An 81924-nucleotide genomic window follows, 5' to 3' on the forward strand; every position below is an offset into this window, starting at 1 on the left:
ACGGGCCGTGACCGCGCGGGGAGGCACCGGGTCGCCGGAGCCCGCGAACCGCGAACCCCAACACCGCGCACCTCCTCATCTGACGGGTGTGTAGGAGCTGGAATCCCCCGCCTTCAGGCAGGGGAGGACGTCAAGGACGCGATCGCCATCCACGCGAGTGGCGCCACCTGCTACGTGCTGCGCGGCCCGCGGGCGGCCAGTCGACTGCGCGCCCAGATCGCGGCCGCGGCTCCCGCTCGGGGCAGCACCTTTTAGGCGGCTTTCGTGGATCAGGGGAGCCGGCGCGGTCAGGGTTCGATCCCAAACCATCCGCGATCAGCCCGTTCGTGTGATCCGTGGTCGCTGGGCGCGGTGACAGCCGGGCGGGGTGACCACGGATCGGGGGTACCGTTAACCGGCCATTTCTTACTGGCGGAGTGTAGATATTTGCACACGCAACAGGCGCGGGCCGATAAGCCTTGCAGGACTCCGGTCGCCGGCGAGTGGTACTACTTTCGTAGTCATAATCGAGCAAGAAGACACAGTGACGGACACGTCGTAGATCCAGAACTGCCACGCTGGATGGCGCTACAGCCAGCCGTAGACCGGCAAAACAGAGGGCGAAGGAGAGTGGAGCGAGATGATATCCGAGGTGTGGGATTCGTCATGCTGTTTTCAAACAGGGAGACTCTGCTCTTCTATAAGGGTCTAGCGAAGAGGTCTGGTGACGTTGCGCCTGGCCTGCGTAATATTCCTGGGGATCTTCGGCGCCGTTTTCGAGATCTCCGCAGCCTGCCGCTTCGCGAGGCGATCGGGTTTCGAGGGTCAAGCGAAGAAGTTTTGCCGCAGGGCGTGGCGGCCCGCATGCCCCGCGTTGTGGCGGCCACTCGGTGGGTGCTTGGAATAATTCTGGTCGGGCTTCTATTTGTCCTCCTGTCAGTGCTGCTGTCAGGTGGCTGGCAGACTGCGGCCGAGTTCGTGGCATCGACCGCTTTTATTACTGGATGGAGCCTGTTTCGTTGCGGAATCTGGAAAAAGAAGATTCAGACTGGATACGCGAAGGGTTGCGCGAAGGAATAAAGGCCCGCGCCGTACTCATCTTCTTCGGTTTCACCTCTGGCTTGATCGGTGCCACGACCCAGAGTCTGCGTGACAGCAGTTCGACCGCCACGGCGCTCTTTCAGCTCACGAGCTTCGTGTTTGCGTAGTCAAGCCGCTCCTTCGATCTGAGCGAGCGCACACTGCGGATGCCGAGCCAGCCGACAGCGGAGCCGATGACCAGGGAGACCACGGTCAGGACCAGATGGACCGTGAAGAAGCCGGTCGGGCCGTGGTCCCAGGAACGATCATCCTTCCAGACGTTGCGAAGGAAATTTGGCCAGATGGCCCACGTCCACACGCCGACTGCGATCAGGAACCAGGACGCACGCTTCGAAAGGGTCACCTCTCCAGCTTCGCACCCAGCTGAGCGGATGCGCCCACCGAGACCCGTCACGCAGCGTGGAGCTGGACACACCCGGCGGGAGTAGTACCTAGGTCATAAGCGCATGGTCCACAAGTTCGGCCAGATCCCCCATGTCCACACCCACCGCGATCAGGAACCAGAGGCGCGCCTTGACAGGCTCACCTCATCAGCCTCGCACCGATCAGCCTCGCACCGGCCACGAGTTGTGGTCTCTCCGTGGGGTCGCGAGTTCGGACACGTTGATCACCATAAAGTGGACGGGCAGAAAAACCCCGGGGGCTTGCCGCTTCAGGCGTAAGGCCGTCCAGCGGTAGAGGCCATCCGGGGTGTCCACCGCGCAGTCTAGAAGACCGGTAGCCCGCCGTGACCCCGCCGCATGCCTTCGCGCTCCAGCTCCGGCGCAGGCTGAGCGCCGCGACGGGAAGGTCATCGCGCCCGGTCAAATGATCGCCGAGCTGACGTTCGGCTTCTGGCGCTACCTCCTGACCAGGCGATACGAGACAACCCTGTCGACAGCCTCGTCCGGCTCCGCAACCGCGTCGCGCACCACGAACCGATCCACAACCGACCGCTCGCGACCCTCCACCATGATCTGCTGCGTGTCGCGGGGCACCTCGGCGGAGACGTCGAAGAGACGTCGATCTCTGCGCCGCCGACGACCCCACAGTTCTCGGCTTCGCGAAGCCCCGGAACCACAGCCTTGGAGTAAGCCTGGTCCGTGCCCCGTCGGGCGTCAGGCGGCTGGCGGTGGCGCGGTGGGCACCGGGGTGGTGGGCGCCGGGGCGGTGGGGGACGTGGGCGGGCGGGTCGTGGCCGGCGCTGTCGTGGTCGGCGCGTTGTTGCTCGGGGTCGTCGTCGCCGGCACGGTCGGGCTGGGCGTGGGCTGCTGGGTCGCCGGGGCCGAGGTCGGCGGCGTGGTCGGGCTGGTCGTCGCGCGCGGCGCAGGGCTTGTCGGCCGCGGCCGGTAGCTGTAACGCGAGGTCGGTGGCACCACCACGGCCGGCGAGTCGTTGGCCGGCTGCGACGGACCGGTCACCTGGTCGGGAATCAGCGTGGCCGGTGTACCGGTCGTCTGCTGGGCCGAGACGTCGTTGCCGTTCGGTGAATCCCCGCCGGTCAGCGTGAGGGCGAGCGCGACAGCCACGACGGCGAGCGCCGCGACCGCGCCGGCGGCGATGGCCACGATGCGGCGCCGGTGGTTCTGCTCGTCCGCCCGGCTCCGGCCGCCGTGGGCTCCGGCCGCCGCGCCGCCGCCACCCACCATGGCACGTCGACCCGAGTCGTCGAGGTGCACCAGGCCGGCGGCTTCGTCATCCTCGAACATGCCGAGATCGGTCGCGGCGATCAGGGGGGTGGTGCCGATGCGGGTCTCGTCGTCGGAGCCGCCGCGCACCGGACCGGTGGCCTGACCGGGGCGTCCGATCCTGGTCGGCTCGTCGTGCTCCACCGGGCCGCGGTTGCGTGCCGAGGCCGGCGGGGTCGCCGGGGCGCGGCGCAGCCCACCGGTCGCCGGGGAGATCGCGGTCTCGTCCAGGCCGTTCGGGATCGGATCGGCGGTGATCTCGGTGTCGGCCGGGCCAGCGTCAGCGTCGGCGGTCGACCAGTCCGCCCTCGGGCCGGTCGGGGACGGCCCGTAGGGCGTGGACCCCCAGGGCGGCGTCGAGGTGGTGGGGGCCGTGGGTGGGGTCGACGGGGCACCGCCCGCGCGTGGCCCGGTGCCGCTGGTGCGGCCGTCCGAACCCGCGCCCGCGCCGAGGACGCCAGCGGCACCGCCCGCGGCCGTGCCACGCTTGGACTGGCCCCGGCCGCCGCGTCCGTCCCGTCCAGAGGGGGCCGACGGGTGGGAGTCGTCCAGGTTCTCCAGGCCGACGTCGGCGCTGCCCCGCCCGGGCTGCTCGTCGTTCTCGTCGCCCTTGGAGCGGGCGTGCATCACGGCTGCCGGGACGGGGGTGGCGTTACGTGCCACCGGGATGAGCCGGCGGCGGATCTCGGTGACGTCCGGACGCTCCTCGGCGGGGCGGTCCATCAGGTCGCTGAGCAGGTTGCGCAGCGGGCCGGCCAGCCGGAAGGCACGGCGGCGCCCCTCGACGACGGCGGTGAGCACCGCGTACGTCTCCGGGCCTTCGAACGGAGGCTGACCCTCGACCGCGGAGTACAGCGTGGCGCCGAGGCCCCACAGGTCACTGGCCGGGCTTCCGGACGAGCCGCGCACGCGTTCGGGGGCGATGTAGGCGGGGGAACCAACGAGCGCGCCAGTACCGGTCAGGGTGACGTCACCCTCGGTGGCGGCGATGCCGAAGTCGGTGAGTCGGACCCGGCCGTCCCGCCCGAGCAGGACGTTGCCCGGCTTGACGTCACGGTGCAGCACGCCGGCGGAGTGCGCGGCGGCGAGCGCGTCGGTCAGCGCGAGGCCGATCGCGGCCACCTGGTCGAACGGGAGTGGACCGTGGTTGCGGATCACGTCGCCGAGCGAGTCCGCGTCGACGAGCTCCATGACGATCCAGTGCCGCTCGTGCTCCTCGACCACGTCGTACACGGACACGATGGCCGGGCTGTGCAGTCGGGCGAGCGCACGGGCCTCCCGCAGCACCCGGGCCCGGATCGCGTCGCGCTCGTTCTGCGCGCCGGCCATCGGGACCAGGATCTCCTTGATGGCCACCGGCCGCTGGAGGAGCTCATCCTCACCGCGCCAGACGACGCCGGCTCCACCACGCCCGATGGGGGTGTCGAGTCGGTAGCGCTGAGCTACGTAACGAGGCGTGCCATGCCGGTCGGTGTCCCGGGGCACGCTTGCCGATTTGGCCATCGTGTCAAGTCTGACAGACGGAGGGTTCCGCAGACAGCATGGCCTGCGTGTTTCCGATCGCCTTGACAGGCGTGAATCCGGCGAATGTGTACATCACGGCCCCGGCCGGAAGGTCTCGAAGAGGCTTGCCATCAGTGATTGATCCTGCAACCAGAGGTCTTCGGGGGTATGCCAGTAGAGGGCATATCCGTGGCGGTTGCGAATCGCGCCCCGATTGAGCACATGCACCATGACCCCGTCCGACCTGCGGTACGCGAACTCCCAGTCGGCCTGGTTCGTGCCATCCCCACCGTCGCTGGGAGTCAGCCGTATGCGTCGGTAGTCCTGCACGCTCCGAACGAAACTGGCTTCGATGCGCCGCCAGTCGCCGATCGCGGAGGTGTTTGCCTCCCTGACGCTACCCACCCGGAGGAACGAGCCGGTAGCCGGGTCCATGAAATCGACGTTACCGGCCCCGCCGGGACCCGGCTGGGACCGCCAGCCGGCCGGGTAGGCCAACGACCATCCGGCCGCCTGATCAGTATAGGAGGCCCAGCCTGGCGGGGGTATGGCAACCACGGAACTGGTCGCCAGCGGGTCGTTGACGGTCGCCGCGCGGGTACCGCTGTCGGTGTTCTGCGCGATTGGACGATTACCCTGCGTATTGCTGGTGTGGGTGTCGTCCCGACTGATCAACAGCAGCACGGCCACCGCGGCGACCGCCGCGAACACCGCTAGCACTGACACCAGGACGAGCGGGCGAATCCGCCCAGGCCCACGCGTCGCGCCCACGGCCCGCAGGCTCCGGGTGGCCGCGCTCTGGACGACCGGGTCCGGTGCGACGGCCGCGGCTGAGGTGTCCGTGCCCGCACCGCCCGCGGCCGGAGGCTGCGGCTGTGCCGGAGGCTGCGGTGAGTGCGGTGCTGGCGGTGCTGGCGTGATTGGTGGTGCTGGCGGGGCTGGGGTGACGGTCTCGGCCAGGTCGGCCGGCGCGGGGGAGCCCGGGGTCGCCCGATCGTCGGTGTCGCGGTTGATCAGGCGGGCCCGGGCCGGAATCCCGCCGAGCGCGCGTGTGCGGTCGACCTGGCGCAACCGTTCCACTGGACGGGCGATCCGGGCGCGGGCGGCCGCGGGCAGCGTCGGCCGGACACGGGCGGAATCCGGGGCGCGTCGGGGTGACAGCGCGCCTCGGATCGGTAGGCCGGACTGGGGCGGCGTGGCCGGTGCGGTCGAGGTGGCTGACGGGGGGGCCGGTGTCGCGCTGGGACGCGGATCGCGCGGTTCGGTGTGCGCGTCACCGCCACCGGAACGCGGGATGGTGTTGCCGGCCATCAACGCCATGGTGGCCACCGTCGCAGCGGTCGCGACTGTGGCGACCGTGGCGACGGTCGTCGAGTGGTCGGTCTCGGACAGCCCGACAGGGCCCGGATCGTCAGCCGCTTCGGGCGTCACCGGTGGGTTTTCGACGGTGACGGGAAGGGCGACCTCGGCGGGATTGTCCGCCGGGTGGTCGAGATCGTCCGCGGACGAGGCCTCGACAGCAGGATCAACAGCGACGGTCTGATCGCCGTGCGGTGGGGCGATGAGCACGGTCGCCGCCGGCTCGGCCGGCTGGTCCGGGTGCGCATCATCGTGTCGGGCGATGGTCGTCTCCGCACCGGCGTCGGTATCGGCATCGGCGACCGTCGAACCGACCGTGGTCGTTGTGTCGATCGTCGCCGCAACGGTCCGTGTGCCCGGCATGGTCGCTTCCGGTTCGCTCGGCCGCGGCCCGTCCACCGCCGTCGTGTCGCCGGTCGGCGTGGGTGTCGATGTCGGTCTGGTGAGCGCGGGCGTGATGGCCGCCGCTGCGGCCGGCGCGGCTCCGAAGGCCGACGGGTCCGGGTCGGACGCGGGAGCAGGGGGCGGACCGGGACGGTGCGCACGTGCCGACCGGCTCCCACCGCGGCCGCCCGCGGCATCGCCGAAGGACTGCAGAATGTCACGTAGCCGACGGCGGACGGCGGACAGCGGGGGGCGGCTCGTCTCATGCGGGCTCATCAGATCGTCGATGAGCGGCGCCAACGGACCGGCGAGGCGGAAGGGCCGCCGGTCGCCGCGCATCACCGCGGACACGACCGCGACCGGATCGCCACCGCCATACGGCGGGCATCCCTCGACGGTGGCGAACAGCGCCGCGCCCAGGCCCCACCGGTCGCCGGCGGCGTTGCCGGTGCCACCCCGGGCACGCTCGGGCGGTAGATAGGCCGGCGACCCGAGCACCATGCCGGTGTTGGTCAGACGGGCGTCACCGTGACTGACCGCGATCCCGAAGTCGGTGAGGCGGGCTCGTCCGTCCGCCGTGATGAGCACGTTGCTCGGTTTGACGTCGCGGTGCACGATGCCGAGCCGGTGCGCGGCCTCCAGGGCGTAGGCGAGCGTGATGCCGATCTGGCAGGTCTGTTCGATGGGCCGGGCGCCGAGGTCGCTGATGATCCGGGCCAGCGACTGCCCCTCGACGTACTCCATGACGATCCAGGGCAGATCGCCGTCGTCAATGACGTCGAGGACGGAGACCGCGCCCGGGTGGTGCAACCGACCCGCCGCGCGGGCCTCCCGCAGCACCCGCTGCCGAGCCCGGTCCCGCTCGGTTCCGTTCTCCGTCACGGGAAGTCGCACCTCCTTGACGGCCACCGGCCGTCGCAGGAGTTCGTCCGTGGCGCGGTGCACGACCCCGAAACCACCCCGGCCGAGCACGCCCGCCAGCTGATAGCGCCCGCCGACCAGCACCGCCGGAGACCTGGACTCGCCTGCCATCCCTTCGTCCCTTCCGATCGCCAGTGAGGCTCGCGTCCATGGGATCACATCGTGGCCGGTCCACCGCGCTGGGGCAGGCCGATGGTCACTGGGAACCATCCGGCGAGCGGGAGGATTGGGACTGGGTGTGGACGACATAGTGGCGGAAACGACAGATCTCCCGCATGGCCCTGCGGTGAGCGGCGAGGTCTGGGAGCGGCTGCGGGTCGCCGCGGTGCGGGTCGCGGCGCAGGGCTACGCCCCCTACTCCGGTCTGCGGGTCGGCGCCGCGGCGCTGGTCGTGGCGACCACGACCGGACCTCGGGCGGGCGAGCCGTGGATCGTCACCGGCTGCAACGTCGAGAACGCCTCCTACGGTCTGACGCTGTGCGCCGAATGTGGGCTGGTCGCCGCACTGCACGCCCAGGGCGGTGGCCGGCTGACGGCACTGGTCTGTGTGGACGCCTCCGGGCGGCCGCTGGCGCCGTGCGGACGGTGTCGACAGGTGCTTTACGAACACGGCGGCCCGGAACTCCTGATCGACGGTGCGCAGGGCGCGCGCCGGCTGGCGGAGCTGCTTCCCGACGCCTTCGGCCCCGCGGACCTGCCAACGGACGCGGGCGCCGGCTGAGTCGGCTGAGTCGGCGGTGCCCGGACCGCCGTCGCGTCGTCCGCGCGGCAGGGCCGGTTCTGTCGGACGGGTGGCCTACCGTCGGGCCGGAGCCGGAGGAGATGCCGGAGACGGAGGCGACAATGACGACCACGGCAGCGGCCGCGTCGGCTGGAACCGCTGGGTTGGCCGGTGCGACTGGGCTGGCTGGTGTGGCGCTCGAGGTCGAGGAGATCCGGCGAGTGCCCAAGGTGCTGCTGCACGATCATCTGGATGGTGGGCTGCGGCCATCCACGGTGATCGAGCTCGCGGATGAGATCGGCTACCGGGGGCTGCCGACGACGGATGTGTCGGCACTGGGCAGCTGGTTTCGTGAGGGGGCGTCCAGCGGCTCGCTGGTCCGGTATCTCGAGCCGTTTCGCCACACGGTGGCGGTGATGCAGACGCCGTCGGCGATTCGCCGCGTGGCCCGGGAGTGCGCCGAGGATCTCGCCGCCGACGGGGTCGTGTACGCCGAGGTGCGGTTCGCTCCCGAGCTGCACGTCGAGCGGGGGCTGTCGTTGGATGCGGTGGTCGAGGCGGTGCTCGACGGGTTCCGGGCCGGCGCGCGGGGCACACCGCTGCGGATTCGGGCGCTGCTCACGGCCATGCGCCACCAGGCGAGGTCGCTGGAGATCGCGGAGTTGGCGGTGCGATGGCGCGACGCCGGCGTTGCCGGGTTCGACATCGCCGGCGCCGAGGCCGGTTATCCACCCACCCGGCATCTGGACGCGTTCCAGTACATCGCACGGGCCAACGGGCATTTCACGATCCACGCCGGTGAGGCGTTCGGGCTGCCGTCCATCTGGGAGGCGGTGCAGTGGTGCAACGCCGATCGGCTCGGGCACGGCGTGCGCATCGTCGACGACATCACCGTCGAACGTGATGGCACGGCGGTTCTCGGTGATCTCGCCAACTATGTCCGTGACGTGCGGGTGCCGCTGGAGATGTGCCCGTCGTCCAATGTGCACACGGGCGCGGCGCCGAGCATCGAGCATCACCCGATCGCGCTGCTGCGCCGGCTGCATTTTCGGGTCACGGTGAACACCGACAACCGGCTGATGAGCGGGGTGTCGCTGTCGAGTGAGTTCGCGACGCTCGCCCAGGTACACGGCTACGGCTGGTCGGACGTCCGATGGCTCACCCTCAACGCGATGAAGTCGGCGTTCCTGCCGTTCGACGAGCGGCTCGAGGTCATCAACACCGTCATCAAACCCGGTTTCGCGCCGTATGTGGCACCCGACCTACAGGAGGAGATCGCCCGGTGAGCGAAGGTGCGGTGGTCGGTGCGGACGGGCAGGCCCGTTGCCCCTGGGGGCTGTCCACACCCGAGTACATCGAGTACCACGACGGCGAATGGGGCCAGCCGGTGCGGGACACGGTCGGGCTGTACGAGCGGCTCACCCTGGAGGCGTTCCAGTCCGGTCTGTCCTGGCTGACGATCCTGCGGAAACGGCCCGCGTTCCGGGCCGCGTTCGCCGACTTCGACCCGGTGGTGGTCGCCGGCTACGGGCCGGACGACGTCGAACGGCTCCTCGGCGACGCCGGCATCGTCCGTAATCGCCGCAAGATCGAGGCGACGATCGTCAACGCCCAGGCCGTGCTCGATCTCGGCACGCCGCTCGGCGAGCTGGTGTGGGCCCATCAACCACCCGCGGCCGCCCGCCCGCGCACCACCGCCGACGTCCCGGCGAAGACGCCCGCGTCGATCGCGCTGGCGAAGGCCCTGCGAGCGGCCGGGTTCGTCTTCATCGGCCCGACCACCGCGTACGCCCTCATGCAGGCCTGCGGCCTGGTGGACGACCATCTCGCCGCCTGCTGGGTGCCACGTGCCCCCACCGACTGACCGCCCGTCCCGGCCCGTCCGGGCAGTCCAGCCCATTCGCCCGTCCGGTCCGTCCATTCGCCCGTCCGGTCCGTCCATACGTGCGGCTCGGGGCAGGTGCGGCGGCCAGGCCAGTCGGCGTGGGGCGAATCAGGTGGGGAAGCCGGCCAGGACGTCGGCGGAGGCGGACAGGCCCAGCCGGGTCGCTCCGGCCTCGAGCATCGTGCGGGCCTGCTCGGCCGTCCGGATTCCGCCCGAGGCCTTGATCCCCAGTCGGCCGCCGACCGCGCCCGCCATCGAGCGCACCGCCCGCACGCTCGCCCCACCCGCGGGATGGAAACCCGTCGAGGTCCTGACGTACTCCGCCCCACCGGCCTCGGCGGCCCGGCAGGCGGAGACGATGTTCGCGTCGGGCAGCAGCGCAGTCTCCAGGATCACCTTGAGCACCACATGCGGCGGCACGGACAGCCGCACCTCGCTGATCTCGGTCTCGATCGCGCGCCAGTTCTCGTCCATCGCGTTCGCGATGTCGATCACCATGTCGATCTCGGTGGCGCCGTCCGCCACGGCCCGCCGGGCCTCCTCGGCCTTGATCACCGTCAGGTGGTTGCCGTGCGGAAACCCGACCACCGAGGCGACGGCGAAGGCCGGCTGCTCCGGCTGCCCGTCCCGACGGGCGCTGGCCGCCGCCAGGTACACATGGGTCGGGGCGACGCAGACCGCGCCGACACCGAGCCTGGCCGCCTCGGCGCACAGCGCCAGCACCTCCTCGCCGGTGGCCGCCGGCGCCAGCAGCGTGTGGTCGATGATCCGGGCGACCTCGGCCCGCCGCGGGCTCACCGCGGGCGAGGAGTTCCCGGACTCCCTGCTTGGACGATCGGGGCTGGCGGGAACGTCTGTCATACGTTGCATCATTGCCGACCGACCAGCCCATTGCCGATTCGCTCGCCCGAGGAGTCAGTCCGTGCACCTGCACGTCGTCGACCATCCGCTGGTCGCCTCGTCGCTGGCCGTCCTGCGCGACGAGCGCACCAGCCGCGCCCGCTTCCGAGCGGCCCTGCACGAGCTCGCCACCATGCTGGTCTACGAGGCGACCCGCGCCCTGCCCACCATGCCGGTGACGGTGACGACCCCCCTGGCCACCACCGCCGGGGTGCGTCTGGCCGCCGAACCGGTGGTCGCGCCGGTGCTGCGCGCCGGCCTCGGGATGCTGCCCGCGGCCCTCGCACTGCTGCCCGACGCGCACACGGCGTTCCTCGGCCTGTCCCGGGACGAGACCACCCACCAGTCGACGGTCTACCTCGAGGCCGTGCCCGCAGAGCTGGCCGGCCGACCCGTGCTGCTGCTCGACCCGATGCTCGCCACCGGTGGTTCGGCCCTGCACTGCCTACGTCTGCTGCACGACCACGGCGCCCGGGCAGTGACACTTGTCTGCGTCGTCGCCGCCCCCGAGGGCCTGGCCGCGCTGGAGTCCGGCCTGCCGGCCGAAGCCGCCGCCGACCTCACCGTCGTCGTGGCCGCCGTCGACGAACGCCTCAACGACGTCGCCTACATCCTCCCCGGCCTCGGCGACGCCGGCGACCGCATCTACGGCGTCTTCTGAACGGCCGGCGAGAGCGACGGCCGGCTGAGCGCGCGACGACACGCACGGCGGACCTGCCACTGGCCCGGTGGGCGTCGACGCGTCACAGCGGCGCGGCGCACCGGCGCGCTGTGGCTGTGGCTGTGGTCAGGGGATCGTGGCGTTCTATCCTGTCCAGATGCGGGAATCCACGGCGGGTGACGAACGTCCGGCGGGCGGCTTCGAGCTGATCTGCGAGATAGAGCCGCCGACCCGGCCGGACCTGACCCACGTTCGCCACCAGATCGGTGTGCTGAGTCCCGTCGCCGACGCGTTCCTGATTCCCGACAACCACATCGGACGCGCGACGGTGTCGAGCATCGCCGTCGCCCACGAGGTGCGCACGATGGGGGGACGCAGCATCGCCTGCGTGAACTCCCGCGACCGTAACCTGCTCGGTTTCCGCCGCGACCTGCTCACCGCCGCGGCCTACGGCGTCGAGGAGTTCCTGTTCGTCCACGGCGACAAACCCACCGCCGGGAACCGGACCAGCGACCTGACCGTGCGCGCGATGATGGACGAGGCCCGCGCGGCCAGCGAGGATCCGGTCTTCGCGGACATGCCGGCGTTCCGGGTCGGCGCCGCGGCCGGCCTACGTCCACTGCCCGTCTGGAAACGAGCGGCCGACTTCCTGTTCGTGCAGGTCAGCTACTCGGTGGACGCCCTGCTGCGCTGGCGCGACGCCCATCCGGTCGAACTACCGGTCTACGCCGGCGTGATGGTCCTCGCGAGCGCCGGGATGGCCCGCCGCCTCGCCGCGACCATCCCCGACATCGACATCCCCGACGACCTTGTCGAAGCGGTCGAACGAGACCCGGCGGCCGGGGTCGAAGCGGCCTGCGACCAGGTGCTACGGCTGCGCGACAGCGGCGCCTTCGCCGGTGTGCACCTCGTTCCGGTCAGCCGCTACCGCCAGGTCGCCACCCGACTGGAGGATCTTCTCTGATCCCCGGGCCGTTTCTCGCGGGTCCCCGGTACCCCCTGCCGGACAGCGCGGCCGTAACCCTCCGCTGAAAGCGGTCAGTGAGCGTCGTCGAGGTCGGTCAGCAACGCGTCGACGGCGGCCGCCAGCGCGGTCAGGCGGGTCCGTGCACGTGTGCGGGCCGGGCCGACGGCGGCCGGCGCGGCGCCCGGTACCGGCTCGACGACCTCGAGATAGGCCTTGAGTTTCGGTTCGGTCCCGCTCGGGCGGAAGATCACTCGATCGGGGCCGAGGTGGAGCACCAGCACGTCCGCCGGGGGCAGTCCGGTCCTGATACCGGCGGCCGGGCCGAGGCCGGGGCCCGCGCCCGGGGCTGGTTCCGTGCGGAGCAGGTCGCGATGGGTGGTCACGGGTAGGCCGGCGAGGCTGGACGGCGGAGTGGCGCGCAGCCGACGCATCACGGCGGCGATCCGGTTCGGGTCGGCGAGGCGGACCGAGCGCTGCGCGGTGACATGGACGCCGAGACGGGCGGCCAGGTCGTCGAGCAGATCGGACAGGGTCCGTCCACGCCGTTTCGCCGTGGTGGCGAGCAGGGCGAGGGCCAGCGCGGCGGTGATGCCGTCCTTGTCGCGGACGAGCTCGGGGGCGACGGCGTAGCCGAGGGCCTCCTCGTAGCCGAAGACCAGCCGCGGGTCAGCCCGCATGATCCACTTGAACCCGGTGAGGGTCTCCCGGTGCGGGACGCCCCGCTCGTCGGCCAGGGCGCGCAGGCCGCGCGAGCTCACCACGGTCGTCGCCACCGGTCCCGGCCGGTGCGCCAGGACCAGGTCGGCCAGCAGCAGCCCGATCTCGTCGCCGGTCAGCAGCCGGCCATCGACCGCCACGGCGCACCGGTCCGCGTCCGGATCGGTGGCGATCACCAGGTCGGCATCGACGCGGTCGGCGAGGGCCAGCGCCAGGTCCAACGCGCCGGGCTCCTCCGGGTTCGGCCAGCGGACGGTAGGAAAATCCGGGTCGGGCTCGGCCTGCTCGTCGACGACGATCGGGGCGGCGAGCCCGGCGGCCATGAAGACCTCGGCCAGCACCCGTCCACCCACCCCGTGCAACGGCGTGTGGACGACGACAGGCCGACCACCATCGCAGACCCCGACCCCGACCCCGACCCCGATCCCGGTGGCCCGGGAACCGGCCGGGTCCGCCGGACCGGTGGTCGCGCGGGCCTGCGCTGTCGGGGTGCGCGCAACCGGGGTGTGCGCGGTCAGGGTGAGCACGGTGGACGCGGCGGCGCGGACGTACTGCGTGACGATGCCCTGATCGAGACGTTGCCAGTGGTCGCGCAGGCGGAGGGTGGCGGCCGGGCCGGTCCCGGCGATATGACGTTCGATCTCCTGGTCGACCGGAGCGACCAGCTGGGCACCCCAGCCCGGATCGTCCACGGTTCGGCTTCCACCGAGGAACACCTTGTAACCGTTGTCACCGGCCGGGTTGTGACTTGCCGTGATCATGATGCCGGCGTGGGCGCGCAGCCGCCGTACGGCGAACGCCAGCACCGGGGTCGGCAGCGCCTCGGGCAGCACCAGAACCCGCAGTCCCGCGCCGGCGGCCACCCGCGCGGCGTCGAGCGCGAACGCCTCGCTGCGATGCCGCGCGTCGTATCCGATCACGACCAGCGGCGTCGGCGATGGCGGGCCGACTGGCAGTGGCAGGAGCCAGCGGGCGAGTCCCGCGGTGGCCCGGCGGACCACGGCGGTGTTCATCCCCGCGGGGCCTGGCCGAAGGGGACCGCGCAGACCGGCCGTGCCGAAGCGCAGCGGGGTCCGAAAGCACTCCCGCAGCCGATCGAGCGCGGTCGGGTCGGTGCCGACCTCGGCACGCAGCCGTGCCAGTTCCCGCCGGTCGTCCGGATCGGGATCCGCGGCCAGCCAGGCCTGGACCATCCCAGCGAGCGCCGACGGTAGTTCAGCGGGCGGCAATACGTCACCTCATCGGGCCGCGGCCGCCCCGCACGCGGGGTGGGCTCGCCTGACCTGGGTCATCTGGCCTGGGTCATCTGACGTCACACTCGCATCACGCCAGCACCCTCGGCGCGCTGGAACGGCGAGGCGGACAGGACGCGTCAGAAACGGGTGATCAGGTCGGCCAGCAGGTGACCGATGCGCTGGGCCGAGGCGGCACCGGCGGCGAGGACCTCGCGGTGGTCGAGCGGGACATCGGTCAGGCCGGAGGCGAGGTTCGTCACCAGTGAGAGGCCGAGGACCTCGGCGCCTTCGGTTCGGGCGGCGATCGTCTCGTGAACGGTGGACATGCCGACCACGTCGGCACCGAGAGTGCGCAGCATCCGGATCTCCGCCGGCGTCTCGTAGTTCGGCCCGGGGAGGCCGGCGTAGACACCTTCGACCAGGCAGGGATCGGCCTCGCGGGCGAGCGCGCGCAGCCGTGGCGCGTAGGCGTCGGTCAGGTCGGTGAAGATCGGTCCGGTCAGCGGGGACCGTCCGGTCAGGTTCAGGTGGTCGGCGATCAGCACGGGCTGGCCGATGCGCAGGTCGGGGTGCAGCCCCCCGGCCGCGTTGGTCAGCACGACCGTCGACGCGCCGGCCGCGCACGACAGGCGGACGGCGTGCACCACCTGGGCCAGCGGATGGCCCTCGTAGGCGTGCACCCGGCCGAGGAAGACGAGCAGCCGGCGTCCACCGAAGCGCATCGACCGGGCCGACGGGCGGTGCCCGGGCACGGCGGTGCTGGTGGGGAAGCCGCCGAGCTGCGCGAACGTCAGATCGACGACCTCATCGGCCGCGGCTGCCAGGATGTCGGCGGCCGGACGCCAGCCGGAACCCATCGTGATCGCCACCTCGTGCCGTCCGACACCGGTCAGTTCGGCGAGCCGGAGCGCCGAGGTCGCCGCATCCGGCTGGCTGGTCCCGCTGGTCCGGCTGGGCGGGATCGGCCCGTTGGGGGGTGGTGTGTGGCCCGGCTGGACTACCCGGTCCGGCTGGTCGGTGAGCTGCGGCTGGTCCTGCACGCGGCGACTGTACGGGGTGGTGGGGGAGACTGATGTCCGTGCCTTTGCTGCCCTCCCATCGTCGTCTGCCGGATATTCCGCTGGAACCGGGCGAGTTCACCGAAGTCGTGCTGCGTGGCCGGTTGACCGACCCCGAGGGGGCGGGTCGGTTCGTGGCCAGGGCGGAGACCTTCGTCGGACGTCGGGTGGGCGCGTCCCGCTGGATCGTGCTGACCGATCGTCGGCTGCTGGTCGTCGCACCGTTTCCCCGCGAGGGCGACTGGTTCGACGTCGTGTTCGACCGCCGGGAGGTGACGGCGTCCCGTGGGGTTCGACATGGGGATGTCATCACCGTGGAGCTGACCTCGCCACGCGGACCACAGGTGCTGCGGGTTCCGGTCCGGCTGCGGTCGGAGGTCGCCCGATTCATTCGGGCGCTGCGCCGGTGAAGCCGGCGAAGGGTGGGCGCGGCGGACCGATGTCGCCTGCCGGCCGATAGGGTCAGCGGGGAACCCACGGCGGGCGTGACGATGTCGCCACGGAGGACGGCGCCGCGCACTGTGCCGGTGTCCGAGCCGTCGGCGGCGGACGTCCGCGGCCCGGTGGGCCGAACCGGACAGCGATGGGAACGACGGACCGATGACTACAACCCAGCCGGCCACCGGCGAGCTACCGACCGCGGGATCGAAGGATTCCCAGGCAGCCGGGCGGCGCACCGCCATGCGCACCCACCTGTGCGGTGATCTGCGGGCCGATCATGTCGGGGAGACGGTGTCGGTCTGCGGCTGGGTGGCGCACCGCCGCCAGCACGGCGCGGCACTGACCTTCGTCGACCTGCGGGATCACTCCGGGCTCGTCCAGGTCGTCGTCGACGGTTCGGTCGACGTCCGCTCGGAGTACGTGCTGCGGATCACCGGGACCGTGGTGATCAGGCCCGAGGGAACGTCGAACCCGGGGCTGGCCACCGGCGAGATCGAGCTGCGTGACTGCGCGGTGGAGATCCTCTCGACCGCCATCCCGCCGCCGTTCCCGCTCGACGACCGGGCCGACGCGGTGGAGGAATCCACCCGGTTGACCTACCGTTACCTCGACCTTCGGCGCGAGCGGATGCAGCGCAACCTGCGTACCCGCTCGGCGGTGCTGGGTGCGATGCGGGCTGCGCTGGCACCGCTGAACTTCGTCGAGGTCGAGACGCCGCTGCTCATGCCGTCCACGCCGGAGGGGGCGCGGGAGTTCATCGTCCCGTCCCGGCAGTTCCCGGGCAGTTTCTACGCGCTGCCGCAGTCGCCGCAGCTGTTCAAGCAGCTGCTCATGGTCGGCGGCACCGACCGCTACTTCCAGTTCGCCCGCTGTCTGCGCGACGAGGACCTGCGCGCCGACCGGCAGTACGAGTTCACCCAGCTCGACATCGAGATGAGCTTCGTCGACCAGGACGACGTGCTGGACGTGATCAGCGCCGCGGTCCTCGCCGCCGCCCGTACGGTGGTGGGCCGCCGCGACGCGGGTGACGCGGGCGACGGGGGTGGCGCGGGCGGTGAGGTGCCGCCGATCGAGCGGATCACCTGGCACGAGGCGATGAACCGGTTCGGGGTGGACAAGCCGGACCTGCGTTTCGGCCTGGAACTGGTCGAACTGACCGCGATCTTCACGGACAGCGGTTTCAAGGCGTTCGCCGGCGCGGCCTCGATCAAGGGCATCCGGGTGCCCGGCGGCTCGGCGAGCCACAACCGCCGGCGCCTGGACGACCTCACCGACCGGGCCAAGTCGTTGGGTGCCAAGGGCCTGGTGTGGATGCGGGTCGGCGCGCAGGGCGCGCTCGAGTCGCCGGTGCGCAAGTTCCTCTCCGACACCGAGGCCGCCGGCATCGTCGAGGCGACCTCGGCGGTCGAAGGGGACCTGCTGCTCCTCGTCGCCGACGAATGGGCCACCACCTGCGAGGTACTCGGGCAGCTCCGCAACGATCTCGGACGTCCCCCCGCCGGCCAGGGGCCGCTGCGGTTCGTCTGGGTGGTCGACTTCCCGCTGTTCGTCGGGATCGACGCGGCGACCGGACGGCCCAAACCCGGTCATCACCCCTTCACTCGACCGCATCCCGACGACCTGGACAAGATGGAATCCGACCCGCTCTCGGTGCGTAGCCGGGCCTATGACCTGGTGCTCAACGGGTGGGAACTCGGTTCCGGTTCGATCCGGATCCACGAGAGCGAGCTGCAGCAGCGCATCTTCGGCCTGCTGGGCATCACCCCCGAGGAGGCCAACGCCCGCTTCGGCTTCTTCCTCACCCCGTTCGGATACGGCGCCCCGCCGCACGGCGGCTTCGCCGTCGGCATCGACCGGCTGGTCGCGATCCTCGCGGGGGAGGAGAACATCCGCGAGGTGATCGCCTTCCCGAAGACCCAGTCGGGTCTGGACCCCCTGACCGGCGCGCCGACGCCGGTCGCCGACCGTCAGCTGCGTGAGCTCGGGGTTCGGGTCGTGGCCGGGGCCGGGGCATCGGATCGACCCACCGCCTCGGCTGGATCCGCTGCTTCGGCTGGAAGTGGGGCCTCGGCTGGATCTGGGGTGTAGTCGGGCGGATAACGGGGGGCCGAAGGGGTAGTCACCACCTGCCATCCGCGTGCGTGGCGGATCGGCGACGGCTGCCCAAGGCCGAGATCGGCCCCGATCCGAGGAGCCCGCGTGCGGATCCCCTTCTCATCGTCCACGAGCTCGAGTCTTGGCATCGAGTGGGAGCTGCAGCTGGTCGATTATCAGAGCCGGCAGCTGCGCGGCGACGCCGCGGTGATCCTCGACGAGCTACGCGCCAAGGTCGGCGAGCGGGAGGCGGCGAAGGCCAAGCACGAGCTCTTCGACTCCACGATCGAGGTGATCACCGGCGTCTGCGGATCGGTGGGTGAGGCCACCACCGATCTCGCCGGCACCATCTCGGTGCTGCGCGACCTGGCGGAACGACGCGGCGTGGGCCTGATGTGCAGCGGCACCCATCCGATCAGCGACTACGCCAGTCAGCGGATCACCGAGGACGAGCGATACGCCACGCTTGTCTCGCAGATGCAGTGGATGGCCCGGCGGCTGCTGATCTTCGGGGTGCACGTGCACGTCGGCGTGCGATCGCCGGACAAGGCCATGCCCATCGTGAACGCTCTGATGGCCTACATCCCACACTTTCTGGCGCTGTCCGCCTCGTCGCCCTACTGGCTGGGTGACGACACCGGGCTCGCCTCCTCCCGGTCGCAGGTGTTCGCGAGCCTGCCGACCGCCGGGCTGCCCTACCCGCTCGACGACTGGCCCGGGTTCGAGGCCTTCATGGGAACACTGATCGCCTCGGGGACCATCGAGACGATCCGTGAGATCTGGTGGGACATCCGTCCACATCCGAACTTCGGCACCGTGGAGCTGCGCATCTGCGACGGGCTGCCCACCCTGATGGAGGTCGGGGCGGTCGCAGCCCTCGCCCAGTGCCTCGTGGACCGGATGAACACCCAGATCGACCGCGGCTACCGACTGCCCGCGCCGAAGCGCTGGCTCGTCCAGGAGAACAAGTGGCGCGCGGCGCGTTACGGACTCGACGCGCAGATCATGATCGACGCGCAGGGCGCGGTCCGATCCGTCCGCGACGACATCATCGACCTGGTGGAGGATCTTCTTCCGGTCGCGCATCGGCTCGGCTGCGCCGGGGAGCTGGCGGACGTCCTGGCGATCGTCGAGATCGGAGGAAGTTCCACCCGCCAGCGCGAGGTCGCCCGGCGGGCCGGCGGGGATCTCCTTCCGGTCGTCGATACCCTCCTGGCGGAGATGGAGGCCGGCCATCCGATCGTGGACCGACCGGCCGCGTCCCGGGTGACCTCACCGCCGTCCGGTCCGGTATCGCCGTCCGGTCCGGTACCCGCCTCCGGTGTGGTCCTGGGTCTGTGACGAGTGGCTCTGGGGGTAACAGGATTGGGGAGTGGCAGGGAGGTGCCCGACCAGCAGATACAGGCGGATGGCATCGCCGCGGTCACCAGGTGGCTGGCCGTCCACGAATCCGAGCTGATCGCGCTGCGCCGGGATCTGCACGCCCATCCGGAGCTCGGCCGACAGGAACGCCGCACCACCGGGCAGGTGGAAGCCAGGCTGCAGGCGGTCGGGTTGGACCCGCGGCGGCTGCCGGACGTTCCCGGTCTGTGGTGTGACATCGGGGCCGACGCGGAGGGCGATCCCGCGGTTCCGGTGGTGCTGGTGCGGGCTGACATGGATGCGTTGCCGCTGCCGGACTCCAAGGATGTGCCCTACCGTTCGACGGTGCCTGGCGTCACCCATGCCTGCGGTCACGACGTGCACACGGTGGTGACCCTCGGGGTGGGCCTGGCGCTCGCCGAGTACGCACGTGCCGTCGCGCTGCCCGGGACCGTGAGACTGGTGTTCCAACCCGCCGAGGAGCTGATGCCCGGTGGTGCCCTGGACGTGATCGACGCGGGCGTGCTCAAACCCGTGTCCGCGGCCATCGCCGTTCACTGCGATCCGGCTCTGGACGTGGGCACCATCGGACTGCGCACCGGTCCGATCACCTCGGCCGCCGACGCTCTCGAGATCACCCTGGCGGGGCCAGGTGGCCACACCTCGCGCCCGCAGAACACGGTGGACCTGATCTACGCGATGGTGCGTCTGGCCGCAGACCTGCCGGCCGCGCTCGGGCGCCTGGTCGATCCACGGTCAGCACTGTCCCTGGTCTGGGGGCAGATCCAGGCTGGTACCGTCGCCAACGCCATCCCACGCTCCGGCCAGCTGCGCGGCACCCTGCGCACCCTGTCCCGGGAGACCTGGGATGCGGTTCCGGAGCTGGTGACCCGGCTCGCGGAGGAGCTGGTCGCCCCGTATGGCGCGCAGATCGTGGTCGACTACCGCCGCGGCGTGCCCCCGGTGGTCAACAGCGCCCAGGTCGTCGACGTCTTTCAGCAGGTCGTCGATGTCTCGCTGGGGCACGGCGCCTCGGCCACGGTGGCGCAGTCACTCGGCGGCGAGGACTTCGGCTGGTATCTCAACCACGTCCCGGGCGCCCTGGCCCGGCTGGGTACCCGTGTGCCCGGCGGACCCACCTACGATCTTCACCAGGGCGCCTTCGACGTGGACGAGCGGGCCATCGGCGTGGGGGTGCGCCTGCTGGCCGGGTCCGCCCTCGAGCTGCTGCGGCGCCATCGGCCGCCGGCCACCGGCTGAGTACCCCCTCGCCGCGACCGCGCTACGCGGTCGGCCGGGAACGCAGCTCGCTGACGTAGTCGGCAGGCGCACCAGCCTTCTCCGCCGAGTCTGCGATCATGTTCAGGTACCAGAGGGACGGGAGCCCGCCCTCGTAGGAGTTCAACACGTACGTCCAGGCGAGGGCTTCGCCGTCAAGGGTGTGCACGCGGACACGGATGCGGGTGTAGAGCCCGGTGTCCGCTCCCTCCCAGATGTCAAGCCGCTCCAGATCATAACGATCAAGATCGTAGAGAAGGGCGTAGGCGTGCGCGCCCGGCGCCTCGACGATGGTCGCGAGGGCGCCGTCCCACCCGACGTCCTCGCCGCCAAAGGTCAACCGCCACCCGTTGATCCATCCGGTTCCGGTAACGGGCGAGTGGGGCGTCCGTTTCTTCATCTGCGCCGGATCGAGGTTGCCGGCGTATGCCGCGTACAAGGTCATTGTGGTCTCTCGGGAGTGACGGTGCGTTGCCAGGGCTACAGGTTGCTGGTCGGTACTGGAACCTTCGCGATCTACGGCACTCTCCCCGCGGAGACTCCGCCTGCGATCCTACGGAGCTGTCCGTACCAGGAGGAGCAGTGCCATCCAGGAGGGGGAAGATAAGAGCAGGACTGGTCGGGATCGGAGGGCTCGTGACACGCATTGTCATTCTCGGTGGAGGTCCAGGGGGCTACGAGGCGGCACTGGTCGCGGCATCCCTGGGCGCCTCCGTGACAGTTGTTGACTCGGACGGCATCGGTGGCGCCTGTGTGCTCACGGACTGCGTTCCTTCGAAGGCGCTCATCGCGACCTCGGAGACCATGACAAATCTCGCACTTGCTCCGGGTCTGGGTATCCGCCCGCACGGTCCCGGTGTGACTGCGGACACCTCGAGCCCGGCGGTCGCCTGGGGGATGCCGAGCGGCTCGGATTCGGGTACGCCCGCTCTCACTCCACCCGAGGTGGTCGGAGTCGACCCCGTGCAGGTCTACGAGCGGGTCCGGGAACTCGCCAAGGCGCAGTCCCTGGACATCGAGCGGCGACTCGAACGCGAGAAGGTCGAGATCGTGCACGCCACCGGTCGCCTCGTCGGCCCGCATGCGATCGAGGCGAGCAACGGTGAGACCTTTGTGGGCGACGTCGTGCTTGTCGCGACGGGTGCCGCACCCCGAATCCTGTCCAGCGCACAGCCGGATGGTGAGCGGATACTTACCTGGCGTCATCTCTACGACCTCAAGGAAATTCCGGAGCATCTCGTCGTTGTCGGCTCCGGGGTGACCGGCGCCGAGTTCGCAAGCGCGTACCGGGCTCTGGGCGCGGAGGTCACCCTGGTGTCCTCCCGAGATCGGGTCCTGCCGGGTGAGGACCTCGACGCGGCCCGGGTCATCGAAGACGTGTTTGTCCGCCGGGGAATCGAGGTGCTCAATCGTTCACGGGCCTCCTCGGTGCGGCGGATAGGCGACGGAGTCATCGTCGAGCTTTCTGATGGTCGGACCGTTGCAGGTAGCCACGCTCTCATGGCCGTCGGTTCCGTGCCGAGAACGCGGGATCTTGGCCTTACTGACGTGGGTGTGCGGCTCGGGCCGGGTGGCCACGTCGGTGTCGACCGGATGTCGCGTACCTCGGTACCCGGTGTCTACGCCGCCGGCGACTGCACCGGTGTTCTGCCACTGGCCTCGGTCGCGGCCATGCAGGGCCGAATCGCCATGTGGCACGCACTCGGTGAGGCGGTAAGCCCGCTGCGGCTCGGAACGGTCTCCTCGAACATCTTCACCGAGCCCGAGATCGCGACCGTGGGCATGAGCCAGGTCATGAAGGACGCCGGCGCGGTCGCCGCGGAAGTAACCACCGTGCCACTTTCGCGAAACCCCCGCGCCAAGATGATGGGTATCCAGGACGGCTTCGTCAAGCTCTTCTGTCGACCCGGAAGCGGCAGTGTTCTTGGCGGTGTCATCGTGGCGCCACGGGCATCCGAGCTCATTCTCTCCGTGTCTCTTGCCGTTGAAAACGGGCTCACGGTCGACCAGATCGCCCATACGTTCTCCATCTATCCTTCGCTCTCCGGCTCGATCACCGAAGCGGCGCGGGTCCTGCGACCACGTGACTTCTTTGCTGGATTCGACAACCCTTCCTGAGGCGTGGCTTGGGCGCCTGTAGTCCTGGCTCCTGAAGAACCGCACTGGGTCCTGAAGGGCCGTGGGGGCTCCTGAAGAAGCGCGGGTGGTGCACATCATCGTCAGCCAGCATGGCGGAGCTGGGCGTGGCGCCATGCTGGTTATCCGATGGCCTCCTCAGCATAGGCGAGATTTTCCCTGAGATCCACCATCGGTTGGAGTCCATTTCCCTCGACCGTGTGGTCGCCATTTCCTCGAACTTGCAGTCGGGCCGTGTGGGACGGCCAGGATTTGGATTGCCGCTGGTGCTGTGGTCGTAGTGTCAGATGGAGTCGCGTGCATAGCCTCAAGTGTGATCGGGGGTTGCCAGGCGGCCGGTCGGCATCTACTATTCGAATGTACGTTCGATCATCGAGTCTGGAATCCGGTCCTTGTGCCGGCTCTCTCTTTCCGGTTTCTGTGGTCCGGTATCTGCTGTCGTCATCTTTTGAATGGGGGCTGTGATGGTGACGGGAACACGTGCGGCGCCAGCAGCGTCGGATGAGGAGGAGCGGGCGTGGTTGGCATCGGTGGAGGTCGGCGGTCGCCGGGTGGCGGATCTGATGGATGTGGACTGTCTCGCGTGGGATGAGGAGGTCGGGCGGCGGGTGGCGCGGGCGGAAGCGGAGCGCCTGCTGGTCCGCGCGCGCCTGACCGAGCTGCGCCCCGCTCCGGTGGATGCGGGGACGTCGCAGGGGCGCGGCGAGCAGCCCGGTGGTGGTGCGCAGGGTGGCGGCGAGCAGACCGGCGCCGGCGGGATGTGGGCCGAGCCGGGCCGGTGGGGCTACGACGAGTTCGTCGGCGAGGAGGTCGCGCTCCGCGCGCGGCTGTCACCTTCCGAAGGTGGGAGGCAGACGGCGTTCGCGGTTCGGGTTGTACGGCGGCTGCCCGCCGGGGTGAAGGCGCTGTGGGACAGGCGGATCGATCTGGCCCGTCTCGTGGCGTTGGACCGGCTGACCGCCCCACTCGACGGCTCGCTCGTCGCGCAGGTTGTCGGCCCGGTGTTGGCCAAGGGTGGCCGGCCGAGCCTGAAGGCGTTCGAGCAGGCGGTGCGCCGCCGGGTCCTGGTGGTCGATCCGGATGGGGCGGCGCGGCGTCAGAAGGCGGCCGAAGGTACCCGGCGCGTCGAGGCACGCACGGAGCCCGACGGCATGGGCCGTCTGGCGATGTTCCTGCCCGCGCTGCGCATGCTGGCGGTGTGGGCGCGCATCGACCGGCTGGCCCGGCAGGCTGGTACCGGCGACGCTCGCAGTCTCGATGTGGCGTACGCGCTGCTGATGGGCGAAAGCCTGGGCCGTGTCAACCTGGAGATGCAGGTGATCGTCCCGGTGGAGACGCTGCTGGGGCTGGCGGAGCGCCCAGGTGAGATCCCTGGATACGGGCCCGTCCCAGCGGAGATCGTTCGGGAGATGAGCCAGGACCCGCGGTGCACCTGGCGGCAGATGCTGACCCGGCGGGAGACCGGAGAACTCGTCGGTCTCGGGCGTCGCCGGTTTCCGCCCGCCGCCCTGGCGCGGCATGTGCGAGCGCGCAACAGCCAGTGCGTCCTGCCGGGCTGCAACACCCCCGCGGGCAGCAGCGATCTTGATCACACGGTGGCCTGGTTCGACGGTGGGCTCACCGAGAACGGCAATCTTGCGCCCCTCTGCCGCAGACACCATCGGATGCTGGGTCGCTACAAGCAGCGGCCCGACCAGGCGTCGGAGCACGGGGCGAGACAGCGGTGGCTCGTCGAACAGGGCGAGCCCGGTCACATGACGTGGACGACCCCTACCGGGGGCGAGTACCACACGCACCCTGACAACTACACAGAGAGGTAGTGGCGGGCGGCGGGCGGCCTCAGCCCGCTTCCTGTGGGTCATCCGGTGGCGGGAGGACGGGCGGGAAGCCGTGCTGTTCGAGGCGCCGGTTGCGGAAGTAGCTGCTGGTGGCGAAGCCAAGACCCAGACCTGCGGCCAGGAGGAGCCCGACGGCGATGCCACGAACCGCCGGCTGGCCGGGAAGCAGCGCGAAGACCACGGCGAAGGGCAGGAGAAGAAGGGGCGGGCGGATGGCCTGCCGGACCCGCCACCCGGGCCCGGTCAGATCATGCGAGACCCACGCGCGGTACGTCGGCGGCAACGTGCCACCGAGAAGGTAGTGGATTCGGCCGGTCAGTGGCGGCCGGTGTGTGCCAGCACCTGGTGTGCCAGCACCGTCCACCGCCGTAGCCCCATCCCGACCGCCCACCGGCGGGCTGTCCTCACTGCCGCTCATACCCGCAGCTTACGAAGCGGCCAGGCGGAGCGAGGACAGCGACCGGCGAACAGGTGGCATCTAGTCCTTGATCTCACAAAGGACAGCCCCGCTGGTGACAACCGAGCCGACGGCCGCGGCGAGATCGGTGATCTTTCCGTCGCGGTGGGCGTTGATCGGCTGCTCCATCTTCATCGCCTCCAGGACGACGATGAGGTCGCCGGTCGCGACCGTGTCACCCTCGCTGACCGCCACCTTCACGATGGTGCCCTGCATGGGGCTCGTCAGCGCGTCCCCGGTGACCTTCGCGGCCGCGGCCCCGCGGGAGCGTCGCTTGGGTGCCGCGCCCCTGCCGGTTCCCGTGGCGGCCGTCGCGGCGCCGAGGCCGGCCGGGAGCACCACTTCGAGGCGCTTGCCACCTACCTCGACGACAACGGTCTGCCGTTCGGGTGCGGTGGTGTCCGCGTCGGTGCCGCCGGTGAACGCGGGAATGGTGTTGTCGAACTCCGTCTCGATCCACCGGTTGTGGATGCGGAACGGTTCCGCAGTGTCATCCGGGGCGAAAGCCTGATCCCGGACGACGGCGCGGTGGAACGGCAGGGCAGTCGCCATGCCGTCGACGACCATCTCGTCGAGGGCGCGCCGGGCGCGCTCGAGCGCTTCCTGGCGGGTGGCACCGGTGATGATGAGCTTGGCGAGCAGCGAGTCGAACGCGCCCCCGATGACGCTGCCGCTCTCGATTCCGGTGTCCAGCCGCACGCCGGGGCCGGCCGGTGAGACGAACGTGGTGACGGTGCCGGGCGCGGGCAGGAAGTTACGCCCCGGGTCCTCACCGTTGATCCGAAACTCGAACGAGTGGCCGCGGGGAGCGGGATCGGTGAAGTCGAGGGCTTCGCCCTCGGCGATCCGGAACTGGGCGCGAACCAGGTCGACACCGGAGACCTCCTCGGTCACCGGGTGCTCCACCTGCAGGCGCGTGTTGACCTCAAGGAAGCTGATCATGCCGTCGCGGGCGACCAGGAACTCGACCGTGCCAGCCCCCACATAGCCGGCCTTGCGGCAGATCGCCTTCGAGGCGTCATAGAGCGCGGCGAGCTGCGTTTCCGAGAGGAAGGGCGCCGGGGCCTCCTCGACCAGCTTCTGGTAGCGCCGTTGCAGCGAGCAGTCACGGGTGCCGACGACGACCACATTGCCATGGGTGTCCGCGAGCACCTGGGTCTCGACATGCCGTGGCTGGTCGAGGTAACGCTCGACGAAGCACTCGCCGCGGCCGAAGGCGGCAACCGCCTCACGCACGGCGCTGTCGAACAGCTCGGGCAGTTCCTCCGCGGTCCAGGCGACCTTGAGACCCCGCCCGCCACCACCGAACGCCGCCTTGATCGCGACTGGCAGGCCGTACTGGTTGGCGAACTCGATGACCTCACCGACTCCCGCCACCGGATCGGCGGTGCCAGGTGCCAGCGGGGCGCCGACCTCCAGCGCGATGTGACGGGCGGCGGTCTTGTCGCCGAGGCGTCGGATGGCCTCGGGCGGCGGGCCGATCCAGGTGAGGCCGGCGGCGATCACAGCCTCGGCGAAGTCGGCGTTCTCGGAAAGAAAGCCGTACCCCGGATGGACGGCGTCGGCACCCGATGCCTTACAGACATCCAGAATCTTGTCGATACGCAGGTAAGAGTCGCCGGGAGTGTTCCCGCCGAGGGCGAAAGCCTCGTCGGCGACACGCACGTGCAGTGCGTCGATATCCGGTTCCGCGTAGACCGCGACGCTGGTGTATCCGGCGTCGCGGCAGGCACGAGCCACCCGGACCGCGATCTCACCTCGGTTGGCAATGAGGATCTTACGCACGCTGCTCCCGTCCTCTTCCGGCCTGCCTGATGTTAGGCGAGTCGGTCCGCGCTGCTCGCTGTCGTTCAACCCTGATGTGATGCCACGGACATGTCACGTGAGTGATGGCATCCGCTCACCATCCCGCGCGGGTGCGCACACCCGGGCTCAGCCCGGAAAGACGCCACGCGCCTGCTCCAACGTGGAGTGGTCCGCGGTGGCCCTGCGTGGGATCGGCCCACGGGGACCGGACGGGGGGCGGCGGCGGTGCGGCGGCGGTCGCCTGGGCCGCCAGCAGCGCCACCACCGCGGCGATCTCCTCCGGAGTGGCGTTTCCGCGGATGAGCCGAAGCGTCGGCCGATCCGGCTGCCCGTCCTGGTCCTGGGCCACGTTCCTCTCCCTGCTCGACGTGTACCGGCGAAAACGCCGGCGCTGGAGTGCACGCGTCGTCGTCGCGACGCTCGGTCCGTGCCCTAGAGCGGGATGTTTCCGTGCTTCTTCGGCGGCAGCGACTCACGCTTGGTGCGCAGCAGCCGGAGCGCCCGGATGATGGCACGGCGCGTCTCCGACGGGTTGATCACGGCGTCGAGGTAGCCACGTTCCGCCGCGATGTACGGAGTGGCGAAGTGATCGGTGTAGTCCTCGATCAGCTCGGCACGGCGGGTGTCCGAGGACTCGGACTTGGCCAGCTCGCGACGGTAGATGATGTTGACAGCGCCGCGGGCACCCATGACCGCGATCTCCGCGGTCGGCCAGGCCAGGTTGATGTCGGCCCGCAGGTGCTTGGAGCCCATGACGTCGTAGGCGCCGCCGTAGGCCTTGCGGGTGATGACGGTGACCTTGGGGACCGTCGCCTCCGCATAGGCGTAGATCAGCTTCGCGCCGCGGCGGATGATTCCGTTCCACTCCTGGGATGTACCCGGCAGGAAGCCCGGCACGTCGACGAGCGTGAGAACGGGAATGTTGAACGCGTCGCAGGTGCGGACGAAACGGGCGGCCTTCTCGCTCGCGTCGATGTCCAGGGTGCCGGCGAACTGCATCGGCTGGTTGGCGACCACGCCGACCGAACGGCCGTCGATCCGGCCGAAGCCGACGATCAGGTTCTGTGCGAACTGCGCGTGGACCTCGAGGAAGTCACCGTCGTCGGTGAGTCGCTCGATGATCAGGTGCATGTCGTACGGCGTGTTGGGCGAGTCCGGGATGAACGTGTCGAGATCCGGATCGAGCTCCGCGTCCAGGTCGTCCACGGGCTCGTAGGCCGGTGCCTCCTCGAGGTTGTTCGAGGGGAGGTAGGACAGCAGGGCCCGAGCCAGCTCAAGGCATTCGGCCTCGTCCGCGGACTGGAAGTGGGCGACACCGCTGCGCGAGTTGTGGGTGGTGGCTCCGCCGAGCTCCTCCATCCCGACGTCCTCGCCGGTGACCTCCTTGATGACGTCCGGGCCGGTGATGAACATGTGGCTCGTCTGGTCGACCATCAGAGTGAAGTCGGTGATCGCGGGGGAGTACACCGCGCCGCCCGCGCATGGGCCCATGATCAGGGAGAGCTGGGGGACGACACCCGACGCCATGACGTTGCGGTAGAAGATCTCGCCGTACAGACCGAGGGAGACGACTCCCTCCTGGATGCGGGCACCGCCGGAGTCGTTGAGGCCGACGACCGGGGAGCCGGTCTTGAGCGCCAGGTCCATGACCTTGACGATTTTCTCGCCGAAGACCTCGCCCAGGCTGCCGCCGAAGACGGTGAAGTCCTGGCTGAACACGCAGACCTGCCGGCCCTCGACCGTGCCGTAGCCGGTGACGACACCGTCCCCGTACGGACGGTTGGCCTGGACGCCGAAATCATGTGCCCGGTGGCGGGCGAACGCGTCGGTCTCCACGAACGAGCCGGGATCAAGGAAGGCCTCGATCCGCTCTCGTGCCGTCATTTTGCCCTTGGCATGCTGCGCATCCACGGCCCGCTGGGATCCAGCGTGGACAGCCTCATCGTTCACACGCCGCAGTTGAGCAAGTCGCCCTGCGGTGCTGCGCGGGTCGGGAGCGGAATCCTCAGCGGACACGGGAAGAGCCATAGGCCGCAGCGTACGACCCCTGCGCGTCCACGCGCTCGAGACATGTGGAGTTGATCTCATCGATTGCGCTACTTCGCTCTGACCAGGGCCGTCCGGTCGTATCGCGCGTCACAGTATGCGCGTTTTGCTGTCGTCGGTGGTGCTGGAACAACTAGGGGGGTGGCTTGCCGGCGGGGACCGTCAGAACCCGGCCCGCGGCCGCCGATGGGTGGGCGTGGCACGGTCGCTTCTGTCACGCTGTGCCGGTGCACGTGCCTTCGGATGCCATCAGTCCCGATGCCCCCGTCGCCCCACGCGCGTCCGACGGGGGAGCTGCCCGGGTAAGCGCGGCGCCGAAGCGCATCGCGGACGCGACGCCGGCCCGTCCGCTGCTTGATGCGCCCCGGCTGGCGGACTTCCTCTCCGCGGCCGGCACCGACTTCGGGCTTACGGTCGTATCCGAGATCGACTCCACGAACGCCGCCCTGGTGCGGGTGGCCCGCGCGCAGACCGCCGCCACGGCACCCACCGAGACCAGCCCGACCAGTCCGACCGAGGCGGAGCTTGCCGAGGTGGGCCGCCGGTGGCGGCAGGTGGACGCGCCGCGTGGCCATGTGCTGGTCGCCGAGCGGCAGGTGGCGGGTCGCGGTCGGCTTGATCGGAGCTGGGAGTCGCGGGTCGGCGCCGGGCTCACCGTGTCGCTGCTCGTGCGTCCCATGGTTGAACCGGCGCGCCTGGGCTGGTTGCCGATGGTGGTGGGCACCGCGCTGGTGTCAGCGGTGCGCCGGGTGACCGGCGTCACGGCCTCGCTGAAATGGCCCAACGATCTGCTCGTTGACGGTGCGAAGCTCGCCGGCATCCTGGTGGAACTGGTGCCAGCCCCGGCGATACCGCCCGCCGCGGTGATCGGCTTCGGTCTGAACGTCCACGCGCAGTCCGACGAGCTGCCACCACGGTCGACGAGCCTGAGCCTGTGCGGCGCCCCCACGAGCGCGCTCGACCGCACCACGCTGCTCGGCGAGCTCCTCACCGAGCTCGCCGGCGCCCTGGTCCGGTGGGAGCGTGACCCGATGTCGGCCCGCGCCGACTATCTGGCCGTCTGTGCCACGATCGGTCGCCGGGTGCGGGTCGAACTGCCTGGCGGACGGACTCATCTCGGCACGGCGATGGACGTGGACGCCGAGGGGCGACTGGTCGTCGACGGCCACCCCTTCAGCGCGGGAGACGTCGTCCACCTGCGCTGACCGGGCCGGCAACGTGGGGGCGAAGCGGGACGCGGGCCGGTCAGGCGGGATGCGGGTGGCCAGGAAGCAGGCCCGCGAGGTTCGGCGATCTCGTTTGGTGAGCCCGGTGGGCAACGCGCGGGAGGGTCACGTGTGGTCCGATGAAGGAAGGTGCGACGATCGTCGGCGTGGCGTTTCCCGACGATATCCTCGCCCCGGACGAAGAGGTGGTCGTCCACCTCCATCCGCACTGGGTCAGTCTGGTCGGTCCGGCACTGTGGACGGTGGCGGCCCTGCTTTTCGCGGTGCTCGGTGTCTTCTTCGCGCCCGGTGGCTTTCTCCAGAAACCAATCCAGTACCTGGTGCTGATCGTGGCGTTGGGCCTCATCGGCTATCGGGGTGCGCTGCCCTGGCTACGGCAGCTGACCACGCACTACGTCATCACCAGCCAGCGCCTTGTGGTGCGCGAGGGTCTGCTGACCCGGGCCGGCCGCGATGTTCCGGTTTCCTGGCTCGTCGGCACGACCGTCCAGCAGAGCCTGTTCGAGCAGTGGGTGGGCTCAGGGCGACTCGTCGTCGAGACGGCTGGCCAGCGGGGCCGGATCACGCTGTCCTGCATGCCGCATGTCGAACGCATGCAGGAGATGCTGGCCGAGCTCGCCGCGCCCTATCAGGGGCGCGGCTCAGGTGATCCTCGGCGGGGCGGATGGAATCCCGGCCAGTGATCGGCGGCCAGCGAGCGGCGGCGGATCGGCGCCAGCGGCGGGCGGCGCGCCGCGGAGCGTGCGGATCAGATCGGGTCGTAGACGCGCCACCAGGCGAGGAACTGGTCGGCGTCGGGTAGCTCGGCGGTGAAGCCGAGCCGGGAGTCGTCCACCGTCCAGTAGACCGCGAAACGGCCAGGGGTGACCCGGCAGACGAAGCTGCCGCGGCGGTGGGCGGTCCGTGCCCAGCGTTCCACCCCGCTGCGGCCGTGGGCGCAGGTGGTACCGGGATCGGAGCCGGTCAGTCCGACCGAGCGTTCGCGCAGGTCGGCCTGGAGAGCTTCGGCGGTCCCGTAGCTGATGACGGACAGCTGCTCGGGTGCGCTCGCCGCGGTGGAGCCGCCCGGTGCGCAGCTCACCGCCGCCACCACCCCGTCCCCGTCCCGCGACGCCGAGCGGCAGTCGGTGACGGTGAAGGGGAGCAGCGCCGCGACCAGGTCGGCGTCGGCCGGCTCCAGGCTCGGCGTGGACGTCGCACCGGCACCCCCCGCGGTACCTGTCACCGAGGGGGGTGCGGTGGTCGAGTCATCTCGGTCGCCGTCCGAACCGCCACCGGCTGTGACAGCCACGACGATGCCGACGGCCGCGAGGACGAGGACGAGGACGACCCCCATGGCGATGAGCATCCTGCGCCGCGGAGGACCGGGTCGACCATCCTGATTCGCACCGGGCCCGGGTTGTGAGGGGCCCGGGTCCTCGCCGGCACGCATCTAGTGGCGCAACGGATCGAACGAGTGCCACCAGGAGTTGAGCCGGGCGGGGTCCGGATCATCGACCGAGAACGCGACCAGTTGGGTGTCGGAGCTCCAGAACTCGTAGAAGTGATTGGCGAAGAAGTAGCAGAGCCGGGTGCCGCCGGGCTTGTCGGTGGGAGAGGTCCACCGTTCCGAGCTCTGCTGCCCGTCGTCGCAGGACCCTTCGTCCGAGTAGAACGCCTCGCGGGCACCGATCTGCCGGTCGAGCGCCGACCGGTTGGCGAAGTGGAACGCGGCGACCTGACGGTTACCGGGAGCCTTGCAGGTGAGTGTGGCGTCGGCGTAGGCGCTGTCGCTGCGGGTCGGTGTGGTGCAGCCGGACATCACGGCTGGGTTGAGCATGGCCCGAAGCGCCTCACGAGCATCGCCGACGGGGCCTCCGACCGGGCTCGCCGTCGCGATGGCCGGTGCCGCGTCGATGCTCGAGTCGGACTCCCCAGCGGCGAGGGCGAGGGCGCCGAACAGGACGACGAGCGCGACCAGCGCGCCGACACCGGCGAACAGCAGCCGCCGGTCGACGAGGATCTTGTGTCGGTTGTTCCGGTCAGGCCCGCCCGACCCCGGCGGCAGACCATTGGCGGTGGCCCCCGGAGACCCGTACGGTCCGCCGGGTGTGGGCAGCGGCGCCGGGGGAGCTGGTAGCCCGGGGAGAAGCCCGGGCAGCAGATCCTCTTCTTCGGGGTCCGCGTCGAAGCCGAGGTCGGGCGGCGCCGGACGCGCGACCGGATGGGTGACCGGGTGTGCGAACGAGCCCGGGGCCGCGGCGTCGGGTACCACCGGCAGCGGAAGACTGGTGAAACCCGATGTCACCTCCCGCTCGTCGTCCTGCTCATCCGTGGGGTTCGCAGGTCCTGTCAGCGCGGCAAGACCGGGCAGAGACCCAGGCCGACCCCCAGGACCGCCATACAGGCCAGGTCCGGTGGGTCCGATGGGCCGAATCGGTGCTCCCGGTGCGGGTCGACCCCCTGCCGGTGCTGGTACGGGGCCAGGCGGGGACAGCGGTGGCGCGGACGCGAGCGTGACCGGCGGTGGAGTCAGCCGGTAGGTGAGATCATCGTTGTCTGCTCTGGCAGCGCCGCCGTGGGCGGAGCCGCCAACGGGCGCCGATCCAGCTGGCGGCGATCCTGCTGGTGACAACGCATTGCCAGGCGGCGGGACGGGCGAGGGGCCCGCGGCACGCGGCGGTTGGCCGGGCGGCGCGAAGTAGAGCGGTCCCGGCGGACCCGCCAACGAGCCGGAACCACCCGCCGGTCCCGACTGCCCTGGCGGGACGGACATGCCTCGAGACCCGGTCGGCGGAGGTGGTGGACCAAAGGAGCCGGGGGGACCGGAAGGCCCGGGGGGACCGGGCGGCCCCGGCCGTCCCGGAGACCCCGGGGACGTGAACTGTCCAGGCGGACCGGGTGGCATCGGCGGCCGAGGCGGCATCGAACCCGGCGGCACCATGGGCACCATCGGTGCCATGGGTGGCTGCGGCCCGGACGGCGGTCCGCCGGCCAGATACGGCGACTGCCAATCCGGCGGAAGCGGCGGCGCCGACGGCGCGGATGGCCCGCCGGGACGAAACGGCCCGCCATGCGGCCCAGGCGGCGGCCCACCCTGAAAGCCAGATGGCGGCCCGGCGGGCTGCCCATACGGCCCGGGCGGGCCGCCCAGCCACGGCGGTGCGGCGGATGCCGGCGGGCCGGGTGGGCGCGGCGGCTCGTAGGGCGAGCCCACCCGGGGCCCGGACCCAAAGCCAGGTCCTGGCACCAACGGACGCTGCCCGGGGGGCTGCAGGATGGTGCGCTCGGAGTCGTCGAAATCCGCGTCTGGACCCGGCAGCCCGTCGCCGATGAACGGCTGGGGTGGCGGCTGTTCGGCGGAGCGTGGCGCTTCGTCGTCGCCGCTGCCGGGACTCGGCACGGTTCCTCCCGAGTGTGGTGATGTATCCGGTCACCAGCGTAGGCGCACTACCGTGCGGATACAGCCGGTATAGGGCTACTGGCAAACAAATGCAGCCCTATCCCGGCCGGTCGAGATCCCGTCTGGATGTGGATCTTTTCGGTTCAGCTTTGCGGTACCGGGTCGAAGCCGCTCCACCACTCGTAGAGCCCGGCGCCGTCACTTCCGGTCGCGGTGAACGCGACCAGCTTGGTGTTGTATGACCAGTAGATGGCCGGAGCGCCGTTTTGGGTGCTGCAGATGGCGGTGCCTTCCGTCTGACCCTCGTGGAAGTTCCAGGTGAACACTTCGTTCTCGCCGTTCTTGCAACTGCCGTTGGTGGACGTCACCTGCGCTTTGCGCACATCGACATCCGCGTCGAGATCGCTGCGGGTGGCATAGGAGAACGCGGCGACGTCCTTGCCGTCGTCGGAGTGGCAGACCAGCGCGGCCAGGATGTGACCGCCTTCGGCGGTGCTGTTCGGCTGGCAGTCGGTCATCGCGGAGCTCTTGAGCTTGGCCAGCAGTGTGCTCTCCGCCGGGCTGAACCCACTGGACGCGCTCGGTGACGGGCTCGGGGAGAAGCTCGGGGTGGTCGACGGCGACGGGGGGGTGGTGGCCGAGGCCGAGGAGGACACGACCGGCGGTGCCGAGGCGCTGGCCGACGGCTTGTCGTCATCCGAGCCGCCGGTGAGCACGATCACGGGCACGATGATGAGCAGGAGCAACGCGGCCACGGCCGCACCGATGATCAGGGCCCGCCGTCGCCCCGAGCCGTTGCCCTGGGGGGAGCCGCCACTGCCGACGGGCGGGTAGCCGCCGTAGTTGCCGTAGGCATCGGGCTGCCCGTAACCCTGCTGCCCGTAACCCTGCTGCCCGTAACCCTGCTGGTTGTATGCCTGCTGGTCGTGGGGCTGCTGATACTGCCCGCCAGTCGGGTAGCCCGGCTGCTGGCCGTAGCCGGGCTGGCCGTAACCCTGCTGGTCGTAATTCTGCTGGCCGTAGCCCGGCTGTCCGTAGCTCGGCTGCTCCTGGCCTGGCTGGCCATAACCCGGCTGTCCGTAGCTCTGCTGTCCGTAGCTCTGCTGGCCGTAGCCCGGCTGGTCGTAGCCTTGGCCGCTGTCACCCGAACCCTGCTGGTAGCCGCCCTGCGGATAGCCGGCCGCCGGCGCACCGTAGGCCTCGCTCTGCCCGCCGCGCTGGTCCTGGCCGTAGCCACCGGACGTGCCGCCGCTGTTCCCGGGGGGCGGGTAGGAGCCGCTGCCGCCGGGCTGGCCGGGTGCCGAGTGTGCGTTCGTGGCGTAGCCGTCCGGCAGGATCTGGGTCTGTGGCTCCTGGTCGCCCGCCTGGGCCGGGCCGCCGTAGCCCGCCGAGCTGCCGTAGCCGGCAGAGTTGCCGTAGCCGGCCGAGTTGCCGTAGCCCGACGAGCCCTGCGAGTATCCGCCGCCGGACGGGTTGTTCGGGGACCGACCGGCCGGCCAGCCGCCGCGTTCGTCGCCCGCGATCCGGGTCTGCTCGTCGTACGGGTCGACGCCTCCCGAGTAGCCGGGCGCGCCGTCGACCCGTCGGGTCTCGGCGTCCGGGTCCGGAGTGCTGGAGCCCGGTGACTGCATGATGCGTTCCTCCTGTGCCGCCGGTGCCGCGCGCAGGCGTCTCGCCGCGCGCTGTCGTCGCGCCGGAGGGAACGGCATCCTTGATCGGACGGCCACTCCGTCGCGTCGGTGCCCGGCGGGATCCGCCGAAGGCGACCAACCTCTCAGACCGGGCTTGGTACTGATGGTAGGGGCTTTCCCGTCGAACGGGACACCCGGTCGCCTTCTCGACAGACAGGAGGCCGACCGGCTGCGGGCCCGGCCCCTCCGGTGAGACGACGACGACCGGGCGGCCCAGTGGGCGCCCGGTCGTCGCAGGTCAGTGCGCGGGTCAGATCCGGCCGGCGTGCTCTGGCACCCGGGCGGGCAGTTCGGTGGGCAGGTCGGCGCGCGGTGCGGCCTTGGGGTCGTCCGGGTGCAGGAAGACCCACTTCTTGTAGGCCCAGAAGCGGAACACCGTGCCGAGCCCCGTGCCGAGCACGTTGCCGAACAGGTTGAAGGCGAGCACTCCGCGCAGATCGAGCACGTACCGGGCGAACCCGAGGCATCCGAGCGCGATCACGAGGCCGACCACGTTCAGTATGAAGAACAGCGTGTACTCGCGGCGCAGACCGGTCCGGGCGCGGTGGTTGAAGGACCACTGCCGGTTTCCGATATAGGAAAAGGTCGCGGCGATGACGGTGGAGATCGTCTTCGCGCTGAGCGGACCCATTCCCAGAAGCGTGTGACACAGGTTCGAAACCAGGAAGTCGATGGCGTAGCAGACGCCACCGACGAGCCCGAACTTGCCCAGCTCGTGGATGAGTAGCTGCAGCGGCGACCGTCCCTGTCGGTGCTTCACCACAGGCGACCTCGATCGATTCTTACCACCCGAGGAGAGTACCGGCTGGCCGGAACCCGTCGCTTCGCCACCCCCTCCCTCGAGCGTCCCCGCGGACGTCGGGACCGCTGCCCGTCCGAGCCTCCTGTCGCCAAGGGTGATCAAATGCTCGACTCTGTGTGCTCGATCCACCGTAGTGGTGTTCCCTACTCTACGGTGAGTGATGCATCCGACTCGCAATGCCAGGCAACGTGGCGGTCGTGACGCTGGCGAATGTGGGGAACGATGGCCGGTTCGGGCGGCGGGGCGGCATCCTGACATTGCGGGGCACCGCCCCATCGATCGGGAGGGATGGACACCATGAACGGCACGGATACGGCAACGGCAACGGCAACAGTGACGGCGGCGGTGAGGGTGCCGGCGGCGGCGACGGTGCCGGGCGTGGGCGGGCGTCGCCCGGCAGGTGACGTGACCGGTGCGGCGACGGCGACGGAAGTGCTGCTGACCTACGCCGCGGGTAACCCGGCGCGCCGCCAGGAGGCCGGCCTGCGGGGCGCGCTGCCGGCGCCGCCGGAACTCAGAGTGGCCGTCGTGGCCTGCATGGATGCGCGGCTCAACGTCGAGGCACTACTCGGCCTCGGGGAGGGCGACGCGCACATCCTGCGCAACGCCGGCGGCGTTGTCACCACCGATGTCGTCCGCTCCCTCGCGATCAGTCAGAACGCCCTCGGCACGAAGGAGATCATCCTGCTGCACCACACCGGGTGCGGCATGGAGAAGATCACCGACGAGGGTTTCCGTGATCAGTTGGAGCGGGACACCGGGGTCCGCCCCGAATGGTCGGTGCAGGCCTTCACGGACGTCGCCGATGATGTCCGGCTCTCCCTGCGCATTCTGCGTTCGTCTCCCTTTCTGCAGGCCACGACGTCAGTGCGCGGCTTTGTCTACGACGTGGAGACCGGCGCCCTGGTGGAGGTGCCGCTCTGACGTGGGCCGCTCTGACGTGGGCCGCTCCGGCAGGGGGCGTTCCGCGAGGTGCCGCGGAGCGTGGTGGCGGACGGTGGCCGGGCGCGGTGGCCGACCGAGAGCCCGGTAGGTCCAACCGGCGCCGCGCCAGGCGTCGGGGTCCAGGACGCCACGTCCATCGATGACGACCGGCCGGGCGACATGGCGGCGCAGTGCGGCGGGATCGAGCGTGCGGAACTCCGACCATTCGGTGAGGACCAGGACGATCTCGGCGCCGGCCACCGCGCCGATCACCGAGTCGGCGATGTGCAGGTTGGGATGACGGTCCCGAGCGTTCGCCGCGGCCGCCGGATCGTAGACGGCGACATGCGCGCCGTCCCGGCGCAGGGCGGTGGCGACGTCCAGCGCCGGTGAGTCACGGATGTCGTCGGAGTTCGGCTTGAAGGCGGCGCCGAGCACGGCGACGGCCCGGTTCATCGGATCTCCGCCCAGTAGCTCGTGCGCCAGCCGCACCGCCCGGGCCCGAGCGCGCATGTTCACCGCGTCCACCTCGCCCAGGAAGGACAGCGCCGGACCAACGCCGAGTTCCCGAGCGCGGGCCTGAAACGCCCGGACGTCCTTGGGCAGGCAGCCGCCCCCGTAGCCGATGCCGGCCCGCAGGAACAGCGGCCCGATCCGATCATCGTGGGCCAGGGCGTCCGCGAGCTCCACGACATCCCCGCCGGTGGCGTCGCACACCTCGGACATCGCGTTGATGAAGGAGATCTTCGTGGCGAGGAAGGCGTTCGCGGCGACCTTCACCAGCTCGGCGGTGGCGTAGTCGGTGACGATGACGGGCGTCGATGCGTCGATCATCCGGCTGTACAGCGCGCGCAGCACGGCTTCGGCCCGGCCGCCGGAGGTGACCCCGAAGACCAGCCGGTCGGGGTGCAGGGTGTCCTCGACGGCGAAGCCCTCGCGAAGGAACTCGGGGTTCCAGGCGAGTTCGGCCCCCGGTGCGGCCGCGGCGATCCGGGCGGCGAGCCTCGCAGTCGTCCCCACCGGCACCGTCGACTTGCCCACCACCAGGGATCGCGGCCCGAGTCCCGCGGCGATCAGCCCGCTGATGACGGCGTCGACGTGACGCAGGTCGGCGGCCTGCGAGTCGGGACGTTGCGGTGTCCCGACACAGACGAAGTGCACGTCGGCATGGTCGACGGCCGCGGCGATCGAGCAGGTGAAGGAGAGCCGGCCCGCCTCGAGGTTGCTGCGCAGCAGGGCGGCGAGTCCCGGCTCGTAGAACGGGGTGTCGCCGGCGGACAGCTGACGAATCCGGTTCGCGTCGATGTCGACACCCAGCACCTCGAACCCGAGCTCGGCCATGCACACCGCGTGGGTCGCCCCCAGGTAGCCGGTGCCGATGACACTGATCGTCGGACGCGGCTGTGCGCGCACGCTCGACACCTCCCCACTGCGACCTGAGCGACCTGAGCGACCTGAGCGACCAATCGCTTCCTGACAGTAGTCGCTACCCTCGGAGGTCGGCCGCCACGAGCCCACGATCGGGCCTCACCCCGGCCGGGTTATCCACCTCACCCGGCCGGGTCGCACCCTCAGACCAGGGCGGCCCAGACCAGGGCGGCCCAGACCAGGGCGGCCCAGACCAGGGCGGCCCAGACCAGGGCGGCCCAGACCGTCGTCCGGCAGACCGTCGCTCGGCGGGTCACGGTCGCCTCAGGTGGACGGTCTCAGGCGGAGGCGGGCAACCGCAGCACTCGGACACCGGCCGCGGCTTCCCCCGGCCATCCCGATCGCGCGTCCACGGCGGGCCCGTCCACAGTCGGGGTGTCGGTGACGATCGCGGTCACGCGCTCTGCCTCGATCCGGCGGGTCAGCAGGTCCGGATCGAGGCGGCGGCACAGCACCACGGACGCCCCCGCCGAAAGCGGCGCGAGCAGTCCGCCGAGCAGCCCCGTCGTGCTGCTCGGTGTGGCGGTGACCAACAGCCGGTCGGACGCCCCAAGCCGCCACCCCACCGCCGTGCGCAGCGCGCGCCGGACGAGGTCGGCCTGCACCGAGGGAGGCGGCGGCGCCCCGAAGCGGTCACCGTGCGAGGGCACCTCGACGGCGTAGTCGAGCACACCGGGGATGGACCGGGTCATCCGGCCACCCAGCGGACGCAGCGACAGCGCGACCGTCTCGTCGACGTCCAGATCCACGGCCGCGTCGAGGCGGTCCTGCGCGACGAACAACACGTGCAGTGGAGTCGTCGGTGCCAGCGCCGCGACCTTCGAGCTCGCGCCCGGTTGGTCCGTGGGCTGCTGGTCCGTGGGCTGCTGGGCGACGACGAGGTCGCCGCCGGCGGACCAGGTGGCGAGCGCGATCACCAGCGCCAGCCAGTGCGGAGGCAGGTCCATCCCCACCCGGTCGCCGGGGCCGAGACCGAGCGTGTCCACCAGCATGTTCGCGGTCTTGGCCACCCAGTTGTCGAGCGTCGTCGCGGAGAACTCGACCCGCTCGCCCGTCTCGTCGTCGTAGAACGTCACCAGCGGACGGGACGGGTCGGCCGCCAGGCGACGCGCCAGCAGGTCGGCGATGCCCCGCGCCCCCATCCCCGGCAGGCCGGTTCCGGTGGCCGACGTCGCCTCGTCGTCGGCCACCGCCGGTGCCGCGAGGATGAGGTCCGCGGCGCGGACCAGCCGCGAGGACGTGGCGCTCGTCGCGTTCGGGGTGCTCACGGTGTGCAGGAGGTGTTGGCGGGCGTGCCGGCGGCGGCGGAGCTCACGCCACTGATCGCCGACGCGGGATCGGTCGGTGCGCCCGCGGTGACACCGCCACCGCCGCCAGTGGAGCCGACGGTCGAGGTGGGGGTGTTCGAGGCGCTGACCAGCCCGCTGAAGTCGGTGCCCACAGCGAGGACGATGCCATCCGTGCCGGCGGAGCTGCCCGTGCCGGCGGAGCTGCGTCCGGAGGTGGACGACTCGCCCGGCGCCGAGGTGGTGGGGGGCAGCGGGGTTGGTGGCGAGGTGGCGACCAGCTGGCTGCCGGGGATGCGGCTGGCGAGGACACTCGCCTGTTCCCGAAGCCGCGGCGGATAGTAGATCTCGGTCTGGGCCTGACCGGTCGTCGTCGAGGTCGTCATCGGACCAGTGAATCCGAGGGCGCGCAGACCGTCGACCGTCCGGGCGGCGAGTCCGGTGCGGCTGGTGGCGTTACGAACGGCCGCGATGCTCACCGAGGACGGCGACCCGACCGGCGTGGTGGCCGAGCCCCCGGAGCCAGCGGTGGTGGTGCCGCCGGTGGATGACGTGTTCGGGGGCGACACCCCGTCCGGTAGCAGTGGTGTGAGCATGCGGTTCAGTCCGGCCTGGTCGGCGATGAGCACCGCGCCGTGCGGGGGGACGGTGCCATGGTCGTCGACGGCGCCGTCCGCGGGCAGCGCGATGTGGGTCGGGACGGTGAGGAATCGCATCCCGCCGCTGCCGGCCTCGCTGGCGCGGCGGGCCAGGCTGAGCAGCGCGGCCTGGTCAAGGCCCGAGTCGACCCGCAGCGCCCCACCGACCGCCCCGAGCAGCGCGGAGATCTTGGCCGGGTTGGTCAGGACGCCCGCGCTGGTGGCGGCGGTCAGCAGCCGGTCCAGGAACTGCTGCTGACGCAGGATGCGCAGCCGTTCGTCACCGAGTGCGTAGCGGGTCCGGACGAAGGCGAGGGCGCCCCGTCCGTCCAACCGGTTCTCGCCGAGGCGGCCGCTCCAGCCGGACATCGCGTCGTGCAGGTTGCGGGTGGAGCCGTCCGGCAACGGTGTCACGCAGACGGTGACACCACCGACGGCGTCCGTCATGGCCCGGAAGCCCGCGAGGTTGATCGAGATGGTGTGATCGATCTTGAGGTTGGTGAGTGACTCCAGCGTGGTGACGAGCCCCGGCACACCGGCGAGCTGGAGCACCTCGGTGAGCTTGGCGTGCCCGTCGCGGGCGTTGGCCTTGGCCTTCGGCAGCACCGGGACCAGCATGTCGCGGGGGAACGACAGCAGTGTCGCCGAACCGTCCGGGCCCAGGTGGGCGATGATCGTCGTGTCCGATCGGACGCCGTCCACCGTGCCGTACTCGCCGTCGGTGCCGTCCCGACTGTCGTCACCGAGCAGCAGGATGTTCTCCGCGCCCGCCGCCGCGACCGGCCGCGTCCCGGCGATCTTCCAGTCCTCGCGGGTGACGGCACTGTCGAAGTGCCGGTAGGCCACCCAGCCGAGCGAGGTGACCGCGAGCACGAGGGTGGACAGCGTCGCGCAGGCCGCGAGCAGGAGCCGCTGCGAGAACGGTCGATAGCGTCGAGGCCGGCGGGGGTCCAGGTGGGGCGGAAGCGGACGGCGTGACCGGCGGGCAGTCTCCCATCCGGTCGTGTCCCGGCCCCGGACGGGCGACCTCAGGGCGTGGGTGGGGGCCGTGCGGGAGCCCGGCCGCGCATCGGGCATCCGGGTCTGCGGCGCGTGGACCGGCGTCCGGGCGGTGACCGCGGCGGTCGACCGTCCAGCGGAAGCCGACCGCCCCACGGGAACGGACCGTCCAGCGGGAGCGGAGCGCGCCGAGGATCCGACCGGAACCGGCCGGCCCGACCGTGGCGGCGGCACTGACCAGGCCTCCCGGCCCGACGACACCGAACGGCCCGACGGCACCGAACGGCCTGACGGCACCGAACGACCCGACGGCACCGAGCGTGGCGGTGGTACCGACGGAGGCGGTGGCACCGACGGAAGTGGCGGCACCGACGGAAGTGGCGGCACCGGTCCGGGCGGCAGGACCGACGGCAGCGGCGGAGCCGAGCGGGCCGAACGAGTCGAGCGTGGCGGTGGCACCGAGGGAGGTGGTGGCACCGAGGGAGGTGGTGGCACCGGCGGGATCGGTGGGGACTCGATCGCGGGGAAGTGGTCCGTCGGCTGGTGCCACGTCACGTGTGCCCGGCGGGCCGGTGCGGACGGGTGGTACAGCGGCGGCGGCGTTCGCTGCGCCCGATGCCGACCCAGTCCCTGGGTGGGCGACGCGGTCTGCGCATGACCCAGTGCATGGGTCTGGGTGGTGCTGCCCGACGACGGCACGGTGCCCGACAACAGCATGGTGTCCGGCGACGGCCCGGCACCTGAGGACGGCCCAACGCCTGAGGACGGCACGGCGATGCCGAGCGCCTGGGTGGGCGCGGCGGTCTGGGGCGCGTCAAGGTCAGCGTTCTCGTGCGGCCGCAGGACGAGAATCGTCGGGCGGTCCCGCCAATGGCCGCGCGAACGGGTGGGCAGCGGCCAGGCCGCCGGCGGATCCTCGTCCGACCCCCGGCGGCGGGCCGGTTCCGGCGCTGACGGCGGTGGCGCCGGCCGGGAATGGGGTGTCACGGGTCGCTGGCGCTCCTTGGTCGGGCGGCTCTGAGCGGCAGCCTGGTGATCGCGTCTGCGGCCTGCGTCGTGATTTCACTTCAGCACAGATCCGGCGATTCGGACGTCCGCCGAGGGCGTCTCGCGGCCGGGAACGGGGCTGGAACGGCCAATCAGACCCGATGGTCGTGGCCCATCGGTGGGGGCGGGGAACGGCCACCTACCCGACCGGGCCATCCCCCGACCGGGCGATGCCACGAGCCGTCCCGGCGGGGCGCCCAGGTGGGTCGTCTACCCTGACGTCAACCATGGATGCCCCGAAACCGACGAGGCGGCGGGTGCGGCGCGGCCCCCTGCTTCTCCTGCTCATCACCGCCGCTCATCTGGCGATGCTGCTCAGCTACGCCTTCGTCTACCCGACGTGGGCGGGCTACGACGAGGCGCAGCACGTCGACATGGTCTACGGGCTGCAGCACGGTGACGGCTGGCCGGCGCCCGGCCGGAAGATGATCGCGAGCGGGGTCGCGGCGACATCCGACGACTTCGACCGAGGCCGCTACGCGGACATGTTCCAGTCCGGCGGCAAACGTCGGGGCGCCGAGCCGTTCGCCGAGATCGACCCCACCCCGCGCGGTGAACGCCGGTCCTTCGACGAACTCGGTGGTCCCATCCCGGTCGACGACGGACGACTGTCCAACCAGATGGTCCAGCACCCGCCGATGATCTATGCTGCCGGCGCGCTTCTGCTCGACGCCCTGCCCGGGTCGGACGGTTGGTCGTACGACCAGCAGGTGTTCGTGCTGCGCCTGCTGAACATCCTGGTCGTCGGGCCGCTGCCGGTGCTGGGTTTTCTCGCCGCCCGTCGGTTCGGTCTCGGTGAACCCGCCGCGCTGGCGGCCGCGGCGCTGCCCCTGGCGATCCCCGGCTTCACCCGGGTGGGCGCCACGTTCAACAACGACGGCATCCTCATGCTGACCACCGGCGCGCTCACCGTCGTCCTGGCCGGTGTGATGCGCGGTGACCTGCGTCGGCGCACCGCCGTCTGGGCCGGGCTGTGGTTCGGGCTCGCGTTGCTGTCGAAGGCCTTCGCACTGACCACACCGGTGATCATCGTGGCCGCCTATCTCGTCGGCTGGTGGCGGGTGCGCCGTGCCGGCGGTACCTCGGACGTCCGGCCCGGGTCGGATGTCCAGGTCGCCTCGGACGGACCGGGCGGTGGTGGCGTCCGGACTGGGCGGGAGCGGTCGAGGCTGGGATCGTGCTGGGGGCTGGTGCGGTCGTTGCCGTGGGTTCCCGGGGCGTTGGCGGTCGGGCTGGGGCTCGCCGTCGGTGGCTGGTGGTGGGTGCGCAACTACGTGTTGTACGACGCCGTCCAGCCGAACGGATGGGCGACGAATCCGCCGCGGCGGGAACCGCTGCTGCTGCCCGATTCGTTCTTCACGTGGTTCTGGTACTTCGTCCGGACGATGATCTCTCGGTTCTGGGGTGGGCTCGGCATGTTCGAGCCTCCGCAGCTGTCGCCGATCGCCATCGTCCTCGCGACGGTGGTCGTCGTCGGGCTCAGCGTGGTGGCTGTGGTGGGTGGTGGTCAGCGGCGGCTGGCCCCCCCCGAGGGGGGCGGCGCCGGTGCCCGGCCGGATGACGCGGTGGGGCGCGGGGTGCGGCTGTGGGGCGCGGCGTCGGTGGTGGTGCTGTTGTTGCCGGTGGCCTTCGCCTACCTGTCGGTCGGCCAACGCAGCTGGGGGGACTACAAGGTCTACACCCGGGGGATCGCGGTGCAGGGCCGCTATCTCTACCTGGGGCTCGTCGGGCTCGGCGTGGTCGTCGCGCTCGGGCTGAGTCGGGTGCTGCGCGCTCGGGAGCGGTTCGGCCCGCTCGTCGTCCTGATCGGCGCGGTGCTCATGCAGGGCGCCGCCCTGCTCGCGGTCTGCAGCTACTACTGGCTGCCCCGGCAGGTGTCGTTCACACCCGCCCGCATCCCGGACGTGGTGTCCGCGATCGGCCGCTGGGCGCCGTTCCCGACCGGCGTCACCATCGCCACGTTCGTCCTGGCCGCGGTGTCGCTCGTCGCCGCCCTGTTCGCCGCCGCGACCATCGGGTCCCTCCAGCCTGACCGAACAGCGGCGAGCGTGACCGTCGCGGCCAGCCGCACTGGGACCACACCCGGTACTGTCCCGGTCCAGCCGGTGGGGTCGCAACCAGCCGCCGTCCAACCGGAACCCGTTCCGACCGAGATCGACTCGCCGCAGCCCGCCACTGCCACTGCCACTGCCGAGGCCACCGCCGCGTCCGAGTCCGAGGCAGACTCGCCGCGAGCTGGTGCGGCCGAGGCCGCGTCGTCGGGCGTCGCCTCGGCCGAGGCCGCGTCGCCGCAAGCCGCTCCGACTGAGGCCGGCCGCCGGTAACGCGTGGTGATGGGTGCGGGCGGCCCTGGCCACGGGATATGGTCCTGGCCGCGGGGAACGGGCGGTGGGTGCGGGGTCAGTTGCCGGGGAGGGTGGCCACCGAGACGCGGGAGTGGTCGCCGAGCATGAGGCGGTGGGCCTTGGGGAGCGCCGCGGACGGGATGACCTCGACGTCCCGTCCGATCAGGGAGTCCTCGATGCGGCCGATGCCGCGGATGGTCGCCCGCTCCAGGACGATGGAGTACTCGATCTCGGTGCGTTCGATCGTGCACGAGTGGAAGATCGAGGTGAACGGGCCGACGTAGGTGTCGACGAGGCTGGTGCCACGGCCGATGATGGCCGGGCCACGCACGGTCGAGCGGACCAGCGACGCGCCCTCCTCGATGATGACGCGGCCGACGATGGAACTGTCCGCGTCCACACTGCCGTGGATGGCCGGCTCGATCGATTCGAGCAGGTGCCGGTTGGTCTCGAGCATGTCGTCGAGACGACCGGTGTCCTTCCAGTAGCCCTCGACGAGGTGGGAGGACACCTCCCGCCCACCGTCGACCAGCCACTGGATGGCCTCGGTGATCTCCAGCTCGCCGCGGGCCGACGGTTTGATCGAGCGCACCGCCTCGTGGATCACCGTGCCGAACATGTACACGCCGACGAGGGCGAGGTCGCTCGGTGGGACCAGCGGCTTCTCGACCAGCCGGAGGATCCGGCCCTCGGCGCCCAGTTCGGCGACGCCGAACGCGGACGGGTTGTCGACCTTGGTGAGCAGGATCAGCGCGTCCGGTGTGGTGCGGCGGAACTCCTCGACGAGACCGGCGATGCCGCCGATGATCAGGTTGTCGCCGAGGTACATGACGAACGGTTCGTCGGCGAGGAAGTCCCGCGCGATGAGCACCGCGTGGGCCAGGCCGAGCGGGGCCTCCTGGCGGATGTAGGTGACGCGCAGCCCGAACGTCGATCCATCGCCGACCGCCGTCTCGATCTCCGTGGCGGTCTCGCCGACGATGATGCCGACATCAAGGATCCCGGCGTCCCGGATGGCCTCCAGGCCGTAGAAGAGCACCGGCTTGTTCGCCACCGGTACCAGTTGTTTGGCGGACGTATGGGTGATCGGCCGCAGACGGGTTCCCGAGCCACCGGCAAGGACGAGGGCTTTCATGATCCGAAACCCTATCGCGTGTAGTTGAACGTACGGAAAGTCACGTCTGGTGTGGCATCCATCACCAGCCGTGTCTCTGTCGGGCGGGCGGCGTCCAGGCTGGCCATGTGCTTTGCTGGCCGCCTTTCGGGCGCCATCGGGTCGTGCCGGGTACGGGTGGCTCAGTGCGGGTACGTTGAGTAGTCGAAAGACGTGCTACCACACAGTAGGTCATCGTCGCATCGCAGCAGGTCGCGCCTGGCCGTCGGGGAGGGGGAGCGGTGACCGATGCGCCGTCGCGCCCGTCGGATGATCTGCCGCCGTCGCCGCTGACGACGTCCGAGACACCGGACCCGCCGGCCCACCCGGTTCGCTCGGCGCACCTGTTTCGTCTGACGCTTCCGGCCCGCCCGGCCGGTCCGGCGCCGTCGCGTTCCACGCTGGGACGCCTGACACTGGTGCTGGCGGCGGCGATGTCGGCCGTGGTGCTGGTGACCACGGCCGGTGCCTGGACGGCCTACCAGTACTTCGGCGCGCAGATCCACCGGATTCGGCTCGGGCTCGGCGATGATCGCCCGGCCGACGCCGCCAGCGGCACCCGCAACTATCTGCTGGTCGGCTCGGACAGCCGGGCCGGCACCGGCAACGAGTACCAGCGCGGCGGCGCCGTCACCGACGAACGTTCGGACACCGCCATCCTCGCCCATCTCGACGCGGACGGGACGACGACCATGGTCTCGTTTCCCCGCGACACCCTGGTGCGCATCCCCGGCCACGGCCGGGGCAAGCTCAACTCGGCGATCACGCTCGGTGGTCCCAGCCTGCTGATCAGGACGCTGGAGAATCTCACCGACATCCGGATCGATCACTATGTCTCGATCGATCTGGCCGGCTTCAAGTCGATGACGGACGCGCTCGGCGGGGTCACCGTCTGCGTGAAGGCGCTACCCAGTGGGTCGAAGGCGAACCTGTACGACCCGTGGTCGCAGTGGCGCGGCCACGTCGGCGCGAACCGGCTCTCCGGCGAGCAGGCGCTCGCGTTCGTCCGTCAACGCCACGGCCTGCCGGACAACGACTTCGACCGGATTCGCCGCCAGCAGCAGTTCATCGGCGCCGTGTTCGCCCAGGCGACCTCCACCGGCGTGCTCACGAACCCGGTGAAACTCGAGTCGTTGCTGCACGCGGCGACCGGCGCGCTCACCGTCGATGACGGCACGGGCATCAACGACCTGCGGGCGCTGGCGACCCGGCTGCGCGGCCTGTCCAGCGACCAGATCCGGTTCGAGACCATCCCCGTGCACACCCCGACACCCGCCGAAGGCGGCAACGCGATCGGCGAACTGCCCCGGTTCGGCGCCGTCCAGCTCTACGATCCGCTCGCCCTGGAGAAGTTCCTCGCTCCCCTGCGCGGACGTCCCGGCCGAAGCTCCACCGGCACCGCCAGTCCGAGTCCGGGCTCGTCCTCGGCTTCCGGCGCCGCCGGGACGGTGCCGCCCGGGCAGATCACCATCGACGTCTACAACGCCGCAGACGTACCGGGACTGGCCACCACGACATCCTCGACGCTGACCCGAGCCGGCTTTCGGGTCAGGTCAGTGCGGGACTGGCCCGGCGGCAGACTCACCCGGACCCAGATCCGTTACCGCCCCGGCGACACCAGCACCTCCACGACCACCGGCTCTTCTGGCCCTTCTGGTACCGCCGGTCCTTCTGGCACGGCCGGGACAGCCGGGACGGCCAGGGGCGCGGGCGCCGCCGGAGCCGAGGGTGCCTCGGGCGGTCGAGCCGCCGCCGAATCGGTGCGGGCCGCCATCCCCGACAGTCAGACCCGTGCCGATCCCGACGCCCCCGCCGGACGGATCACCCTCATCCTCGGCGCCGACTTCGACCCCACCACCATCGAGACACCCACCACCGTCGCCACACCCACCACCGTCGCCACACCCACCACGACCTCCGGCGCGGGCGCCGCCACCTCCGACCCGGCGGCGGGCAGCACACGGCCCGGCACCTCCGACAGCACGGACGGCTCGGGCCCACCCACCACCGCGAGCTCCCTCACCGCCACCTGCACCTACTGATCGGTGTCCAGGCCGGTGGGCATCGGACATGACCAGGTGTCTCGAGTGGCGTGGCGATGGCGGCGGGTGGGTCTGCCAGACTCGGGCCGTGCGCGTTCTCGTGACCGGTGCGGCCGGGCAGCTGGGGGCAGACCTGTGCCGGCTGCTCGAGGTCCGAATGGCCGATCCTGACTCCGCTGTCCACGCCTACGCGGGTCTTGGCCGGGTCGAGCTTGACATCGCCGATCCGGCGCGGGTGCGCGCGGTGATACGCGATCAGGCCCGTCCGGCGAAGGTGCAGGGTGGGCTGGTCGTCATCAACGCGGCAGCCTGGACCGATGTGGACGCGGCCGAGGCCGACGAGTCCGCGGCCTACGCGATCAACGCCGCCGGTCCCGCGCATCTGGCGGCGGCCTGCGCCGAGGTCGACGCCATCCTGGTGCAGGTCTCCACCGACTACGTCTTCGCCGGGACGGCGAACAAGCCGTACGAGACCGACGACGAGACCGGCCCCGCCGGTGCGTACGGACGGACCAAGCTCGCCGGCGAGGAGGCCGTCCGCGCGTTGCTGCCGACGTCGTCCTACGTGGTGCGGACGGCCTGGGTCTACGGCCAGACCGGGAGGAACTTCGTCAAGACGATCAGCCGGCTGGCTCGGGAACGCGGTGCCGTGTCGGTCGTCGACGATCAGGCGGGTTCGCCGACCTGGTCGGCGGATCTGGCCGCCGGGCTGCTCGACCTCGCCGCCGCCCAGCCGCCGCCCGGGGTCTACCACTGCACCAACGCCGGCGAGACCACCTGGTTCGACTTCGCCCGCGTGATCATGGCCGAGGTCGGTCTCGATCCGCAGGTGGTGTCGCCCACCACCACGGCCGCCTTCCCCCGGCCGGCGGCCCGTCCGGCGTACTCGGTGCTGTCCGCCCGTTCCTGGCTCGACGTCGGACTACCCCCGTTGCGCTCCTGGCGGGAGGCGTTGCGCGCGGCCTTCGACGCCGCCGGAGCCGATCTACGTGGCTGAGCGCCGGCCGTCAGCTTCTGGCATCCGCGACCGCCGCGCGGATGGTGGGCGATCACCTTCGCCCCGCGGGTGAGCTGCCGCGGGTCGGGCGGGTCGTGATGGCCGTGACCCGACTGCCGGTGACCGCCGGAGTGCCTGCGAGACTGGCAGACGATGGACGGCGACACCGCGGCACCTCCGGCTGACACTGCCGCACCTCCGGCTGACACTGCCGCACCTCCGGCTGACACTGCCGCACCTCCGGCTGACACCGGGCCCTCTTCGGCAGGCATCGCCGCGCCGGTCGGCCGGATTCGACAGCTGGTGCGCCGCCATGGTGTCTTCGGCGCGCTGGTGCTGCTGGGGATGGTCGCACGGGTCCTGGTGATGGTCGCCTACCCACCGGGGCTGATGTATCTGGGGGATTCGGGCGCCTACCTTGACCAGGCCTGGCGTGGTCTGTGGCCGGGGGACTGGCGGCCGTCCGGCTATCCGATCTTCCTGCGGCTGGTGGATGGGCCGGAGCACATCACCCGGATCGTGCTGATCCAGCATGGGCTCACGCTGGTCGTCGCGGCCGGGCTCTACGCGTCCGCGCTGCGAGTGGTGCGCCGGCCGTGGCTCGCCGCGCTGGCCGCGGCGCCCGCCCTGCTCGCTCCCTGGGTGCTGGATCTGGGCCAGTTCGTGCTGGCTGACTCGCTGTTCGGGGTGCTTGTGGGGGCCGGGGTCGTCCTGTTGGCCTGGCCGCGGCGCGTCCGGGCGCCGATGGCGGCGGCGGCCGGAGCGCTGCTGGGTGCGGCGTTGTGCGTGCGGACCGTCGGGTACGGGCCGCTCGCCGTCGCCCTGATCGTCCTGGTTCTCGACACCGCCCGGGCCGGGGCGGGGCCGTCCTGCGCGGGGCGGGCGTCCCGCCTGCCGTGGCGATGGGTCCACCCTGGGCGGCGGATGCTGCCGGTGCTGGCGCTCCTGCTGGGCGCGGCGGTGCCCGCCGGGGCGTACGCGGGGTGGAGCGCCGCCGAGGGGGCGGGTTTCACCGTGTCGGCACACTCGGGTTTCTTTCTGTACGGCCGGGTCGCGCCGTTCGCCGACTGCACCGACATCGCGGGGGCCGAACTGCGCTCGTTGTGTGACCCGCGACCGGTAGATCAGCGAGGTGCTCCGGTGCGCTATCTGTGGCCCGCGGACTCGCCCCTGCGGCAGGGAAACCGGCGTGTTCCGCCCGGTCGGGAGGAGCTCGCCGGCCGGTTCGCCCATGAGGTGGTGCGCGACCAGCCGTGGATGCTCGTCACCTCCTCGGCCCGCTATCTCCTCGGCTATTTCTCGCCGGTACCGCACGAGACGACGAAGACCTCCCGGGCCGATACCTGGGAGCTGCCCACCGACCGGACGAACGCGTTGCCGCCGGACGATCCGCATGCCGACGACGGCTATTTCGTGGCGACCACGGTGCGCGCGCCGGCCGGGCTGCTCGCCGCCTGGTCCCGGGTGTCCTACCCACTGATGCCGCTGGTCGGCGTTGGTCTGGTCGCCGGGTTGGCCGCCGCCGCGGTCGGGGCCGTCCGGACCTGGCGAGCACGCCCCGGTCGACGAGGCAGAGCCGTGGCGGCACCGCGGACACCGCGGACACCGGGGGAACCGGGGACGGCGCACGCGGCCATACCGGCGGCCGAGGGCAGTGGCGCGGCCGATGGTGGAAGCGGCGGATTGTTGCGGTTGTACTGCCTGGCGGCGGGCGCGGGTGGCACGACCCTGGTGCTGTCGGCGGTCACGTCGGGCTTCGACTACCGGTACCTGGGTGCGGTGATCGGGCTGATCGGGCTGGCAGCGATGATGGGTGTGATCGCGTTCGTCCGGGTTGTGCGACATCGGCCGTCAGGGTGGGTGGATCGACTGCCCCGCCAGGGTGGGTGACCGTCCCCGGCGCAGCGGTGAGGATCGGGGGGATCGGTGACGTGGGGGGCGTCGACGCGGCGCTGGCTGGTGGCCGGTGTCGTGGGGGCAGGGCTGATCCTCACCTCGTTGGGGTTGCTCGTGGCGGCGGTCGTCGCCCCTTTCACCAGCGGGGATGAGGCTCAGCACACCGCCTATGCCATGGAGGTCGGGCACGGATCGCTACCCACCATCGACACGCCGATGCGGGCCCGAATCCCGGGAATGCCCGGGTTGCCGGTGGACTGCGAGGTGCCGGCGGCGCGGGTTCGGGCGGCGGTCGAGGCCCGGGCCCGACAGCTGTGCGGGGTGCCGCTCGCGCGGCCGGTGACGAGCTTCGACCTGATCTACACGGCGAACCATCCGCCGTTGTTCTACGTCGCCGAGTCGGCGCCCCTGCGGATCGGGGCGAGCCTGGGCCGGCCGCGGGTCGGGTTCGCGGCCGCGCGGGCGCTCAACGTGGTTTTCGGGGTGGGGCTGGTGGTGGCCACCGCGGCGCTCGCGCGGGAGCTGCTGCCCCGGCGGCCGGCGGTGGCGGTGGGCGCGGCGGGAATCGTCGCGGTGCTCGGGCTGGTGGTGACGACGTCCGGGCAGATCTACAACGACGTGTTGGCGATGGCGACCATCACCGGGCTGCTCGCGGCCGCGGTCGCCCTGATCCGACGGGGGCCACGTCCGTGGCTCGTCGTCGGCGTCGCGGTGCTGGCGGCGGCGGCGGCGGCCAGCCGGGCCAGTGGCGCGGTGGTGCTCGCGGTGGTGCTGCCCGCCGTCGGCGTGGGGGCCGCGCTGGGCGCGTCGGGACGACGGTGGCGGCGGCTGGGCGTCGGGGTCGCGTCGGCGGGGGTACCGCTGGGCGTGACGATCGCCGCCATCGGCTGGTTCTACCTGCGTAACGACCATCTTTATGGCGATCCCACCGCGTCGGGGCGGATCGCCCGGATGTTTCCGATCGCGGGTCCACGACCGACGGTGGAGCATGTGCTCCACGACGGGCAGCTGTGGTGGCGGCTGTACCGAGGCCTGCTGGGACGGCCGATGCTGGTGACCGGATGGCCGGTGCGGATCGAGGTCGCCGTGGGCGTGCTGACCGGTGTGGGACTGGTCGCCGCGGCGCTGCGCGCGGCGTGGTGGTGGCACCGTCGTCGGCGACAGCCGCCGCCCGGCGGCCGCGACCCGGTGCCCTCCGCTGACCGGGCAGCGGGCAGTGGCCGGGTCACGGGCAGTGGCTGGGTGGCCTGGCTGATGGTGAGCGGGCACTGCGTACTCGTGGTGGTGACGCTCGTGGGCTACATGGCCGCGGGCGGGGCGCCGTTCGCCCGCTACCTGTTGCCGATGGTGCCGGTCCTCGCGGTGGTGATGGCGCTGGCGGTGAACGCGTTGCCGCTGGGCCGCTGGGGGGTGCCGACGGTGGCCGTGGTGGCGGGGCTGGCGTGGAGCACCGTGGCGGTCCTGACGCGGGAACTGGCGTGGAAACGCCATGCGCTTGGCCACTATGACGGGTTCGACCGGCTGCGGGTGGCCTGGTCGATCGCTGGCCCCGGCCCGGCCCGGCTGGGGCTGGGCCTGCTGGCCGGCTGCGCGCTGGTCGGGCTGGTGCTGCTCGCGGTCGCGCTAGGACGTCTCGGCGACGCGGCGGTAGACGGCGGCGGTGCGTTCGGCGGTGCGTCGCCAGGTGAAGGTGCGGGCGTGGCGGCGACCGGCGTCGGCGTCGCCGGGGGCGGTGAGCAGGTCGAGGATCGCGCTGGCGAGGTCGTCGGCGAAGGCGTCCCAGCCGGTCTGGCGAACCAGCCGCAGCGGGCTGGCCGGGGAGTCGAGCAGCTCGCCGGTGACCTCGCGCACGGTGGGGATGTCGGCGGCGACGACCGGCACGCCGGCCGCGAGCGCCTCCAACGGTGGTAGGCCGAAACCCTCGTACCGGGACGGGAAGCACAGCACGCTGGCCCCGGCCACGGTGGAGCGCAGCTCACCGGCGTCCAGATAGCCGGCGGTGATCACGCTACCGGGAGGCATCCCGGCCAGGTCGAGGGTGGGACCCCACCCGGGCGGGCCGACGAGGACCAGCGGCGGCGCGTCGGCGTCGGTGGCGTGCAGCCGGCGAACCGCCGCCAACAGCACCGGCAGGTTCTTGCGCGGCTCGACCGAGCCGACGAACAGCAGATACCGCTCGGGCAGGCCGTGGGCCGCCCGCCAGGCCGCGGTCGGCGGGTCGGTGGTGAACCAGGCGTCGTCGACACCCAGCGGGGTCGGGGTGACCAGCGCCGGGTCGAGCCGGTAGGCGGCGATCACCTCGTCGGCGACGGCCTGACTGGGGGTGAGCACCGCGTCGGCCCGGCGCAGACCGCGGGGCACCAGGTCGGCGTAGCGGGCGGAGGCGGCGCTGACCGTGTCGGGGGTGCGCAGGTAGGACAGGTCGTGGATGGTCAGCACACCGCGGGCGGCGCGCAGCGGCGGGAGCACGAAGTTCGTCCCGTGCACCACGTCGGCGGCGCCGGTGAGCCATTCGATGGCGGGATGTTCGCCACGCAGCCAGCCCTCCTGCAACAACCGCGCCGGGGCCCGGCGGGCGGCCGGACGCACCCCGGGGGGCAGGGCGCCGGCGAGGTCGTCCAGCCCACGCCAGGTGAAGGCGGTGGCGGCCAGCTCCCAGTAGGCCGGTGCGCCCGCGTCCCCGCTGTGGCCGCGGGCCTCGGCGACGAGCCGGGCGAGACCGGCGAGCAGGTACTCGGTGTAACGCCCGACGCCGGTGCGCCGGCCGAGCAGCGGTGTCGCGTCGAGCACGATCCTCATCCGGCGGGTCCGCTCAGCCCTGGTAGAGGCGGTGACGAGTGGCGATGTCGGCCCACTGGTCGGCGAAGGCCGCGTCCGAGAACGCCGCGGCCCGGTCGATGGCGGCGCCGGCCAGCCGGGAGCGCAGGCCGTCCTCGGCGGCGAGCCGGCGGGTGAACGAGGCGACCTGTTCGGGACCGGTCCACCGGTAGCCGTCCACCCCGTGGCGGACGATCTCCCGCTGACCGGCGCGGTCGATGACCACCGGCACGCAGCCACCGGCCATCGCCTCGACGGTGGTCATCCCGAAGTGCTCGGCCGTCCAGGGGCGGCGGCGGTCGTCCTCGCCGTGGCCGGTGGCTGACCAGAACACCGAGCTGGTCGAGAGCAGCCGCTCCACCTCGGCCCGCGGCGCGTTCGGATGCAGGTGCACCGGGAGCCCGGCGCCGGCCGCGCGGACCTGCTCCAGGTACGGCTTCTGCGACTCCTCGCAGCCACCGACGACGTGCATGGACCAGCCGGGCAGGTCGCCGGCGCGGTAGAGCGCGCCGAACCACTCGACCATCTCCAGCTGCCGCTTGGCATGGCCCAGTCCCGGGGCGAAGAAACGTCCGACGGTGATGACGGCCTTCTCCCGCACCGGAGCCGGATGCAGCCGGTCGACCTGGATCGGCGGGAACAGCACGTCGGCCTCCCGCTTCCACAGCTTCGCGATCCAACCACGGGTGAACCGCGAGTTGGCCATGATCACGTCATAGTGGTCGAGGTGGGTGAGATCCGCCGGGTCACGTAGCAGCCAGGGGAAACGCAGCGGCAGCCGGGCGATCGGCCCTTCGCCACCGTCGGTGACCCGTGGCCGGCTCACCGCCACCCCGAGTTCCCGCACGTCCGCGGCGCCGGGGGAGAAGGCGTCGCTGACCAGGGTCAGTTCGGTGCCGTCCGCCGACGGGGGCAACGGCACCTCGAACGGGGCGAAATCCGGGCCGATCTCCAGCTTGGCCAGCACGTGGCCGCCCGCGTCGAGCACCCGCAGGGACGTGCCACCGGGTGCGCCCGGCCGGCCGATGTCGGCCCGCAGGGTCCGGCGTTCACCCGGGCTCACCGCGAGGATCGCCGACCCGTTCGTCCATGTCCACTGGCGACGGCGACCGCCCTCCGGTGGGTACCAGCCGACACCGAAGCTCACCGCCGGACGGATCCCGCGCAGCAACGGGCCGGCGGTGCGCACCGCGGCCTTGCGCCAGGGCGCCATGTCGTGGTCGAACGGCGTCGGGAAGAAACACAGGTACGCCGAGCGGGCCGACTGCGGTTCGATCCGGCTCATGTACGAACCGTTGACGAACAGGTCGTAGTCGGCGGACAGCGCCGCGACGGCCTGCTCGCCGCGGTCGGGTAGCCGCACGTAGCGGCAATCGCGCAGGTCCAGGCCGAGGTGGCTGCCGAGGGCGGCCAGATCGACGTCGGAATGCCCGAGGATGTCGACGTCCGCGCCGTCGGCGGCCAGCACCTGGGCGATCATCCCGTTGTGCCGTTCACCGCCGCCCATCGAGTGCCAGAACCGGTTGTAGACCGCCGCGCGCACCCCGGCCCCCGGCCTCGGTGTGGCCGCCGCCCCCGTCTCCGGCTCGTCGGGCCCCAGGCTGTCGGGCCCTGGGGTGTCGGTGCTCATCGGGAGACCAGCCAGCTCTGCAGGCTGCCGCGGCGTTCGGTGGCCGTGGCGGCGATCTGCCGGCGGGCCCGCAGCATCGTGGGCAGCAGCCGCAGGTACGACCCGATCACCCGCAGGCGCAGCAGCGTCGGGCGGATCGCCGGACGGCCACGGGCGGCGCGGGCCTGCCGCAGCGAGCGCAGCGCCATCGACGCGGTCGTCACCGGGTAACGCAGCACCGCCGACAGCGCCAGGCGGGCGGTGGCGTCCTTGGTGAGCATCAGCAGCCGGTTACGGTCGGTATGGAAGACGAACAACGGTGACCATTCGACGCTGGACGCCGAATGGACGTGCCGCAGCACCGCGCCGGGCACGTAGCGGATCGCGAAGCCCCGGGCCCGAATCCGCCAGGACAGGTCGGTGTCCTCGTAGTACAGGAAGAACGCGTCGTCGAACCAGCCGAGCTCATGGCCTAGCGAGCTGCGGATCGCCATGCCGTTGCCGCAGGCGGTGAACACGTCCTCGGGCTGGTCGAACTGGCCGGTGTCGACCTGCTGGTAGCCACGGTCGGCGCCGTAGCCGTCCACCAGGACGATCCCGCCGACATTGTTGATCACGTCGACGCGGGGGGCGTCCCCACCGACGGTGACGGTCACCGTCGCCGACTCGGGGCTGACCGACAGCTCCGCGCGCCCGCCCGTGGTGGCGGTGTCGGCGCCGGTCGTCGGACCGTCCCAGCTCAGGGTCACCTGTTTGAGGGATTCGGCCGCCCAGGTGAACCCGAGGGTGGCCGGGCCGCTCTCGGGGATCGGCACGCACAGTTCGCCGTCCCCGCGGGTCCAGAAGTACGGCGAGGACGCGGGCCCCTCGGCACCGTAGGTGAGTTTCTCCCACAGGACCTCGCGGAGCACCTCACGTCCGTCCACCGTCACCGACGACACCCGCACCCCGAGCGCACGGGAGTCGTGCGGGCCGGGGACGAAGGTCGCGGTGTGCAGCCGCAGCCGCAGGAACCGCGGCAGGAAGACGACCTTGCCAGTGGTCGCGCCCAGGTGCTGGCCGCCGGGCTCGGTGAACGGCGCGAGGACGGCGGTCAGCCAGGTCGGCTCGGGAACCGCGTCGTTGTTCAGCAGCACGGCGTACTCGGTGGTGACCGAACGCAACGCCAGGTTGTTGCCGCCGGCGAAGCCGAGATTGCTTTCGGCTGCGACCACATGCACCCACGGGTACCGCTCGGCGAGCAGCTCCCGGGAACCATCGGTGGAGGCGTTGTCGACGACCCAGGTCCGGTAAGCGAAGGACGCGTCCTGCTTGGCGACGCCGTCGAGGCAGGCCGCCAGCAGATGGGCGCCGTTCCAGTTGACGATCACGATGGTCGCCAGCGGCTGCGCGGCCCCCGTCGTCCCCGTCGCACTGGTGGCACTGGTGGCACTGGTGGCACTGGTGGTGTCCGGGGTGACCGCAGCAGGAGTGCTCGTCGTCTGGTCCGTCATCCGCGCAGCCTCGCCTCGTAGTCGACCTTGAGAAGTCCACCCGCATGGGTCCCGCTGACGCCGAACAGCTCGTCGAAGCGGCGGGTCGTCACCGGGACGCCCGTGGCGGCGTCCGAGACGTGGACCTTCACGGCGAACGCTCCGAGCAGCTCGGGCAGATGCGGCACGGCGAAGTCGACCACATGACGACCGGGGCCCAGTCGGAACCCGCCGGGGGGTGTCTCCATCATCCAGATCGGGATCTCGTCCTGCCCGACGATGTAGGCGTGCAGGTAGACGGCCTCGGGGGCGCCCTCACCGAGGTCGAGTTCGACGCTGACGACGAGCTGCTCGCCGGGATCGAACTGCACCGTGGTCGGGCCGTCGGGATGGCGGCTGAACCCCACCGACCGCGGGCGCACCGTGGCGTACTGCCAGTCCACCGGGCCGTCGGAGGGCAGGCTGCCGAGCTTCTGGCGCAGCAGTTTCGTGCCGACCGCCGGCGGCCCATCGAAGATCATCTCGCCGGATTCCAGGACGAGGACCCGGTCGCACATCTGCTCGATCAGATCGAGCGAGTGCGTGACGAACAGGATCGTGCGCCCCTGCGCGCGGAACTCGGCGATCTTGGCCAGGCACTTGCGCTGGAAGGCCTCGTCGCCGACGGCGAGCACCTCGTCCACCAGGAGCACGTCCGGGTCGACGTGGACCGCCACGGCGAAGCCGAGTCGCACGTACTGGCCGGACGAGTAGTGCTTCACGTCATCATCGATCTTGTGTCGAAGCTCGGCGAAGTCGACGATGGAATCGAACAGTCGATCGATCTCCCGGCGGGACAGGCCGAGCAGGGAGGCGTTGAGGTAGACGTTGTCCCGTCCGGACAGCTCGCCGTTGAACCCGGCGCCGAGCTCCAGCAGCGAGGCGATGCGACCGTGCACCGTCACCGAGCCGCTGCTCGGGCGCAGGATGCCGGCGAGCACCTTGAGCAGGGTGGACTTGCCCGAGCCGTTCGCGCCGGCGAGGCCGACGGTCTGCCCGCGGCCGATGGTCACCTCGATGTCGCGCAGGGCCCAGAAGTCCTCACCGGCCGGACCGCCGCGCCGGACGAAGCGCTCCTTGAGACTGGTCGCCCGGTTGCGGTAGGAGACGAACCGTTTGCTGACCGTGCTTGCCTGGATCACCACGGTCGACTCGCCGCCGGGCCCACCGCCCGCGCCGGCCCCGACGGCGCCGCCAGCCCCGCCAGGTTCACCGACTCCGATGACGCCGCCAGGTCTGCCGGCTCCGTGAACGCCGACGGCTCCGCTGGCTGTGTCAGGCCCCCCGGTCCCCCCGGCCCCACCGGAGCCGGGGAAGGCGGCGCCCGCTGCCACCGCGGCCCGTGGTTCGGGGGCGCGCTCGGTAGGGGCGGGCAGCGATGTCGCCGCGCCGCGCTGATGTGCGGACGAGTGTCGTGCCACTGCAACTCCTCGCTGGCCGCCGGGTGCCGATCTTCATGATCGCATCGTCCTGGCGGGGGCTGGTTCCGGGGCGCCGGATCGGGGCGGGCGCGTCACCGGGGCTCGATCTACAGGTCCTCGGCGAAGTCCGCCTGCATGGTGCGGAAGACCCGCATCCCGATCAGCAGCAGAACGGCGGAGATCGCGCCGGCGATGGCCAGGTGTTCCAGATAGAACCCGTACCCGTCATGGGCGAGGATGGCCGATTTCCCGGTGGAGTTGTTCGCCGGCGCATCGTAGATCGCCCGCTGGAACGAGATGATCACTACCGCCATCGGGTTCAGCAGATAGACCCAGGTCCATTCGCCCAGCTGGTTCTGGATGAGACCAAAGGCATAGACCATCGGGTTGAGCCAGAACCAGGCGAGCAGGGCGACGTCGAGCAGGTGCGAGGTGTCGCGGTAGCGCACGTTGAGCGCGCTGACCAGCAGGGACATCGCGATGGTGAAGACCAGCGCCACCGCGCCCGCCGGCAGGAGCAGCAGCAGGTTCGGCCCGAGCAGGTGATAGCCGAGCCCAAGGATCACCGCGAACAGCACCAGCAGCTGCAACAGGAAGTGCACGGCGGCGAAACCGACCGCGGACAGTGGCAGCACCGCCAGCGGGAAGCGCACCTTCTTGACCAGGTTCGCGTTCGCCACCACGCTGCCACAGGCCGAGGAGACGCTGCCGGAGAACGCGTTCCAGATCAGCATGCCGGACATCAGGTAGATGCCGAACCGTGGAATGCCGGACTTCAGCACGACCTGGAAGACGAAGGTGTACACGACCAGCAGCAGCATGGGGTTCGCCAGCGACCAGGCGAACCCCAGCGACGAGCCCTTGTACTTGACCTTCAGGTCCTTGCGGACCAGGTTGCGCAGCAGCTCCCAGCGGACCTTCGTCTGCGCCCGGCTGCGGCGGGCCAGACGGCTCGGATCCGCGGCATGGTTCGGCTCACCGTGCGGGGCGGGTGGCGGTGACGTCGTCACCGGACCCGCAGCCGGCGCCGGAGCGTCAGCGAGATGTGACACAGCCTGTCCGCTCCTCACTGGACCCGACCAGCACGGCCCGACCCCTTCCTCCTGACCTGGCCCGGCACGTGGGCGACATGGTGGTAGGAGCACAACCATTGGTGAACGATGATGAAGCGTCCCGCATCCGGCCGGAAAACTGACGCTACCGTGCCACTGTCAGGAGCACGACGCCGCCTGTCCGGGGTGTCACCATCCGGTCCGGTGGTGGGCGGTCGAAGCGTGCTCCATAGTATCGATGGCGTCCATCTGGCTTCGGCCGGCTGATGCCGCTCGGGAATACTCGACGTGCGGTGTGCCGTCGAGGGCCACCCGGCAAAAGGCGGCCGCCCCCAGGGCCGCATGGAGGGGACGGCCGTGTTCACCGACGTCCGACTACGCGAAGTGTGGTCGCATCTGGAGTCGGGCGGGGCACAGGCCCTGACCCTGGACGTGTTCGACACTCTGCTCTGGCGCATGGTTCCCGAACCCACGCACGCGTTCCTGCTGCTGGGCCACCGGCTCGCCGACGCCGGGCACCTCCCGGCGAGCGTGTCCCCCGGCGAGTTCGCCCGGCTGCGGGTACACGCCGAGCACCTCGCCCGGGTGCACGCGCACGAGACCCGCGGCACCCACGAGGTCCGCCTCGACGAGATCTGGCAGCTGCTGCTGCCGGCGCTGCCGGGTACCGCCGGCGTGCAGGACCTGATCGACGCGGAGGTCGCCGTCGAGCGCGAGCTGTGCCGGGCCGACCTCGCCGTCGTGGAACTCGCCGAACTCGCGATGACCAAACTCGGCCTGCCGGTGTACCTGCTGTCCGACACGTACTTCTCCGCCGGCCAGCTCGAGCGGCTGCTGAACCGCCCGGAGATCGCCGGCGTGCAGTTCACCCGGATCTTCACCTCGTCGGACGCCGGGACGTCCAAGAGCGACGGGCTGTTCCAGCACATGCTGGCCGCCTCGAAGCTGCAGCCGTCCCGCGTCGTCCACCTCGGTGACCATCCCGTGGCCGACGTCGAGGGCGCCCGCGAGCACGGGCTCGTCGCCATCCACTACCCCAAGTACTCCGGTTCGCTGCGCCAGACCCTCGAGCTCGAAGGGCTGCGCGGGCAGCCCGGGGACGACACCGCGATCGACCCCGTGGACGGCGACTACGGCATGACCGCCCTGCGTGCCCGGACGCTGCACCGCTCCGACGCGCTGGCCGTCCCCGCCGGGCTGCGGCGCTACTGGGAGACCGGCGCGACCGTGTTCGGCCCGGTCTTCGCCGGCTTCGCCGAATGGGCGGTGGAACGGGCCCGGGACTTCGGCGCCGACCACATCCACTGCCTGATGCGTGAGGGCGACTTCCTGTCCCGGCTGCTCGTCGACCCCGGTGAGGACATCGGGATCACCACGTCCACGGTGTGGGCGTCCCGGCAGGTGTGCGCGCTGTCGAACGTGTTCGAGGGCAGCCCGGAGGAGCTGAAGAGCTTCCTGGTCCGCCGGCACGCACCCAGCGTCGGGCAGTTGCTGCGCCAGCTCGGCGTCCGGCTGGACAACGTCGCCGGCATCTCGGCCCTGGCCGAGCGCCGCCTGGACGTGCCCGGTCTGCTCGACGACACGCTCGAGGCCCTGTGCTCGGACGAGCGGATTCGCAGCGAGATCGTGCTCACCGCCACCCGCCTGCGCGAACGCTATGTCAACTACCTGGACAGCCAGCTGCCCGAGTCGGGGCGGATGGTCGTGCTCGACCTGGGCTGGGGCGGCACCATCCAGGCCCTGCTCGCCCGGCTGCTCGCCTCCACCGGGCGCCGGCTGGACATCCTCGGCCTGTACCTGGCGACGAACCAGGCGGCGCTGGTCCACCGGCTCGGCGGCCTCGAGCTCGAGGGCTACCTGGCCTCCGGCGGCCAGCCGGAGATGCTGGCCAACCAGCTCATGCGCAGCCCCGAGGTGCTCGAGCAGCTGTGTATGCCCGATGTGGGCTCGCTCGTCTCCTTCGACGAGATGAGCAACCCGGTACTCAGCATCGACCGCACCTCACGCACCCAGGTCGCCCAGCGGGCCGCCGTCCAGGACGGCATCCTCGCCTTCCAGCGGGAATGGCTGCGTTACCGCCGCTCCGAGACGCCGATGCCGCCGCTGTCAGCCCCCGGGGCACGGCACGCCGGTCTGCGCACGCTGACCAGGTTCATCGCCCGGCCGACCGCCGCGGAGGCCGCCGCGTTCGGGTCCTGGGCGCATGACGACAACTTCGGCTCGGATTCCAGCGAGGGTCTGCTACCCCCGGAACTGGTACGGCGGATGCCCTACCTCACCCCGGCGGACGTCGACAAGATCTCCATGCGCGAGCTGTACTGGCCGGCCGGGGTCGCCGGGGTGGCGAACCGCCCGCTGGCGATCGTCGCCGGGCTCGCCGCCGCCGCGGGCGTCCCGTCCGAGGAGGTCTCACCCGAGGCCGCGGCCGGCCCGGTGGAGGTCTACGTCGACACCGGCGCGGACTTCGTCAACGGGACGAAGGACACCGCGATCACCCGTTCGGCCCGCGACGGCCTGTCGCTGGTACGGCTGCACGTGGACGCCGTGGGCGCCCGGCGGATTCGGATCGACCCTGCCGGCCGGCGCGGCCTGCTGCGCCTGGACTGGCTGACGCTGTCCTTCCACATCAACAACATCAGCGAGCCCTACAAGGTGACGATCACCTCGCTGGACGACCCGGCCCAGCAGCTCGCGCTGGTCGGTCTGCGACTGCTGCAACCCAACCTGGTCGAGATCGTCGGTGACGACCCGCAGTTCGTCTACACCATCGATCTGACGTCGCAGCCACAGCTCGCCGGGGTCTACGCTCTGGAGGTCGAGATGGCCTTCGGCTGGATGGGCATCCGCGGCGATCCGCTGGCACTGCCCGCGGCCGGTCCGGCCCGCGACGGGCTACCGGTGCGGGCCGCCCGCAAGATCCGGCGCGAGCTGGGAGGACTGCGGTGACCGAACAGGCGGATCCCGCTCCCGACCCCGCCGGGGCCGGGCCGACCGCCGAAGGCGGCGAGCTGGCCCCGTCCCGAACCACCCGACCGCACGCCCACCGGGCTCCCGAACCATCGGCCTTCCAGGCCGCGGAGCCGGAGTCGGCCGAGGCCGACGAGCAGCCCGTGCGCGGGCCGTTCGAGGTACGCGGCGGACCCGGGACGCCGCCACCAACCACGCCCACTGGTCCGTCCACGCACACCGGCCCGTCCGCGTCCGGGCGACTCCCGGCGTGGACCCGCCCGGATGGCCAGGCCTGGGATCCCCTCACCGACCCGCTCACCGGCCCGCTGGGCCGCGCGGCCGGGGCCCGCCCGTTCGCCCTCGCCGCCGCCTTCCAGTACCCCGCCGCGCCGCCGGCCGACGACCAGCCACGCACCACCCCTGCCCCGCTCCCCTCCACCGAGGCCACCTCGTCCACCGAGGCCACCTCGTCCACCGAGGCCACCTCGTCCGCTGAAACCAGCCCGTCCATCGAAACAGCGCCGTTCATCGCCACGGCACCGTCAGCGCAGGCCGAACCGTCGCTGGCAGCCGAACCCTCGGTGCGGGACGAATCCTCGGAGGCGGCTGAACCGCTGGTAGGGACCGAACCGCTGGTAGGGACCGAACCGCTGGTAGGGACCGAACCGCCGGGGATGGCTGATGTGGCAGACGAAGCCTCAGCGGCGGACGAAGCCCTGGTGGCGGACGAACGGTCCGTCGAGACGTCGCTTCCCACCGTGGACGTGGTGCCCACCGCCGTCGCGTCGCCGTCCGAGGTCACGCTCTCCGTCGTCGCGGTGGCCTCCGCCGGGGCTGTGCCATCCAGGGATGCCGTGCCATCCAGGGATGCCGTGTCGTCCAGGGATGCCGTGTCCTCCAGCACGGGGGACCCGACGGAGGCGGACAGTGGCGCGGTGCGAGACAGCTTCGCCGAGCTCGCGGCCATGGCCGCGGGGGAACCGGCCGCGGGAGAGCGGGTCACGGAGGAACGGGGTGTGGCTCGGTCGCAGGGGGCGCGGGTAGTGCCCGCGCGCGGCGACGAGCACACTCGCGAGGTGACCGAGGCGGCCCCGCGGACCCGGGCGCCACTCCTGCTGCACTCGCTGGCCGATCTGCGGGAGATCTGGGTACCGCTGGTCGAGGCGTCCGGAGCGCGCAGCGTCGCCGAGATCGGCTCGGAGAGCGGCGTCACCACCTCGCTGCTGGTCGACCTGCTCCGACGCGGCGGGGGCGGCCGGCTCGTCGTCGTCGACCCGAATCCCGGTGTGGAGCCGACCTCCGGCGGCGGGCTGGACGTGCAGGTCATCCGCGGTCACAGCCCGCAGGCCCTGGACGACCACGCCCCGACCGACGCCTACCTCCTCGACGGCGATCACAACTACGCCACGGTGCGCGGTGAACTGGAGGCGATCGCCGGGGCCGTCGAACGGTTCGGCCGATCGTCGTTCCCGCTGGTGATCCTGCATGACGTCGGCTGGCCGGCCGGGCGGCGCGACCAGTACTACGCGCCGGATCGGATCGCCGGCAACGACCGTCAACCCCACTCGTGGGACGTCGGCGTCGAGATCGACAATCCCGGCACGGTGCGGGGCGGTTTCCGCGGCATGGGCGCGTTCGCCTGGGCGCTGGCCGAGGGCGGGGCGCGCAACGGGGTCCGCACCGCGATCGAGGATTTCATCGCCGAACAACCCGACCTGCGGTTCTTCACCGTCGCGCCGGTCTTCGGCCTCGGTGTCGTGGTCGACCGGCGCGCGCCCTGGGCGCGCCGCGTCGCCGACCTGCTCACACCGTGGGTCTCCAACCCGCTGCTGTCCCGCCTGGAGCGCAACCGCATCGACCTCTACCTGCACGTCCTACGACTACAGGACGCCGCGGCCGCCGCCGCCCGCGTCCGCCAGCGCGAGTGGTCCCGGCTGGACGAGGAACGCAGCCGGCTCGCCGTGACCGACCTGGACCAGCTTGCCCGCATCGCCGAACTCGAACGCGAACTCGGTGAGCTGCGTCGGCGAGCAGCCGAATCCGGACTGCTCGATGTTGACGGCACGGACGGTAGCGCCGGCTCGCCGGGCGGCGGCCCAGCGGGGGACGAGTCCCGACTGGCCCAGGTCGCACGGGTCGCCGGCACCGCCCTGCGCGCCCGGCTCGGTCCCACCGGCCAGGATCGCCTCGCCCGGGTCCAGGCCCGCGTCGTCGACGTCGCCGGTCCGACCCGCACCACCCTGCCCGCCCTGCGTCGTCGTCCGAGTCCACCAGCCCGCTGACCCGGCGTCACCAGAGCGTCGGCTTGACGGGCTCGAGGTCCTGCGACCACCCCCCGCACCCCGATACAGATGATCGGCGGGGGGTCAGCAGACCGGCTGGTAGGGGACGTCGGCTATGTAGCGCTGCCACTCGGTCTCGGTGATCTGGCGGGACGGGTCCGCGCAGGCGGCGGCGATCAGGCTGGCGTCGTCGATGCTGCTGATGCGGATGCTGTAGTCGTCGCTGGCGGTGGCGATGCCGCGGCCGTCCGGCGTCCAGGCGAGGGCCTGGATCCAGTCCCCGTGGCCGCTGATCGTGCCGGCGGCGGGGGGACGTCCGGAGCCGGTGACGTCCCACAGGTGGACGGTGGTGTCCCAGCCGGCGGTCGCGAGGGTTCGGCCGTCGGGGCTGAAGGCGACGTCGAAGACCCACTTCTCGTCCGCGGGGAAGGAGGCGACGGCCTCCGGGCGGGAGGGGTCGGTGACGTCCCAGATGCGGGCGGTGCCGTCGTAGCTGCCGGTGGCCAGGCGCCGTCCGTCGGGGCTGAAGGCCACGGCCCAGACGTAGTCGGTGTGTGCGGTGATCGCGGCCAGCGGACGGGGATGGCTCGGGTCGGAGATGTCCCAGATGCGGGCGGTCCGGTCGGCGCTCGCGGTGGCCAGCAGACGGCCGTTGGGACTGAAGGCCACCTCGTTCACCCAGCTGGTGTGCCGGTCGAGGACGGACAGTTCCCGCGGATGGCGCCGATCGCTGACGTCCCACAGCCGGGCGGTGTTGTCGTAGCCACTGGTGGCGAGGATTTTGCCGTTGGGGCTGAAGGCGGCATCGAGTACCCAGCCGTCATGCCCGAGGATGTCGGCGACCTCGACGGGATGACGCGGGTCGCTGATGTCCCACAGGATCGCGCTACGGTCGTAACTGACGGTGGCGAGCATGGTGCCGTCCGGGCTGAACGCGGCGTCCAACGTCCAGGAACGGTGCCGGTTGAGGGTGGCCAGGCGCACCGGATGGGCCCGGTCGGCGATGTCCCACAGCTGGACGAGGTTGTCGGCACCGGTCGAGGCGAGCAGCTGTCCGTTCGGGCTGATGCTGACGCCCAGGGCGGACGCGGTGTGCCCGCGCAGCACCGTCGCCGTGGCGGCGGCGAACGAGGTCCGCAGGGCCGCGCGGGCCTCGGCGTCCGGGTCGATCCGGTAGGCGGCCAGCGACAGCCGGGCGGCGAGGTCCGTGTCCGAGGTACGGACCGCCTCGGCGGCCAGCGCCACCCGTTCGGCGACCTCCTCGTGGCTTGGCCGGTCCCCACCGCCGGAGGTCAGCGCCAGCGGAACCAGAGCGGTGATCAGTGCGACCGCCAGCAGTGGCGCGGCGAGCAACGCGATCCGCCGCCGGCCCCACCCGCGCCGCGGCCGGGTCGCCGGGCTCCCGTCGCCGGCACCGATCTCGGCCCCCGCACCACCCACGCCCGTTCGGCCTGGCCTGGTGACAGCGCCCGCCCCGGTGCCATGCGCTGCCGGCCCCTCCCCACCACCGCCGTCCGGGATGCTGCCGGCGGTCCCACCAGCGGTCGCGCCGCCGGTGACACCGCCGGTCGAGGCGGGGAAGGCCTCGCCGGTCCGCGCGGACCGTTGCGGCGGCGCGGCCAGCGGCGCGGCCGAGTGGATGACCCTGGTCACGTCCGGGTCGGGATGTGTCGGCGGGCCCATGGCCACCAGGCGGAGGAACAGATCGCGGGCGGTCGGACGGGCCGCCGGGTCCTTGCGCATCGCCTCCTCGACGATGGGACGCAGGTTCGGGTCCAGACCGTCGAGCAGTGGCTCGCGGTGCACGACCCGGTAGAGCTGCACCGGCGTCGGCCCGTCGCCGAACGGGAACGATCCGGTCCCCGCGTAGGTGACCAGCCCACCCCAGGCGAAGACGTCGGCGGCCGCCGAGACCGGTTCACCGTTGGCCTGCTCGGGCGCCATGAACGCCGGCGTGCCGATCCGCTGGATCTCCTGGCTGAGCATTGTCGGGGCGTCCATCGCCCGCGCGATCCCGAAGTCGATCACCCGCGGTCCGAGGGAGGACAGCAGCACGTTCGATGGTTTGAGATCCCGGTGCACCATCCCGGCGCCATGAATGGACATGAGCGCCGCCGCCACGCTGACCGCGAGCCGTTCGAGATCCGCTGAGCGCAGCGGACCCTCGGCGGCGACGGTCTGCGCCAGGGTGAACCCGTCGATGTACTCGGTGACGAGGTAGGGCAGCCCACCCGGCGGATCGACGACGTCGAGCACTTCGGCGGTGCAGAACCTGGCGACGCGACGGGCGATGTCGGCCTCCCGGCGGAACCGGGCCCGGAACTCGGGTACCCGGGCCAGATCCGGCCGGATGACCTTCACCGCGACCAGCCGGCCGGCGTACCCGGTGGCGTGCTCACGCCCCCGGCCGAGGTAGACCGTGCCCATCCCGCCCTCGCCGAGCCGCCCCAGCAGCTCCACCCGGTCCAGCCCGGTCAGATCACCCGGCTCCAGCGGAGCCACACCCACCGGGATCGCCGAACCCGACCGCCCCCCACCCGTCTGACCCGCCGAACCCGCGCCCGCGCCACCGTGCGTCGCCGGACCAGATGTCGTCGAACCACGCGTCGTCGGGCTGTGCGTCGCTGGACCGTGTGTCGCCGGGCCCGGCGTGGCCGCGTTCTGTCCGGCGGTGACCGGACTGGCGGCGGGGGACGTGACAGCGGGAGTGTCGGTACGCGGCGCCGGCGGCCCGCCTGGCGGAACCTGCTCGGCCCGTGCCGGCGTACGCGCGGGGCTGGTGGGGACGGGCGAGGGGGGCGCGGCACGGGAGGGGCCGGTGGCGCCGCTCGGGCGCTGCTGGGCGGCCAGCGGCGGCGCGGCCGCTGGCGGAGCGGTCAGCGGAGGCGGAGAGATCGGCGGCAGCGCGGACGGGGAGGACGCGGAGCGCCCTTCGTCCGTCTCCCGCTTGCGGCGCACGATGTCCCCCCGAGCCCGGCCGGTGGCCCTACGGGGCCGAACCGCGCGATCAGTGTTTCATGATCTGCCGAACCCACCAAACGGTGGGTTGGCCGCTCGGGTGCAGCCGCGGCAGGACGACCCGCCGAGCGCGGGTCCGCGCCGACGGGGGCCGTGCCCGTCGCAGGCGCCCGGAGTCAGTGTCAGTCTGCCGCCGCCCGCAGTGGCGCGCACGCTCCGCGATGGATATTCACGGATTATACTAGATCATCACTCTTGGTGATCGGTATTGGGCCCTTTCGTAGTCGTCCGTTGCGGGTCGCGGGTCGGGCCGCGCAGGACCTCGGCGGCACGCCGCCGGGTGGTGGCCTGCAGCCCGGGCGCCCGGGCGGTGCCAGCCCGGGCACCCGCGGTGACCTTGGCGTCCAGGGTGGTCCGGGCGTCCGCGGTGGTCCGGGCGTCCGCGGTGGTTCGTCCGGTCGGGTCGCCGCGGTCGACGGAGCGGGTCGCGCCGGGTGTGGCCGCGCCGGGGGCGAAGGCCGTGAACCGGGCGGACACGGCGGAGTCGGGGTCCGTCGAGTCCGGGGTGGTCGCCGTGGGGCCGACGACGGTGAGCCACCCGCAGGCCACCACGGCGGCGACGGCGAGCCCGCACACGGCCACCGCGAAGCAGATCAGGACCCACTCGGGCCAGGGTGACCAGGCCGCCATATCGGTCCAGGCGTCCCCGAGATCGCCGTTCTCGGGCTTCCAGAAGTGCGGGAACACCCGGCGGACGGAGAGGAACTGCAAGGTGGCCGCGCCGGCGAGGAAGAGCAGCGGCATCACCCGGGACAGGTGGCGGCCCAGCGCCGCGGCACCCATCCCGACGCCGATCGCCAGCGCCGCGAGGCCCGCGTACAGGTAGCGCCCGGAGATCCCGCTGACGTGGAACTGCCGGTCGAAGTTCTTCGCCGACTGCAGGGTCATCAGGGCGAAAAGGCCCCAGGTCACCCAGAGCATGAACAGCAGGTCGACCCGGGAGCGCCCACTGCGCGCCCGGATCAGGGCGAGCGCGAACAGCGCGACGACGAGGGCGGACGCGACCCGCACCGGGATCGTCGACAGGTTCACCTCGAACCAGCCGATCGACCCCCACCAGCGCAGGATCGTGCCGTTGACGAGCACCTCGGTGTAGGCACCCCAGTCGTCCCCCAGGTACTGGCCGAGGGGGAAACCGGGGGTCTCGGGCTGGAAGGCACCCCAGCGCACGACGTTGACGATCCACCACCAGCCGCCCAGCGCGACCATGATCACACCGCCGAGCGCGATCGGCCGCCACGGCACCCGCGGTGCCGCCGCGGCCGCCCCGACCGGCTGGGTCGACAGCCCGAGGCGCACCGGCCGTTGATCGTCCGCGACCCGGGCCGCGCCGGCGCGGGCGTCCCGCCGGCTTCGGGACCAGGCCACCAGATAGGCGAACGCGGCCATCGGCACGAGCACGATCGCCAGCGACTTCGTCATCAGGGCAAGGCCGACGAAGGCCCCGGTGTACCCCGCCGTCCGCAGCGACGTGTCCCCTCGCAGCACGTACGCCACCGCGACGGTGGCCAGGCCCCCGGTCAGCACGAGCAGGTTGTCGTTGTTGACGCTGGACCCGATGTGGGTGAGCTGCGGGATCGTGAGCGGGACGAGGGCGGCGCAGGTGCCGGCGATCCGGTTGCCGTCGGCCAGCCGATGCGCCCCGGCCCAGGCGAGCAAGGGCAGGGGCGCGACCATCAGCACGCTGACCAGGCGCAGAATGCCGATGATCTGATCCCAGCGCAGGTTGTCGGCATCGCCCGGGAGGGCTTTGAGGACCGTCGCGTTCACCCAGTAGTACAACGGCGGATGCTGGACGATCTGCTGGATTCCGCCCACCGGAGCCGGCGTCCGCTCCAGGGTCCGCCAGCTGGGCCGGTACTCGCGTGGCTCGGCGTCCTCGGCGGTGAACGGCCCGGCGGACAGCTCGCGGGGCGCGTCGTCGATCCCGTACGGCGACACCATGATCGCTCCGACGCCGCCGCGGGTGACCTTCGCATGGCCGGGATGCGGCCAGCCGCGCCCCTCGACCAGCCGCATGACGGCGTCGACGTGGTTGGGCTCGTCCGGAGCGTGATACTGCGGCACCAGGACGGACCAGCTGGCCAGCATCGCGGTGAACAGCAGCGTGAGGATCCAGATGACGGGTGGCGCCGACCGCAGGATGCGCCATGGCCGAAAGTGGGTACCCGGCGGGGAGATCCCGGCGAGGAATCCGGAGGTGGCGGAACGGGCCGCCGCGGTCGGTTCCAGCTTGTCAGCCAAGACTGCGCAGTCCCATCGGACGAAGGTGGTGTCATGTTACGGACACCCCCATCCAGTTGACGGCCACCCCCCATGTGTCGCCACCGGGTGTCCGTGCACGTCAGCCCGTGCCTTCCGGGCACGTCCCGAACAGTGGTTCCCACCGGTCGGCGCCGTTAGTCCCCGCGGTCGGCGTCAGGGCTCCCCGCGGGGTCAGCGCCAGGCGTCGATGTGGCCGACGACCTTCGCCGGTGAACCGGCGACCACGGCCTTCGGCGGGACGTCCCGGGTCACCACGGAACCGGCCGCCACCACGGCGCTCTCCCCGACGGTGACGCCCTTGAGCACGATCGCGCCGGCGCCGATCCAGGCCCGGTCCTCCAGGATGATCGGCCCGCTCATCGGCTGCTCCACACCGTCGACGATCATCGGGTGGAAGTCGTTGTCGAGCAGCTGGGTGTCCCAGGAGACGTTGCAGTAGGCGCCGATGGACACCCGCTCCCGCACCAGGATCTTGGCGAAGCCGTTGACGTTCGCGTACGGGCCGAGCTCCAGGACCCCGGAGTCGACGACGACCCGCACCCCACGCTGCAACGACACGACACCCTCGCAGCGCAGCCGTCCCTCCGGATGCACCCGGATGATCGAGGTGTCCCGTCTGGACGTCAGGCCGAACGGGGCGAGACCGACCCGCAGGGCGGCGCCGTCGGCGAACTCGATCCGTTCCCGCCCCTGGATGACGGTCGGCGAGCCGATCCAGATCGGCTGGCGGTGGGCGAACGGGTAGCGCAGACCGGCCACGAAGGAGCGGGCCGAGGTCTCCCGCGCCGCACGCAGCGCCCGGACGTGCCGAACATACTCACGGAGATCACTTCTGTACGCGTTCACCTCCGCAACAGTAGGCGCAGGCGTGGTACGACCACCCGCCGGCAGGCGGCCACGGGTGGCCGGGAGGTGGGCCGGTGGTCGGCCGGTGGGGTGCGGCGTGCCACTCTAGAACGGCGGTTCGGGGGGGACGAGCCGCCGCGACCACCGCCATGCCGCCGGCCGCTGCCGGTACATCACGACCTCGGGCCGCCCGCAGACCAGTTCTGGGCGGCCAGGCCGCAGGACCGGCGGGGCGTGCCAGACCCCGGCGGTAAGGACCGTCGGGCCGGCGGCGCTCACCGCCGGGAACGAGGAGCGGGAGCCACACCGACGTGAGTGTCAGCGCCATCCACATGCCCGAGCATCCGCACAGCGGCACCCCGACGCAGCCCGGGGCCGATGACGAGCAGCCCGGGTCCGCCCCGGGCGTTCCCTACGTCACCATCGTGCTGCCCTGTTACAACGAGCAGGACCATGTGGTGCGCGAGCTGGAACGCATCAGCGCCGCGATGGACGTCAGCGGATACGCCTACGAGATCCTGGCGATCGACGACAAGTCCACCGACAACACCCTGGCCGTGCTGCGCGAGGCCGCCCCCCGCTTCCCGCGGATGCGGATCATGGCGTTCCGGCGCAACGGCGGTTCCGGCACCGCCCGGCGGATCGGCACCCAGGATGCCCGGGGGAAGATCGTCGTCTGGACCGACGCCGACATGACCTACCCCAACGAGCGCATCCCCGAGTTCGTCCGCCACCTCGACGACAACCTGGACGTCGACCAGGTCGTCGGGGCCCGCCTCACCGAGGAGGGCACCCACAAGTGGGCGCGGGTGCCGGCGAAGTGGCTGATCCGGATGATCGCGCAGCGGCTGTCCGGGATGAAGATCCCCGACCTGAACTCGGGGCTGCGGGCCTTCCGCCGTGAGGTCTCGCTGCCGTACCTGCGTCTGCTGCCGCCCGGGTTCAGCTGCGTCACGACGATCACGATGTCGTTCCTGTCCAACCAGCACCCGGTCGACTACATCCCGATCGACTACGCCAAGCGGGCCGGGACCTCGAAGTTCCACCCGTTCAAGGACGCACGGCGCTACATCCTGCAGGTCCTGCGAATGGTGATGTACTTCGACCCGCTCAAGGTACTGATGCCGCTGGCCCTGTGGATCATGGGGTTGGGCTTCATCAAGCTGGTCGTGGACCTGGTCCGCTACGACTTCCACGTCGCGACCTCCACCCTGCTCGCGATCCTGGTCGGCTTCCAGATCGTGGTCCTGGCGCTCATCGGGGACCTGGTGGCCAGGTCCCGCAGCGGTACCTGAGCGGATGCGGATCGCCCTGATCGGCCCGACGCATCCCTACAAGGGGGGCATCGCCCAGCACACCACCGAGCTCGCCCACCGGCTGGCCGAACGCGGCCACGAGGTGGTCATCGAGTCCTGGTCCGAGCAGTATCCGGCCCGGCTGTACCCCGGTCAGGCCCGGGTGAGCGAACCCGAGATGGAGCCGTTCGGGGCGACGAGCTACCCGCTGTCCTGGCGCCGGCCGGACGGCTGGCTGCGGCTGGGCCGCCGGCTGCGCCGCACCGTGGACGCGGTCGTGCTGGTCGTCGTCACGCCGGTACAGGCCCCCGCCTACCTCGCCATCCTCGCCGGCCTGCGCGGGGTCGGTGGCAGGCGCGGGCGCGTTCGGCGGGGGAGCCGAGTGGCGGCCGGGACGCCCACGGTGCTGGCGAGGCCCACGGTGCTGGCGAGGCCCACGGTGCTGGCGTTGTGCCACAACGTGCTGCCGCACGAGCGGAGTCGGATCGACGTGCCACTGGTGCGCGCCGTGCTCCGCCGGGCCTCGGCTGTCCTGGTGCACACCCCGGCGCAGGCCGAGCTCGCCGCCGAACTCGCCGACGTCCCGGTGGTGACCGCCGAGATGGCCCCGCATCTGTGGTCCTCGCCGACCCGCCGCCGTCCGGCGGACGCCGTCCTCGAGCCGGATGGCGGGGGCGGCGAGACATCCCGGCGGTTGTTGTTCTTCGGGCTGGTGCGGCCGTACAAGGGGCTCGACGTGCTGCTGCGGGCGCTCGCGGCCGGGCCCCGCGATGTGCGGTTGACCGTGGCCGGGGAGTTCTGGGGGGATGTGGCGGCCACCGAGAGCCTGATCGGCGAGCTGGGTCTGACCGACCGGGTGGATCTGCGGGCCGGCTATGTCGACGCCGCGGACGTCCCGGCGCTGTTCGCCGCCGCCGACGCGCTGGTGCTGCCGTATCGGGCGGGTACCGCGTCCCAGAACGTCGATCTCGCCCGGCTGCACGGGCTGCCGGTCATCGCGACCACGGTGGGGACGCTCGCGAGCTCCGTCCGCGACGGGGTGGACGGCCTGCTCGTCCCGCCGGACGACACCGAGGCGCTCGCCGAGGCACTACGCCGGCTCTACGCGCCAGGTGTGCTCGCTGACCTGCGCGCCAAGGTCGTACCGCCGGACGTGCCGGCCGCCTGGGACCGGTACCTGGACGTGACGCTCGCCGCCCTCGCCGGCGAAACCGAACATCGTGATGGAAAGGTGGACCGGTGAGTCCCGTACGAGACGACGCCCTCGCCTATGTGGGCCATCAGGTCCACGTGATGCGCCGGCGTGAGGTGGGCACGCTGCTGTCCTGGGCGGGTGAGCTCGCCGGGCGCACCGTGCTGGACGTGGCCGGCGGTGACGGTTACTGGGCCGGGCAGGCCGTCCGGCGTGGCGCCCGCGCGGTCTGCCTGGACCTGGCCCGGCACAAGCTGGAGTTCGGCCGGCGCCTGCGCGGGCACCCCGGGCTGGTCGAGGGGGACGCGCTCGCACTGCCGTTCGCGGACGCCACCTTCGACGTGATCATGTCGGTGTGCGCCATCGAGCACTTCGACGACGGCCCGGCCGCCCTCGCCGAGATGTCCCGGGTGCTGCGCCCCGGCGGCGACCTGGTGATGTCGGCGGACGCGCTGACCGGCTCGGCGCGGTGGCCGGAGCTGCTCGAACGGCACCGGGCCCGCTACCACGTCAAGCACCTCTACCCGGGCAGGGTCCTGCGCGGCCTGCTCGACGACGCGGGGATGGACGTCGTCCGCCAGACGTACATGTTCCGCGGCGAGCGGGCCCAGCGGCTCTACCTGACGCTGTCCGCCCGAGGTGGACGGGCCGGGTGGAACGCGGCGGCGGTGCTCTCCCCGGCCATCGCGCTGGCCGACCGGCGGACACCCGACGACGCGGGCAGCGTGGTGCTCACCCACGCCCGCAAGCGCGCGAGCTGACGTCCATGGCAGCCCGACGCACCGACAACCCGTCCCCGTCCCCGTCCGGCGAGGGCCCGCGGCGCACACCGCCGAACCCGCCCGCCGGGCCGCGGCGCACACCACCGAGCCGGAAACGTTCCGCCGTCCCGCTGCCACCGCGCACCGGTCCGCCACCGCCGTCGTCCTCGCGGGTGGCGCAGCGGGTCCTGGCCGTCTTCATGACGGTGCTGGTGTTCGGTCTGGTCGTGTTCGGCATGGGCGCCGCCACCGCGACGTTCGGTGAGCGCTGGTGGGGCTACGCGATCGGCGGACTGTTCTGCGTGCTGATGGTGATCGGCGCGGTGCGCGGCGGTCGGAAGTAGCGCGGCGGTCGGAAGTGGCGCGGCGGATGGTCGCGACGGTGGGTAGTCGCAGGGGGGTCGTCCCGACAGGGCGACCGGACGCGGGCAGACTGTGAACCGTGCGTGTGGGCTTTGTGGTCGAGCAACTGCTCGCTCCCGTGCCGGGAGGAACCGGGCGGTACAGCGCTGAGCTCGCCGCCGCGCTCGCCCGGACGGCGCAGCCCCCGGACGTGGTGGCCGGCTGGTGCGCGGCGCACCGGGGGTTCGACGCCGCGGCGCTACCCGGGGTGCTCGGGCCGATGCGGTTGCCGCTGCCCAGGCGGGCGCTGGCCGCGACCTGGTCCCGTGGTGTGGGTCCTGCGCCCCGCGGGGTGGACGTCCTGCACGCGCCGACGCTGCTGCTCCCGCCTGCGGGTGGCACCAGCGGTCAGGCCGTCCGGCTGGCCGCCGAGCGGATGCGCGGTGAGCCCGCCGGTGGCGGGCCCGGCGCGGAGCCGAGCGCGGCGGCACGGCGGATTCGGCGGTCACTGCTGGGGACGCTGGCGGACTCCCTCGAGCGGGCCTGGCCCCGGCCCCGGCTGGTCGTCACGATCCACGACGCGGTGCCCTGGACCCATCCTGAGACGTTGACCGCACACGGCGCGCGCTGGCACCGGCAGATGGGCGAGCGGGCGGCGCGGCTGGCCGACGCGGTGGTCGTGCCGACCCTGGCCGTGGCCGCGGAGATCTCCCGGCACCTGCCGCTGGACCCGCAGCGCCTGCACGTGATCGGGGAGGGCGTCACCGAGGCGGTCGTGCGGGTCCCGGCGGATGCGGAGGCCCGGGCGATGCGGCTGGGCCTGCCGCCGGCCGGCGGGTACCTGCTGACCCTGGCCACCTGCGAGCCGCGCAAGGGACTCGACACCGCGCTCGCCGCCCTGTGCCATCCCGATGATCCCGGTCTGCCGCTGGTGCATGTCGGGGCGCCCGGCTGGGGCGGGCTGGACGTGCGCTCCGAGGCGGCGCGGCTCGGCCTTGCTGGCGACCGGGTCCGCACTCTCGGGCGGATCAGTGACGAGGATCTCGCGGTGGTCCTGTCGCGGGCCGGAGCACTGCTCGCACCGAGCCGCTCGGAGGGATTCGGCCTGCCCGTGGTGGAGGCGATGGCGCACGGCGTGCCGGTGATCGTCTCCGCCGCGCCGGCGCTGGTCGAGGTGGCCGGCCCGGCCGCGCTGGTGACCGGGATCGGCGACGTCGCGGCCCTGGCCGCCGCGGTGCGCCGGCTCGTCGGCGACCCGGCGCTGCGGGCCCGGCTGTCGAGCACCGGGCAGGCCCGAGCCCAGATGTTTACCTGGAATGCGGCAGCGCGGGAAACGTGGGCGCTCTACGGTCGAGTCTGCGGTTCACCTGCCGTGTCCGTCGCCGACGACGGGCCGGCGTAGTGTTGCCCCCGTTGAGTAGCAAGCGGTCACCGTGAAGCGATCCGCCGCCCCTACCAGGGTGGCGCGTCAGGGAAGGAGCGCCGTGGGACCCCGGGTGCTCGTCGACGCGACTTCGGTCCCGGCAGACCGTGGTGGCGTGGGGCGTTATGTCGACGGGCTGGTCGCGGCGCTGGGCGCGGCCGGTGCGGACATGGCGCTGGTCTGCCAGCGGTCGGATGAGGAACGGTACAGCCGGATGGCGCCTCATGCCACCGTTCTGTCCGGGCCAGCGGCCATCGCCCACCGGCCAGCGCGGCTGGCGTGGGAACAGACCGGCCTGCCACTGGTGGCGGAACAGGTCGGCGCCGCCGTCATCCACTCGCCGCACTACACCATGCCGCTGCGGGCACACCAGCCGGTGTGCGTGACGATCCACGACGTCACGTTCTTCACCGAGCCGGATATGCACACCGCGGTGAAGGGCACGTTCTTCCGCTCCGCGATGCGTACCGCGGTGCGTCGCGCGGGCCGGATCATCGTGCCGTCGAAGGCGACCCGGGACGAGCTCGTCCGGGTGCTCGACGCCGAGTCGACGACCACCGACGTCGCCTACCACGGCGTCGACACGTCGACCTTCCACCCGCCGACCGAGGAGGACCGGCTGCGGGTGCGCCGCCGCCTCGGCCTCGGGGACTCCCGCTACGTGGCGTTCCTCGGCATGCTCGAGCCGCGCAAGAACGTCCCGAACCTGATCCGTGGCTGGGCCGAGGCGGTGCACTGGCGGGACGAACCACCCGCGCTCGTGCTCGCCGGCGGCTCCGGCTGGGACGACGACGTCGATGCCGCCGTCGCCTCCGTGCCAAGCCACCTGCGCGTGATCCGCCCCGGCTACCTGCGCTTCTCCGACCTACCGGGCTACCTCGGTGGGGCGACGCTGGTCGCCTACCCCTCCCACGGCGAGGGCTTCGGCCTGCCCGTGCTCGAGGCGATGGCGTGCGGCTCCCCGGTGCTGACCACGCCGCGGCTGTCCCTGCCGGAGGTCGGCGGCGACGCGGTCGCCTACACCCAGCCGGACCCGGACTCCATCGCCCGGGAGATGGGCGCCCTGCTCGACGACGCCGAGCGTCGTGGCGTGCTCGGCCGGGCCGGCCTCGCCCGGTCCCGGGAGTTCACCTGGGCGGCCAGCGCCGAGGCACACCTGGCCAGCTACGCCCGGGCCGTCGCCGAACGCTGAGGCTGGTCGCGCTCGGGGGTGTCGGCGGGAAACCGCCACCCCCGGCGCAGGGGAGGTCACAAAGGCCGCGCTACGGTCTTTGTGGCGTACCCGTCGCCCGGCATCCTGGCCGCTGGCGGCGCCCTCGGGCCGCGTGAGGACCGCGACGGCTCGGCCGCGGGCGTAGGGCGCCGGTCAGGCGGGTCGGTGAGACGGGCGGGCGTGCGCATGGATGTGGGGCCGGAGATCCGGGTCGTGGTCGTGACCTACCACTCCGGGGAGATCATCGGGCCGTTCCTCGACACCCTGGAGAAGGCCACCAGCCGGCCCGTCGAGGTCGTCATCGTCGACAACTCCCCCCAGCTGGACGCGGGCACCCGTGCCGCCGGCGACCGTGAGCGCGTCGAACTGGTGCGGCCCGGGCGCAACCTCGGGTACGGCAGTGCGATCAACCGTGGTGCCCGGGGGGCTCCGGGGCCGTGGCTGGTCATCTCCAACGCGGACATCGCGTTCTCGCCGGGCGCCCTCGACGAACTGATCGCCGCCGCCGAGCGGTGGCCCCGCGGCGGGGCGTTCGGCCCCGGCATCACCAACCCCGACGGGGCGCTCTACCCGTCCGCCCGTAACCTGCCCTCACTGGGCCGCGGCATCGGCCACGCGCTGCTCGGCTGGTGCTGGCCGACGAACCCCTGGACGGTCTCCTACCGCCGGGAGCGGGGCGCCCCCCGGGAGATGACCGCCGGCTGGCTGTCCGGCTCCTGCCAGCTGCTGCGCCGCGAGGCGTTCGAGGCCGTCCGGGGCTTCGACGAGTCCTACTTCATGTTCATGGAGGACGTCGACCTCGGGCAGCGCCTCGGGACGGCCGCCTGGGAGTCGGTGTACGTGCCGTCCGCCGTGGTGGAGCACCTGGGCGGGCACTCGACGAAACGGTCGTCCCGGCGGATGGTGCTGGCCCATCACCGCAGCATGTTCCGCTACCTCTCCCGGCAGTACCCCGGCCCGGCCAGGGCCCCGCTGCGGCTGCTGCTCGGAGTGGGGCTGGGCCTGCGCCTGCTGCTGGTGCTCGCCTTCGCCAAGGACAGCGCCGGCGCCCGGGCCACCCGCTCCGCCGGCCTGCTTCCCTCCAGCGGCCCCACCGCCGGCTCTACCGACCGTCCCGCCGTCGGTCCCGCCGACCAGCCCGCCGCTGGCTCCGCCGGCCGCTGATCCCGCCGGCCGCTGGTCCCGCCGCTCGCGACACACCCGGTCCGGGGGCTTCTGGTCGAGCGTGAGGTTCGCGTCACGGCGAATGCGGGTTGTGCAGCGTATGTCATGGTCTGCGCGGATCTCATGTGAAACCGGGCGGATCATGATGTATCGGTGTTGAACGCCCTGACATGTGGACACCGAAGATATACGAAAAGCACTGTCAAGATTACCGTGAGCTGTCGGTCGGGTGCGCGCTTCCGGCTCCCTTTATGGGCTACCCCCGTGTTCTGCGACACTGCGCTGCATGGACGCAGTGATGCTTGTCGGCGGTCAGGGGACCCGTCTACGCCCACTCACGATGTCGGCTCCCAAGCCGATGTTGCCGGTGGCGGGGGTGCCGGTCACCGCGCACATGCTGGCCCGTGCGCGTGACGCGGGAATCGACCGGGTCGTGCTGGCCACCTCCTATCGCGCGGAGGTGTTCGAGCAGTACTTCGGCGACGGATCGGCCCACGGCCTGCGGCTTGAGTACGTCACCGAGACCGAGCCGATGGGCACGGGCGGCGCGATCCGCAACGTCGCCGAACGGCTGCGCGGCGACCCGGACGAGCCCGTCGTGATCTTCAACGGCGACATCCTGTCCGGTCTGGACATCACGGCGCTGGTCAGCCGGCACACCGAGACGGACGCGGCGGTCACCCTGCACCTGACCAAGGTCGTCGACCCGCGAGCCTTCGGTGTCGTGCCGACGGACGACGCCGGACGGGTGACCGCCTTCCTGGAGAAGACACCCGACCCGCCCACCAATCTGATCAACGCCGGATGCTACGTGTTCCGCCGGTCGGTGATCGACGCGATCCCGGTCGGTCGACCCGTCTCGGTCGAACGCGAGACCTTCCCCGGCCTGCTGGCCGCCGGCACCCCGGTGTTCGGCTACCCGGACAGCACCTACTGGCTGGATCTGGGCACCCCCGCCGCGTTCGTCCAGGGCAGCCGCGACCTGGTCACCGGCCGGATGGTCTCCTCGGCGCTGCCCGGCCCGATCGGCGACTGCCTCGTCCTCGAGGGCGCGGTCGTCGCACCCGACGCCAAGATCAGCGGCGGTGCCACCGTGGGCGCGGGTGCCCGGGTGGGTGCCGGCGCCGCGGTCGACGGCGCGGTGCTGTTCGACGGGGCCGTCATCGAGGCGGGCGCCTCGGTCCGCGACAGCGTCATCGGCCGCGCCGCCGTCGTCGGCGCCGGTGTGGTGCTTGACGGTGTGGTCGTGGGCGACGGTGCCGTCGTCGAGGCGGGCAACGAACTGCGCGCCGGCGCCCGCGTGTTCCCCGGCGCGCGACTCGCCGCCGGAGCCGTCCGGTTCAGCTCGGACCGCACCTGACGCACCAAGCCGACCCGACCACCTGACCCACCGAGCCGACCTGACCCAGCGGACCGACCTGACCACCTGACTGCCTGGCCCGCCTGGCCTGCCGACGCCTGTGGGCGTGGTCCGGATGTTGTCCAAAGCGCCTGCTGGCACGCAGAACACGGACACCGGCCGGTGAATGCGGCGATTTCCGCGCTGTGACGAGGACAATCGGCCCATGAGGTTCAGCGTGGAACGCGACGTGTTCGCCGACGCGACCGGCTGGGCCGCGCGGCACCTGCCCAGCCGTCCCGGCCAGGCCCCGAACGCCCTGGCCGGCCTGCTGCTGGAGGCGGACCCCACCTCGGCCACCCCGGGCCTTCGGGTCTGCGCCTTCGACACCGAGGTCGCCGTGCGGGCGCCTGTCGCGGCCGACGTCGCGGAGGCCGGCCGGGTGCTGGTGCCCGGCCGGCTGCTCGCCGACATCGTGCGCAGTCTGCCCGCGGCCATCATCACGGTGGCGGTGGAGGGCGAGCGGATGGTGCTGCGCTGCGGCAGCGTGCGGTTCACCGTCCCGTTGATGGATGTCGCCGACTATCCCGAACTGCCGAGCTTCCCCACCCCGATCGGCGAGGTCGACACCCTCGGTTTCGCCGCTGCCATCGGTCAGGTCGCCCCGGCCGCCGCCCGCGACGAGACCGTCCCCGTGCTCACGGCGATCCGGCTGGAGATCTCCGGCCGTGGCCTGACGCTCGCCGCCACCGACCGCTACCGGCTCGCCGTACGGGGCATCAGCTGGCAGCCGACCGTCGAGGACCCCTGGGCTCTGGCCCACGTCTCGGCGAAGGTGCTCGCCGAGGTCGCCCGCAGCCCCACCTCCGCGTCCCGGATCGTGGTCGGCCTCGATCTGGCCGACCCGGCGGGCGCCCGGCTCGGACTCGCCGCCGCCGGCCGCCAGACCATCGTCCGGCTCATCGAAGGCGCCTTCCCCAACTACCGCAAGCTGCTGCCCGAGACCGCCGCGTACACGCTGACCGCCGCGACGGCGACGCTGGCCGCCGCTGTCCGCCGGGTCGCCGTCGTCGCCACCCGCACCGCCCCGCTGCGCTTCACGGTCAGCGACGGCCAGATCGTCGCCGAGGCCGGCGACGGCACCGGCGCGCAGGGACGCGAGATCATTCCGGTCGACTACACCGGCCCCGAACTGTCGGTCCTGTTCAACCCCACCTACCTGCTGGACGGCCTCAGCGCCATCGAGGACGACGAGTCGACCATCGGCTTCGTCGACACCGACCCGGCCCAGGCCTACGCCCGTCCCGCCGTCCTCACCGGAAAGGTCCCGGGCGACCCCGACGGCCGCCCGGGCGGCGGTGCCTTCCGCTACCTGCTCATGCCCATCCGCACCGACCCCCAGCCCGTGCCGCCCCCCTCAACCTCGCCCTCCTCAACCTCGCCCTCCTCAACCTCGCCCTCCTCAACCTCGCCCTCCTGAGCGGTGGGCGCCGCGCTGGACGCCGCTGAGAGCGGACGTCCCGTGCGGTGGATGCCCTGAGGGTGGACGTGCTGTGTGCGGTGGAGGTCCGAAGGACGGGCGTCCCGCGGGGTGGAGGTCAGGGGGCGGGGGTGGTCGGTGCGGTCGTCGTGGTACCGGCACCTGAGGTCGCCGCGTCGCCCGAGGCCGCAGAGCCTGCGGCGGCCGCGGTCAGCGGGCCGTCCGCGGAGACGTCCAGGGTGCCGCCGGCCGCACCGGACTCGGGAGCGGTCGGGGAGTCCCAGGTCGCGCCGTCAAGGCTCGGGTTGGCGTGCTTGTCGACGAACTGCTTGATGACATCCGCGGACACGGTCGTGCACCGCTGGGTGCGGTCCCAGCCGGTCAGGACGAAGTGCTTGCCGTCCGGGAAGGCGCCCCTGGTCCAGGGCACGCCGATGAACCGCGGGCCGGCATCCTTGGCCAGCGAGCGCAGCTTCTCCACCTGGGCGGCGGGCAGGCTCGTGTCGTACCAGCCCACGACGAACCCGTGCTCGAGGTTGTGCACCGCACGCTCGGTCGGGATGCCGGAGGCCGGGTTGTAGAAGGAAATGCCATCCGGCAGCGGGTCTGGGTTGTGGCTGCCCGACGACGGCGGGGAGACCTTGTAGTTCACGGTCGTGGAGACATGCGAGGAGCCCTGCGACGCATCGTTGACCGTGCCGGTGCAGCCGGCGGCGACCGCCGCGGACGACCCGCCCGCCACGTAACCCACCTTGTGGGTCTTGCTCTTCGCGTTCGAGTCGGCGATCGAGTAGATCACGATGCCGACCAGGAGCGCGATCACCACGACACCCGTGGTGCCGTAGATCAGCAGTGCCCGCTGGCGGGCCTTGCGCTTCTGCTCGCGGCGCAGCTGCTCGAGTCGGGCGTTGCGTTCGGTGCTCTTCTTCCCCACGGTGGCTGATCCTACGAAGTGTCGAACCAGTTATCACCGTCAGGATGCATCCGACCCGCGGGCCGACACCCGGAACACCCGCTTCGGCTGCACACGGTAAGTCCAGAATGCGGACATTTCATACCAATGCCATCGTCCCTCTGTCGCCCCGTCGGACCCCATCACCGCCCGCCCACTGCCTGCCCGCCCGCCCGCTGCCCGGTCGCCGCTGCCCGGCGGCCGCCGGACCCCACCGCTGTCCGGCGGCCGCTGCTTGGCCGTTGTCGCCTGGTCACCACCGTCCGGCCGTTGCCGTCCGGTGGGGTTCGTCGGAACGCTGCCGTCCGATGGTTACTGTTCGGCCACTCGTGGTGGATGCGTTCACTGGCGAGGCCGCGTGCCGAGGGTTGTTCGGTCGCATGCCGAGGCTTGTTAGGCGTGGGAGGTCGAAATCCTTGAAGAAGCCTCGGCATCTCGTGCTCTTGGCCGCGATCTGGGCACGTCAAAGCGCCTGCCATCCGCCACCGAGGCGCACTAAACGCTTATTTGGTACATATCGGACGTCAGAATGGCCGTGATCCAACACTGTCGAGCTTGGTGAAGAAATCGGCGGTGCGGCCGGCGGTGGGGAGGCGGTGCGGTGGGGAGGCGGTGCGGCGG

Annotated in this window: 59 protein-coding genes and 1 pseudogene; 31 read left to right on the forward strand and 29 right to left on the reverse strand. The window is 71.6% G+C overall.

Going from position 1 to position 81924, the window contains the following annotated elements; translation table 11 throughout:
• Positions 1-255, forward strand: a 255-nt coding sequence (locus tag MXD59_RS19585; RefSeq protein ID WP_248826115.1) for a hypothetical protein, incomplete at its 5' end; no start/stop codon positions are given.
• Positions 256-1159: 904 nt separating this feature from the next.
• Here the strand turns inward: MXD59_RS19585 and MXD59_RS19590 are convergent.
• The 3 genes from MXD59_RS19590 to MXD59_RS19600 all read right to left on the reverse strand — a co-directional run bounded on the left by MXD59_RS19590 (position 1160) and on the right by MXD59_RS19600 (position 7025).
• Positions 1160-1423: an SCO4848 family membrane protein gene (locus tag MXD59_RS19590; protein ID WP_248826116.1), complete on the reverse strand. Its 264-nt coding sequence runs from the start codon at positions 1421-1423 to the stop codon at positions 1160-1162.
• 754 nt (positions 1424-2177) lie between these two features.
• Complete coding sequence (locus MXD59_RS19595) at positions 2178-4250, reverse strand: serine/threonine-protein kinase (protein WP_248826117.1); 2073 nt, start codon at positions 4248-4250, stop codon at positions 2178-2180.
• A 93-nt stretch (positions 4251-4343) separates the two neighbouring features.
• Positions 4344-7025: a serine/threonine-protein kinase gene (locus MXD59_RS19600; protein WP_248826118.1), complete on the reverse strand. Its 2682-nt coding sequence runs from the start codon at positions 7023-7025 to the stop codon at positions 4344-4346.
• A 175-nt stretch (positions 7026-7200) separates the two neighbouring features.
• On the opposite strand from MXD59_RS19600, the gene MXD59_RS19605 reads away from it, so the two are divergent.
• From MXD59_RS19605 to MXD59_RS19615, 3 genes are all read left to right on the forward strand, one after another.
• Positions 7201-7635, forward strand: a complete 435-nt coding sequence (locus MXD59_RS19605) for a cytidine deaminase (protein WP_248826119.1) — start codon at positions 7201-7203, stop codon at positions 7633-7635.
• A 122-nt stretch (positions 7636-7757) separates the two neighbouring features.
• Positions 7758-8921, forward strand: coding sequence for an adenosine deaminase (locus MXD59_RS19610; RefSeq protein WP_248826120.1), 1164 nt, complete (start codon positions 7758-7760; stop codon positions 8919-8921).
• A complete protein-coding gene (locus MXD59_RS19615) occupies positions 8918-9499 on the forward strand; it encodes a DNA-3-methyladenine glycosylase I (protein ID WP_308301744.1) in 582 nt (193 codons plus the stop codon). The genes MXD59_RS19610 and MXD59_RS19615 overlap by 4 nt, the downstream gene beginning before the upstream one ends.
• Before the next feature lie 129 nt (positions 9500-9628).
• Here MXD59_RS19615 and deoC read toward each other — a convergent pair whose 3' ends face one another.
• A complete protein-coding gene (deoC, locus tag MXD59_RS19620) occupies positions 9629-10381 on the reverse strand; it encodes a deoxyribose-phosphate aldolase (protein ID WP_372512138.1) in 753 nt (250 codons plus the stop codon).
• Positions 10382-10442: 61 nt separating this feature from the next.
• Here deoC and upp point away from each other — a divergent pair, with 61 nt between their 5' ends.
• Positions 10443-11081, forward strand: a complete 639-nt coding sequence (upp, locus tag MXD59_RS19625; RefSeq protein ID WP_248826122.1) for a uracil phosphoribosyltransferase — start codon at positions 10443-10445, stop codon at positions 11079-11081.
• A 157-nt stretch (positions 11082-11238) separates the two neighbouring features.
• Positions 11239-12045 (forward strand): methylenetetrahydrofolate reductase, encoded by an 807-nt coding sequence (locus tag MXD59_RS19630; protein WP_248826123.1) that lies wholly within the window; start codon positions 11239-11241, stop codon positions 12043-12045.
• 74 nt (positions 12046-12119) lie between these two features.
• Here MXD59_RS19630 and MXD59_RS19635 read toward each other — a convergent pair whose 3' ends face one another.
• The gene (locus MXD59_RS19635; protein WP_248826124.1) at positions 12120-13958 is read right to left on the reverse strand and encodes a phospho-sugar mutase; all 1839 of its coding nucleotides are present in this window, start codon (positions 13956-13958) and stop codon (positions 12120-12122) included.
• 179 nt (positions 13959-14137) lie between these two features.
• Entirely contained in the window at positions 14138-14962 is an 825-nt protein-coding gene (locus tag MXD59_RS19640) for a purine-nucleoside phosphorylase (protein ID WP_248826153.1), read from the reverse strand.
• Between the two features lie 110 nt (positions 14963-15072).
• Between MXD59_RS19640 and MXD59_RS19645 the strand changes: the two genes are divergently transcribed.
• From MXD59_RS19645 to MXD59_RS19660, 4 genes are all read left to right on the forward strand, one after another.
• Complete coding sequence (locus MXD59_RS19645) at positions 15073-15468, forward strand: hypothetical protein (RefSeq protein WP_248826125.1); 396 nt, start codon at positions 15073-15075, stop codon at positions 15466-15468.
• A gap of 190 nt (positions 15469-15658) precedes the next feature.
• Complete coding sequence (gene aspS / locus MXD59_RS19650) at positions 15659-17587, forward strand: aspartate--tRNA ligase (protein WP_248826126.1); 1929 nt, start codon at positions 15659-15661, stop codon at positions 17585-17587.
• Between the two features lie 111 nt (positions 17588-17698).
• The gene (locus tag MXD59_RS19655) at positions 17699-18934 is read left to right on the forward strand and encodes a glutamate--cysteine ligase (protein WP_248826127.1); all 1236 of its coding nucleotides are present in this window, start codon (positions 17699-17701) and stop codon (positions 18932-18934) included.
• 42 nt (positions 18935-18976) lie between these two features.
• Positions 18977-20215, forward strand: a complete 1239-nt coding sequence (locus MXD59_RS19660) for an amidohydrolase (protein WP_372512139.1) — start codon at positions 18977-18979, stop codon at positions 20213-20215.
• 22 nt (positions 20216-20237) lie between these two features.
• Here MXD59_RS19660 and MXD59_RS19665 read toward each other — a convergent pair whose 3' ends face one another.
• On the reverse strand, positions 20238-20678 hold the full coding sequence (locus MXD59_RS19665; RefSeq protein ID WP_163547987.1) for a gamma-glutamylcyclotransferase family protein: 441 nt from the start codon (positions 20676-20678) through the stop codon (positions 20238-20240).
• A gap of 191 nt (positions 20679-20869) precedes the next feature.
• Here MXD59_RS19665 and MXD59_RS19670 point away from each other — a divergent pair, with 191 nt between their 5' ends.
• Together MXD59_RS19670 and MXD59_RS19675 are read left to right on the forward strand one after the other, a co-directional pair.
• The gene (locus MXD59_RS19670) at positions 20870-22351 is read left to right on the forward strand and encodes an NAD(P)H-quinone dehydrogenase (RefSeq protein ID WP_248826155.1); all 1482 of its coding nucleotides are present in this window, start codon (positions 20870-20872) and stop codon (positions 22349-22351) included.
• Positions 22352-22899: 548 nt separating this feature from the next.
• Positions 22900-24189, forward strand: coding sequence for an HNH endonuclease signature motif containing protein (locus MXD59_RS19675; RefSeq protein ID WP_248826156.1), 1290 nt, complete (start codon positions 22900-22902; stop codon positions 24187-24189).
• Positions 24190-24208: 19 nt separating this feature from the next.
• On the opposite strand, the gene MXD59_RS19680 is transcribed toward MXD59_RS19675, so the two are convergent.
• From MXD59_RS19680 to MXD59_RS19695, 4 genes are all read right to left on the reverse strand, one after another.
• Entirely contained in the window at positions 24209-24625 is a 417-nt protein-coding gene (locus MXD59_RS19680; RefSeq protein WP_248826128.1) for a DUF5313 family protein, read from the reverse strand.
• 60 nt (positions 24626-24685) lie between these two features.
• The gene (locus MXD59_RS19685) at positions 24686-26449 is read right to left on the reverse strand and encodes an acetyl/propionyl/methylcrotonyl-CoA carboxylase subunit alpha (RefSeq protein ID WP_248826129.1); all 1764 of its coding nucleotides are present in this window, start codon (positions 26447-26449) and stop codon (positions 24686-24688) included.
• 115 nt (positions 26450-26564) lie between these two features.
• Positions 26565-26819 carry an acyl-CoA carboxylase subunit epsilon gene (locus MXD59_RS19690; protein WP_163547982.1) on the reverse strand — a complete coding sequence of 85 codons (255 nt, stop codon included), beginning with the start codon at positions 26817-26819 and terminating at the stop codon, positions 26565-26567.
• Between the two features lie 83 nt (positions 26820-26902).
• The gene (locus MXD59_RS19695; protein WP_283097180.1) at positions 26903-28498 is read right to left on the reverse strand and encodes an acyl-CoA carboxylase subunit beta; all 1596 of its coding nucleotides are present in this window, start codon (positions 28496-28498) and stop codon (positions 26903-26905) included.
• Between the two features lie 245 nt (positions 28499-28743).
• Here MXD59_RS19695 and MXD59_RS19700 point away from each other — a divergent pair, with 245 nt between their 5' ends.
• Together MXD59_RS19700 and MXD59_RS19705 are read left to right on the forward strand one after the other, a co-directional pair.
• Entirely contained in the window at positions 28744-29721 is a 978-nt protein-coding gene (locus tag MXD59_RS19700; protein ID WP_248826130.1) for a biotin--[acetyl-CoA-carboxylase] ligase, read from the forward strand.
• Between the two features lie 167 nt (positions 29722-29888).
• Positions 29889-30425 (forward strand): PH domain-containing protein, encoded by a 537-nt coding sequence (locus MXD59_RS19705; protein ID WP_248826131.1) that lies wholly within the window; start codon positions 29889-29891, stop codon positions 30423-30425.
• Between the two features lie 65 nt (positions 30426-30490).
• On the opposite strand, the gene MXD59_RS19710 is transcribed toward MXD59_RS19705, so the two are convergent.
• From MXD59_RS19710 to MXD59_RS19730, 4 genes are all read right to left on the reverse strand, one after another.
• Positions 30491-31078 carry a hypothetical protein gene (locus MXD59_RS19710; protein WP_248826132.1) on the reverse strand — a complete coding sequence of 196 codons (588 nt, stop codon included), beginning with the start codon at positions 31076-31078 and terminating at the stop codon, positions 30491-30493.
• A gap of 96 nt (positions 31079-31174) precedes the next feature.
• The gene (locus tag MXD59_RS19715) at positions 31175-32029 is read right to left on the reverse strand and encodes a hypothetical protein (protein WP_248826164.1); all 855 of its coding nucleotides are present in this window, start codon (positions 32027-32029) and stop codon (positions 31175-31177) included.
• Positions 32030-33267: 1238 nt separating this feature from the next.
• Complete coding sequence (locus MXD59_RS26605; protein WP_283097182.1) at positions 33268-34755, reverse strand: hypothetical protein; 1488 nt, start codon at positions 34753-34755, stop codon at positions 33268-33270.
• 310 nt (positions 34756-35065) lie between these two features.
• A complete protein-coding gene (locus MXD59_RS19730; RefSeq protein ID WP_163548189.1) occupies positions 35066-35575 on the reverse strand; it encodes a GtrA family protein in 510 nt (169 codons plus the stop codon).
• Between the two features lie 339 nt (positions 35576-35914).
• Between MXD59_RS19730 and MXD59_RS19735 the strand changes: the two genes are divergently transcribed.
• Positions 35915-36541 (forward strand): beta-class carbonic anhydrase, encoded by a 627-nt coding sequence (locus MXD59_RS19735; RefSeq protein ID WP_283097183.1) that lies wholly within the window; start codon positions 35915-35917, stop codon positions 36539-36541.
• Here MXD59_RS19735 and MXD59_RS19740 read toward each other — a convergent pair.
• From MXD59_RS19740 to MXD59_RS19750, 3 genes are all read right to left on the reverse strand, one after another.
• Positions 36482-37954: a UDP-glucose dehydrogenase family protein gene (locus MXD59_RS19740; protein WP_308301745.1), complete on the reverse strand. Its 1473-nt coding sequence runs from the start codon at positions 37952-37954 to the stop codon at positions 36482-36484. The genes MXD59_RS19735 and MXD59_RS19740 overlap by 60 nt on opposite strands.
• A 293-nt stretch (positions 37955-38247) precedes the next feature.
• The gene (locus tag MXD59_RS19745; RefSeq protein ID WP_248826133.1) at positions 38248-39237 is read right to left on the reverse strand and encodes a TIGR03089 family protein; all 990 of its coding nucleotides are present in this window, start codon (positions 39235-39237) and stop codon (positions 38248-38250) included.
• On the reverse strand, positions 39234-40766 hold the full coding sequence (locus MXD59_RS19750; protein WP_248826134.1) for an LCP family protein: 1533 nt from the start codon (positions 40764-40766) through the stop codon (positions 39234-39236). Before MXD59_RS19750 ends, MXD59_RS19745 begins: the two co-directional genes overlap by 4 nt.
• Positions 40767-40941: 175 nt before the next feature.
• Between MXD59_RS19750 and MXD59_RS19755 the strand changes: the two genes are divergently transcribed.
• Both MXD59_RS19755 and MXD59_RS19760 read left to right on the forward strand, forming a co-directional pair.
• Positions 40942-41550: a hypothetical protein gene (locus tag MXD59_RS19755; protein WP_248826135.1), complete on the forward strand. Its 609-nt coding sequence runs from the start codon at positions 40942-40944 to the stop codon at positions 41548-41550.
• Between the two features lie 646 nt (positions 41551-42196).
• On the forward strand, positions 42197-44263 hold the full coding sequence (locus MXD59_RS19760; RefSeq protein ID WP_372512140.1) for a glycosyltransferase family 39 protein: 2067 nt from the start codon (positions 42197-42199) through the stop codon (positions 44261-44263).
• Positions 44264-44339: 76 nt separating this feature from the next.
• On the opposite strand, the gene MXD59_RS19765 is transcribed toward MXD59_RS19760, so the two are convergent.
• Positions 44340-45419 carry a glucose-1-phosphate thymidylyltransferase gene (locus MXD59_RS19765; RefSeq protein ID WP_163548194.1) on the reverse strand — a complete coding sequence of 360 codons (1080 nt, stop codon included), beginning with the start codon at positions 45417-45419 and terminating at the stop codon, positions 44340-44342.
• A gap of 260 nt (positions 45420-45679) precedes the next feature.
• Here MXD59_RS19765 and MXD59_RS19770 point away from each other — a divergent pair, with 260 nt between their 5' ends.
• The 3 genes from MXD59_RS19770 to MXD59_RS19780 all read left to right on the forward strand — a co-directional run bounded on the left by MXD59_RS19770 (position 45680) and on the right by MXD59_RS19780 (position 50366).
• Complete coding sequence (locus tag MXD59_RS19770; protein ID WP_372512141.1) at positions 45680-47479, forward strand: LCP family protein; 1800 nt, start codon at positions 45680-45682, stop codon at positions 47477-47479.
• A gap of 88 nt (positions 47480-47567) precedes the next feature.
• Entirely contained in the window at positions 47568-48476 is a 909-nt protein-coding gene (gene rfbD / locus MXD59_RS19775) for a dTDP-4-dehydrorhamnose reductase (RefSeq protein ID WP_248826137.1), read from the forward strand.
• Positions 48477-48779: 303 nt separating this feature from the next.
• Positions 48780-50366: a hypothetical protein gene (locus tag MXD59_RS19780; protein WP_248826138.1), complete on the forward strand. Its 1587-nt coding sequence runs from the start codon at positions 48780-48782 to the stop codon at positions 50364-50366.
• Between the two features lie 1629 nt (positions 50367-51995).
• On the opposite strand, the gene MXD59_RS19785 is transcribed toward MXD59_RS19780, so the two are convergent.
• The 5 genes from MXD59_RS19785 to MXD59_RS19805 form a co-directional block, all read right to left on the reverse strand.
• Positions 51996-53171, reverse strand: coding sequence for a glycosyltransferase family 4 protein (locus MXD59_RS19785; RefSeq protein WP_248826139.1), 1176 nt, complete (start codon positions 53169-53171; stop codon positions 51996-51998).
• 13 nt (positions 53172-53184) lie between these two features.
• Positions 53185-54819 carry a glycosyltransferase gene (locus MXD59_RS19790; RefSeq protein ID WP_372512142.1) on the reverse strand — a complete coding sequence of 545 codons (1635 nt, stop codon included), beginning with the start codon at positions 54817-54819 and terminating at the stop codon, positions 53185-53187.
• A complete protein-coding gene (locus MXD59_RS19795; protein WP_248826140.1) occupies positions 54816-56291 on the reverse strand; it encodes a glycosyltransferase in 1476 nt (491 codons plus the stop codon). Before MXD59_RS19795 ends, MXD59_RS19790 begins: the two co-directional genes overlap by 4 nt.
• The gene (locus MXD59_RS19800) at positions 56288-57730 is read right to left on the reverse strand and encodes an ABC transporter ATP-binding protein (protein WP_372512143.1); all 1443 of its coding nucleotides are present in this window, start codon (positions 57728-57730) and stop codon (positions 56288-56290) included. The genes MXD59_RS19795 and MXD59_RS19800 overlap by 4 nt, the downstream gene beginning before the upstream one ends.
• Before the next feature lie 107 nt (positions 57731-57837).
• Positions 57838-58782 (reverse strand): ABC transporter permease, encoded by a 945-nt coding sequence (locus MXD59_RS19805; protein ID WP_372512144.1) that lies wholly within the window; start codon positions 58780-58782, stop codon positions 57838-57840.
• A 357-nt stretch (positions 58783-59139) separates the two neighbouring features.
• Here MXD59_RS19805 and MXD59_RS19810 point away from each other — a divergent pair, with 357 nt between their 5' ends.
• Positions 59140-61728, forward strand: a complete 2589-nt coding sequence (locus MXD59_RS19810; protein ID WP_163550521.1) for an HAD family hydrolase — start codon at positions 59140-59142, stop codon at positions 61726-61728.
• Complete coding sequence (locus tag MXD59_RS19815; protein ID WP_248826141.1) at positions 61725-64013, forward strand: class I SAM-dependent methyltransferase; 2289 nt, start codon at positions 61725-61727, stop codon at positions 64011-64013. The genes MXD59_RS19810 and MXD59_RS19815 overlap by 4 nt, the downstream gene beginning before the upstream one ends.
• Before the next feature lie 84 nt (positions 64014-64097).
• Here the strand turns inward: MXD59_RS19815 and MXD59_RS19820 are convergent, their stop codons facing one another.
• From MXD59_RS19820 to MXD59_RS19835, 3 genes are all read right to left on the reverse strand, one after another.
• Positions 64098-66521, reverse strand: a complete 2424-nt coding sequence (locus MXD59_RS19820) for a WD40 repeat domain-containing serine/threonine protein kinase (protein ID WP_248826142.1) — start codon at positions 66519-66521, stop codon at positions 64098-64100.
• Positions 66522-67220: 699 nt separating this feature from the next.
• Entirely contained in the window at positions 67221-69275 is a 2055-nt protein-coding gene (locus MXD59_RS26610) for an ArnT family glycosyltransferase (protein WP_283097186.1), read from the reverse strand.
• A gap of 192 nt (positions 69276-69467) precedes the next feature.
• Complete coding sequence (locus MXD59_RS19835; RefSeq protein WP_248826143.1) at positions 69468-70142, reverse strand: acyltransferase; 675 nt, start codon at positions 70140-70142, stop codon at positions 69468-69470.
• 311 nt (positions 70143-70453) lie between these two features.
• Between MXD59_RS19835 and MXD59_RS19840 the strand changes: the two genes are divergently transcribed.
• The 9 genes and pseudogenes from MXD59_RS19840 to dnaN all read left to right on the forward strand — a co-directional run.
• On the forward strand, positions 70454-71437 hold the full coding sequence (locus tag MXD59_RS19840; RefSeq protein WP_248826144.1) for a glycosyltransferase family 2 protein: 984 nt from the start codon (positions 70454-70456) through the stop codon (positions 71435-71437).
• 4 nt (positions 71438-71441) lie between these two features.
• On the forward strand, positions 71442-72680 hold the full coding sequence (locus MXD59_RS19845; protein ID WP_248826145.1) for a glycosyltransferase: 1239 nt from the start codon (positions 71442-71444) through the stop codon (positions 72678-72680).
• Complete coding sequence (locus MXD59_RS19850; protein ID WP_248826146.1) at positions 72677-73390, forward strand: class I SAM-dependent methyltransferase; 714 nt, start codon at positions 72677-72679, stop codon at positions 73388-73390. Before MXD59_RS19845 ends, MXD59_RS19850 begins: the two co-directional genes overlap by 4 nt.
• A gap of 5 nt (positions 73391-73395) precedes the next feature.
• Positions 73396-73734 carry a hypothetical protein gene (locus tag MXD59_RS19855; RefSeq protein ID WP_248826147.1) on the forward strand — a complete coding sequence of 113 codons (339 nt, stop codon included), beginning with the start codon at positions 73396-73398 and terminating at the stop codon, positions 73732-73734.
• 98 nt (positions 73735-73832) lie between these two features.
• On the forward strand, positions 73833-75134 hold the full coding sequence (locus MXD59_RS19860) for a glycosyltransferase (protein WP_248826148.1): 1302 nt from the start codon (positions 73833-73835) through the stop codon (positions 75132-75134).
• A gap of 82 nt (positions 75135-75216) precedes the next feature.
• Positions 75217-76347, forward strand: a complete 1131-nt coding sequence (locus tag MXD59_RS19865; RefSeq protein WP_248812547.1) for a glycosyltransferase family 4 protein — start codon at positions 75217-75219, stop codon at positions 76345-76347.
• A gap of 207 nt (positions 76348-76554) precedes the next feature.
• The gene (locus MXD59_RS19870) at positions 76555-77532 is read left to right on the forward strand and encodes a glycosyltransferase family 2 protein (RefSeq protein WP_248826163.1); all 978 of its coding nucleotides are present in this window, start codon (positions 76555-76557) and stop codon (positions 77530-77532) included.
• A 286-nt stretch (positions 77533-77818) separates the two neighbouring features.
• Positions 77819-78892: a mannose-1-phosphate guanylyltransferase gene (gene manB / locus MXD59_RS19875; RefSeq protein ID WP_248826149.1), complete on the forward strand. Its 1074-nt coding sequence runs from the start codon at positions 77819-77821 to the stop codon at positions 78890-78892.
• A gap of 205 nt (positions 78893-79097) precedes the next feature.
• Positions 79098-80264, forward strand: a pseudogene (gene dnaN / locus MXD59_RS19880) (DNA polymerase III subunit beta); the annotation flags it as partial.
• Here dnaN and MXD59_RS27430 read toward each other — a convergent pair.
• Positions 80248-80337 (reverse strand): hypothetical protein, encoded by a 90-nt coding sequence (locus tag MXD59_RS27430; protein WP_372512145.1) that lies wholly within the window; start codon positions 80335-80337, stop codon positions 80248-80250. The pseudogene dnaN and the gene MXD59_RS27430 overlap by 17 nt on opposite strands.
• 132 nt (positions 80338-80469) lie before the next feature.
• The gene (locus MXD59_RS19885; RefSeq protein ID WP_248826151.1) at positions 80470-81285 is read right to left on the reverse strand and encodes a thioredoxin-like domain-containing protein; all 816 of its coding nucleotides are present in this window, start codon (positions 81283-81285) and stop codon (positions 80470-80472) included.
• Positions 81286-81924 lie beyond the last annotated feature (639 nt).

The sequence above is a fragment of the Frankia umida genome, from assembly GCF_023242945.1.
In the GTDB taxonomy this organism is placed as follows: domain Bacteria; phylum Actinomycetota; class Actinomycetes; order Frankiales; family Frankiaceae; genus Frankia; species Frankia umida.

Coding starts and splice junctions, on each gene's coding strand:
- MXD59_RS19795 (WP_248826140.1), bottom strand. CDS start 56,291: ATGACGGACCAGACGACGAGCACTCCTGCTGCGGTCACCCCGGACACC.
- MXD59_RS19595 (WP_248826117.1), bottom strand. CDS start 4,250: ATGGCCAAATCGGCAAGCGTGCCCCGGGACACCGACCGGCATGGCACG.
- manB (WP_248826149.1), top strand. CDS start 77,819: ATGGACGCAGTGATGCTTGTCGGCGGTCAGGGGACCCGTCTACGCCCA.
- MXD59_RS19665 (WP_163547987.1), bottom strand. CDS start 20,678: ATGACCTTGTACGCGGCATACGCCGGCAACCTCGATCCGGCGCAGATG.
- MXD59_RS19645 (WP_248826125.1), top strand. CDS start 15,073: ATGTCCGTGCCTTTGCTGCCCTCCCATCGTCGTCTGCCGGATATTCCG.
- MXD59_RS19630 (WP_248826123.1), top strand. CDS start 11,239: ATGCGGGAATCCACGGCGGGTGACGAACGTCCGGCGGGCGGCTTCGAG.
- MXD59_RS19695 (WP_283097180.1), bottom strand. CDS start 28,498: ATGGCTCTTCCCGTGTCCGCTGAGGATTCCGCTCCCGACCCGCGCAGC.
- MXD59_RS19870 (WP_248826163.1), top strand. CDS start 76,555: ATGGATGTGGGGCCGGAGATCCGGGTCGTGGTCGTGACCTACCACTCC.
- MXD59_RS19855 (WP_248826147.1), top strand. CDS start 73,396: ATGGCAGCCCGACGCACCGACAACCCGTCCCCGTCCCCGTCCGGCGAG.
- aspS (WP_248826126.1), top strand. CDS start 15,659: ATGACTACAACCCAGCCGGCCACCGGCGAGCTACCGACCGCGGGATCG.
- MXD59_RS19785 (WP_248826139.1), bottom strand. CDS start 53,171: ATGAGGATCGTGCTCGACGCGACACCGCTGCTCGGCCGGCGCACCGGC.
- deoC (WP_372512138.1), bottom strand. CDS start 10,381: ATGACAGACGTTCCCGCCAGCCCCGATCGTCCAAGCAGGGAGTCCGGG.
- MXD59_RS19600 (WP_248826118.1), bottom strand. CDS start 7,025: ATGGCAGGCGAGTCCAGGTCTCCGGCGGTGCTGGTCGGCGGGCGCTAT.
- MXD59_RS19635 (WP_248826124.1), bottom strand. CDS start 13,958: ATGGTCCAGGCCTGGCTGGCCGCGGATCCCGATCCGGACGACCGGCGG.
- MXD59_RS19680 (WP_248826128.1), bottom strand. CDS start 24,625: ATGAGCGGCAGTGAGGACAGCCCGCCGGTGGGCGGTCGGGATGGGGCT.
- MXD59_RS19765 (WP_163548194.1), bottom strand. CDS start 45,419: ATGAAAGCCCTCGTCCTTGCCGGTGGCTCGGGAACCCGTCTGCGGCCG.
- MXD59_RS19845 (WP_248826145.1), top strand. CDS start 71,442: ATGCGGATCGCCCTGATCGGCCCGACGCATCCCTACAAGGGGGGCATC.
- MXD59_RS19710 (WP_248826132.1), bottom strand. CDS start 31,078: ATGGGGGTCGTCCTCGTCCTCGTCCTCGCGGCCGTCGGCATCGTCGTG.
- MXD59_RS19790 (WP_372512142.1), bottom strand. CDS start 54,819: ATGAGCACCGACACCCCAGGGCCCGACAGCCTGGGGCCCGACGAGCCG.
- MXD59_RS19610 (WP_248826120.1), top strand. CDS start 7,758: ATGACGACCACGGCAGCGGCCGCGTCGGCTGGAACCGCTGGGTTGGCC.
- MXD59_RS19735 (WP_283097183.1), top strand. CDS start 35,915: ATGAACGGCACGGATACGGCAACGGCAACGGCAACAGTGACGGCGGCG.
- MXD59_RS26605 (WP_283097182.1), bottom strand. CDS start 34,755: ATGCAGTCACCGGGCTCCAGCACTCCGGACCCGGACGCCGAGACCCGA.